This window comes from Candidatus Kapaibacterium thiocyanatum, from assembly GCA_001899175.1.
Taxonomy (GTDB): Bacteria; Bacteroidota; Ignavibacteria; order Kapaibacteriales; family Kapaibacteriaceae; genus Kapaibacterium; species Kapaibacterium thiocyanatum.
Genome location: MKVH01000021.1, coordinates 115022 through 230364, shown reverse-complemented (window position 1 = coordinate 230364; position 115343 = coordinate 115022). Strand labels below are relative to the sequence as shown.

At 58.0% G+C, this 115343-nt stretch carries 79 protein-coding genes and 2 tRNA genes (2 of these 81 running past the window's edge); 44 read left to right on the top strand and 37 right to left on the bottom strand.

Annotation, left to right across the window (positions count from 1 at the left end; all coding sequences use genetic code 11):
* Nucleotides 1-1120 carry the 3' portion of a carbohydrate porin gene (locus BGO89_07215; protein ID OJX57861.1) on the top strand. Its footprint begins 176 nt before the window's first position, so the window shows 1120 of its 1296 coding nt (coding positions 177-1296); the start codon falls outside the window, past its left edge; the stop codon is at nt 1118-1120.
* 8 nt (nt 1121-1128) lie between these two features.
* Here BGO89_07215 and BGO89_07210 read toward each other — a convergent pair whose 3' ends face one another.
* The 9 genes from BGO89_07210 to BGO89_07170 all read right to left on the bottom strand — a co-directional run bounded on the left by BGO89_07210 (nt 1129) and on the right by BGO89_07170 (nt 10917).
* A complete protein-coding gene (locus BGO89_07210; GenBank protein ID OJX57751.1) occupies nt 1129-2022 on the bottom strand; it encodes a hypothetical protein in 894 nt (297 codons plus the stop codon).
* A gap of 55 nt (nt 2023-2077) precedes the next feature.
* On the bottom strand, nt 2078-3034 hold the full coding sequence (locus tag BGO89_07205) for a hypothetical protein (GenBank protein OJX57750.1): 957 nt from the start codon (nt 3032-3034) through the stop codon (nt 2078-2080).
* Nucleotides 3031-3978, bottom strand: coding sequence for a hypothetical protein (locus tag BGO89_07200; GenBank protein ID OJX57749.1), 948 nt, complete (start codon nt 3976-3978; stop codon nt 3031-3033). The genes BGO89_07205 and BGO89_07200 overlap by 4 nt, the downstream gene beginning before the upstream one ends.
* Nucleotides 3965-4588, bottom strand: coding sequence for a 3'-phosphoesterase (locus BGO89_07195; protein ID OJX57748.1), 624 nt, complete (start codon nt 4586-4588; stop codon nt 3965-3967). The genes BGO89_07200 and BGO89_07195 overlap by 14 nt, the downstream gene beginning before the upstream one ends.
* Nucleotides 4585-5385, bottom strand: a complete 801-nt coding sequence (locus BGO89_07190) for a Ku protein (protein ID OJX57860.1) — start codon at nt 5383-5385, stop codon at nt 4585-4587. Before BGO89_07190 ends, BGO89_07195 begins: the two co-directional genes overlap by 4 nt.
* A gap of 105 nt (nt 5386-5490) precedes the next feature.
* Nucleotides 5491-5760: a hypothetical protein gene (locus BGO89_07185; protein ID OJX57747.1), complete on the bottom strand. Its 270-nt coding sequence runs from the start codon at nt 5758-5760 to the stop codon at nt 5491-5493.
* A 33-nt stretch (nt 5761-5793) separates the two neighbouring features.
* Nucleotides 5794-6777 (bottom strand): hypothetical protein, encoded by a 984-nt coding sequence (locus BGO89_07180; protein OJX57746.1) that lies wholly within the window; start codon nt 6775-6777, stop codon nt 5794-5796.
* Nucleotide 6778: 1 nt separating this feature from the next.
* Complete coding sequence (locus tag BGO89_07175) at nt 6779-7201, bottom strand: two-component system response regulator (protein OJX57745.1); 423 nt, start codon at nt 7199-7201, stop codon at nt 6779-6781.
* Complete coding sequence (locus BGO89_07170; GenBank protein ID OJX57744.1) at nt 7198-10917, bottom strand: hypothetical protein; 3720 nt, start codon at nt 10915-10917, stop codon at nt 7198-7200. The genes BGO89_07175 and BGO89_07170 overlap by 4 nt, the downstream gene beginning before the upstream one ends.
* 320 nt (nt 10918-11237) lie before the next feature.
* Here BGO89_07170 and BGO89_07165 point away from each other — a divergent pair, with 320 nt between their 5' ends.
* Complete coding sequence (locus BGO89_07165; protein OJX57743.1) at nt 11238-11522, top strand: hypothetical protein; 285 nt, start codon at nt 11238-11240, stop codon at nt 11520-11522.
* Nucleotides 11523-11792: 270 nt separating this feature from the next.
* On the opposite strand, the gene BGO89_07160 is transcribed toward BGO89_07165, so the two are convergent.
* From BGO89_07160 to BGO89_07145, 4 genes are all read right to left on the bottom strand, one after another.
* Nucleotides 11793-12662, bottom strand: a complete 870-nt coding sequence (locus BGO89_07160; GenBank protein OJX57742.1) for a hypothetical protein — start codon at nt 12660-12662, stop codon at nt 11793-11795.
* A 9-nt stretch (nt 12663-12671) separates the two neighbouring features.
* Nucleotides 12672-13064 (bottom strand): hypothetical protein, encoded by a 393-nt coding sequence (locus BGO89_07155; protein ID OJX57741.1) that lies wholly within the window; start codon nt 13062-13064, stop codon nt 12672-12674.
* Nucleotides 13065-13150: 86 nt separating this feature from the next.
* A complete protein-coding gene (locus BGO89_07150; protein OJX57740.1) occupies nt 13151-14215 on the bottom strand; it encodes a hypothetical protein in 1065 nt (354 codons plus the stop codon).
* 131 nt (nt 14216-14346) lie between these two features.
* On the bottom strand, nt 14347-14625 hold the full coding sequence (locus BGO89_07145) for a hypothetical protein (GenBank protein ID OJX57739.1): 279 nt from the start codon (nt 14623-14625) through the stop codon (nt 14347-14349).
* Between the two features lie 214 nt (nt 14626-14839).
* On the opposite strand from BGO89_07145, the gene BGO89_07140 reads away from it, so the two are divergent.
* The 4 genes from BGO89_07140 to BGO89_07125 all read left to right on the top strand — a co-directional run bounded on the left by BGO89_07140 (nt 14840) and on the right by BGO89_07125 (nt 20839).
* Nucleotides 14840-14913: transfer RNA gene (locus BGO89_07140), tRNA-Lys, on the top strand.
* A 194-nt stretch (nt 14914-15107) separates the two neighbouring features.
* Nucleotides 15108-16373 (top strand): hypothetical protein, encoded by a 1266-nt coding sequence (locus BGO89_07135; GenBank protein ID OJX57738.1) that lies wholly within the window; start codon nt 15108-15110, stop codon nt 16371-16373.
* 1441 nt (nt 16374-17814) lie between these two features.
* The gene (locus BGO89_07130; GenBank protein ID OJX57737.1) at nt 17815-19746 is read left to right on the top strand and encodes a hypothetical protein; all 1932 of its coding nucleotides are present in this window, start codon (nt 17815-17817) and stop codon (nt 19744-19746) included.
* A 451-nt stretch (nt 19747-20197) separates the two neighbouring features.
* Nucleotides 20198-20839, top strand: coding sequence for a hypothetical protein (locus tag BGO89_07125; GenBank protein OJX57736.1), 642 nt, complete (start codon nt 20198-20200; stop codon nt 20837-20839).
* Nucleotides 20840-21749: 910 nt separating this feature from the next.
* On the opposite strand, the gene BGO89_07120 is transcribed toward BGO89_07125, so the two are convergent.
* From BGO89_07120 to BGO89_07110, 3 genes are all read right to left on the bottom strand, one after another.
* Nucleotides 21750-27329, bottom strand: a complete 5580-nt coding sequence (locus BGO89_07120; GenBank protein OJX57735.1) for a hypothetical protein — start codon at nt 27327-27329, stop codon at nt 21750-21752.
* Nucleotides 27330-27335: 6 nt separating this feature from the next.
* A complete protein-coding gene (locus BGO89_07115) occupies nt 27336-28352 on the bottom strand; it encodes a hypothetical protein (protein ID OJX57734.1) in 1017 nt (338 codons plus the stop codon).
* A 733-nt stretch (nt 28353-29085) separates the two neighbouring features.
* Complete coding sequence (locus tag BGO89_07110; protein ID OJX57733.1) at nt 29086-32274, bottom strand: hypothetical protein; 3189 nt, start codon at nt 32272-32274, stop codon at nt 29086-29088.
* Between the two features lie 2416 nt (nt 32275-34690).
* On the opposite strand from BGO89_07110, the gene BGO89_07105 reads away from it, so the two are divergent.
* A complete protein-coding gene (locus BGO89_07105) occupies nt 34691-34870 on the top strand; it encodes a hypothetical protein (protein OJX57732.1) in 180 nt (59 codons plus the stop codon).
* A gap of 701 nt (nt 34871-35571) precedes the next feature.
* On the opposite strand, the gene BGO89_07100 is transcribed toward BGO89_07105, so the two are convergent.
* Nucleotides 35572-35838 (bottom strand): hypothetical protein, encoded by a 267-nt coding sequence (locus tag BGO89_07100; protein OJX57731.1) that lies wholly within the window; start codon nt 35836-35838, stop codon nt 35572-35574.
* Nucleotides 35839-36397: 559 nt separating this feature from the next.
* Nucleotides 36398-37882, bottom strand: a complete 1485-nt coding sequence (locus BGO89_07095; protein ID OJX57730.1) for a hypothetical protein — start codon at nt 37880-37882, stop codon at nt 36398-36400.
* 277 nt (nt 37883-38159) lie between these two features.
* On the opposite strand from BGO89_07095, the gene BGO89_07090 reads away from it, so the two are divergent.
* Nucleotides 38160-38444 (top strand): hypothetical protein, encoded by a 285-nt coding sequence (locus BGO89_07090; GenBank protein OJX57859.1) that lies wholly within the window; start codon nt 38160-38162, stop codon nt 38442-38444.
* A gap of 158 nt (nt 38445-38602) precedes the next feature.
* Nucleotides 38603-40789: a hypothetical protein gene (locus BGO89_07085; GenBank protein OJX57729.1), complete on the top strand. Its 2187-nt coding sequence runs from the start codon at nt 38603-38605 to the stop codon at nt 40787-40789.
* 362 nt (nt 40790-41151) lie between these two features.
* Here the strand turns inward: BGO89_07085 and BGO89_07080 are convergent, their stop codons facing one another.
* Nucleotides 41152-42183: a hypothetical protein gene (locus BGO89_07080; GenBank protein OJX57728.1), complete on the bottom strand. Its 1032-nt coding sequence runs from the start codon at nt 42181-42183 to the stop codon at nt 41152-41154.
* 370 nt (nt 42184-42553) lie between these two features.
* Between BGO89_07080 and BGO89_07075 the strand changes: the two genes are divergently transcribed.
* The 10 genes from BGO89_07075 (at nt 42554) to BGO89_07030 (ending at nt 65475) form a co-directional block, all read left to right on the top strand.
* Entirely contained in the window at nt 42554-43321 is a 768-nt protein-coding gene (locus BGO89_07075; GenBank protein OJX57727.1) for a hypothetical protein, read from the top strand.
* A 329-nt stretch (nt 43322-43650) separates the two neighbouring features.
* Complete coding sequence (locus tag BGO89_07070) at nt 43651-44685, top strand: hypothetical protein (protein OJX57726.1); 1035 nt, start codon at nt 43651-43653, stop codon at nt 44683-44685.
* Between the two features lie 585 nt (nt 44686-45270).
* Complete coding sequence (locus BGO89_07065; protein ID OJX57725.1) at nt 45271-50304, top strand: hypothetical protein; 5034 nt, start codon at nt 45271-45273, stop codon at nt 50302-50304.
* Nucleotides 50305-55383, top strand: a complete 5079-nt coding sequence (locus tag BGO89_07060; protein ID OJX57724.1) for a hypothetical protein — start codon at nt 50305-50307, stop codon at nt 55381-55383.
* Between the two features lie 7 nt (nt 55384-55390).
* The gene (locus BGO89_07055) at nt 55391-60451 is read left to right on the top strand and encodes a hypothetical protein (protein OJX57723.1); all 5061 of its coding nucleotides are present in this window, start codon (nt 55391-55393) and stop codon (nt 60449-60451) included.
* 11 nt (nt 60452-60462) lie between these two features.
* On the top strand, nt 60463-61341 hold the full coding sequence (locus tag BGO89_07050) for a hypothetical protein (GenBank protein ID OJX57722.1): 879 nt from the start codon (nt 60463-60465) through the stop codon (nt 61339-61341).
* A 74-nt stretch (nt 61342-61415) separates the two neighbouring features.
* Nucleotides 61416-63368 (top strand): hypothetical protein, encoded by a 1953-nt coding sequence (locus BGO89_07045; protein OJX57721.1) that lies wholly within the window; start codon nt 61416-61418, stop codon nt 63366-63368.
* A 151-nt stretch (nt 63369-63519) separates the two neighbouring features.
* On the top strand, nt 63520-63921 hold the full coding sequence (locus BGO89_07040) for a transcriptional regulator (protein ID OJX57720.1): 402 nt from the start codon (nt 63520-63522) through the stop codon (nt 63919-63921).
* Complete coding sequence (locus tag BGO89_07035) at nt 63918-64433, top strand: protein-tyrosine-phosphatase (GenBank protein OJX57719.1); 516 nt, start codon at nt 63918-63920, stop codon at nt 64431-64433. Before BGO89_07040 ends, BGO89_07035 begins: the two co-directional genes overlap by 4 nt.
* Nucleotides 64417-65475 carry an arsenical-resistance protein gene (locus BGO89_07030; GenBank protein ID OJX57718.1) on the top strand — a complete coding sequence of 353 codons (1059 nt, stop codon included), beginning with the start codon at nt 64417-64419 and terminating at the stop codon, nt 65473-65475. Before BGO89_07035 ends, BGO89_07030 begins: the two co-directional genes overlap by 17 nt.
* A 14-nt stretch (nt 65476-65489) precedes the next feature.
* Here BGO89_07030 and BGO89_07025 read toward each other — a convergent pair whose 3' ends face one another.
* Complete coding sequence (locus BGO89_07025; protein ID OJX57717.1) at nt 65490-66410, bottom strand: hypothetical protein; 921 nt, start codon at nt 66408-66410, stop codon at nt 65490-65492.
* Between the two features lie 543 nt (nt 66411-66953).
* Entirely contained in the window at nt 66954-69068 is a 2115-nt protein-coding gene (locus BGO89_07020; protein ID OJX57716.1) for a sodium-translocating pyrophosphatase, read from the bottom strand.
* Nucleotides 69069-69169: 101 nt separating this feature from the next.
* Between BGO89_07020 and BGO89_07015 the strand changes: the two genes are divergently transcribed.
* A tRNA-Val gene (locus tag BGO89_07015) sits at nt 69170-69243 on the top strand.
* Between the two features lie 326 nt (nt 69244-69569).
* Here BGO89_07015 and BGO89_07010 read toward each other — a convergent pair.
* Complete coding sequence (locus BGO89_07010) at nt 69570-70844, bottom strand: hypothetical protein (protein OJX57715.1); 1275 nt, start codon at nt 70842-70844, stop codon at nt 69570-69572.
* A gap of 224 nt (nt 70845-71068) precedes the next feature.
* Here BGO89_07010 and BGO89_07005 point away from each other — a divergent pair, with 224 nt between their 5' ends.
* Nucleotides 71069-72385, top strand: coding sequence for a hypothetical protein (locus BGO89_07005; protein OJX57714.1), 1317 nt, complete (start codon nt 71069-71071; stop codon nt 72383-72385).
* Here BGO89_07005 and BGO89_07000 read toward each other — a convergent pair.
* The 5 genes from BGO89_07000 to BGO89_06980 form a co-directional block, all read right to left on the bottom strand.
* Nucleotides 72369-74339, bottom strand: coding sequence for a hypothetical protein (locus BGO89_07000; GenBank protein OJX57713.1), 1971 nt, complete (start codon nt 74337-74339; stop codon nt 72369-72371). The genes BGO89_07005 and BGO89_07000 overlap by 17 nt on opposite strands.
* 67 nt (nt 74340-74406) lie before the next feature.
* Complete coding sequence (locus BGO89_06995; protein OJX57712.1) at nt 74407-76710, bottom strand: hypothetical protein; 2304 nt, start codon at nt 76708-76710, stop codon at nt 74407-74409.
* 76 nt (nt 76711-76786) lie between these two features.
* On the bottom strand, nt 76787-77356 hold the full coding sequence (locus BGO89_06990) for a hypothetical protein (protein OJX57711.1): 570 nt from the start codon (nt 77354-77356) through the stop codon (nt 76787-76789).
* Between the two features lie 26 nt (nt 77357-77382).
* A complete protein-coding gene (locus tag BGO89_06985; GenBank protein OJX57710.1) occupies nt 77383-78639 on the bottom strand; it encodes a hypothetical protein in 1257 nt (418 codons plus the stop codon).
* A gap of 2 nt (nt 78640-78641) precedes the next feature.
* Nucleotides 78642-79205: a hypothetical protein gene (locus BGO89_06980; protein OJX57709.1), complete on the bottom strand. Its 564-nt coding sequence runs from the start codon at nt 79203-79205 to the stop codon at nt 78642-78644.
* Between the two features lie 37 nt (nt 79206-79242).
* On the opposite strand from BGO89_06980, the gene BGO89_06975 reads away from it, so the two are divergent.
* A complete protein-coding gene (locus BGO89_06975; protein ID OJX57708.1) occupies nt 79243-80025 on the top strand; it encodes a hypothetical protein in 783 nt (260 codons plus the stop codon).
* Here the strand turns inward: BGO89_06975 and BGO89_06970 are convergent.
* The 3 genes from BGO89_06970 to BGO89_06960 are packed head-to-tail and all read right to left on the bottom strand — an operon-like array spanning nt 80022 to nt 83122.
* Nucleotides 80022-80456 carry a hypothetical protein gene (locus BGO89_06970; protein OJX57707.1) on the bottom strand — a complete coding sequence of 145 codons (435 nt, stop codon included), beginning with the start codon at nt 80454-80456 and terminating at the stop codon, nt 80022-80024. The genes BGO89_06975 and BGO89_06970 overlap by 4 nt on opposite strands.
* The gene (locus BGO89_06965) at nt 80453-81904 is read right to left on the bottom strand and encodes a hypothetical protein (protein ID OJX57706.1); all 1452 of its coding nucleotides are present in this window, start codon (nt 81902-81904) and stop codon (nt 80453-80455) included. Before BGO89_06965 ends, BGO89_06970 begins: the two co-directional genes overlap by 4 nt.
* 57 nt (nt 81905-81961) lie before the next feature.
* Nucleotides 81962-83122 carry a hypothetical protein gene (locus BGO89_06960; GenBank protein OJX57705.1) on the bottom strand — a complete coding sequence of 387 codons (1161 nt, stop codon included), beginning with the start codon at nt 83120-83122 and terminating at the stop codon, nt 81962-81964.
* Nucleotides 83123-83267: 145 nt separating this feature from the next.
* Here BGO89_06960 and BGO89_06955 point away from each other — a divergent pair, with 145 nt between their 5' ends.
* The gene (locus tag BGO89_06955; protein ID OJX57704.1) at nt 83268-86198 is read left to right on the top strand and encodes a hypothetical protein; all 2931 of its coding nucleotides are present in this window, start codon (nt 83268-83270) and stop codon (nt 86196-86198) included.
* Between the two features lie 77 nt (nt 86199-86275).
* On the top strand, nt 86276-87172 hold the full coding sequence (locus BGO89_06950; GenBank protein OJX57703.1) for a hypothetical protein: 897 nt from the start codon (nt 86276-86278) through the stop codon (nt 87170-87172).
* 6 nt (nt 87173-87178) lie between these two features.
* Here the strand turns inward: BGO89_06950 and BGO89_06945 are convergent, their stop codons facing one another.
* The 7 genes from BGO89_06945 to BGO89_06915 all read right to left on the bottom strand — a co-directional run bounded on the left by BGO89_06945 (nt 87179) and on the right by BGO89_06915 (nt 94491).
* Nucleotides 87179-87892: a prolyl 4-hydroxylase subunit alpha gene (locus BGO89_06945; protein ID OJX57702.1), complete on the bottom strand. Its 714-nt coding sequence runs from the start codon at nt 87890-87892 to the stop codon at nt 87179-87181.
* 81 nt (nt 87893-87973) lie between these two features.
* Nucleotides 87974-88564 (bottom strand): alpha-ketoglutarate-dependent dioxygenase AlkB, encoded by a 591-nt coding sequence (locus BGO89_06940; protein ID OJX57701.1) that lies wholly within the window; start codon nt 88562-88564, stop codon nt 87974-87976.
* A complete protein-coding gene (locus tag BGO89_06935; protein OJX57858.1) occupies nt 88554-88838 on the bottom strand; it encodes a metal-binding protein in 285 nt (94 codons plus the stop codon). The genes BGO89_06940 and BGO89_06935 overlap by 11 nt, the downstream gene beginning before the upstream one ends.
* Nucleotides 88839-88873: 35 nt before the next feature.
* The gene (locus tag BGO89_06930) at nt 88874-89743 is read right to left on the bottom strand and encodes a cysteine methyltransferase (GenBank protein ID OJX57700.1); all 870 of its coding nucleotides are present in this window, start codon (nt 89741-89743) and stop codon (nt 88874-88876) included.
* A 243-nt stretch (nt 89744-89986) separates the two neighbouring features.
* Nucleotides 89987-91057, bottom strand: a complete 1071-nt coding sequence (locus tag BGO89_06925; GenBank protein ID OJX57699.1) for a hypothetical protein — start codon at nt 91055-91057, stop codon at nt 89987-89989.
* Nucleotides 91058-91147: 90 nt separating this feature from the next.
* Nucleotides 91148-92491 carry a hypothetical protein gene (locus BGO89_06920; GenBank protein OJX57698.1) on the bottom strand — a complete coding sequence of 448 codons (1344 nt, stop codon included), beginning with the start codon at nt 92489-92491 and terminating at the stop codon, nt 91148-91150.
* Nucleotides 92492-93168: 677 nt separating this feature from the next.
* Entirely contained in the window at nt 93169-94491 is a 1323-nt protein-coding gene (locus tag BGO89_06915) for a hypothetical protein (protein OJX57697.1), read from the bottom strand.
* Nucleotides 94492-94707: 216 nt separating this feature from the next.
* On the opposite strand from BGO89_06915, the gene BGO89_06910 reads away from it, so the two are divergent.
* The 20 genes from BGO89_06910 to BGO89_06815 form a co-directional block, all read left to right on the top strand.
* On the top strand, nt 94708-95109 hold the full coding sequence (locus BGO89_06910) for a hypothetical protein (GenBank protein OJX57696.1): 402 nt from the start codon (nt 94708-94710) through the stop codon (nt 95107-95109).
* Nucleotides 95110-96005: 896 nt separating this feature from the next.
* Nucleotides 96006-96824, top strand: a complete 819-nt coding sequence (locus BGO89_06905; protein OJX57695.1) for a hypothetical protein — start codon at nt 96006-96008, stop codon at nt 96822-96824.
* A gap of 16 nt (nt 96825-96840) precedes the next feature.
* Entirely contained in the window at nt 96841-97650 is an 810-nt protein-coding gene (locus tag BGO89_06900; GenBank protein ID OJX57694.1) for a hypothetical protein, read from the top strand.
* Nucleotides 97651-97732: 82 nt separating this feature from the next.
* Nucleotides 97733-97966 (top strand): hypothetical protein, encoded by a 234-nt coding sequence (locus BGO89_06895; GenBank protein OJX57693.1) that lies wholly within the window; start codon nt 97733-97735, stop codon nt 97964-97966.
* A gap of 217 nt (nt 97967-98183) precedes the next feature.
* The gene (locus BGO89_06890; GenBank protein ID OJX57692.1) at nt 98184-98501 is read left to right on the top strand and encodes a hypothetical protein; all 318 of its coding nucleotides are present in this window, start codon (nt 98184-98186) and stop codon (nt 98499-98501) included.
* Between the two features lie 88 nt (nt 98502-98589).
* Nucleotides 98590-98802 carry a hypothetical protein gene (locus BGO89_06885; GenBank protein OJX57691.1) on the top strand — a complete coding sequence of 71 codons (213 nt, stop codon included), beginning with the start codon at nt 98590-98592 and terminating at the stop codon, nt 98800-98802.
* Between the two features lie 257 nt (nt 98803-99059).
* Nucleotides 99060-99584, top strand: a complete 525-nt coding sequence (locus BGO89_06880; protein OJX57690.1) for a hypothetical protein — start codon at nt 99060-99062, stop codon at nt 99582-99584.
* Nucleotides 99581-100414, top strand: coding sequence for a hypothetical protein (locus tag BGO89_06875; GenBank protein OJX57689.1), 834 nt, complete (start codon nt 99581-99583; stop codon nt 100412-100414). Before BGO89_06880 ends, BGO89_06875 begins: the two co-directional genes overlap by 4 nt.
* A complete protein-coding gene (locus BGO89_06870) occupies nt 100411-101370 on the top strand; it encodes a hypothetical protein (GenBank protein OJX57688.1) in 960 nt (319 codons plus the stop codon). Before BGO89_06875 ends, BGO89_06870 begins: the two co-directional genes overlap by 4 nt.
* A gap of 41 nt (nt 101371-101411) precedes the next feature.
* On the top strand, nt 101412-101924 hold the full coding sequence (locus BGO89_06865; protein ID OJX57687.1) for a hypothetical protein: 513 nt from the start codon (nt 101412-101414) through the stop codon (nt 101922-101924).
* A complete protein-coding gene (locus tag BGO89_06860) occupies nt 101921-107320 on the top strand; it encodes a hypothetical protein (protein OJX57686.1) in 5400 nt (1799 codons plus the stop codon). The genes BGO89_06865 and BGO89_06860 overlap by 4 nt, the downstream gene beginning before the upstream one ends.
* Nucleotides 107321-107364: 44 nt before the next feature.
* On the top strand, nt 107365-107907 hold the full coding sequence (locus BGO89_06855; GenBank protein ID OJX57685.1) for a hypothetical protein: 543 nt from the start codon (nt 107365-107367) through the stop codon (nt 107905-107907).
* 184 nt (nt 107908-108091) lie between these two features.
* The gene (locus BGO89_06850) at nt 108092-108748 is read left to right on the top strand and encodes a hypothetical protein (protein OJX57684.1); all 657 of its coding nucleotides are present in this window, start codon (nt 108092-108094) and stop codon (nt 108746-108748) included.
* A gap of 215 nt (nt 108749-108963) precedes the next feature.
* The gene (locus BGO89_06845; protein ID OJX57683.1) at nt 108964-109620 is read left to right on the top strand and encodes a hypothetical protein; all 657 of its coding nucleotides are present in this window, start codon (nt 108964-108966) and stop codon (nt 109618-109620) included.
* Between the two features lie 167 nt (nt 109621-109787).
* Entirely contained in the window at nt 109788-110234 is a 447-nt protein-coding gene (locus BGO89_06840; GenBank protein ID OJX57682.1) for a hypothetical protein, read from the top strand.
* Nucleotides 110234-110938, top strand: coding sequence for a hypothetical protein (locus BGO89_06835; GenBank protein ID OJX57681.1), 705 nt, complete (start codon nt 110234-110236; stop codon nt 110936-110938). The genes BGO89_06840 and BGO89_06835 overlap by 1 nt, the downstream gene beginning before the upstream one ends.
* 18 nt (nt 110939-110956) lie before the next feature.
* Nucleotides 110957-111985, top strand: a complete 1029-nt coding sequence (locus tag BGO89_06830; protein ID OJX57680.1) for a hypothetical protein — start codon at nt 110957-110959, stop codon at nt 111983-111985.
* Nucleotides 111986-112039: 54 nt separating this feature from the next.
* Entirely contained in the window at nt 112040-112354 is a 315-nt protein-coding gene (locus BGO89_06825) for a hypothetical protein (GenBank protein OJX57679.1), read from the top strand.
* 107 nt (nt 112355-112461) lie between these two features.
* Complete coding sequence (locus BGO89_06820) at nt 112462-115263, top strand: hypothetical protein (protein ID OJX57678.1); 2802 nt, start codon at nt 112462-112464, stop codon at nt 115261-115263.
* A gap of 78 nt (nt 115264-115341) precedes the next feature.
* On the top strand, nt 115342-115343 hold a 2-nt sliver of the coding sequence (locus BGO89_06815) for a hypothetical protein (GenBank protein ID OJX57677.1). Its footprint extends 460 nt past the window's final position; just 2 of its 462 coding nucleotides fall inside the window; its start codon straddles the right edge of the window (only 2 of its three bases are visible, at nt 115342-115343); its stop codon lies beyond the right edge, outside the window.

Here is a 115343-nt window from a genome sequence, read left to right as displayed (position 1 = left end):
GGCCACGGTCATGGGTGGGCTACGGCTATGGCCGGGAGGGGAGGTCTACCTCAACATCGAGACGGCGCGTGGTCTCGCCCTTTCGGGGTTGCTCGGCCTTGGCGGCTTCACGAACGGCGAGATGGCCCGAACCACAGGCCCGACCTTCAGGGTCTATATGGCCAGGCTCTTCCTGCGTCAGACCATTCCCCTGAACGACGTACCGCTTCCCGTCGATTCGGATGTCAATCAGCTCGCGGATACGACGGCCACCCATCGTCTCGTGGTGACGGCCGGCAATCTTGCTGCGCTCGATATCTTCGATGACAATATCTATAGTCATGATCCGCGAACGCAGTTCATGAACTGGTCGTTGATGACGCACGGTGCATACGACTATGCGGCCGATGCACGCGGATACTCGTGGGGACTGGCACTGGAATGGTATCACGACGATTGGGTGCTCCGTCTGGGCCGCTTCATACAGCCATACGAGCCGAATCAGCAGGCACTGGACCCTGATATCATGAAGCATTACGGAGATCAGCTCGAGGTCGGACATAGCCATACGATCGATGGGCGTCCGGGAGCGGTACGCGTGCTTGCCTTCCGCAACCGTGCGATCATGGCGCGGTATCAGGATGCACTGGACCTTGCGGCGAAGACAGGAGAGCCGCCGGATATCGGCAAGGTCCGGACGACCGAACAGATCAAGTTCGGCTTCGGACTCAACATCGAACAAGCCGTAGCCGACGATATCGGCGTCTTTCTGCGGGCCAGTTGGGCGGATGGAAAGACCGAGACCTATGCATTCACGGAGATCGATCGTTCCATCTCCGCAGGTGCGAGGATCAAGGGGACATCATGGGGTCGGGCTGAGGACGAACTCTTCGTCGGCATCGTCGGTAATGCGCTCTCGCAGGAGCGCCGCGACTACCTGGCCAGGGGTGGAATCAGTTTCTTCATCGGAGACGGAGCACTCGACTATCGTCCGGAAACCATCGTCGAGCTTCTCTACACGCTGCGCATCATGAAATGGGCATCGCTATCGATCGACTGGCAGCATATCTCCAATCCTGCCTACAATGCCGATCGCGGTCCGGTCGATCTCGGAGCGATACGACTACATGTGGAGCTGTAGGGCCGGCATCATTTCTTCGCCGAGAAATAATCCCAGACGATCTTCGATATCCTGGCGATGACGTTCTCCAGGGTGTCGTTGTCCTCGTGCGAGTCCGAGACGTAGACGACGATGGCGACGTGCCTGTTCTTCGGAAGCACGACGATACCGACGTCATTGAGGGCGTGGATGGTACCCTCGCTGTTCCTGCCGGAGGATCCCGTCTTGTGGGCCACTGTCGTGCCCGGCGGGAGAAGTCCCTTGATCCGGTCCGGTCCTGTCGACGTTTCCGCCATGGCATTCCACAGGAACTTCCTGCTCGATTCCGAAAGGATACGCCCGCCATGGAACATGTCGAGCAGTTTCACCATTGCCTCCGGTTCGCACCAGTTCGAGAACTGCGTCTTCGGCCTCTCGTGCATCTCCTCTTCCGTAGCCGCGAACGCCATACCGGTGATGCCGAGACTGCGGATGTACGCCTCCACCTTGGCCGGTCCGCCGAGCATGCGGAACAGGATGTCGCATCCGTTGTTGTCGCTCTGCGATACCGTGTATCGGAGGATCTCGCTCAGGGTGAGGTGTATCTCGCCCTTCGGATACTTGTCCCGCATCGGGCTCCATGTATCGGGGAGCAGGTCCTTCTTCCGGACATGGATCTTCATATCGAGTGAGAGCTTCCCACGATCCACCTCGTGCAGTACGGCCACCGCCAGTGGGAACTTGTAGACGCTCTGCATCGGATAGTGTCCCTTCCCGTCGAACGCCAGCGTATCCCTGTCCTCGAGGCCGAGCACGGAGACGCCGACCTTCGCATTCGACGACTGGATGATCTTCGCGATCTGACGCCGAGCTTCGCCTTTCTGCGCCGTCAGATCGTGCGTGAGGAAGAGAACGAAACCGAGAAGCAGGATGGTGCGGAACATCGTGGTCAGGGGATGGAATGGTGTGGAAGGACTTTTGCCCAAACTATGGAAACCGCTACTGATGACCATTGCTCCGCAGGAATCTGTCGAGATTCGTGCCTTTTCCGAGCACCGGTTTGAACAGGTCTCCCGTTTCCTTCAGACGGTCGAAGATGGTCGTGATGGTGAATCGGCCGGGATCCAGCCCTTTACGGACTTCCTCCCAGTGAAGGGGCGTCGATACCAGGGCCCCAGGACGGGCACGAAGGGAATAGGGAGCGGCGACGGTCTGTCCCTGACCGTTCTGCAGATGGTCCAGATAGACCTTGCGTCGACGCTTCGCCGGTGCGCGCTCCAGACTCGTGATCGACGGGGCCAGTTCGTGGACAGCGGTAACGATGACCTGCGCGAACTGCCGCGATTGGGCGTAGGTGTATCGCGCACCCAATGGAATGTAGATGTGCAGTCCAGTCGCACCGGACGTCTTGCAGAAGGATGCGATCTTCCAGTCGTCGAGCACGTCCTTGACTACCAGTGCCGTCTTGACGACCTTGTCGAATCCGATGGAGAGGGGATCCAGATCGATGAGGCAGTAGTCGGGATGATCGGGATGGTCGGCACGCGAATGCCATGGATGCATCTCGATGCATCCCATGTTCGCCATATAGAGGAGCGTGGCCTTGTCTTCGCACACGAGGTAGTGCACGTCCTTGCCCGTGGACTCGCTGTAGTCGACGTGGAGCCGCATCCAGTCGGCGACCTTTCCCTTCACGTCCTTCTGGTAGAAGCCGGCTCGCTCGGCTCCTTCGGGGTGACGCAGGAGAGACTGTGGCCGGTCCTTCAGGTACGGCATGACGTAGGATGATATCGCGTGATAGTATTCGAGGACATCCCGCTTCGTGATACCACCACGCCTCCAGTAGAACTTCGTGAGGTTGGTCAGCGAAAGTTCATGACGATTGACGGTACGGGTGACGGTGGTTTCATCCTCGCTGATCCATGCATGGGGTGCGGTCATGACGGTCCTCTTCATGTCGATGATACACGCTCCCGACGGACGTCGTGCGCGTTCTTGTCCGATCTGAGGCCCAGGAAGACGGGCTGTCGCATGACGCCGTCGTTGGTCCATTCCTGGAATCGCACTTCCGCAACGAGCGTGGGGCGTACCCACCGTACCGGTGCATTGGTGACGGGCACGTCATCGAAGGGAGATGTCTTCCGTTCGAGCCGATGCAGCTTCGCCTGGACATCCTCGAGCGTATCTTCGTCGAATCCGGTGCCGGTATGACCGACGTAGATCAGGTCGTTGCCTTCATAGACGCCGAGAACGAGAGCCCCGAAGTGCTTGCGCGATCCGCGCCCTTCCGTGTATCCGGCGATGACGACTTCCTGACGTGCGTGGGTCTTGATCTTGAGCCAGTCCCTGCTTCGGATTCCTGCGTGATAGCCGCTGTCCTTGCGTTTGGCCATGATCCCTTCGAGCCCGCTCTTCCTGGCGGTTCTGAAGAAGTCCTCGCCCCGTTCGGGGACGTGCTCCGAATACATGATCGTCGGATTCCCGGGAAGAACGGTCTTCAACAGTTCCTTCCGGTCGAGGAGGGGGAGTGCGTCGAGGCGATGCCCATCGAGCCACAACAGATCGAAGGCGCAGTAGACCAGCGTTCCCTGACCCGTCTTCTTCCATGTCTGAAGCAGCTGGAAACGGGAGCGTCCCATGTCGTCGAGTACGACGATCTCCCCGTCGATGACGGCGTCGTGACGGAGACCATCCAGCGTAGCGGTGACGGGTGCGAACGTTTCCGTGAAGACCTGCGCGTTGCGCGACAGCAGACGAACCTTGCCGTGATTCACCATGGCGATCGTACGATATCCGTCCCATTTGATTTCGAATACCCAGTCCCTGTCCGTGAAGGGCCCGTCGACGAGCGTCGCCAGCATGGGACGTATCGCCCGTGGATATGGATCATTCTTTCGCATCTCGTGCCGTATGGCTGGGTTTCCGGCGTTTCCTTCCTCCTACTTCGTCGAGGTTCTTGCCGCTGATCACCGATCGCGTCTTTCTCGTGACGTCGATGTCCTTCGCGTAGTCATCGTCCTTCTTGACCAGCAACCAGTTGTTGCCTCCACTGCCATGCATGCGGACGAGGGAGAATGCGCCCTTGAGTTTCGTGCCGTGCAGCTCGATCACGACCGATCCTTCCCGCAATCCATGGTTCATGGCGGTCTGCTGTGCCGGAATGCTCTTGCCCGCGGCCTCGACGGGCTCGTAGGTACCTTCATCCCAGACCAGCACGGTGCCTGCACCGTAGTTGCCCTCGGGGATGACACCTTCGAACGTGCGATAGTCGTAGGGATGATCCTCGACCATCACGGCCAGCCGTTTGTCGGACGGACGTAACGACGGTCCTTTGGGAACGGCCCAACTCTTCAGCACGCCATCCAGCTCGAGACGGAAGTCGTAGTGAAGCCGGGAGGCGTCATGCTTCTGAACGACGAAGCGGAGGGCCTTGTGACTGCGCTCGACCGCTCCCTGCGGCTCGGGGGTCTTCGTGAAGGTTCTCTTCTTCGTGTAGGTGCGCAGGCTCATCCGGTCTTCCTCCGTTGCGGCGATCGTGGCTTGTTCTCCGTCAGGCTCAGCTTCAGTTCTTCCATGAGGTCGATGACCTTGCCGCGTTCCTTCTTCGGCCGTTCGTGGATGGTCACCGTCTTGCCCTTCGCCTTCGCCCTGATCACACGCTTCAGTTTCGCCGTGTAGGTATCCTTGAACGCGGCGGCATCGAATTCCTTCGAGAGCGATTCTACGAGCTTCATCGCCAGCGATAGTTCCTTGGGTGACGTTCTGTCGGAGTCGGGTATGGAACCGGGTATGCTTCCTATCTCACCGGCGTAGTGCATCTGGTGCAGCAGGAGCGCTCCGTCGTGCCAGGGCCGGAGAGCTACGGGGTGTGCCCTGGTGCGGAGTACGAACTCGGCGATGCCGATGGTCTGCGATTTGCTCAGAGCCTTCCAGAGAAGATGGTAGATCTTCTCCGCACCCTTGTGGGGAACGAGGTAGTAGGCCTTGTCGTAGTAGATCGGGTCGATGCTGTCGAATGACGTGAACTGGAGGATGTCGATACTGTGCGATTTGTCCGGACTCGCATTCGTGAAGTCCTGCGGGGTCACGATGACGTAGCGTCCCCTGGAGTATTCGAATCCCTTCACGATGTCCTGGTAGGAGATTTCCTTGCCCGTGGATTCGGATACGCGCTTGTAGCGGATCGGGGAGTGATCCTTCTTCGAGAGCAGATCGAAACTCAGCTCCCGTTCCTTCACGGCACTGAGGAGCTTGACGGGAATCTTGACGAGGCCGAATGAAATCGATCCGGACCATAGAGCTCTCATGATACCTCCTGCTCGCATCGTGGTGAACGTCGATCACGGCGGAACGCGAAGCGTCCGGCTATCGCGCACAACGGTGCTACCCGATGCATAGGGAAAGGTTCCACGTCATCCCATCGTCGTTCCGCCGTACAGCACGAGCACTTCGCCGGTGATGAAGCTGCGGTCCGCTTCGCTTGCGAAGAAGACGAAGGCCGGGGCTATGTACTTCGGGTGCGGCTTCATCCTGTGCTCCATGCCGGGCTTCTCCTGATGCTGGGCCGGCATGGGCGATGTCGGTTGTCTGAGCTGTCCTTTCACTGCCATGGTCGGTCCTCCATCATGGTGGCCACGTCTGAAACGACGTATCGCGTGAATGTTCCCGATCGGGACTCGCATCGTGTTTCCCGGTCACTCACGGATCGGACGATATCACGTCAGTTCCGTGATGTTCCTGATGACCTTGTCCAGTTCGTGCGCCGAGGTCATCAGATAGCCGAGCATTTCGTCGCGCTCTTCGGTGGACCCTTTGGAGTCGCGGATGATGGAAATCAGGCCCATGATCCTCGACAGTGGAGCGCGTATCACGTGGGACTGCATCCAGGCTATCTCCTTGAGCTTTCTGTTCTGGGCTTCGATGGCATTGATGTAGTTCAGTCGTTCCGTGACGTCGTTCGCGAGGATGATCCGTGATGACGTGCCCTTGTACTGCAAGGCATTGCTCCGAAGGTCCACGCGGATCATCTCGCCATTCTTCTTCCGATGATCGACGATTCCCTGCATGTAGCGTTCGGGAAATCCGGGATCCGAGGGCATCGCTTCCGGCATGCTTCCGATCTGTTGTATGTCCGCGATCGACATGTCCAGGAACTCCTGGAGGCTGAAGCCGTAGTGCCTGATCGCGGCATTGTTGACGTCGATGAACTTGAGGGTGCCGCAATCGCATACCCACATGGGCAGTGGGCTGAGGTGGAAGAGCTCACTGTACTTATGCTCCGATTCGAGCAGTGCCGACGATATCCTTCTCCGTTCGGAACTGTAGACGATACTCTTGTACAGGATCAGTGCGGTGAGCTCTTCCTTGAGGATGTAGTCGGCGATTCCCATCGAAAGCGACTTCACGCCGAAGGCGAAGTCGGCATACCCCGTCAGTACGATGACGGGAATGTCGGGACACAAGCCGACGATATCGTGGATGAGGCCTTCTCCCGTTCTGTCCGACAGGGAAAGGTCAAGCAGGACGACATCGAATCGTTGGCCATCTTTCGTGAGGATGGAACTCGCCTTCTCGAAGCTCTCCGCATGGGTGATCGTGGGTGCTTCGATCTGCTCGTACAGAAAGTCCTCGACCAGGACGTAGTCCCCCGGATTGTCCTCGATGACGAGCACCCTGTATTTGCTGCTATCCGCCGGCATGCTATCTCTTCGGAATGGAAACGATGTTGATCCAGAAGTCCTCTATCCTGTCGATGGCATCCATGAAATCCGCGACTTCGACGGGCTTCGTGATGAAGCAGTTCGCATAGTTGTTGTAGGACTTGAGGATGTCCTTTTCCGATGACGATGTCGTGAGCATGATGACGGGAATGTGCTTGTAGCGCTCCGTCGTCTTGATATGCATGAGCACTTCATGCCCGCTCTTCTTCGGAAGGTTGATGTCGAGCAGGACGAGGTCAGGAAGTTTCTCCGGCTCCGACGTCGGCTCGAAGAAGGTGATGGCTTCCTTCCCGTCCCTGATGACGGAGATGGTGTTGACGATCCTGCTCTCCTGGAAGGCCTCCGTCGTCAGAAGAATATCACCTTCGTTATCTTCGATCAGGAGGATATGTATCGATTTCATGGTGTATCGCTTTCGTGATTCTGTCCCGCACGGGGATGATCGATCTTCGAGATGGTGAATGAAAAGGTACTTCCTTTATCTGGTTCGGATTCCACCCATATCGTTCCTCCCAATGTTTCGATGATCTTCCTGGTCACGGCCAGTCCCATGCCGGTGCCCGAATATTCATCCTTGTTGTGCAGTCGCTGGAAGATGATGAAGATGCGGTCGAAGTACTCGCCGTCGATTCCGATGCCGTTGTCCGAGATGGAGAAGCTCCAATGCGTATCCGTTTCGTCGAAGGTGATGCGGATGACGGGGCGGTTGCCGGGAGATTGATACTTCAGACCGTTGCTGATCAGGTTCTGGAAGACCTGGCGTACCGGGGCGCGATAGGACATGAGGACGGGCAAGGGAGTCATTTCGATCGTCGCTCCGGACTCGTCGATCTGCTTCCTGTGCAGGCCTTCGACTTCACCGACGAGTTCGTTGAGATCGACGGCTTCTCTCTTGTTGACGGTGCGTCCGACTCTCGAGAACTCGAGAAGATCGAGGATGATCTGTCGCATCCTCTTGGCGCCATCCACGGCGAAATAGATGTACTGTTTGCCTTTGCTGTCGATCGCGTCGCCGTATTTCTTCTCGAGCTGCGTCAGGAAGCTCGTCACCATACGGAGCGGTTCCTGCAGGTCGTGCGATGCGACGTAGGCGAACTGTTCCAGCTCGGCATTGGAGATGGCGAGTTCCTTGGCTTGCCTGCCGAGGCTTTCGTTCAGCTCTGTCATCCGGATCTCCGACGCCTTGCGATCGCTGATGTCCTTCAGATAGACGGAGAGACCGCGTGCGGACGGATAGGCGCTGATCTCGTACCAGTGCTTGAGAGGTGCGTAGTAGTCCTCGAAGTGGACGGCCTGCTTCGTCCGCATCGCATGACTGTACATACTGTAGGATAGCGGATTGCTATCGGCTGAAAAGACGTCCCACAGTCTCTTGTCGATGACGTCCTGCCTCGGCACCTGCACTATTCTCGATGCCGTGTTGTTCCAGTAGGTGACGGTCCAGTCCATGTCGACGGCGAAGAAGGCGTCGCCGATGCTCTCGAGAATGGTATTCCTCTCTTCCAGGGCGCGGAGGGCGGCCAGCTCGGCTTTCTTGCGATCGTCGATGTCCTGGAAGCTGCCGTAAATCCGTGCGCAGGCCCCGAGTTTGAATTCGGGTTCGCCCTTGACCCTGATCCATTTCGTATGGCCGCAGCCGGTAGTGATCTCGAGTTCCACATCGAACGGAGTTCCGTGCTCGATTGCATCGGTGAAGGCCTGTACGATTCTCGTCCTGTCCTCACCTTCATGGAAGAAGGCTGTCGTGTTCTCCATGTCAGGTGTGAAGTCCGGCCCGACTTCATGAATCTCCCTCGTGAGATCCGACCAGTAGATGGTCTGCCGTACGAGATCGACCTCCCAGCTGCCGATCCGCGCCAGGGTATTGGCCTTCAGGAGTAGATCCTCGAGTTCCTTCTTGTACGAAATGTCCTTGGCGACGCTGAAGAAGAGGCCCTCTTCCGGAAGTGGCGTGGCTGTCCAGGCCATCCATCGGATGGCACCCGACCGCGTGACCATGCGGTTCTCCATGTAGGGAACGGGCTTGCCTACGCCCAGTTCACCAAGAGCGGCGATGGTCTGTTCCCGATCGTCGGGATGGACGAACGATAGAAGGGGGGAAGCCAGTAACTCGGCCTCACTGTACTCCAGGACCGCACAGAATGCCGGATTCAGTCTCTTCGCATATCCGTCCGTGCCCGCGATGCAGATGGAGTCGGGCGTCAGCGTGAACAGTTGATAGAGCTCCTGTTCCAGTTGTCTGCGACGGACTTCCGGTCCGAGGAAGGTGCAGACGCTCTTCATGAGGGCCGCGAGAGAGTCCGTTACGTTCCCCTTCGACGACAGGCCGAACACCAGCACACCGACGATGTCATCGGTATGATGGAGCGGGACCGCATGCGCGGATCGTCCTTCCGCATCATACCATGTCTGGATGTCGCCGGTGGCCCATGCGGCGCCGACGAGTGCTTCGCCGCGCGCATGATGTCTGGCCGTGGTCTCTCCATCGAAGGCGGTAGGTTCCGTTCCTTCACGTACCGTTTCCGCCGCCAGGTTGATCTTTTCCGTGTCGGTGCCTACGAGCCATATCTCCGCCGAGGTGATCGGTCCGAACGAGACCAGCCGGCGCAGGACGTCATGCAAGGCGATACCGAGATTCTCATTGGCGTTGAAGATGATCCCGAGTTCGGCCATCAGCGATTTCTGCAGTTCCTTGTTCTTGCTGGCGGTAACGTCCCGCTCGATGGCGATCCAGTGCGTGAACCAGCCTTTCTCGTTCGCGACCGGACTGATGGCCATGTTCATCCAGAACTCTTCACCGTTCTTCCTGTAGTTGACGACCGTGCATTCGTAGGACTGCCATTCGCTCATCGCCTGCCGGAGCCTGGCAAGCTCTTGTCTGTCGGTGTCAGGGCCTTGCAGAATGCGCGGCGACCTGCCGATCACTTCGTCAGCCGGATATCCTGTCATCCGCGTGAATGCGTCGTTCACGTAAACGATTCGTGGGGCTGTCTCCCCATCGGCCGCATGCGCTTCGGTGATCATCACGGCATCGGTCGTTCCGGTGATTACGGACTGCAGGAGTTTGAGATGATGTTCTTCTTCCTTCTTGGTGCTGATATCGCGGATGAAGATGGAGAGTCCCTTGCCGGTCGGATAGACCCTGTTCTCCTGCCACAGGTTCAGCGGTGGATAGTAGTCTTCGTTGCTGGTGTAGCGGCGTTCGGTGAGCGCTTCCTGTATCGTGTTGTAGGTCGCCGACCCGACGGCATCGGGGAAGAGGTCCCACATCCGATGACCGAGCATAGCCTCGGGAGGGAGCCCCACCATCTCGCAGATCGTCTTGTTGACGTAGGTATAGCGCATATCGTCGTCGACCGCGATGAAACCGTCCGTGATGCTTTCGAGCAGGCTCTCGATCAGATCGGCCCGTTTCCCGAGTTCTATCTCGGCGAGCTTCCGCTCCGTGATGTCGGAGCGGATGGCGATGTACTGATAGGGTTTGCCGTTCTCGTTCAGGAATGGAACGATGGTCGTATCCACCCAGTAGAGGCTTCCGTCCCTGGCTCGGTTCCTCAGCTCTCCCTTCCAGATATTACCTCGTGCGATGGTCGTCCACAGCTCCCGTATGTAGTCCTTGTCATGATAGGACGAGTTGATGATCCGATGGTCTTGGCCGATCAGTTCTTCCCTGGAATACTTCGATATCCTGCAGAAGTTGTCGTTGACGTGCTTGATGACCCCTTTCTGGTCGGTAATGGCCACGATCGAAGATTCATCGAGAGCATGCTTGTATGCCGACAGTTCCTGAACCGTCTGCCGCAGCTCGTCCTCCGCCCTCCTGCGGTCGGTGACGTCCCTGATGAAGCAGACGATGGCTTCGATACCGGGCTCGTGCAGCATGTTGTTGAACGTGCATTCGACCCAGATCGCATGGCCGTCGGTATCCGTCCCATGAAAGTCGTGGGTGAACGGGATGATGGAGTCGGAAATGGCCTCGCGTATCTCCGGGTCCATCACGATGACATCGCCGATACGTATCGCCAATGGACTTCGATACGTGATGTCGAATCTGGCGTTCATCAGTATCGAGCCGGTATGGCTGCTCTCGGTCAGTCTCCGGATAACATTACCTATCATCGCTGATCACTGCTGGATGTTGTAGGAACGCACGCCGACCCACCGAAACCGGGGTTCGATAAACTATCGATTTCTATCATCCGGCCGGTGCACGAATGCGCATGAACCTCGGGCATGAATTCGTCCCGCCTCTGGTGTGAGAACCCCTGCCGATGCGAACCTAACTTAGTCGATCCGGAAGCCCTGCGTCATCACCGGTTTCCGGCATTTTCACTCCCTACGTATTTTCACGCACGCGGTGGCCGGGCCGATGAACGTGGGTACCGACGCCGATCGGGATGGCGACGATACTCATGATCAAGATTATATCATTATCCGGTATGTGGTCTTCGCAAGAGCACGAACAATCTGTCCTACTGCTTACCGAAACCTTCGAGCCGCCGGGAACGCCGGATCGCTTCTCCCATTGGGATGAAGATGCGTGGTTGCAGGAGACCTTGGACGAACGTGCGTCGATGGAAGCATCGACGCCGACCGTATCCGGCGGTACCACGATCGCCGGACATACCGAGCATCTCCGATTCTTCCTGCGCTTCGTCCATGAGCGGATGAAGGGGGGCGACGGAAGTACCGACTGGACGAGAGCCGGCGCGTACGTGAAGTGACGCCGGCGGAATGGGCGTGATTGACGAGCGACGTCCACCACGCCTATGAGGGGATGAAGGCGTACCTGCGAACGACGGAAACGCTGGTCGAGATCGACGAGAGAAGGGCCATAGCCATTGTCGTCCACACTGCGTATCACGTCGGAGCAATCCGGCAGATGATGAAGAGCATCCGCGCATGATGCCATGTATCAGGGTGACGTGATGGAGGGGAAGAGTATCATGGGCCGGCAGCGGAAATGGTCCACTGCCGGCTCCCGTTAGCAGGTGCTACTTCGTAACGTCCCTGAACAGTTGTGGGACTGTGCCGTACTGGGGCAGGGCGCCATTCCACTTCTCGATGAGCTGCTGCTGGATGATCAGTGGCGTCAGCGTGGTCTGCTTCAGGCGGTTCGCTTCGGACTCGGCCTTGGCCCTGATCATCAGGGAGTTCGCATAACCCGTGGCTTCGGCCTCGAGCTTCGCGGCCTCGGCCCTTGTCTGCATCAGTTCGTTCTCGACGCGTTGGGCGTTCTGCACGGCTTCGATCTTGGCGTTGATGGCTCGTTCGAGCTGTTGCGGCACGGTGATCCTGCCCAGGATCGTGAGTTGCTGCACGATGAAGCCTTCGGGCTTCAGGCCGCGGTCGAGCACGACACGCACGGAATCCTCGTACTGTGCCCTGTGCGAAATGATATTCTCCGCAGTCATGCCACCGGCGACCGAGTTGTAGGCGTTGCGGACGCTCGTGCGGAGATACTGTTCCTGGATCTGTTCGAGCGGCAGGCGATACTTCTGGAAGATGTCGCTCACCTTGTCGGCCTTGACCATGTAGTTCAATCCCACGTCGAAGGATACGGCCATACCGTCTGACGTCGTACAGTGGATGGAGTTGTCGACGTTCTTTCCTTCCTCCACCTGTTCGTTCGCCCACTTGGCCTGCTGGACGAACGTCGGGAATTCATAGACCTGGGATGCGGCCCTGAGATACCAGACCATGCCCGTTACCTGTTCGGCATCCTGGACACCCTTGTCGGTACCGTAGAGGTCGACCTTCACACCGACGTGACCGGCGTCGATCCGTTCACAGCCGACGAAGGAGAAGAAGACGAGAACGACGACGACCGCTGCACCGATACCGACCTTCGTACCAGTTGTCATGTTGCTTCCTCAATGAATTCTGTCACTGTCACGCAGCCCGTTCCGGTCTATCCGGCGAGCCGTTCTTCTCGAGATGTAGACGATTCCTCGTGCGAGGAAGGCGAGTACGAGGGCGATCATGAGAACGCCTGCCACGACGGCGAGCGTCGAAGGCATGCTGATGAGGTCGAGTGCCGTAACCAGCAGCCATACCATGACGGTGATGCCTGTCACGACTGCTACGACACCGATGATGATGCGGGATGGACTCATTCGTCGATCTGCGATGTTGGGGAGCAAGATAGTGCGATCCCGTATGACTGCGATGGAATCAGGCAGGCAGGCTGGCTTCATCGACAATGCGGGCCATAGGTTGTCGCGATGAAGAATACGTACGTCGATCGCATTGCCGTGTTGCAGCATCCGCAACATCCGACGACCAGAAGACGATGACACCGGTGAACGGAACCGGTGCTCTGCGTCATTCGTTCGTGCGTCGTGACGGTCGACTACGGATGAATGTCGAGTCCTGCGTCTTCATAGACCATGAGCAACTGCGAAAGGATATCGTCGAACGGGTGGATCGGTGCCGGAAAGTTGCCGTTTCGCGCGTCGTCCGCCGCTCCTTGAAGAACGCGTAGCAGATCCGTATCGGAACCGTTCGTGAACAGGCGACATCCGGGCAGACGCGGTACGGCATCCGAACCGATGGCGATACGACCGCATTCCATCGCTTCGGAAAGCGTGAGGCTCGGTCCACCTTCCGTACGGGTAGGACGCACCACGATATGCGCGTGCAGGACGGCAGGAAGGAGTGGTCCGGTATGATCGTTCACCAGATGGATTCCCGCATCCTGTCGTGCAGCGCGTTGCCACGATACGTACAGGTCGTCGTCGACGACGTCGTCGCCGACGACGATGAGCAGCGATGCATCCGGTGTCGTACGACGGAGCTCCGCGAAGGCCTTCAGCAGGATGTCGATGCCGTAGAGATCTTCACCGTCGAAGCGTACGACACGCCCGGCATTGGCGACGATCCGGACCTGTGCATTCGACCATGCGGATGGAATGGATGCATCCAGCGGGCGGCCACGTTCGAACGAAGAGACGGGGAGATTGGAAGGAATCACCGTGCAACGATCGTGTCGTACACCGATGAGATCGATGAGCGATGAGCGTACGTTCTCGCTGATGCAGATGATCGCCGCGGCCTCATCGTAGGCGCGGCGCAGGGCATTCCTGATCATTCCGTTGGTGAAGATGCCTCGTGGCCGGAAGGAATGCAGCGTGACGATGTACGGAATACGTTTGCGGCGCCAGTAGCTGGATGCCAGCAGAGCCGTCTTCCAGTTCCCTTCGTCGCTATGGTAATGCACGATGCTGCCTTGTTCCCCGATTCCCCGCGCAACGTCGAACAACGATACCTTCGAGATCGGAAGTGTCGTGTCCGGTATACCCGTCAGGGAGAAGCCTCGGACGTCGACGTTGCGTTCGATCAGACATTCGAGGAGACGGACCGCATGGATTGCCACGCCGCCGTAGGGGGGAGGGAACAGGGAGAGCAGGTTGAGCATCGATACGTGGCGCGGCTGTTAGGTCACAAGCGTCAAACTTACACATCCTGGCGTCGCATGAGACTACCGCCGGGTTGGCGCAGGGGTTGCGGATATGAGGCAGGGTACCGAGCATGCGAATGTCGCCCCGGCTACTCTTCACCGATACCGTCATCCTGTCGTTGTCCATGGAAGACTAGGGCGGCCGGGCCCATACCAACGCGGAGTGGGGGGGGCAGACCGGCGTAGTCTGTCCGATGCCATCGAATGAAGATGGCCACCGTCAACGTCGGCCCTCCGTAGTATCGATGGTGGTGGCATTGCACGTCGGGAATCTCTGCCAACGTTTCGGATATCACGCCGGATGTCATCCGGATCATTGCGTACCGGGTGCGTGCGATACATGTGCCGGACAGATCCAATGCGAACATATATCCGATTGCTGGCGATGTCCGTTTCCTCCTCGTTCGTTTCGGGAGCCTTCGCGAGTTCGCCACGAGATACCGGATGGAAGTACTTGCACGTATCACTTCCGGGATCCATCGGGAAATGTGACGTCCCACCATCGACGGGGCGGGCACAGCGACGGAGATGCAATTCCAGCCCAGGTCTTTGTCAATTTGTAAAAACTCCGTACTTTTGTCCGCTTCCTTAGCTCAGCTGGCTAGAGCAACTGACTCTTAATCAGTGGGTCCGGGGTTCGAGTCCCCGAGGGAGCACACAGATTATTCTTCCTGATCGCTCATGATTCGCCATGAAGCCATAAGTATCAGAATTAATAACGACTTGAGAAAGCAACGCGCTCATTGGCGCAACAAGCAGACTCAGGGAAATACAAGAAAACCGTCAGTATTATCGTCAGTAGGCATTGTCTTTGCGCAATGTTTCATGGATATACTGACGGTTTTTTGTTATGCGCCTTACTTTCTATGTAGATAGGCCCGATTCACAGGCCAGCGTTCTCATGCTCAATATCGCATTCCGTGGACAGCGATTGCGATTTGGTACAGGTATCTCCATCGTTCCAGCATGGTGGAATCACGACAAACAACAGATACGCACCTCTGACCCGTTGCAGAACGCGAACCAGAAGCGTCTGGACGCCATTACTACGTATGTGACCGAACTGTACAACGGCCTGAATTTCGGAAGCAGAAGCAAGGCCCTTTCAGAAGACGACGTCGAATCATTTCGTACCAAGGTATTAGACTACCTATCGCCGGACTTTGAAAGCAAGCAGAAGAAGGGGTTCTATGATTTCTACCAGGACTTCATCGATACCTATACCCTTCGTACACGTAATGGGCTCATCACGACGAAGCGGCCGAGCGATAGCACAATTGCCCATCATCAATCCGTTCTTACTGGCTTGGAGTCGTATGCAACTAATACTAGGCGTCCGATCTCCTTCTCTACCATTGACGAGACCTTCTATCAAGGGTTCTGCGAATACCTCGCCAATGAGCGTGGGCTCTTCGACAATTCCATATCGAACTATATCAAGTCTCTGAAGACCTTCATGAAGTGGTCTCAGGAAAAGGGGCTTCATCAGAACCTTCAGTATCTACGCTTCCATCGGAACAAGAAGGACGGAGAAACGATAGCGCTTACCGAGAGCGAGCTACGAACGCTCCGGGATATGGATTTCAACGATAACCTACGAATCGACCTTACTCGTGACCGCCACCTCTTGCAGACATTCACGGCGCTCCGCTACGATGATCTCATCAAGCTGAGGCCACACCACTTCGACGAGTCGGCGGGTGTGATTCGCTTTTCAACCCAAAAGACAGAGCAGGATGTCGTCATCCCGATCATACCACCGCTGAAGGCTCTGCTGGCCAAGTATCCGTCTCGGACATTCGAGTGGGTGAGCAACGTCAAACAGAATCTGTATCTGAAGGAACTTGGACAACTAGCGGGCTTGAACGCCAAGGTAACCATCAGACGAAGTAGACTAGGTGAGAGAGTCGAGATCGAGCGGCCCAAGCACGAACTTCTCACGACCCACGTTGCTCGAAGAACCTATGTAACGCTCAGTGCGACCTATGGTGTCCAAGATGCGGCAATTGGTGCCGTCCTTGGCCATGCACCCGTGTCTATTCAAGACATCCATTACAAGAAGTTCGAGGAAGCCACTCTTGTGCCGATGTTTTGTACGGCTTGGGAGAAGTTCTGACCTGTGGGCTGATCCTCCGACGGTGGTTATCGCTCAAGTATGAGTATCCCAAGCGTACCATTGTAGACGAATGTTGTGGAAACGGCACCCGGATCTCATACCGATCCCGGTGCCGTTCGTCGTTTTGTGGCTAGATCGTGCCGAATGTAGGTCATTTCAGGGTTGTCGTGCAGGAATGAGGGCAGCCAAGGTCGGCAGAAGGTGGGACGAAGGCACATAAGGTCCGGAGAGGGCGTGCGAGGGCAGCGATTTCGGACCATACTTTCGAACCCCTGTACAGAAACTGCACAACGACTGCACAAGAATTGTTCGTTTTTGACAATCTATGTCTATCTATTCTGTAACTCATCGCACTTAGATGGCACTTCCTGCACCTCAATGCACCCTATTGACACTAGAAACGCATAATTCAGTCGCGAAGCTTGACCACACATTCTGATATCAAATCTGCTAGCAAGAATGTAGTACAAGAATGCTATCACATTTGTTGTACATCCGCGTGGATACTAGTCAGATGGCTTACCCCCATACTTTTCTGACCTCTTGACCACAATAGGATTCTTGTTGTAGGTTTGTGTGCGCCGTTCAAGACAATCATTGATCATTGTTGTCGTCAATGGCATAATTCATGGCAAGATGGCGTGGTGGCATCTTGTATCAAGTGAGTGCTTTGCAGAAGTATGGACGAGTTCGCATCTATTCATCGAACGCCGATGTACTTCTTCGGATAGGACCCTAACAAGCACTGATTTTCACAGTGCGTTTGCTTCACATATCGGTTGGAGAGCCCATGTCCACCGTTACCACCACGTCAACCCTACTCGAAGGGTTGACATCCCGTGACCTTCGCAATCTTATCAGCGAAGCAGTCGAACTTGCATTTGCTGCGCGCGACCATGCTACTCCGCAGAAGCAGGACGGCGGCCAGCTTCTAACGAGAAAGGAGGCCGCCAGCTATCTGCGCATCTCCGTCCCGTCTCTTCAGCGCCATACTCGGGATCGGCGCATTGACTGTGTCCGCATGGGTAGACGGGTACTATTCCGCAGGGAAGACCTCGACGCCTGCCTTCAGCGCAACGCTATCAGTGATGACGACCATACCCCGCTGCGTCTTCGCCGCACTCCGCGCCGCAGGAATGACCGCCCGACATCGAGGATGGGCCGATGAACACAGACAAGAAGCGGCTCCGCTTCGGACGTAAGCAGCAGTGCCCATGTGGCAAGTCGAAAAGTTATTGCCCCCTCCTCGATGCACAGGATGGCGGCAAATGCTTCAGCGATAAGTGCGGCCAGAAGTTCTTCCCACCGGCCCGAACCACGGGGCGCGGTAAGGGATAACGCCAATCTTTCACGGCAGATCCATCATCTACCGCAGCGGTCTTCCGAATGTCCGGAGGGCCGCTGCACCGGGACATGATTCCCCATACACCCGAGAACCGATATGACCACACTTTCTACGAATGGCGTACGCCGAGAACATCTCTACCATGACAAGGATGGCAACGTCCTCTACCGCGTCTGTATCATCAAATACGTGGATCGTGAGAAGGACGTATTTGCCCAACAATGGATGGGCACGACCTTCTCCAGCAAAATGAACGGGCTTGCGCCCGTTCTCTACCGTCTGCCAGGGCTCCTGCAGGGCATCAAGGACGGCAAGCAAATCGTCATCGTCGAGGGAGAGAAAGACGCCGATACACTCGTCGCCTTGGGTCTCGTCGCGACGACGGCGACCTACGGCGCGGAAAAATGGCCGGACGACCACTCCAGGACATTCGCGGGGGCTGACATCCTCATCATTCCCGACTTGGACGAGAAGGGACGAAAGCACGGCAACCGTGTGTCCGCGTCACTTCTGAAACATGGCCCTCCGGCATCGCTTCGGGTACTGAACCTGCACGACCTCGATGCCACGCTTCCGGAGAAATCAGACGTGACGGACTATCTGGAGCGGGGCGGGAGCATGGGCACGCTTCTGGCATATGCGGAGACACTGCCGGACATGGTGCCACACGAAGAGGAACCACCGCGCGCCGAATCTCATCCTGTCGTCCCTGCCGACGTCTATGACCACCTTCCACAACCACTTGCCGGTATCGTGCAACGTATCGACGATATGGAAGAGCGGTCCACCCTACTCCTTGCTTGCATCGTCATATCCTCGGCAGTCCTGCCGAACGTCTTCTTCCGCTATCATCACGATGTCATCTACGCCCCGCTCTACCTGTTCATCGTCGGTCCGGCGGGAAGCGGAAAAGGGATCGCACGCTATGCGCTGGATCTCACCTATGTCGTCGAGGAACGTTTTGCACGTATCCAGGAGACGAATATGGCCCGCTACAATCGGGAGCTGGAGGCATACCGCAAGAGCGTGCAGAAGCCACCGAGGGGAACACCGTCCGCACCACGCAGCGACTTGCCCGTGATGCCGGAGCGTCGTTGCCTCGTCGCTCCCGCCGATTCCACGGCACCAAGCATAAATCTTCTGCTTGCCACCAACGGAAGCATCCTCATTTCGGACTCCGAAGCCGATACCCTGGCTACAGCTCTCAACGGTGACCACGGCGACCTGTCGCCGACGCTCCGCAAGGCTTTCAGCCACGAGCCCCTGTCCCTTAGCCGCGTACAGGACCGGCGATTTGTGACCTGTCCGCGCCCACGTCTTGCCATTCTTCTTTCCGGTACTCCGAAGCAACTCTTACCCCTGCTACGGAGTACCGAGAACGGTCTCACGTCCCGGTTCCTGTTTCATCTCGTAAAGGGTAGAGATGCCTTCCTCGACCCCTTCACCAATCATGGGCACGACATACGAGAAACCATCCGTGCCGTGGCTCCGGACGTGGACGAGCTGTATGCCTTCCTGTCGTCCCTGCCAGAGGATGCCATAGAGTTTCGGCTGACAAAAGAACAGAAACGGGAGTTTAACGTGAGATATGGCCGCTGGAAGGGCCTCAGCGTTGACGATCATGGCAGTATGTCGGGGGCGATCCACCGTCTCGGCATCAGCGAAATGCGTATTGCCATGATTCTGACCGTTCTCCGGCATTGGCAAGCGGAACGCACGGAGATGCCCCGCCTTCTGATCTGCTCGGAAGAGGACTACCGCACGGCGTCGCTTCTCGCCAACTACTTCCTGCAAACGACGGGTACGGTCATGGGCTACCTGCCCGAGCAGATGAATCCCGCTCTTTCACGCCTCCCGAACAGAACAGCCGACTGGTATGCTGCCCTGCCGGAAGAAGTGACGACGAATGAAGCGGCAAGCCTCGGAGAACAATACGGTGTTGCAAGACGGACCGTGGAACGGACCTTGGGGAATCCGCTTTTGTTCGAGCGGAGTAGCCGGGCCAGGTATCGAAAGGCCCCCTCGTGAGCATCGTGAGTGAGGGGTAACGCGTGCAGATACACTGGTGGCGGAATGGCGGTTTGGCGGAAACGTGGCGGTTTCCAGCGGGCTTCAGGAATATCGCCATTCGATGATTTTCGGGCTGTTTTCGCATGAAAAGGGCTTGTTATTGCCTCGAAATGATCATTTCCGGCCTGTTTTCGGATTGTATCAGGTTCGCCGCCATTCCGCCACGTTTCCGCCAAACCGCCATTCCGCCACGGGTACGTTCTATGACAACTGTTCTTTCATCATGACGGAATCCTTGCCGCATTACCAGTTCCATACGACCCCAACCTTCCACGGGGGGCACGTTCATTCACCACCACCCGCCGTGCATCGCCGGTCCTCCGGCGGGCCTTCCATATGTCCTGCCCACCACAGCGGGATCACCTGTTCACTTCTCTCAGGAACAAGTACCATGAGTACCATTCACACTATGACAGCTGACGAGCTGCGCGAAACGCTTCGCGTTGCCGGATACACACAGGCCGAATTTGCCCGCGAGTTGGACAGATCGGAGTCCTTCGTCAGCAACCTTGCCCGGGGCCATACTCCCATGCAACTGCGCTACATTCAGGCCCTGCGCAGCATGATGGGTGATGAGGTGTTCGACGCTTCCATCCGTAATGCGCGGCGCTGCATCGTCAAAGGCGAATGCGACCGCGCAGCCACGCGCCTGTCGCGCCGCGTGACGGGAGGCGTCCGGGTGCGGGTTACGCTGAACGGTGCGGAGGATGACGAAGAGCAGCCACGCCCCCGGCGTACCTACGTGCTGAGTGACGACGTTGTCGTTTCCCGTCCGGACGAAGACGAAGAAGACCTCGATGACGAGGACATCCAGGACACACTGGAAGATGACGACGACACCCTTGAGGATGACGGGCTGGAGGACGACGATGGATCGGACGACGAAGACGACGACACTCTGGATGACAACGATTCGGACGATGTTGACGATGATTCGGATGGCGAGGGCGATGATTCAGAGGATGAGGAAGAATACGACGACGATACTTCGGACGACGATGACGAGTATGACGATGAGGACGAGGAATACGACGATGACGAGGGCCGTTAATATCGTTTGGCCTCTGACATCATCGCTTCCACTACTGCGTAGGTAGTTTCATGGCCGCTTCACCTCGTGTGAGGCGGCCATTCTTGTATGGGAACACCCCTTGGAAGGGCGATAATACTGGTACGATGCAGTGTTTCAATAGAACAATGCGTGTTGTGGCGCACGAAACGTATCATGTAGGGTCGCTGACGGTCAATTCAAGGCAATATCACCCCGATTCCAGGCGACGTGCCGTAATCATTACGTGCGATATCTCTATATATCGCTTCAAATCAGCACACTTTCGCTCAAAATCGCATACAAAAGGCCACATTTCGCTTACAAACGACCAGCTCGTGAATCACCTGGTATCACTATCCGGCCGAATGCGCCTGAAATCTGGCTGAATATGGGTCTTTCCGTGAAGACCGCTCACCGGAAGCCTTTACAAATCGCCAGATGTGCGTGGAAGTGGGGCGTGAGTCCCCTGAAACAGGACCGGACGGCCCGATTGTGTGGGTGATTCGCGCTTGTAGGGTGCGAAGAGCCCTACGTATTCCGCCACAAGGCCGGAACGAGACTTCGCCCACCTGTGGCCCGTGATTCTATGCTGAGGATGTTTGCGCGGTAGGATAAGTAGCACCCCGGACACCCATATACCCCGAATCCAGCGTGAAGGGAGGCGGGATTATCGTGCAGAGAGGACACGCTGGCGCGTGTGCATAACGGCAAGCCCTCCCACGGCATCGTCGTGGGGCCCATGTACGGGGCAGAAACAGAACACCCGCATGGCGCAGGCCATGCGGGTGTCTGTGTTGGGCTGCTCCTATCCGCAGAGTGCGCCGCGAATTGTGAAAGGGAGCGTTGGCATGGTGCCCTTTTTTTGACTTATGCAGAAGCTGTCGGGCGACATGCTGAGCATGTGCGCAGTCTACCGGACGATTGTCAGCATACCTGTCCCGACAATGACAACACTCTGTCCGACTTCATGGCGAAGACGTAGATGATATGACCCCGTCGGCAAGCCGATGATATCGACGGCTTCGCCAAAGGCAACGACGTTCGACATGACGACGCTGCCACTGGCATCTGCAACATCAAGAATGAATCTGCCAGACGTGAGCGCTTCCTTAGTGATCCCCTTCCCCCCGATGATGACCGTTGCCCGGTCACTGGCAGGATTCGGATAGACTGACAAGCTGGATACCGCGTCCAAGACTGTTGCGGTCCGTTTGGAAAGGTCGATAACACGGGCGTTCAAGGCTGTTTGCCCCTTACCGAACCGTTCCCGCTCTGGGCCCAGGTCGATATCCTGATGACGCACCATGGGGGTCATACCTTCGTAGGTCACACGCAAGCGATATCGGCGATTGCTACCACTCGTCAGATACCATGTACACCGGTCGGTACCCGAGGTGTCCTCTGCTGCTGGCAGGTTAAGAGTCGTTGACGTGATGACCGTATCGGCCTCTGGATCAAGCTCATCAATGGCAAAGGTTACGTTCTCACGAAGACGCCCCGTCGTTACAGTACGCAGCTCGTTCACATCGCCGACGTTGAACGGTTGGGAAACGAGCGTCTTCATGGGCGCAAGCATGACTGAGGTGAGCGCACGCATGTCCGTACTTCCTTCATAGTCCGGAACCGATACCGGAACCGGTGGATTGAAGGTCAGGGTCCTGCCATCATCCAGAGCGGCACGAATGGCAAAGCTCTCGTTCTCGGCATCGAAACCGGAAAGCATTACCGGTGGATCATAGGATCCTTCCGTTTCGGATACTCTGTAGAACGATTCCGCCGAGGCAAGAAGCGAGGGCGTCGGATCGTTGGTGTACTGAAGTACCCGCCGCACGGACTGGATACCGCGCGGTTTGAATTCCTGATGCCGTGCGGCAAGATGCGGCCACGGACCACCGGCGCGGAGATATTCTGTATGCAGCACGGGAGGAGCGACACTTCCCGGAATGCCGGGGAATGTTCGCAGCGTGATCTGCTGCGTGCTCAGTATCGGGAACTGTTTGTAGCCCGTCCAGTAGCTACCAAAGGATGTGATGTTGTCACGCGCCGTACGCAGGTCATTGAAGTCGTAGTCGCTGAGAACGTTGTAGTTGAGGATGAGAGCCGAGTCCGCAACATTGCCTCTCAGGATCTTCAGTGAGTCGTCGTACGTCTCGACCGTCCCGCCGACAAGACCCATCCAAGTGAGGGAGTCAAGCTTGACGTCGCCGTTTGTCAGTACGGGATGAAACAGACTTGCCCATGATGCATACGTTCTGCCGGTCCACCAGTAGTGGAGCTGAGAAGAATTCATCATGTCGAAGAAATGCCGGTAGCGGATCTGCGAGAGGCCGTCTTCCGTCAGATACTCCTCCCATGCGATACTCTCATGATTGTACTTGTAGGTACCGAGGGGGCCTGCGGGGTCCTTGATGAACACCGACATCGTATCCGGTTGCAGGCTTCGTACAATGACAGGATACCGTGACTCCGCACTATGCGACGTATCGGACATGACGGCAATGGCGTCAGCACCGGAATACGGGATCGGATACGGCGTCCCGGTGTCGAACGACATGGCGATGAAGCTCGGCAGGAATCGCAGCATGAGACCATTCGCTGGATTACGGCTAAGACGGGTATACCGTATCTGCCCGTTCTCCTGCCAGGCAAGGGAAGCACTTGTGCTAGCCTGGGCGATGTTCGAGTATGGGTTGAGTGTCGGATATCTGGCACCGCCACCCACGAGTGTTCCGATGGTCGGCATCGGTACCGTCGCGATGGATCCGGCGAGAGGGAACCACTGCTGCGTCGTCAGTTTTGTTCCGGCGCCAATACCAGCGTTCGACGAACTCCAGGCATAGTACATCGTCCCATTGCCCGATGCATTGACGACAGGCGTTCCGAATGTTGCGAGATCCTTCAGCGAGTCGATGTCGTGGCCGATATTCTTCTTCACGACGGCAAGGGATCGCCCATTCAACTCGATAACACCAGCGTTCAATGTCGCCGCATCGTCGAAGTAATTCTCTACCACGTGGAAGAAGTTCTGGCGGTTCGGATACTGCGCCCACAAGTCCTGGCATGTATAGACGACATGAATTCGGGGTCTGTTGGACGAATATTCCCGCACGACGATACTCGGGAATCCGCACGACAGGTCGAGCGTCGACGACGGTGTCGTGACGATGGAATCGTACTCGATAGGCGTCACATTGCTGAGCTGCGTGCGCGTCTGTCCCGCATCGGTGCGGGGACGTGATAACATCGTACCGACAGACAGCCTGATCGGCGTTTCCCAGTCGAGACCAGCCACATCAGGAACGGAGTCGCGGCGGTATGGGCGGCTGCGGACATAGAAGACAGTCCAGGGGCCGGTACGCAGTGGTGCGTTGTCACGTCGATGGTAGACCATGTGATAGCGGATGGAGTCCGTGTATCCCGAGTAGTCCGATTTCGGCACCGGATACGCTACCAGCTTATTCTGTGTCGAGAATGCCAGGAACCCCGCAGCAGCAGTATCGACAGCACGCAGGCGCTTGACGTGGAAGAACCTCGTTTCACCTGGACGAAGATCGATGGCGAGTTTCGCCGTTGTCCCCGTGACTGTATCGAGCCTGTTCGCATTGTCGAGTGTAACCTCCCGGACATGCAGAAGGCTCGGCGTACCGGGATTGAACTGATAATCGAGAGGAAGCATAAGCCTGCGCGCTCCAATCTGCCGATAGCGGAGCTGAGGAGACCCTGTCAGAAGCTGATCAAATTCCTGTGTCGTACGGAATCGCACGGAATCCGAAAGAGCGTCATCGATGAGGAACGGTGCCGTACGCCGATTCGTTACAGCGATAACGGTCTCACCATCTCCCGGCGCACCGGTGAGCGTATCGAGAATGACGACGTCGAAGAATCGCTCGCCCGCCGGTTCGGAGACCATCGTATAGTGCGCTGCCGACTTCGGTGTCTTCGTCCACTTGTACATCGCGAACGCGGATGTGTCGATCCAGTTCGTCATGTGAGACATGGTACCGTTCATCAGCGTTTTGTATCCCTTGCCGATCCATGCCAGGGGATGCATCTTGTAGATGAGGGACTTCGTCGTAGAATCCATGATGAGATCATGCCATTTCTTGACTTCAAGACGCGCGGACTTCCGGCCAAGATAGATGCGGTCGGCAGCCGTACCCGTCTGGCTGGCGCCGAGAGCCATCGAATCGGCAAGAGCAGCCATATTTACCCACTGATCCATCTTCATGGCATCTCCCGCGACGATGAAGTCGGAACCGAGGGAGTCTTTCGCCAGAATATTCGCATACGTCGCCGAGGGACGCGTATCCCAATCCGTGACCTTGTCGATGGTCGTCACAAGACCTGGCCAGAGCGCCTGATACCCAACCTCCGTGTCATTCGGCACCGATGCCGGATCGGGAAATGCATACTCTTCTCCAAAGAACTTGTCGTAGATGAGACCCTTGGCGCCAAAGGCCAGGCAAGCACCGATCTGCAGGCGCACTTCCTCTCCGGTGAGAGGGCGGAACTTCTCGAACTTGACGAGCTTTTTGCCAGTAGGCGTCTTCTTGTAGGAAGGATCAAGATGGTAGAAGAAGTTCGCAAGCCAGGGAATTCGGCTCGTAAACAGTGTACCTCCAGTTTGCTTCATGAGCTCGAAGATCCCGGCCTCGTGCGCTCCAAGCGGTCCGACATCGGAGTTCAGAGCATACTGATAGACGGAATCGCGCTGATAGGTCGAGGACAAGGGAGGATTCATCGATACGACGCTGCCGAACGTACCAGAGTACTTGGTAGCGATCATCGATTCATACTGGGCATTGTAGGGCAAGGCCGTCGCAATATTGTCCGCTCCACGACGATACCCTGCCTTGATCTTCAGTGAAGGGTACGGGTCTGGAGCATCAAGTGTAATGAGATCGTCATTCTCCCAATACCACTTCGTGAAGGCGAGAGCTGGCGAGGCGGTAAACCTCTCGGGCATGCCAAGGCCCGAGGTCCACTTCTGCCGGAACGGGAGAATATGGAAGAGCTGCCTGCCGAAGTCGTTCGTCAGATAGTAGCCATCGAACCGTTCGCCGGCATAGCCGGTTTCGGAGGACAGGAGACCGTCGAGGAGATGGCCACGGTAGACCATGCCGAGCGCTTCCTGATGGTCGAATTCGTCGCGTGTATAGAAGTGGGCGACCCTCAGTTTCTGCTGTGAGAAGGTGGCGAAATCGGCCAGACAGTCGCGGATCTTCTTGACCTCGCCACCGAAGGCTGTAGCGAAATCACCATCCCACGCACCCGTGATGGCACTGAAGGTCGTGGGAGTGACAAGGGAAACGCTTTGGATAGCGACCGAGACATTATCGTAGAACCGCACCTGCGGCGTCACGGTATCGATGAGATGGTTGTAGCGACCGTCATCGTTATAGGGTGCCAGGACTTTGTGTTTCAAGATTCCAACAACGGGATTGCCACTAACAGGATCAATGATCCCATCCGTGCGGAACTCGGCGACGATGGTGATATCGCGGTCGCTTCCCGCAGGAAGCTGGCGCTGCGTGATGATGATTTCATTAATGTCACCGGTGACGGGTTCCATATCCAGCACCTTGCCGCGACTGTCGGCAAGGGTGGTAATGGACGTACCCGTGGACTCCGGCTGCTTCGTGAAGTTGAAATAGACCGGCGCACGATCTCCCGGATCAGTGGCACGATTCCGGATGCCCTGGACTTGCAGTTTCAGCACCGGCGTGTCATCCATCGTGTTCTCTGTACTACTCAGTCGCCGAAGATTGATGACGAGATACATGTTGCGCCCATCGACGGTCTCCTCATATTGATAGCTGGATGTCGATCCAGTATTCTCCGCTACGAAATGCTTGTTGATGACATGGAGCTGTGTCCGTGGCTCGCATTTGTCGAGAACCATAGCCGGCATGGTACCGCTGATGAGGGCCGTATCCAGGACGAACCGGCGATAGTTCGGATCGCCTGTAGTGTTGATGACGGATCCATACTGCCGCACACTGAACGACCAGGGCCATGATGCGGCATCACGCGGGGTCCACGTTGGGGTTGATCCCGAATTCTCCGCCGGTTCGTAGCGGACTCCGATCCACGGCTGCGTGAAGCGGACTTTCGGCGCCTCGTTCTCACCGTCTCCCCAGGCACTCAGTGACCACCCGAGGTAGTTCGGCCGTGTCGTGTCGAGCCTTCGCAGCGCGGCCCAGTTCGTGCCATAACTCCAATGCTCGTTCGTGAAGTTGGCTGACAGGGCGCCGTTCACCTTCATGAACCGCCCCGCCCCCCACTGATGCCCAAGGAGGAATTCGTCGATGGTTCGGGCGAACGTCGATGTCGAGGTCATATACGTGAGGTAGGCCCGGAGAGGATCGTCCCCAGGGCCCGGGACCGAGAACCGCGTATGCAGGGGTGTTGGTATGACCGTATTCTGCGCGTTGACAATGGCGTAGCCTGCCGCCAGTAAAATACTGACGGCACAAATGAAGTGTTTCATTGGTTCCTACCGGATGTACTTGATGGTGGTGGTGCGGGAGCCAGCCTTGATCTGCAAGAGATACGGACCCGCAGGCAACGGTGAAAGAACGCTCGTCAGATCGTACGTCATGGGGCCGGTCGCATCAGTCTGTGACGAAAGGATGGTTCTGGACGACCCTTTCATATCCACGGCGTCGATACTGACAGGCGCCGGGTGGTCCAGCATCAGACGAAGAACACGGCCATCGAGCTGTGCCCACGGCGCTTCCGCCCGCATGGGTTCGTGGACATCCGTCCGCGTATAGTCGAAGTCGAAGACCGTGACCCTGCCCGGATCCAATTGTCCCGACGTTACGAGAAGATCGCGCCGTCCGTCGCCGGTCTGGTCATCGATGAAGAGCTTGGGGCCAATACCCAACTCGGCGACAATACTGGCGAATGGCCGGAACAGGTCGGTGATACGGGCGAAGTAGTGCTTTCCCTTGGCGAAGTAGGCGACGACGGCGGGACCATCGTCGAACGTATTGTCGAACGATTGCGGACCAACTTGCATTACGGAGTCGGTATTGTACTGCTGCTCAGTGAGTACTCCCGCAGAAATGTCGTAGACAGCAGCTGCTTTCACAGCCTTGAAATATCCTGCCTCCCAATAGAAGGCGGCATACTGTTTGCCGGCACGTTGGTCGTCGACGGCGACAAGCGGGATTGCCACCCACGCCTGATCCGACGGGAAGTTGTGGGCCGTCAACGAATCGGCGACGGAATAGGAGATGTCATACGTCTCTCCGCTGCGTACGACGCCAACATCCAGGAGGTATACGCCAGTGTAATTCCCGCTCTTTCCCGTACCAACGATACGAAGCTTGCCGTCGGCACACCGCAGCATCCGAAGGGGCGAGTTCATGTATGGTCCGGCAGGGAATGAAATGGTACGAGCGCAGCCCTTGCCACGGTCAGGGCCCGAGAGAACCACCGTATACCAGGTTGTGGCGCTCACGGTCTTCGTCACCACGTCCAGCCGTCCATCTCCGTCGACGTCCACCAATGTCCGCTCACTACCGACACAGCCGATGGTATCAATAGGTCTGAACTGCTTTTCCGCATCGGTCGATGGCACGACCGACAGAACAGCTCCCCGCCCTGTGATGTACTCGCTAGGTGGAACACCATCGTAGTCCAGAGGAACGATGGAAAAGTGCCCAGTTGTTCCGATCCATCCGGACAATGAATGGGTGTCAAGCTGCGGAAGAGTTCTCCATGTCAGCGCCCTACGCGGACTACCGGTAGCGAAGGTGACGACATTGAGGCCGGGCTCACCGCACCAGTCTGTAAGGTAGGAAGGGCTCGATACCGTTGTTCCCATCTCATACCGGAAGGCTTCCTTGAGCTCGACGGTTCTGGATGTGTCGAAGGGCACGGCCTGGGCCAGTCCAGTTTGTGGAACAGCCATGGAACAAAGCGCTGTGCCAATGGCCAGCATGGTTTGGGCAAACGAATGCATGATGTACCTCCTGTGCAAATGTACGGTGGTGTATTGTTGTATCGCCACCAATCGAATGACTCAAGCCTGGGCAGATCCCGTGTGTGGAATTGCCATTGAACCTAATGCTGTGCCAATGGCCAACATAGTTCCGACGAATGGGCGCATAATGTGCCTTCTCTTCAAACGTAAGACTTTGTCTTGTCCTTCTTTACAGCAGATATTGATCTGACGAAGTTCGGACACCCACAGGGACTGTCCGTGTGGATGTCCGAACTGATACAACCTGCAACTCCTATCTGGCGACGACAAACCGCGTCATCATATGATGAGTGCTGTTCTTCACATGTAACTGGTAAGCACCGTTCAGAAGACCACTGATGTCGAGATGCCATACGCCCGGCGAGTCTACCGTACCGGAGAGGACACTCCGTCCCGTGAGATCGGTTACGGAGTACGACACCGCGCCGCTCATGTCCATCTTCCCGGTCATGACGACCGTCACATGATCTGACGCCGGAGTCGGATAGACGTCGAGGCGTGCTTCGTCCGAAGCCGCGATCTTCATGGCCCGGAGGTCGATGAGTCCCTGCGACGCACGGCGCTGGAGCACCGGCTGCGTGGTCAGGATGCCGATGTCGGACACAGGCGTCAGTTCCTGCGCCGCGTTCTGGTCCGTTTCCAGCGAGAACGTATACCGTTCGGTGGCATCGCTGACAAGGGACCATTGGTGCTCCTGGGTCAACCCTTCGCCTTCGGCCACACCCAACGGTACGTTCAGGACGGCACCGTCGGAAGCGCGACGGATCGTGAGACGAGCACCCTCCGTGCCCGGTTCGATACGACTGTTTACGAACAGGTTGCTGACGGCAGGTACGGCAACTTCCCCGCTCATGAATCGGTTGTCACCACTCACATTGTACATGGACAAGGCCGTATCACCTTCGGCGAACCTGATTCCGCCGACTGACCACGTACGGCCATACCCATCACGGTAGCCCGTGAATTCGACGATACGTTCTTCATCGCCGGACCCTTCCTTGTAGAACTGCTCGTGATTCACCTTGATGACAGGCGACGCAAGGTAGTTCGGGAAGCCATTGCGAACACCTGGCCAGGATTCATAGATACGGCGGTTACGATGCCAACCGGGGTGCTCTGCCGACGAAAACCGTGCCGCGAGCTGCGGATAGTATCCCTGGGCCGTCAGTTTCTTGATGTCGGAATAGCCTGCCAGTGTGTGGTTCACGTTCGCGCCGTAGTACGAAAACCCATACGTCAGGTGGTAGATGTCACGTCCACCACCCGCATTACTGCCCGTGAAGTTGACGGTATTGACCGAATCCTGATACCACGGGCCGGTCGGGTTGGGAACACCGGCATTCTCCGTCAGTTGCTCGCCCTGAGCGACGTTCGGAGAGTTGAGGTGCCTGGTATCGCTCCAGATCAGATACGGCCCCTTACCCCACAGCATCGGATACTGTGTCGAGTCATGGGAACCGTAGTCGTTGATGTCGATGGCACGGCGGGCTATCTCCCATGTGCTGGCCACAGGTACGTAGGTCGTACCGTTGAACGTACGGTAATCGGCGAGCGTCTCCCAGAAGATCCGTTCGGCTTTCTGCGATACGAGACCTTCGGTATACCGCATGTTCGCATTCGTGATGTCATAGTCCGACAGATTCCGGAAGATCATCGGATAGCGCATGTTACGACTGAACTCATTCGTACCCACAGGCAACGGAGGTTGCTGGCCATTGCCACCGATTTCCAGAATCTGGCGGTTGGCACCGACCCATCCTCCCCATTGTTCAAGCCACGACATCCACGGGATGTTCGTTGCGATATGGTGTGTGGTATTGCCATTGGCGTCGGCAAAGAGACGGGTATAGGCGATGGATCTGCCATACTCCGTCGACGGCCCTTCCTGCCATACGAGCCCGGCGTCTATCTCGCCAAGGTTCAGCCGTGAATACGTGTTCAGGCTTGGGTGGGCGGCCGTTTCGTATCCGGCGGTAGTACGAAGCCTGATGTTATCGATGGCACGAGCGGGCATGGGTGCAACCGGAAGTGCGTCTTCATACGGATACAGGAACGCGGCACGAATGCCAAGGAACGGGTGTGACCATGCGATGAAGTTACCCCTCGTTGAAGCGTTGATGGTCGGCGTACCCCATTTGTACATGATCGAATCCAGATGGGGCGGCGCGGTTGCTGTCGTCGGGAACATGTCGAGACGAAAAGCCCCGGGACTCGTGACGGCAAGAGCTTGCTGTGCAGCTGGAATATCAGCCGGGAATTTGATGTGGTTGACACTCACGTTCCAGACACCGCTTGGACATTCCTTACAGGTGAATACCACATAGACCATATTCATCCTGCGAAGAGGCGACGTGGCATTCGGCCACGTTACACCAGTCGATCCATCAACATCTGGCCGTACGACGATGGACGGGAAACCGCAATCACCGGCGGAAGCGATCGAATCGCCGAACTCATTCCGGATGGAGATCTGCTGAGTAAGATCGATAGGAGCTTCCCACGTAATATGGGGGTAGGTCAATAGCGACGACGGGAAGCTGTCCGAGCGGTCATAGAGCATGGGGTCACTGCGGCGGTAGTAGACACGCATGACATTGTCCTGATCGCGGCGATGATACACAACGTGATAGCGCATGGAATCCCCGGCGACATATCGTGTCCACGAGGCGAGTCTTCCTCCGTCGGCGGGACCGTGTGGCGTCACATTGGCGGTACGCGTCGTAGCGCTGTGCATGACAGGAAATGCCACCAGTTTCCGTTGATTGGAATGATCAAGGTACCCGGTACCCGAAGTCGACATGCTATTCTCGGAACTCAGCACCTGGACATGGAACATCTTTCCTTCGCCTGGCAGAAACATGACGGAAAGCGATTTATCCTGCCCAATGATTGTATCGATCTTCGTCCGGGCCACGGCCGGATCAGCGGTAGCCCCGTACTCGACGACACGCAGCAGCCGATACTTCCCGTCGCTGTGCTTGAAGTTGAAGGGCAGGACGACTTCACGAGCGCCGCGCTGGCGGTATCGAGCGGTGGGACGAGAGCCAGAAGAGACTGCCCGTAGCGCTGTTTCCCATTCCGCATAGGACTGATAGTTTGCGCTTGATGCATCAGTATAGTCAAACGGATCACAGCGCCGGTTGAGGATGCCGACAACGAAACGGCTTTGCATGGACGAAGTTCCATACTGAAGAACCGTCGCCTCAACAAAAGAACTGTCGAATGCCTCGTAGGTCTTCGGCGTCGTGGCCAGGTTCGTGCCGTCACGGTAGAGATGCCGCGTTTTGAGAAGCGGCTTATTGGTTCCGAAGGCGGTTGCGTACTTGGCCGAATCACCAACGAACCATTCGCGGAATCCCTTTGAGTACCATCCGCGCAGGCGCAAATTCTGTAGCGTGTCTTGCCCTCTCCACAGTACGTCCGTGATTTCTTTCGTCACCATTCGGATACTCCGCGTGCCGACATAGACACCATCATTCGATGCAAGGCCAAGCCTTGTGCTGACGGTAGCAAGACGATTCGCCGGTGTGGGTGGAGTCGTCGGTAGCCATCCGTCGATCGCTTCTCTTAATCCGAATCTGTAGCCATAGGCGAGATTAGTAGTACCCGGTTGAAAACGCTGAATGAGATAGTCTCCGCCTGCCTCCTCAGAGTTGAATGATAAATTGTGCATATACGTACTCATTGCGCTGGCCGTCGACGTATCACGGAAACCCACAATGAACCAATTGGGCTGGATGATGTTCGCACATATTCCGATGTCCTTTGCAAGGCCATTGTCTCTGTTGTACTGCGATGGTGTCGTGATGCTATCCATCGAGGCACCCCAGTAGAGGAAGATCCCTTTCGATCCAAGAATAATTTGGCTATTGACGAGCAGCCGAGCTTCTTCTCCTGAAAGCACGCGCCACTCGTTGAAGTGTTGCGCGGGAATAGCGTTGTCATCACCTGCCGACCAATCGGAATGCAGCCAAGCATTACCAACCCATGGGCGTAGGTCATCGAAGAGAAAATCTGATTTCTCCTTCATTTGATAGCGGTCGGTTTCGTACTTCTGCTGGAGCCCGCCAGATGAAAATTGTGCTCCCTTCACGAAATCAATTTTGGGATACAGTACGTTCATACCGCTAATGGTATCGGCGGGAAGTATCGAGGACGTCGACGATGGATGTAAACCCCATCGGAGATCGTAGTTGATAGGCGTAACTCCTTCCGGTGATTGCATGCCCCATTCATTCATGAGGTACTCAGATCGCCTTGTGTTAAGCGCGGGCATATTCCCGGTATTGTTCGCGACTGCATCATTCATGAAACCGTTGCGATAGTACGGCACGATTGTTCTGGTGTTGAATACCGGGGTATACCCCTGCCAAGTGAGGTCTGCACCGACGTGATAGTTATAGCGTGTGAACTCTCGTCCCATGTTCCGTTCCGTCACAGTCTTCTGCCAGAAGAGTTGATGGAAATAGCGCATCCCTTCCCAGTATGCTTCTTTTCCCTCGTCACGGTTGAACCAGCGGTAGATACGCAAAGATTTCTGAGCCGAGTCATTGTATTCGCGGAAATCTTGGAGGATATCGGCGCACGCTTGTCGCGCTACTATGTCATAATATCCTTGCAGTAGTCGAGTACCGTTATCCGACGCCAACTGTACCCAGTCGATGGCGACGTCCGAGTTGCCCGCGTAGATAACTTCGACGTTCAGCTCTCGGATGAGGCCTGCATTATCGGCATTACAATCAGCGTCGAGATAGGTATTTGTCAGCAACCGTAGGCTGTTGAAGTTTTCAGCCGGCAAAGAGCCAGGCGTATCTCCATTCTCATATGGATCATTGTCCAGGATGAAGTGAGCCATTAACGTAATATCTCTCGTGGCGTCGCTTCCACGGGGGATCATACGGCGTGTAATGACCATTTGTGTCGATGGTACACCTGAGATATTGTTAACCAGTGTCGATGCTTGACCACGCCCTGAGCCATCAAGACGCAGGGGGAGAGCAATACGCCCACCGGTAGCTCCATTGGGATTCGGTAGTGAATCGAATCGGATGAACCCTGTCGTACCATCGCAAAGTGTATACCGGACCTGTAGGCGCAGCACCACATCGTCATTGTCCGTAACATCAGCGACATCAGTACGGCGAATATTGATAGCCGCGTACATCCGTCGCCCATTGAACGGTGCTGTCTGTCGAGTATTCCCAAGTTCATTCCACTCGGCGATACGTGTATTGGGCCAACAACCGCTTAGCACTACCGGAGTACCGACTAACCCTGTTTGTTGCAGAGCAAATCGTTGGCTCGACACTGTACCATGCGTCTTGTTCCTGAAACCGAAGACGGACCCTTGCAGGTCACCCCCCAATGGGGTAAATGTTACTGTATCGACCGTATACTCCGGCTGATACCGGATTCCCAAACACTCGGTAAGAGCGAGCGGATCGTTCCCGCTCATATCCATGTTTAACCTACCACGATTCGCTTCGTTAAGCTGTCCAGCGCGTACCCATAGAGGAATGTACCATGGGATGATATTGGCCATGGCCGCTGAGTCGTATATCCTGCTTGGTGCAACTATAAGACGCATGCTGGAGCTGGTTTTGAATAACTCGTTGTACGGCTTTCGGTAGTATGGGTCACCACCACGACTTGTGGCACTGAACGGGCTTCGCATGTGCCAAACGTTACTGTTCAGATCGACATTTGTTTGACGAAGTGCTGCGCCCCAATTCCACCCGATAATGACCTTGGGCCTCACAGTATCCATTACTGCGTCTAGGAGTGGCTGAGTCACAGGAGAACCGACTCCAACAACAATAGGTGTTGGGGGAACGTCTTGGGCATACAGCCCCCCACTCATGCTCAAGAGAAAGAGCATGAAAAGAGTATATACTCTCATGGTCTTAGATTGTTTGGTGTTCAAAGAAGAAAGAATGGGTAGAGACCATCTGCCCGAGGGCATACATGCACTGGATTGTCAGATGCAGTTCATTGCTGAGATCCTAACGCACAACGGTGAATTTCCCGGAAAGCTTTGAGGTGCCGGATTCGAGGCTACACAGATAGTTGCCTGCGGGGAGATCCGCAATGGCGATTTCAATCGGACGTTCGTCTAGATGCACTGCTGCATGCTTCAGAAGCCGTCCACTGACATCCATAATACTGATGGCAGCGCTGCCTGCTATGTTTGAAGGCGTGTTCATGCGTAGTATGCTGCCATCTACCGTTATCGAAAGCTGCCCCGATCCATCTGTGCTGGCGACACCAAGTGTCGGTCCGATGGCTCGACAAATGAAGCCATCCCTTAGTCCATTGGGTAGATAGTAGTAGTTCTCGTTCACATCATCTACAAACTCTGGTACACGTGGCAACGGCTCGCCAAACAGTAGAATGTTATCGTTAACGAAACATTCCGAATTGCTGGATTGTCGGCTAAAACGTCTTGCTAGAATCGATCTGGTATTCAAGCTACGTGCCTTGTAGAGCATCGCCTGGCTACCATCTGCATTCAACGCCCACCTATGCGATACACTTTGCGAAATGCAACTGCAAGCGTCTGAGACATCGGACGGACATACAACCACGGGTACATTTGATCCATTCGTAGTATTGAGTGCAACCACGGATGCGAGTTGGGGGCGCTCGGGATGTTGTCCAATGATGAGCAGTGTGTCAGAGTCTCTGAGCCTGCACATCGGGCCGAAAAGACCAATGCGCCATTTGTTCAGCACCTCTCCTGTTATTGCATCAATCTCCACAGTCCAGTTTCCAACTTCTCCACCCCATCTCCCTGTCCCAACGTATAGCTTGTTATGCCATTCGTCAAACCAGAGATTCTCCCAACCATCGAGCCAGACAAGAGTTTCACCGGTTGTAAGATTCCGTAGTGCACAACCATCAACGTTCCCGTTTTTTGCCAGAATACAGGCACGTTGAAGTTTCGCCGAAAGTGCTGGTACAAGAACGTCTTCATTCCACGTTTGAATGAGATGCCCATCAACAGCATCGTACAGCAATGTCATCTTACTATCATCGACACTTATCCCAGTAATCATGCACATTCGTCCGTCCGGACTACATGCTAGGCCACGGCTCATGGAAGTATACCCACGCAGTCTTTGCTTTTCCTCACCCGTCTTCGGATCGACGACAAGAATCGCCGAGTCGGGCTTACTAGCAAGAAATACAGCGTTTGCAGCATCAGCAACCACGAAATTGCCGATGCTATCCTTTGTCCATCTGATTGGTCCAATATGAACCACAGCATTCCCATCCTGTGGTGGCATCGCCCATGCTGGCGCTGTCAACATCACAATTGCACCGAGGACCCCGGAAAGTTTTGACATGTACACAATTTTCTCCATGATTAACGAAAAATTCAGACTTAATGGCACGGTCCTACTGCTATGAGTCGCACCTATGCATAATGTCACATGCAACCTACAACCAAACAACCTAGCCAGTCTCTTACAAAACCTTAGCTCTTGGGAAGTCTTCCGGATCCGGCCAGAGTACAAAGATAGAGCCAAGCACTTGTGATTTGTTACTACACTACAGTAGACTCTTTACAGGATGAGTTTGACAGTATGAAGGGTGTCGCCGATGCGAACGCGCACGACGTAGACCCCGCGGGGATGCATCCGGAGATAAGGGGCCAGGTTGACGCGGCCGGTGCCATCGGGATACTGCGTTGGCGTGAATAGGGCGACTTCCCGTCCGTCCATTCCAACGATATGCGCAGAGACCATTGCGGGTGCTGTAAGTGAGAGTTCCAAGCCGTCGCCCACAATGCGTACGGACGATGCGGCCCCCGGAGGAAGGGGTGATTCTTCCACTGAGACCGCAGGGTCGAGAGTGTAGAGGGCGATAACGGTATTCGCGTAACCGCCATATTCTTTGCTCCAGGCGCTTGTTGTGGCCAGAATGTCAGGCCTGTCGTCGCCTGTTTGGTCATTGATCGCCGTCAAGGTCGTAGTGGATCCCCCGTATGTAGGGTCCTGCGGAGCCGCTACTGACCACCTCGCGAACGGCTGATTGATGTTATCGGCGTAGCAGAAGTACTCGTTCAACATGATGACTGGACGGCCCATGCCAAGGCCGCTACTGAAGTGGGTCTCGGATAAGACCAATCCGTATGTTCCTACCTGTTCAACCGACAGGAAACGGCCGTCCGTAATGTCGAATCTCTCGATGAAGACATAGGTTGGATTGGTATAGTCCGGACGACGTTGTACTATGAACCAGTCTTTCCTGGCTACCGTATCCGACACGCATACACTGGTATAGAACGGGCCAAACTCATTGAGTGACGTCCACGATCCATGCAGAGAATCACGTTTCACAGCACGGGCGAACATGTAGCCGCTGTGGCGATAGAATTCCATGTCATAGATAATGAGCCACGATGTGAGGTCGTACGGGTTCTTCTCGTGCTGTACGATGCGCCATGTTCCAGTTGCGGAGCGGAAAAACGCCTTCAGATGTCGCTGCCGGCGGTATCCAGGCTTGTCGATCGTGACGACACGCATGCAGCCTTTTCCCAAGAATCCACCCACTACGATACGCGCCATACTGTTTCCCGACGCATCCGTGTCGATAGTGATGAGATCGAGGTGCCCATCCCCGTCGAGGTCGGCAGAGAATGAAGGGGTGTTGATGCAGCTATCGCGTTTAAGTGTATCGATTGGAGTAAGAGGTAAGGGACGGTCCGCCGACGGACACTGCCAGACCATGCCGTCAGAGGTAACATATTCATGCGGCGGAACGTCGTCGTAGTCTACTTCATAGATGCGGGTTGCGTCTTCCGTGCCGGGCCAGTTGAAGAGGCTTGTCGTATCGACCCTAGGCTGGGTACTCCATAGTACGTTCTCACGGCCTAATCTAAACCGTGCGGCAAGAACGTGAAAACCCCGTTGTCCACCAAGGTCCTGCAGGTAGGACACATCATATGGAGACATTCCCTTTACCGTCATGCTCCATACGCGTTTCAGCTTCTCTGCTCGCGATGTGTCAAACCCTCCCTGTCCAGGAAGTGGCAATGACGTTATCACAAGAAGACCTACACAGAATAGTGTAGCCGTCAACGTTCGCATGTGTTCTTTCAATGCTTCACTGAATAATTGGCTAGCGTCAACCTAGAGAAGTGTCAGCTACTGCGCACCTTGACGTACCCTTGAGTTGAATTCCGTTTCGAGCGCAGGCTGCGCCACAGCCAGCACCTATTGCTATCATCATCTCATGATTGTCTTCGACTAAAGTATCCAAAAAATCCATATGCCCCAAATGGGGCGTATAGTCTTTTCAGGGCCCAATAGGTTTGCGCCTGAGATGCCCAAGCCACCCAAGCCCATCACCCTCGCCGACGGGGAACCATTCACGCCCCAACTTGCGTTTGGCATCGTATTGCGAAGGGAACGTCTGGTTCGTGGTCTGAAACAGAAAGACCTTGAGGATGACGACAAACTGGTCCGAACCTACATATCGAAGCTGGAACGGGGTGAACGCCAGCCGAATTTGCTGACCATCATTCATCTGGCAAAGTGTCTGGATATGGAGCCGGAAGAATTAGTCCGTGAGACCATGAAGCTCATATCAGAACACAGAGGAACGTAACCCGATAGCAAGCGCCGAAGGTTGTCCGATACAAGGCGGAGAAAACATTACAATTGCCCTGATGATACTCTCAGTGCGTTGGCCAATGTTATCAATGTTAACCACCTGGAGCCCACCGACGGTCGCAATCAATAATGACAAACATCGAAGGAAGAGATATGATCGAGCTAGATAGTACGAACGGATTCTCGACCGACCGCCCTTTGGATGATCCTGCGGATGATATCCTCAATCGCAATAACTATTGTATGACGGTAGCGGCAACCCTCGGGAACTGGAAGGAAAAAGAGAGCTTAGTTGTCGGTATTGAGGGTGAGTGGGGAGCAGGAAAGACAACAGTGAAAAATTTCATCGTACACCATCTAAGGAATTTGGACCGACCACCGCATGTAGTTGAGTATAATCCTTGGCAGTGGAGTGGCCAGGACCGGATACTTGAGAGTTTTGCTACTACAGTTACCAGCTCCTTAAAGAATTCAGTATTCCATAGATGCTTGAGGAAGTTGTCGCAATTCCTGCTATTCGGATCCACTGTCGGAAAGAGTGCCATACAGATTGGTAAAGACATACCATTGACACTAGTGTCTTTTTTCGGCATAGTGGGCATCTACAACGGGTGGCCTGGGTGGGTTCAAAGCACTATCTTCGTTGCTATTCTACTTATAGTGATAGTATCAGACATAGCTGACAGAAACTTGCGGAATCGACTCCTTGAGAATACAAAAGAACGGTTGCGAAAGAAGACGAAGAAGCTCAACCGACCGATAGTCGTGTTCATCGATGATATTGATAGACTGACAAAACAAGAGATACGACTTGTCCTCCAATTAGTCAAAGCAAATCTCAATATTCCCAATATGATCTTTGTTCTGCTATTCGATAGGAAGGTCGTTCAAGATGCGTTGAAGGAGGACACTCTTGATCTATCATCGCAGTTCCTGAGTAAGATAGTTCAAGTCGAACTCGAGATTCCAAAAACGTCTAGGCAGGAACTATTAGACCTGTTGACAACAGGTATCAACAACGTAGTTTCGAGAACAGAACTCAAATGGGATCCCGATAGATGGGCAAGTCTTTACCTTACTTGTATCTTTCCCTATTTTACTACTGTGCGCGATGTTAAGCGTTTCATTGGTTCGTTTGATTTCTATTTCGATATGCATGAAAATGAAGGGCATCTTGAGGTTAATCCTGTTGACTTGATACTAATAGAAGTCCTGCGCATGTTTGACTATCAATCATACAAGAGAATATCGGGGTTCTCTTTTCCAGATCAATCCAATTCAAGGTTCATAGTGCACGGCTCAGATGGACATTTCTGGGAAGAACAGTTTGAGTCAGTGCTACAAGAACACGATGCCGACACTCGTAAGAGAACAGAAGACATCCTTCATGGTCTTTTCCCACAAGTAAGACAACCACATGGAGCGCAAGAGTGGAAACGTGATCTACGAATATGTGACCCGATGCATTTCAACATGTACTTTGAGGTGTCACTGGATAGTATGCGGCTGACTGTTTATCAGATGTACCGCCGTATTAGCACCGGAAGTATCCAAACTATTCAGAATGTTCTTCGAGAAGCGCTTGAAGGCAATACCATTCGTAGCCTGCTAGAATACCTCATTGCTGCGAAGGATGGTATAGAAGAAATCCAGTTGCAATATCTAGTAACTGCCTTGTTCAATTGTGGTGATATGTTCCCAAATGTAAGAACTACCTTTGCCCAACTATCCATATTTGAACTATGTAGAAACTTCGTCCATATGAGGTTGAAGGTGCTCGGCCCAGCCGAATCGACAAAAATCCTTCGACAAGCATTCAACGATTCCGATGGTATTGTTCTGCCGTTAGTGCTGTTTGACCTTGAAGACCAACCAGCAAGCGTCTACGAGGATCACCAGAATCGGCTCGTACGTGATGATAGTGTTGCTGAGTTTAAGCAAATGGTACTAGCACGTATTCGTGGGAAAGCTGCAACAAGCTCTTTGCCTGACAATAGCGGGCTTTCTACGGTGCTCCATTACTGGAGACTCTATTGTGGCACAGAAGAGGAGACGCGAGAATGGTACCGTGGTTTGTCAGATAGCCCAGAAATGGTTACTCGAGTGCTGCGCCACATAGTAGGCACGCGATTAGTAGGTGGAATTGGGGTTCGGCCTGTCGTCTGGGGTAGGAACATCGATAACATTATCCCCCTTGAGGATATTGTTGCCAGTTTTGCCGCTGTTCCTCCCAAGATGCTTTCCGAGTCAGACGTTACCCACATGGGGCTGCTTCGAGAGGCACTTACAAGGAAAAGCCTAGGAGGAGACTATACTGAGATAAGGCCAGAGGGTGAGTAGCACCCGTCAGACAGGCACACCTTCCGTAGGAATGATCTACGGTTCATCATCTAGAATTCCTATCCACAATTCCGTCAGTGCCTCGTCTAGAAGTAGACTACCGTTCTCGTGTCAAGTCGAATATCAAGGACATACGCGGATTCGAAATGGTGAGTGCACAACGTCGATGTCTGCGGCTTCTCCCTGACAGGAATACCTGAGACGATGCTGCCAATATCGAAGGTGCGCTATTCGAAATCGGCCAGTCGACGAGCATTGTCCACTACCACAGCGATGAAGGGAGCGGAAAAACGGCTATTCTATCGGTCAGCCCGTTTCGCACTTAGAATATTGCTCAGTGCCAATAGTAACCCCATAGATGATCAGGACAACTCCGAATCACCGGTCTTTGTCGGAGCGTCGGTAGTATACATAGAATCCCGAAGTACGGCTCTTGAATGAGCGAACTTCATTTCACCACGATGAGTAAGAGATGTGATCCCACCTCGGAGTTCCAGATAGCGCAAGGCGACTAGCTGGCAGAGTATCGTCTCGACATCCTTACTGTGAACATTAATGTCCTCGATTCTTTCGATGTCAGGAAGTTTCTGAATGTATGGACGTATGCATGTGGAAATTCTATCCGCATCTGTAATCCACCTATTACGTTCTACATAGTGGGGCAGAAGCGCGTATATGATCGTATCCCATGACAATACGATGGTATTGCTCTCTTCTTCTCTTGTGCGACCTCGTCTATCGACATAGGATACTCTATATGAAATGGCATATGTGTCGTCGCGACCCTGCGCATACTGTGTCGTGTCAGCATCTGGATCCAGGTCCGCAAGACGTGACTTCAATTCCTTGTTCTCCTTATAGAGCCCTAGCATTTCTTTCGTTGTCTCCTCGTTTGTCGCATCCGCCCGGACCCACCCCGTTCGAGGATTGTGTTGCTTCTCCGCTGTAAGACTTACTGTGATGACGGCCCTCAGTTCCAACGGTGTAGTCCAGAACTTGCACATACGGCCACCTTGCAATGCCGTTCGAAAAGCATCGAGTTTCCTCTTCCTTTTTGTGGTGGTTTCAGATTGGGAAGCGAGAAGCGATCCAAGGTTGCCATGCAGAAAGGCAATCGTTGGTATGCCCTTCTCAAGAGCATACTCGTACTCCTTCTGCGTATAGCCGATGCCGTCCGGAGCAAGTGATCCATACTTCCCAGCGGAGATGACGATGTAGTAGTCACAATCGTCAATAATTCTCCTGATGTAGTCCCATTGGCTTTCACTAGAAGCTGGGAAGTATTCCATACCACATGGAATACAGCCAATATCCAGAAGTCCGTGGAATACTTCGCTTCGCTCTACTTTGAGATCTTCATACGTCGAACTGACGAATACCTGATATCGCTTCACTGCCAATGTTCCTGTGCATGCACTACTACAATGAATTTCGGTTAATATATCATTTTCCGAACGGAACTATTCGCAATGCTAGACACGGCTCTGTTGTGCACTATTGGTTCTGCTCGACCGTAGTCTGTCCTTCGTTGGCTTATTAGATAGAGATATGAGGCCCAATACTTCCTCTTGATAGGATTCTGCATGCATAGGGCTTCTGAAGCCAGTGGTATAGATGCTGAGATGATTGTAGGATCAGCGCTGCGTGGTACAACGCTATTCGATTGTCTTGCCCCCCGCGTGTAGTTATCTTCCGCCTGAATGGTATCGGTCACGTTGCCAACCTCAATAATTATTGATGTGTAAATACGTAGTGAACAAATCGATGAAGATCACCCGACCCTACTTCTACCTTCGAGTTATTGAAGTCATCACGGTACTCAGTGCGATAGGCGCGGTCTGTATCGCCAACGCTAGGCGTAGTGGATCGTTGCTGGATGCCCTCAGTGAGCCGAACACTGTAACTGCAATTGCGACAGTTGCAACGGTTGCGTTCCTCTATCTCGCGTGGAAGCAGGGAAAGTATGCCGCCGACGATGCAGACCGGCCACACATCTCAATCATGATTCGACTTCATCCAGACAGCTACCGAATTCTTGTTATCGCTAACACTGGAAAGAGCGTAGCGCTTAACACTCGGTTAAGATTGCACGGCGTGAAGGATGGGCTTGAATTAGAAACACCGCCTGGTGATCGTACAGGAAAGGTACTTAGGCTTCTCGACAACCCGCTTTTTACAGGAGAATGTGATTTACCGACTGACTGGGTGTATGAGTTCTTGATGCAGCGCGGTAAAGCGTATACTGAGGATATTGACGAACAGAAGTACCCGCGTAGGTTCTCCATTGATGTCAGTTTTGAATCATTGGGAGGTACTAAGTACGAGTATACCATCCCGATAGACATTAATACACATAAGAACTCCATTGTGCCGATGCGCTCAACTTCAGGACGATTAGAAGTTATCTCTAAGGAATGGCTACCTGTTGTGATGGATATCAAGTCTGAACTGGGCAAAATTCGGAATATCCTGGCGCAAGCAGCAACACACTATGAGGATAACACACCTATTGATGCTAAGGGTGACGATTAGCTATTCGAGCTGTATGGCGGACAGTTCCGCTCTGCACATTGTTGGAACATCAATCAGCAACCTGGTATACTCGGTACCATTCATCATCACATACCGCTCCACCGTATCTTGCGTTCATGCTCTACCATGCACGTCAGTATGGTGGATATGCACGGATAGCATTGTTTCTTCAGGAGGTTCCAATTGGTTTTGAGAAACCCCATGGAACCGCTGGAACTCGCAGTGGCTGTTTGCATTGGCAGTAGATCGTCGGATGGTAGTCGGTCTGGCACGTTCTTTAGGTAGCAATGCTCAATCTTCTCTCTTTGTTTCCTCCCCCATACGGCGGCGTGGCCATCCATGCTGTTCGCCTACTCGAATGTCTGATCGAGCGCAACATCGATGTCCGTGGCTTTTCCCTGACGGGGGTACCGGACACGGCACTGCCGATCTCGAAGGTCTCACTATTCGACGTAGCGCGGGGGATCGGTAAGCCGGGGAGTATCGTCCACTACCATAGTGACGAAGGGAACTGGAAGACGGCTCTATTGGCTTCACGATACTGGCGGCATCACCACATCCCGTACATCGTTACACTGCATTCATTCCGTCCACGCGATGTCTTCACCAACGGACTGATCCGGAACGCCCTGCGTCGGGCGTATGACGAAGCGGCGACGATCATCTGTATCAGTGAAGAAGTGCGCTCTTCCCTTGCCGAACTCATCGGTGTCCAACGGGATCACTGTACGGTGATCCCGTCCAACCTTCCCGTCTCGTCATTCGAGCGTGAACGCCCGCTTGACACATCCATTCCGTCCGCCTGGACGAACGCACCCGTACGCATCGTCGCTAATGCCGGCCGTGTCGTACGCTTTGGCGGTGAAGATCTCTACGGGATCGATGTTCTGTTGAAAGCCGTCACCGACCTCCGCCATACGGCACCGGATGTCTCGTTGCTCATCGTCGTGGGCAACGACGTCGTCAATCATGATCTCTACGCAGAATGGCAACGTATGGCAGAGCAGGACGCAGGAATCCATCTGGTGAACGGCCACCGTGGCCCACTCCTTCCCGCCGTCCTGCATTCGCATATCGTCGTACGGCCTACACGTACGGAAGGTGGGCCGAGTCTCACACTGTCCGAAGCACTGGAATGCGGTCGTATCGCCATCGGCTCGGATGCCGTACCACGCCTTCCCGGATGCCGTCTATTCGCGAACGGCTCCGATACCGATCTACTGCGCGCTCTACGGGAAGCAGTCCTTGACGTCCAGCTCGGCAGGCTGCCGCTGCCCAGGCGGACAGGTGAGGACATTCTACCGAGACTTCTCGATGTCTATCGACGAAGTGGCCTGCGTCTTCCAGAGACTACGGGAATGTGAGGTGCCAACGCCCCGCAATCGCCCCATGGCAGGGTATTTCGTCAGCAAAATCGTCAGCATAGAAAGCCATACCGTTCGCAACTAGTTGATTTTTCACTAGTTAAAGAAAATCAACATTAGTCCCCGAGGGAGCACCAAGCTTCAGGCCGAAGTCCATATGCAAGTGGATTTCGGCCTTTTTTTTGGCCGGATTGAATGAGCGCGCTGGCCTCTCGGTACGGACCATTCCCGAATGAATGTATCGGGCGACAGTATCGTTCCGATATGGAAAGTATCGATAGTGCTATACCACGGCGTTATACTAATCTGATTTACATCCCCGATTGTGGGTATTCCCGGTAATCTACCGCATGATATCACCTGTGTGTCCATGCGGTTTGGTGCCTGCATAGTGGCTTGGTATCACTAAGCTTATCGAATCGGAACGCAGGGCCGTATCCGACGTTATGTGCAAAAAATATGCGTATGTAATACGGTATTTCGCGTAGAACTACGTTCTTCGTTGGCTGATTCCCGAGTAAGTTTGCAACGCTTTTTTCCGGGAAACGCGCCTACACTCCAGGGATCGTCATGAGGTTTCGATTGGTGACGGCCGCAGCGATCGGGCTGCTGCTATTCACGTCCGTTACGGCATTCGCTCAGAATACGCCGCGAACGATCCGCTACCAGGGACTACTGACGTCCATATACAACGATCCATTGCCTGGCGGCAGATATGCCGTGACATTCTCGCTCTATCGGGAATCGAGCGGCGGTACTCCGTTCTGGACGGAGACGCATACGTTGTCCGTGGTGAACGGTGGATGCGAGGCGATCCTTGGGTCGATCAATCCGCTGATCGCTCCCTTCACAGAACAATACTATCTGGGCATAGCCATCGCCGATGGCACCGAAGCGGAGCCGCGCCTCGCGTTGACGACGGTCGTCAGCGCCCTTCATGCATCTGTGGCCGATACGGCCATGTCGATCCGTTCGACGACGACAGGAGTCGTGCGCTCCGTCAATGGTCGCGAAGGCGACGTCGTCGTGCGGGGGGCGGGCGGTACGACCGTGACGACGTCGAACGACGGTATCGTCGTATCTAGTCCTGCGGGTGGTATCGCCTCCGTGACGGCATCCGATCCTTCGCTGACGCTCAGCCCTGTCGCTGCCGAGACGACGGACGTGACGGTCGCCTCCGGTGGCGTGACGACTGCGAAGCTCGCCGACGGCAGTGTGACGGCTGCGAAGCTCGCCGACGGCAATGTGACGACGTCGAAGCTCGCCGATGGCAGCGTGACGACTGCGAAGCTCGCCGATGGAGCCGGGACGACGCCGAAGCTCGCCGATGGCAGCGTGACGACTACGAAGCTCGCCGATGACGGTGTGACGACTGTGAAACTCGCGGACAGTTCGATCACGACACGAAAACTCGCCGATGGCAGCGTGACGATTGCGAAGCTTGCCGATGGCAGTGTGACGACTGCGAAGCTCGCCGATGGCAGCGTGACGGCTGCGAAGCTCGCCGACGGTAGTGTGATGACGTCGAAGCTCGCCGATGGTAGTGTGACGACGCCGAAGCTCGTCGACAGGGCCGCCACGACGAGAACGTTCGCCGACGGCAGCGTGACGACGGAAAAGTTGTCACCTACGGTCGGCATATCCGGAACCTATGGCGATTCCATGCATGTGGCCGTCGTGGATATCGACGACAAGGGTCGCGTCATCCGTGTGGAGGAACGACTGATCGCCGGTACGGAGCCAGGTGGGGCGGCCGGTGGTGACCTTACCGGTACCTATCCGAATCCGTCCATCCGTGATGGTGCGATCGTGACGAAGCATTTCCCCGATGGGGCCGTCGTGACGGTGAAGATCGCAGACGGCGCCGTGACGACTGCGAAGCTGGCAACGGGCGCCGTCACCACGTTGAAGATCGAGGATGGCAGCGTGACGACGGCGAAGCTTGCCGACGGAGCCGTGACGACGGTGAAGATCGCCGACAATACCGTGACGTCGAGGAAGATGTCGCCTAGCGGTGTGATCGCAGGAGCATATACGGATTCCATGCAGGTACGCCGGCTCACGGTCGATGCCTCGGGCCGCATCACGCGCGTCGATACGCTCACGATCCGCGGCGTTACGCCGGGAGGTCCTGCCGGTGGTGACCTCGCCGGCACGTATCCGAATCCGCAGATCGCACCTGGTGCCATCACGACGTCGAAGCTTGCCGACGGTGCCGTGACGACAGCGAAGCTTGCCGACGGAAATGTAACGACAACGAAGCTTGCCGACAGTTCGGTAACGATGCCGAAGATTGCCGATGGAAATGTCACGACGCCGAAGATTGCCGACGGAAACGCCACGACGTCGAAGATTGCCGACGGAAACGTCACGACGTCGAAGATTGCCGATGGTGCCGTGACGACCGAAAAACTCGCCGACAGTTCGGTGACCACACCGAAACTCGCCGACGGTTCGGTGACCACACCGAAGATCGCCGACGGCGCCGTGACGACGCCGAAGATGGCACCGACGGGCGTCGTTCCGGGCACCTACGCCGATTCCACACACGTTGCCCGCATCACCGTCGATCGTTCCGGCCGCATCACGTCGGCCCAACCCGTGCTCATCACGAACGTCGAGCCCGGTGGTCCTGCCGGTGGCGATCTCACGGGTACGTACCCGAATCCGCAGATCGCACCGAATGCGGTGACGACTGCGAAGCTCGCGAACGGTAGTGTGACCGCATCGAAACTTGCGCCCGGCAGCGTGACGACGCAGAAGATCCAGGACGATGCCGTGACCTCGCAGAAGTTGTCGCCCACGGGCGTCGTACCATCGACGTACGGTGACAGCACACACGTCGGCCACATCGCCGTCGATGCCACGGGGCGTATCACATCGGCGCAGCCCGTGCTCATCCGTTCGGTGGAACCCGGCGGTCCTGCCGGTGGTGATCTGACGAGCACCTATCCCAATCCGCAACTCCGTGACGGTATCGTCGGTACACCCGACATCGCCGATGGAGCCGTGACGGCTGCGAAGCTTGCCGATGGCAGCGTGACGACTGCGAAGCTTGCCGACGGCAGCGTGACGACTGCGAAGCTTGCCGATGGCAGTGTGACGACTGCGAAGCTTGCCGATGGCAGTGTGACGACTGCGAAGCTGGCCGATGGCAGCGTGATGACTGCGAAGCTTCGGGACAGCAGCGTTACCACACCTATTCTTGCTGACGACGCCGTGACATCACAGAAGATGTTGCCCACCGGCGTGCTATCGGGTACCTATGGCGACAGCCTTCGTACCGGTCAGGTGACCATCGATCGCGCGGGAAGGATCACGCAGGCACAGAACGTCACGATCCGTGGAGTCGAGCCCGGGGGCCCTGCCGGTGGCGATCTTGCGGGTACCTATCCGAATCCCGCACTCGCCACGACTGCGGGGAACAACATCGTCACGGCGATCAATGCATCGTCGTCCGTCCTCGACATCGCCCATGGCGGTACGAATGCGAATACGCGTTCAGGCGCACTCAACAATCTTCTGCCCGCACAAGCGGGACATGCAGGGGAATTCCTGTCGACGAACGGCACGGACGTTCTCTGGAAGAGCGTCGGCGATACGGTCGGTACATCCGCCGCCTTCACCGGCCAGGTCGCAGCATACTGGCCGACGACGAAGTCCGTTTCTCCCACCTCGGCGGTATGGGATTCGGCCGGCAGCTATCTGTCCATTGGTACGGGTGCCCGATTGCTCAAGGCGCCCATCAGTGTGAACGGACAGGCTGCGAAGCTCGCCCTCCGCTCGAGCGGCGGCTCCATGACCGGTTACTCGTCGAACGATGTTCATACCCGCCTCGTGACGGCGTCGGATGCCATTACGGTGTCCTACGGACATCTGCAGAACGGCCTGTTCTCTCCCACCATGCGCGTCAGCGGTATGGCATCGGGTGCTGAACCGCGTCTGCGTATTTACGGTACTGCGTCGGATTCCACGCTGGCCGGCCGCGCACAGGCGCACCTCGATCTGCACAGCACGAACGTCAGCGATCCGACCGCCGGACAACGCATCCGTTTCCACCAAAGCAACCAGTACTGGGGTACGCTCAACTATGCCGCATCGTCCACGATGGGCAACGGAACGTTCACCACGATGAGCCTGAACGTGATCTATAACGTGATCGAGAACCAGGGCGCCCTCATCCTCGCCGGAACGCCGGCCAACACGTCGATCGCTCCGGTCGCCGGTGGATTCATGCTCCGTACGAACGGTACGACCAACAAGCTGCAGATCTCGGAGAACGGTGGGGCCTTCTTCGATCTCTTCACCAACGACACGTACATGCGTCTCGGTCCGCCGGTACCCGATACCGTGATGGACCGTAGCAACTACCTGTTCAACATCAACTTCCAGCCCATGGCAGGAGCCGGCTACAGCGCAGGGATCAATTCCATCTCCACGGGTGTGGGTGACGTCGATGCCACGGGCCTGACGCTCGAGGCCATTCCGTCCGGCACAGGACGGGCCGTCGCGATGCAGATCAACGGCGGCGACGTGTACTTCTACGGTGGCTCCACGCTGCCGTCGCTGAACATCGGCAACTCGAGGGTATTCTCAGGCAGCAATACGCAGAGCCCCGGCCAGATCCGTCTCGGGCCGACTGGCGCCTCGACGTTGAACACGGGTAATACCATGGCTGGCCGGAAAGTCGGTGGACGGGCGGCAAACAATGGCACGAACTATATCGGGCAGAACATCCTGAACAATTCTCCGATGCTGACGACCAATGCGATCGCCATCGGTACGGACATCGCACCGCTCGACAGTACGGCGAACCATGTCACGTCGGTCCTCATCGGTGCCGGCGTTTCGCCGAGAGGATCGGGTCCACGCAATACATTCGTCGGTGCCGGATCGGGAGGTGACTCTTCATCCAGCACGGGACACAACGATGGCGTCGGTATCGGTGCACGTGCAGCGGCCGGTATGAGATTCGCCAACAGCTACGTAGCACTCGGTACCGATGCGCTGCGCACGGCGCAGAGGGCGACATCGACGACGGCCGTCGGAGACAGTGCGGGCGTCGACCTCCTGCTCGGTGCGGAGAATACCTATCTCGGCGCGTACTCCGGTAGCGGACATACGGGCGGAGATCGCAATACGTTCATCGGTGCGCGTACGACGACGACGACACCGAACCTCACCGGATCGATGGCCATCGGATGGAAGGCGCAGGTGGATACGAACAATGCCATCGTGCTCGGAAGTATCGCCGGTGTGAACGGCGCTACGTCGAACACCAACGTCGGCATCGGTGTCACGCGTCCGCGTGCACGTCTGCATGTCAATGGCCCCGTGCGACTCGGCACAGGTTCCGTCATCGCACCATCCATCTTCCGGCAGACCTCCACGGTCGACGCTCCGAACGTCGTGTCACGTGGTCATGTCCTCGTCAACGTTGCCGCACCGGGGGCCCAGGTCGGCCAGCGCGTGTTGCTTTCGCCGAGTGCCGATCTTCCGGATGGCATCATGGTCACTGCACGGGTTTCGGCTGCGGACGTGGTGACCATCGAATTCAAGAACGTGTTCAATGCCCCCGCGGATCCGCCGCAGGTGGACTTCTTCATCACGGTGATGTAAATGGGAGCGCACATGAAGAATCTTGCCCTCGCTATCGCCTGCGCCGCTTGCATCCTCGTTGGTGAAACCGCCCATGCCCAACAGAATCAGCCGCGGACGTTTTCCTATCAGGGATTGTTGACGGATGGCGGCGGTCAGCCTGTACCGGAGGGAAGCCATACCGTCGCCTTCGCACTGTACGACGTCGCCAGCGGCGGCACTGCCGTATGGTCGGAAACACATACGGTGAACACCTTCACGGGTGTCTTCGACGTCGTGCTGGGGATCAGTACGCCATTGACGATGGCGTTCGACCGACAATACTGGCTGGCACTGTCGATCGACGGTGGTGCGGAACTTCAGCAGCGTCTTGCGTTGACGTCCGTTCCCTATGCCATGAATGCCCAGGTCGCCGATACCGCCTATGCACTGTCGCCGTCGGTACGGGGTATCGTGCGAACGATCAACGGTCGTGAAGGCGATGTGACGATGACCGGTTCCGGTGGTACCACCGTCGTACGCACCGGTGATACGATCAGGATCGGTTCCACACCGGATGGCGTGAAGACGCTCGTGAGTTCGGACAATAGTGTCGCCGTGACGTCGGGTTCAGGACCGGACGTCAGCCTCGACGTCGCTGCGAATGCGATCACGACCGTGAAGATTGCCGATAGAAGCGTCACGACCGTGAAACTGGCCGATGGAAGCGTGACGACGTCGAAGCTCGCGGATACGTCGGTGACGACGTCGAAGCTTGCCGATGGGAGTGTGACGACGCCCAAGCTTGCCGATGGGAGTGTGACGACCGTGAAGCTCGCCGATGGAAGCGTGACGACCGCGAAGCTCGCCGATGGCAGTGTGACGACCGTGAAGCTCGCCGATGGAAGCGTGACGACCGCGAAGCTCGCCGATGGCAGTGTGACGACCGCGAAGCTCGCCGATGGCAGCGTGACGACCGCGAAGCTCGCCGATGGAAGCGTGACGACCGCAAAGCTCGCCGATGGAAGTGTGACGACCGCGAAGCTCGCACCCGGTTCCATCACGACACGTATCGTGGAGGACACGTCGATCACGTTGGCCAAGCTCTCGCCGACGGGTGTGACGGCCGGGATGTATGGCGATTCGACGAAGTCGGCCGTCATCACGGTGGACACGAAGGGGCGTATCACAGCGGCACGTGAAGCGACGATCACCGGTACGCAACCTGGCGGTCCCGCCGGCGGCGATCTCACCGGTACCTATCCGAATCCGTCGCTGCGCGATGGTTCGATCACGACGGTGGCCATCGCCGACAGCAGCGTCGGTACACCGGCGATAGCACCGGGAGCGGTGACGACCCTCAAGCTCGCCGACGGTGCCGTTACGACCCTCGCTCTTCAGGACGGTTCGATCACGACGCTCAAGTTCGCCGCTGGCGCGGTGAGGACATCGAAGATCCAGGATTCCGCCGTCACCAGCGACAAGATGACGTCCACCGGCGTCGCGCCTGGTACATATGGCAATGCGACACAGACGCAGCTGGTCACCGTGGACGAAGCCGGACGCGTGACGTCGATGAGAAGCGTCGATATCCGCGGCGTCGAGCCGGGGAATGCAGCCGGCGGCGATCTCACGGGCAGCTATCCCAACCCACGCCTTGCCGACAGCTCCGTTACGACATCGAAGTTTGCCGACAGTTCGGTGACGACTGCGAAGCTCGCCGCCGGCAGCGTGACGACACCGAAGATTGCCGATGGCAGCGTGACGACGTCGAAGCTCGCGGACGTCAATGTGACGACGTCGAAGCTCGCGGACGTCAATGTGACGACGTCGAAGCTCGCGGACGGCAACGTGACGACGTCGAAGCTCGCGGACGTCAATGTGACGACGTCGAAGCTCGCGGATGGCAGTGTGACGACACCGAAGCTTGCCGATGGTTCCGTGACGACGCCGAAGGTCGCCGACGATGCCGTGACGTCGCAGAAGATGTCGCCGACAGGAGTCGCGTCCGGCGCCTATGGAGATGCACAGCACGCCGCACGGATCACCGTCGATACCGCAGGACGCGTGACGACGGCACAGGATGTGCTCGTACGCACCGTCACGCCGGGTGGCCCTGCCGGTGGCGATCTCACGGGAACGTATCCTGATCCGCAGGTAGCCATGTCCACCGTGGTGACGTCGAAGCTCGCCGACAGTGCAGTGACGACGTCGAAGCTCGCCGATGCCAACGTCACGACGCCGGCGCTCGCGTCCGGTGCCGTGACCTCACAGAAAATGTCGCCCACGGGTACCGCCGGTACCTATGGTGATTCCAGTCACGTGGCACGACTGACGATCGATCGTGCCGGACGTACGACGACGGCTCAGGATGTTCTCATCACGAACGTCGAACCCGGTGGTCCCGCCGGCGGTGATCTCTCCGGTACGTATCCGAATCCGTCGATCGCACCGGGTGCCGTCACCACGATCAAGCTCGCCGATGGCAGCGTGACGACGCCGAAGCTTGCCGACGGCAACGTGACGACGGTGAAACTCGCCGACAGTGCCGTGACGACCGTGAAGGTCGCGGACGGCAACGTGACGACGTCGAAGCTCGCGGACGTCAATGTGACGACCGTGAAGCTCGCGGACGGCAACGTGACGACGGCGAAGCTCGCGGATGCTAACGTGACGACGGCGAAGCTTGCCGACGATGCAGTGACCTCACAGAAAATGTCGCCGACCGGTGTCAGCGTCGGCACCTACGGTGATTCGACGTATGTCGCATCGCTTACGGTGGAGGCCAGTGGCCGTGTAACGCAGGCGCAGAACGTCCTTGCACGCGGCGTACCGCCGGGTGGTCCTGCCGGTGGCGTGCTTACGGGAACCTATTCCGCTCCGACCTTCGCTGCCACTTCCGGCAATACCATCGCCAACGTCATCAACAACGCATCCACGACATCGCTGATCGACATCGCTCATGGGGGTACGGGTGCGGCGACGATCCTCGGTGCGCGTACGGCCCTGCTGCCGACGCAAACGGCCGACGAGACCTTCCTGCGTACCGATGGTACCAATGCATCGTGGTCGGGCATCAATGCGGCGTTCGGTCGCGGCACCGCCAACAGGGTCGCCATCTACATGGCGGCACGCACCTTGAAAGCCGACAACTGGTTCATCGATCCCGTGCTCAACACCATGGGTATCGGTACGCAGCGCACGGACGCGACGCTCAACTTCGCCGATCTGTCGGGACAGCAGCTCGCCGTCCAGTCCAGTGGACCGTATTCGTCATCGATCGGCACGTATCCGAATGAAATGCGTCTGACGACCATACCGGGAGCGGATCATAGCATCGAGGCGAACAACGGCGCGGGTACCACCCAGAATATGATCATACGTACCAACCCTTCCGGTGAAGGCAGGTACACGGTGGTGAGAAACGGCCAGCCCGTTTCGGCGCTCGCGGGCAGTGAAGCGCATCTCGAACTCTACAGCGCCAATTCCGGTAATCCCCGAATGGAAACGCGCCTGTCCTTCACACAGGACGGGCAGTATGCAGGTCGCATCAGCTATCGTGCCGCATCGACGAACGGTCCGGGACAGTTCATCTTCTCGTCGCACAACGATGCGCCGACGTCGATCGAGCATAACGGTACGCTGTCGATGATAGGATCCGCACAGGATGCCTTCATCACACCTACGTCCGGTTCTTCGGTGATCTACTTCGACAGTACGAGCCGGAAGGTCCTCGCATCCGAGAACGGTGGACCGTTCAAGGCCCTCAATCCGTTCGGACAGTACGTACAGCTCAACCTGCCATTCACGAACTGGGCCTCGGAGGATACGGTGTCCGACCGCTCGAAGTATCTCTTCGACGTGGCCTATGCGAGCACGGCGCCGATGGGACCGGCGCGCGGTGCACGCATCGAGGGTATCTCCACCGCACCGGGCAACAACTTCGCCAACGGCGTCCACATCGAGGTGACGAGGGTGGGCAACGGCGTCCCAAGGGCGGTCGTCGGCAAGGGTGACATGATCATCGACAGCGTGCACGGCTATATCATCGACTACTCCAACATGAAGTTCTGGCGCGGTGTTTCCGGCGGAACGAACATGTATCTCGGTGGAAACACCGGAACGGTACCGGGTAATACCAATACCATCGGTATCGGATTCAACGCGCTGTCTCCGATGGTCGGCAACGATAATATCGGCATCGGCTATCTCGCGGGTATGATCCTGAGCGGGGGATCCAATAACATCCTCATCGGCGAAGGAGCCCTTTACAGTTCGCCGGCTGCGTCGCCTGTCACGGCCGACGACAACGTTGCCGTCGGCTATATGGCGAGGGGGAGGGCGACGAAGACGGCGAGGAGGACGACGGCCGTCGGGGCCTCGACGCTGGCCATCGGAACTACCGACAGCTTGAACATCGCGATCGGCCAGTCCGCCGGGACCCAGATAGGGACGGGATCGCGCAACGTGCTCATCGGGAAGGATGCAGGCATGAACCTTACGACCGGCAACTCGAACGTCTTCCTTGGCCGGGGTGTCAGCTACGGGGCGACGGCGACCTCTGCCAACGTCGCCGTCGGACGTGATGCCGGTGGTACCGGTGTGGGCCTGGACAGCATGGTGAGTATCGGAGCCTTGCACTCGTATACCGGTGCCATGTCGCATGGAGGTGGGGTACTCGGAGCACGCGCGAACCTGCAGACCGATTCCGGTATGGTCCTCGGTGGTAATGGCGGGGCCGGCTATCCCAACGTAGGGATCGGTACCACCAAGCCCAAGCGCAGACTCGACGTCAATGGCGACATCATCATCGGCACCAATGGTACGGTCATCGAAGACATCATCAAGTACCCCTATACGTTGCCGTTCGGTACTACACCACAGGCCTTCACCGCCAATCAGGAAGTCATCCTGGAGGTGCCCGTACCCGGGGCGAAGGTCGGCGCATCGGTCGCAGTCACGTTGCGGGCCGATCCCGGCAACTACTTTCAGGAGATCACGACGTTCACCGGCTGGGCCTACGTGCCGGTGAATGGCACCGTACGGTTCGCGCTGCAGCCTGCGGTCTACAACTACACGAAGAATACCGACATGCCCATCGTCATCACCATCATCCAGTAACGACGTTATGAAGAAGCTTCAACGATTGATTCTCGTCGCCGCAGGGTGTGGACTGATGGCCATGCCGGCTATGTTCGCACAGTCTTCGACGAGCCCACGTATCCTCAACTATCAAGGACTGATCACGGATGCGGGGGGCCGGCCGGTGGCCGAAGGCAATCACGCCGTGACGTTCCGTCTCTACGATGCCGCCACGGGCGGTACGGCGCTGTGGACCGAGACCCATACCGTGCGGACTTTCGCCGGTGTGTTCGACGTCATGCTCGGCACGCAGTCGACGATCGGCGCGATCTTCGACCGTCCGATGTGGATGGCCATCGCCGTGAACGGCGGTACCGAGATGGAGCCGCGCCTGGCGCTGGTATCCATTCCGACGGCACTGCATACGAATGTCGCCGATAGCGTAAGCGTCGTCGGCCCGATGACGACAGGCGTCGTTCGTTCGGTGAATGGCGGTGACGGACACCTCGTCATCGTCGGCGAAGGCGGCACGACGGTAACGTCCAGCGGCGACACCATCATGGTATCGAGCCGCCCCGATCGTCTCGTCACCATCACCAGTCCTGGCTCCACCATCGACGTCACGAATCCTGCCGGTCCACAGGTATCCATCGAAGTACGCGACGGCGGGATCGCTGCCTCCCATCTTGCCGATGGTGCGGTGACGACGCCGGAGCTCGTCGACGGATCGGTGGCGGCAGAGAAACTCGCCGACGGCGCCGTGACGACTGCGAAGTTCGTCGATGGTGCGGTGACGACAGGGAAGCTTGCCGACGGCGCCGTGACGACCGTGAAACTTGCCGATGGTGCGGTGGCGACGCCGAAGCTCGTCGATGGAAGTGTCACGACTGCGAAACTCGCCGATGGCGCCGTGGCGACGCCGAAGCTCGTCGATGGTTCCGTGACGACAGGGAAGCTTGAGGACGGCTCGGTGACGACGCCGAAGTTGGCCGATGAATCGGTGGCGACACCGAACCTTGCCGACGGAAGTGTCACGACCATGAAACTCGCCGACGATGCGATCACGACGGACCGTATCGCCGATAACTCCATCACGACGGACAAGCTCACGTCGACGGGCGTAACTGCGGGAACGTATGGATCGGAAACGCAGGCTGTCCGCATGGACGTCGATGCCACCGGTCGTGTGACGTCGGCCGTGAATCGTACGATCCGCACGACGGTGCCGGGTGGCGCCGCTGGTGGCGACCTCGACGGTACCTATCCGAACCCCGCCATTCGTGACGGTGCGGCCACGACGGTGAAGATCCGGGATGGCGCGGTGACGACTGCCAAACTTGCCGATGGGTCGGTGACGACGATCGTGCTCCAGGATGGCGCGGTGACGACTGCCAAACTTGCCGATGGCGCGGTGACGACGCAGAAGATCCAGGACGTTGCCGTCGTGGACAGTGTTCTTGCCGACAGTACGGTGACGACGCAGAAGATGTCGCCTACCGGCGCAGTGCCGGGAGCATACGGTCTGTATACGGAAACACCCGTCGTGACCGTCGACCGTGCCGGTCGTATCACGGCAATCACCACGACGACCATCACCGGCGTACAGCCCGGTGGTCCTGCCAGCGGCGACCTCACCGGAACCTATCCCGATCCCGATATCCGCGACAACACGGTCGTCACGCAGCGTATCGCCGATGGTAACGTGACGACACCGAAGCTTGCCGATGGATCGGTAACGACGCCGAAGATTGCAGACGGCGCTGTGACGACCGTGAAACTTGCCGATGGCGCCGTAACGACACCGAAGCTCATCGATGGTGCGGTGACGACGTCGAAGATCGCCGATGCCAACGTCACGACCGCGAAACTTGCCGACAGTGCCGTAACGACGCCGAAGCTTGCCGATGGCGCTGCGACGCCGCCGAAGATCGCCGATGGGAGTGTGACGACGCCGAAGATCACCGATGCCAACGTCACGACGCAGAAGATGTCGCCGACGGGTGTCGTGCCTGGTACGTACGGTGACAGTACGCATTCACCGCGTATCGTGGTGGATCAGGCCGGTCGTATCACGGATGTGCAATCCGTACTCATCCGTTCGGTAGAACCGGGAGGTTCGGCCGGTGGCGATCTGGCGGGAACGTATCCGAATCCTTCCATTCGCGACAGTGCGATTACGACAGGAAAGCTCGCGGATGGTAGCGTGACGACGCCGAAGATTGCCGACGGGAACGTGACGACGCCGAAGTTCGCGGACGATGCCGTGACGAATGCGGCGATCGCTCCTACGGGCGTTACGCCGGGTACGTATGGTGACAGCACGCATGCCGTGCACGTGACTCTCGACCGTGCGGGTCGTGTCACCGACGCGCAGAACATCCTCATCCGCGGCGTTCAGCCTGGCGGTCCTGCCGGTGGCGATCTCACGGGAACGTATCCCGATCCGCAGATCGCTCCGCTCGCCGTGACGACGCCGAAGCTCGCCGACGGGAACGTGACGACGCCGAAGCTTGCCGACGGGAACGTGACGACGCCGAAGATTGCCGACGGGAACGTGACGACGCCGAAGATTGCCGACGGGAACGTGACGACGCCGAAGCTCGCCGACAGTTCGGTGACGACGTCGAAGCTCGCCGACGGCGACGTGACGACGAACAAACTCGCACCTGGTTCGGTGACGACGTCGAAGCTCGCCGATGCCAACGTCACGTCGCAGAAGATGTCGCCGACAGGAGTCACGACCGGTGTCTACGGCGACAGTACGCACAGCGTACGTCTTACGCTCGATCGTGCAGGTCGTGTGACGTCCGCACAGAACGTTCTCCTGCGTGGCATCGAGCCCGGTGGAAGCGCCGGTGGCGTGCTTGCGGGAACGTATCCGAATCCCACCATCGCCCCCACGTCCGGTAACACCATCCTCTCCATCATCAACAGTGTACCGACGACGGGCATCGTCGATGTCGCGCATGGTGGTACGGCCGCGTCGACGGCGCTGGCTGCACGGACGGGGCTTCTGCCTTCGCAGGCCGGGCATGCGGGCAAGTGGCTGGTCAGCAACGGTACGGATGTATCGTGGCAGGCACGGAACTATCTGTATGGATCGGGCCTCACGAATGCACTCACCTATTGGGCCGACGATTCGACGCTCGCAGCCGATGCGGACTTCACGTGGAGCGCCGCCGACAACCGCCTCGGTATCGGAACGACGTCGCCGGTGGCGATCCTGGATCTCGGTCCTTCGTATGGCCTGAAGGTCTCCTTCACCGATCGTGCACCGCATGGCGGTATCCGCGGTATCACGGTGAATACGAACGACGTGCAGTATCATACTGAGGATACGACGAAGGTCATCACCTTCGCCAGCGGTACCATGGCTCCTGTGGAGCCCGTAGGTTCCGTCATCTCCAATCGTAGTATGGAGAGTGGCGTTCCCAGGGTGCAACTCGTGTCTCCCTCCGTCGGTATGGCGAATCCCTATATCAACATGCTCGAGTTGTACACGCCGTTCACGCCGACCAGTCTCAATTCCGTCGCCATGAAGTTCACACAGGAAGGCCAGTATTCATCGTTGATCGGATACCGTGCCAGCCATCAGAACTACGTCGGACAATTCTACTTCCGCAACACCGCGGACAAGAGCGTATCACTTCTGCTGAACGGTGTCTTCCAGATGCGTAATGCCGGTGGTCCGGCCACTTTCGGCGATCCTGCGGTCAACAAGGGAATGTTGTCATCGATAGCAGCCAACAACGCGTACATCAGCGAGAATGGCAAGCCATACCGTCCACTGACGATGCCCGGACGGTACGTTCGGCTCGGCAACGGTAATCCTCCGGCCGATTCCATCCTGGCCTCGGGCCGGATGTTCCTCGACGTGCGTTATGCGCCCTCCGCACCCGCCGGCGCAGCCATGGGTGCCCGCATCAGGTCGGAGGCGAAGGGGCCCGGTAACTACGACGCCACGGCCCTCACGGTCAACCTCCAGGCCACCGGAACGGCATATGCGCGAGGTCTGGAGATCCGCAATGGCGGTATCTATCTCGACTCGGCATCGTCCTACTATCTCGGCGACAAGAAATGGCTGGATCTCGCTCACAGCGACTCGGGTGACGTCTATATCGGTCCGACACTGAATACGCAGCGCAACAGCGGATACAATACCTTCCTCGGATACAACACCGCTGCCAACTGGTCGAACATCGGCAAGCGCAATACCATCGTCGGTACCAACACCGCCCTGTCGCTGAGTACGGGATCGAACAACACGATCATCGGTAACGGCGTCGCATCGCTCGCACCGTCGCGGAGCGTGACGTCGAGCAACCTCACGGTCATCGGACAGTACGCGTTGCCGCGCCTGCAAGGTGGCGACGATCATACGGTCATCGGTTCGCATGCACTCGACCAGTATCGTACGGGCGACGACAACGTCGCCATCGGCGCCTACGTGGCACCGGCACTTCAGACCGGATCCAACAACGTAGTCGCCGGCGATCGCGCGGCGACTACGATGACGACCGGTAACGGCAACGTCATCGTCGGCGAGCAGGCCCTGGCCAACTTCACTTCCGGCGACGACAACGTCGCCGTAGGTCTTGCGGCAGGCCGCACGCTGCAGTCCGGAACCGGCAACATGTTCATCGGTGCCTACGCCGACGCAGGACAGGCCACGCTGCAGAATGCCACGGCCATCGGACTGCGCGCCGTGGTCGATACCAACAATGCCATCGTCTTCGGCGGTATCACCGGCGTCAACGGTGGTACACCCGTCCACATGGGAATCGGCACGAACAATCCTCCCGCGAACATCAGACTGGAGATCAACGGCTCCTTCCGCTTCGGTGTGGACGGTACCACCATCGGTTCGGTATCACAGATCGACATGGGTGTCGGTATGGCGCCGAATTTCACGGTGCAGTCCTGGTGGTGGAACGGCGGCTGGAACAACTTCGGTGTATCCATTTCCGTCAATCCGCCGCTGCCCGACGGCATCTTCGCACAGGCAATGACGGCGACGGACGGACGGCTCCTCATGTCCGTCACCAATCTGTCGGGTGCCGACTACGATGCATCCGGGCATGTCATCACCGTCACGCTATTCCAATGAGGACTCCATCCATGAAACGTCTTCTATGTCTGGCCGTCCTCGCTCTCTCCGCCATCGGTGCCTCCGCGCAGGTGCGAAGCGTCGTCGGTTCGGGGAGCGTCCACGCCACCGACGGCACGCTGCATCATCAAGGCACGATGGGGCAGGGTGTGATCGGTCACGCACGTCTCGCCGACGGCTCGCATCGCTATGCCGGTTTCTGGTATCGTCCGCGTACGGGCGTCACCATCGTCGCCGTACCGAATACCGAAGGAGAGGTCGGTACACAGGTGAACATTCCCGTCATGCTCATCTCGTCCAATAACCTCGTCGTCGACGGTCCGCGTGACTTCATCGTCAAGCTGCGCTATAATGCGACGGTCCTCGTACATCAGGGCTCCTTCCCGTGCGAACGTGACGGTGACGACTGCATCCTCACCGTGACGGGTACCATGCGCGACTCCGCCGGTACGCTCGCCGACGTTCCCTTCCTCGTCACGCTCGGTAACGCCGATACCACGGTGATGTCCGTCGATACCGTGGAGTGGGTCGGCGCCTCGACCATCTCGACCGAAAAGTATCCCGGCGTCTTCCAGGCCACGGGCGTCTGTATCATCGATGGGGTTCCGCGTCTCATCAAGAAATCGCGTGCGGCGGGTATCGCCTCGATCGCACCGATGCCGGCGAGTACGACCGCCACGATCGCTCTCGATATCGTCGAACGCGGCATGACGAGACTCTATCTCGTCGACAACGCCGGAAAGGAAATCGTCATGTTCGATACGCGTGACCGCGCACCAGGCAGACAAGAGGTGAGCGTCGATGTCTCGACCATCTCCAGCGGTACGTATCGCGTCGTCCTCATGACGCCAAGCGAATTGTTCACGAGCAGCATGGTGATCCGCAAATGAAATTTCGCTTACGATCTTCGCGCCCGCTCGGCGGGGCGCTGACAGCCGCCATCGGTATCGTGTCGACCGCAGCCTTGTCGCTCGTCACGCCGCTGTATGCGCAGAAGACGGATACGCTGGACCTGACGCCGTATCGGACATACAGTATCGGTGCCGCCGGCGGCGTATCCATCCTCAAGCACAGCGTCGCCATCGACGGTCTGCCAGGTATTCCGAGCTGCTGTCCGGAGTATTCCAGCGGTACGGGGCTCGGCCTCAACATCGCCGCACTCGGCGAATACTTCCTGTCGCCTCGTCTCGCGGTACAGGGCCGCATCGGCCTCGGAACGTTGCCGGGTGACATGACCACCGACGAACACGAGACGATCAACATCGACGGTACGGCCATCGACGGCATCTTCCGACATCAGCTCTCCACGCGCCGCACGCTCGTCACCATCGAGCCGCTCCTGCGGTATGCCGTCGTGGGTGATCTGAGCGTGATCGGTGGCATGACTCTCGGACTCGGTGTGGGGACGTCGTTCGACCAGAGCGAGCGGATCCTCGAACCGAGCGACGCCACGTTCGAGAACGACCAGCGTACGCGCATGTCGTATTCGGGTACGATTCCCGATGCCGCATCGATGTGGATGGCGGCCACTGCAGGTCTGCGGTACGAGCTTCCGCTCAATGCCGATCGGACGTTGTCCATCGTGCCGGAAGTACTCTACACGATCGGCCTCACCAATCTGCAGAAGAACCAGGACTGGAAGGCGAACGGGCTGCGCTTCGGCGTCGGTGTCCAGTTCAACACGTGGGTCGTGCCGGTTCCACCACCCCCGCCTCCTCCTCCTCCGCCACCACCCCCGCCTCCTCCCGAGCCCGTGCTCGCCGTCAACAATATGACGGTACAGTTGCTCGACGCACAGAACCTGCCCATCAGCGATTCCACGGTGGACATCACGGATGTCGTTCCGTTGAACCTGTACGCGGTACTGAACTACATCTTCTTCGAAGACAGTTCGTCCGTGCTGCCGGAGCGGTACGTGCAGATTCCCAGGGATTCCATTTCATCGTTCAACGAGTCGTCGGTCAACGGCCTGTCCACGATGTCCATCTACCATCACACGCTCAACATCGTGGGCACGCGCATGCGGCAACGCCCTGCGGCCAAGCTCACGCTGACGGGCTGTACGGCCGATGTCGACCGCGAGCACAACGCGTCTGCACTGGCCAAGGACCGCGCGCAGACCGTGAAGGACTACCTCGTGAACGTATGGGGTATCGACGAAGGACGGATCAAGATCACGGGCAGGGGACTGCCGTCGCTGCCATCGAATCCGAAGTCGCCGGATGGCCAGGGTGAGAACCGACGCGTCGAGATCACATCGGATGACAAGACCATTCTCGATCCGCTGTACTTCACGGATACCGTGCGCACCACCAATGCTCCGGTGATCAAGGCCGGTGCGAACATCACGGCCGATGCCGGTGTCAGGCGCTGGAAACTCATCGTACGCCAGGGCGACAAGATCATCAGCGAGCAGAAGGGTGAAGGAGCTCCGCCCGAGACCCTGCAGTACGATGTGGAAAGTTCCTTGCAGGAGTTGCCCAAGATCAAGAAGCCGCTCAAGATCACACTCGAAGTCGAAGACAACGACGGACGTATCCGTACCGCGGCCTCACCCGAAATCGCGGTGCGTCAGTTCACGCGTTCTGACAAGACCGTGGAACGCTTCACGCTCATCATCTTCGGCTTCAACGAGAGTGCCTTCAGTGCCAAGCACGAGGAAATCCTCGGCATCGTGAAGACGCGTATCAAGCCGTCGTCGACCGTCAGTGTGGCAGGCTATACGGACCGTTCGGGCAGCCCCGAATACAACATCCGTCTGTCCGAGAAGCGCGCCGTCGAGACCGGCAAGCGTCTCGCCGCTGCGGGCGACCGTGTCAAGGGCTTCGGTCCTACGGACATGTTCGACAACAACCTGCCGGAAGGACGTCTGTTCTGTCGTACGGTACTCATCACGGTGGAAACGCCCAACAAGTAGAGATAGGACGGCAGATCATACTGTATCGGGCCGGTCGATGGACAACCATCGGCCGGCCCGATCTTCGTATGTGCCTATGCATACGTCGAATCACTTCGCACGAAGATCGTTCGATGGTCATGGAATTCGATAATTCAATTATATTCGAATCATGGAATCGAAAACTGTCGTTGCTGCGCTGACCGCGCTCGCACACGAAACCAGACTGTCGGTGTATCGCCTGCTCGTACAAGCTGGTCCGGACGGTCTGGTCGTGGGTGCGATCGGCGATTCGATCGGAATACCTCCGGCGTCATTGTCCTTCCATCTGAAGGAACTCTCCATCGCGGGTCTGGTGAACGTACGTCGTTCGGGGCGATACCTCCACTATTCCGCCGAGTTCGGGAGGATGAACGACGTCATCGCCTATCTGACGGAGAACTGTTGTGGTGGCATGCCATGCCTGCCTGTCTGCAGTCCGGTAACGATTGATCTTCCGAAGAAGAAAGCGACGACGACCACGAGGAAGGAATCCGCACAATCCGTCGCCAGGAATCCGGTGAGGAAACGATGACGATACCGCACTCCCATACCGTCGGCGGGGAACACTACAACGTCCTGATTCTCTGCACCGGCAACTCCGCTCGAAGCATCATGGCGGAGGCCATATTCAACACGATCGGCAAGGACAGATTCACGGCCTTCAGTGCTGGAAGTCATCCGACAGGCATCGTGAATCCCTTCGCCCTCGAGCTCTGCAGGACATTGGGATACCCTACGGAAAGCCTTCGGAGCAAGGGCTGGGACGAATTCGCCCTGCCTGGAGCACCCGCAATGGACTTCATCATCACGGTATGCGATCGTGCCGGTGGCGAGGTATGTCCGATATGGCCCGGTACACCCATGACGTTCCATTGGGGATTCGAAGACCCTGCCGCAGTGCACGGGACCGACACCGAGAAGATGGTCATGTTCGACGACATCTTCAATCAGATCATGAACAGGGTTCGCTTCTTCATGAGCCTTCCACTGGCTTCTCTCGACGAACTATCGATCCGCAAAGCGATGGATGGTATGCATGGTTGAACACAGGCCGACTGCCATCGGTTTCTTCGAGCGATATCTTCCCCTGTGGGTCCTGACATGTATCGGAACAGGAATCGGACTTGGCAGGCTATTCCCAGAACTGTTCGAGGTCCTGGGTTCGGCGGAAGTCGCCAGGGTCAACATTCCTGTCGGGCTGTTGATCTGGGTCATGATCGTGCCGATGCTCATGAGAGTGGATTTCGGAGCACTTCATGAGGTCCGACGTCATTGGAGGGGGATCGCCGTCACTCTCTTCGTGAACTGGGCCGTAAAACCGCTTTCCATGGCCTTTCTCGGATGGTTCTTCATCCGTATCGTATTCGCTCCGTATCTCCCTGCCGTCGAGCATGATGGCTACATAGCAGGACTGGTCCTCCTCGCCGCCGCACCGTGTACGGCGATGGTCTTCGTGTGGAGTAAACTGGTCGATGGCGATCCCTTGTTCACGCTCACGCAGGTAGCTCTGAACGATACGATCATGGTTCTGGCCTTCGCGCCCATCGTCGGGATGCTCCTGGGCGTCTCTTCCATCGTGATACCGTGGAGCACTCTTCTCCTGTCGGTAGGATTGTATATCCTGATACCGGTCGTCATCGCCCAGATATGGAGATCACGGCTGAGAGCGGCGGGGCCGGAAGTACTGGAGAACGTTCTCCGACGATCGGGGCCATGGTCCACGGCAGCACTTCTCGCCACGCTGGTCTTGTTATTCGCATTCCAGGGGACCGCATTTCTCGCGCAGCCACTGATCATCGGAATGCTGGCCGTACCTATCGTCATCCAGGTCATCTTCGTCGCAGCACTGGCCTACCTTCTCAATCGGTCGGTACGGGAAGCGCATACCGTCGCAGGACCATCCTGTCTCATCGGTGCATCGAACTTCTTCGAGCTGGCCGTCGCGGCTGCGATCAGCATGTTCGGGATCACATCGGGCGCGGCACTCGCAACTGTCGTAGGTGTGCTGGTAGAAGTTCCGATCATGCTCTTCGTCGTCGCGATCGTGAACCGAACGAAAGGATGGTATGAACACGGAGGCATCTGAGACGTGGCAGCCGTCTACTCCGATAGTCCGATGAAACGGTTCCCGTCGTAACGGTACAACCCGACGTTCCTCGTCCCCACCCAGACGCGCCCGGCCTTGTCCTGCAGCATGCACCAGGTTCCGTAGTTCCCGAGGCCGTCCTTCGTGGTGAAGTTGGTGTAGGATCTTCCATCGAAACGCCATATGCCGTTGTCGGAGCTGTAGCCGTCCTTGTTCTCGCTGCCGCCGAACCAGATGTTGCCTGCGCGGTCCATGATCTGGGGACAGCCGAGCCCGTCTTTCTCCTGCATGAACGTATGCCCGTCGTATCGCCACGCTCCGCGATGTCTCGTGCCGATCCACAGATGACCCTTCCCGTCGAATACCATGCGACGTATCCATCCTTCGCCACCGGGCTTGAAGCGGGTCATGATGCCGGTTGCCGGATCGTAACGAATGATACCTTCCATTCCAGGCAGCATTCCCGATGCGAACCAGATATTACCGCCTGCGTCCTCGATCATGCAGTCGACCATCCTGAGATGCAGGTCATCCTTGTTGACGATGCGGGCATCGTCCAGGAAGCGATCGAATGAGGTGCCGTCGTAGCGATAGACGCCATCGGTCGTACCGAACCAGAGCTGTCCGTTCCTGTCCCGCATCATGCTCCATACCATGTTCTTCGCGGGAGGTGTATCGATCGACGAACCGGAGGGCTGGAGGTAGCCGGTATGGGGTACGACGAGCGGGATGCGGCTGATGGTCTTCCCATCGTAGCGTGACAGCCCGTCTGCGGTGCCGAACCAGACGTTGCCGGCCCCATCCTCCATGATGGACAGTACGGTATCGCTGTTCAGACCATTCTTCATGGTGAACTGCGTGAAGCTCCTTCCGTCGTATCGATAGACTCCTTCCTTCGTCGTACCGAACCAGAGATTGCCTGCCTTGTCTTCCAATGCGCAGTAGACGTTGGAGTACTGGTCCGAGCCTCGCGTTCGTACGAGTTTTGGTTGCCCATCTGACATTCCTTCACGCGTATGTGCCTTCTCCCGCTCCCGGACACTCGCCCCTCCATCACACGAAGTGGACAGTAGCAGCGACAGGAGGAGGCAGCAGTGAATGCCGAACTGGTGACGATAGATCATGTTGCCATACCTTCCGTGTCGAGATTCCTTGATTGAATGAGGTTCTATCGGACGATCGGAGGAAGCGGGGTGTAGTGCGCCCATCGTTGCCGTACGATACTATCCCAAGGTATGACATGTTTCCGTCATGACATGTCGTGGTGGTGAAGGGGGCTCTCGACGTACGTGTCGGTCGACATCCACGAACGATGTCACCGTGATTCGAGTCCTGGCAGGACTCGAACCCTGTCTACGGCACTCGCAACGAAAAAGCCCGACATGCATTCGCATATCGGGCTCTCGTATGATCTGTCGTAAGATATCAGATCGTTAATCAGAGGGTTCAGGTCCATAGCGACTTGAACTCAGACTACCTCACTTGAACATCTTGAGCAGGATGCCGCCGTTCTGGGCGAAGGCCTGGGCGAAGACGAGGGAGATGATGGCCATGAGCTTGATGAGGATGTTGAGCGACGGACCCGAGGTATCCTTGAAGGGATCGCCGACCGTGTCGCCGACGACAGCGGCCTTGTGCGTGTCCGAACCCTTGCCACCGAGTACGCCGGTTTCGATGTACTTCTTGGCGTTGTCCCATGCACCACCGGAGTTGGCCATGGAGATGGCCAGCATGACGCCGACGACGAGGGCGCCGATGAGCAGGCCGGCGAGCATCTGTACGCCGAAGAGGAAGCCGACGACGAGGGGAGTGAGGATGACGAGGAGACCGGGGGCGATCATCTCGCGGATCGATGCCTTGGTCGAAATGTCGACGCACTTGCCGTATTCCGGGCGTCCCTTGCCTTCCATGAGGCCGGGGATGGTACGGAACTGACGACGTACTTCCTCGATCATGTCGAAGGCGGCCTTGCCGACGCTCTTCATTGTCATTGCCGAGAAGGCGAAGGGCAGGGCACCACCGACGAGGAGGCCGGCGAGAACGGTAGGCGAGAGAAGGTCGATGACCGTGAACGTCGGATCGACCGTACGGGCACGCGTGATGAATGCGCTGGTGAGCGCGAGTGACGTGAGCGCTGCCGAACCGATGGCGAAGCCCTTGCCGATGGCGGCCGTCGTGTTGCCTGCGGCGTCGAGTGCGTCCGTGCGCTTGCGGATGTCCTTGCCCATTTCGGCCATTTCGGCGATACCACCGGCGTTGTCGGACGTCGGGCCATAGGCGTCGATGGTGAGACCGACGGCGATGGTGCCGAGCATACCGATGGCCGTCAGTGCGATACCGTACATACCGGCGAACGAATAGCCGATGACGACGGAGATGGCGATGAGGAGCATCGGCAGGACGGCGGAGTTATAGCCGAGAGCCAGACCGTAGATGATGTTCGTCGCGGCACCGGTCTTCGATGCATCCGCTACCTGACGCACGGGCGAGTAGCGGTGCGACGTATAGAATTCCGTGATGAGACCGATGGCGAGACCTGCGATGAGGCCGGCGGCCAGTGCGATGAAGACGCCCGTGTTGGACGACGTGACGTCGCCGATGGCGAACGTGGCGGGCAGCATGCTCATCGTGACCGGGTAGAGGCCGACGAGCATGAGCAGCGTCGATACGATGAGGGCCATCTTGAGTGCGCCTTCGACCTTCTCTTCCGACTTGGGTCGTACGAAGAAGAGGGAAATGATCGAAGCGACGATGCCGATACCGTTGACGAGCATCGGGAAGAGCAGTGCCTGGAGGCGGATGCTTTCATCGAGTGTGGCGAAGGCCACGGCACCGATGACCAGGGCCGCACACGTGGATTCGGCAACGGATCCGAAGAGGTCGGCACCCATGCCCGCGATGTCGCCGACGTTGTCGCCCACGTTGTCGGCGATGACGGCGGGGTTACGCGGATCGTCTTCGGGAATGCCTGCCTCGACCTTACCGACGAGGTCGGCGCCGACGTCGGCAGCCTTCGTGTAGATGCCACCACCGACACGGCCGAAGAGAGCGACGGCGGAACCACCCAGGCCGAAGCCGGAGAGAATTTCCATCTGGATGTGCGGTTCGACTCCCGGCAGGATGTTGACGATGCCGAGCCACACGAGGCCGAGGCCGATGACGGCGAGCCCCGTAAGGCCGAAGCCCATGACGATGCCGGATTCGAAGGCTACCGAAAATGCCTTCGGCAACGATATGCGTGCCGCGGCAGCGGTACGGACGTTCCCCTTCGTGGCGATGCGCATGCCGATGAAGCCGCTGATCACGGAGATCAACGCTCCGATGAGGAATGCACCGGCCGTGTACAGACCGTCCTGTACCGTAAAGGCGATGATGACGGCAAACAATGCCATGAAGATGCCGAGCACACGATATTCACGGCTCAGAAATGCCATTGCGCCTTCGGCGATGGCCGAAGAAATCTCCGTCAGACGTGTCACTTCATCCGCCGAAGCAGCGCCGTCCTCGATCTTTACAGCAAGCACGCGCTGGCGGTAGAATGCCGCCACAAGTAGCGAGAGCACACCGAGTCCGAGGATCACCGAGAGGATCATACGTTCCCTTTAAAGGTTGTTGCGATGAATAACTGAATGTTCGTTGTTTTCGTTGTTGTTTTTGAGGACCAAACCTTGTTAACTTTGCCATTCTCGATGACGGACTCTTAGCTCAGTTGGTTAGAGCGTTACGTTGACATCGTAAAGGTCACTGGTTCGAATCCAGTAGAGTCCACTTCACCTCCCCGTCCTCCGAGCGGCAAAGATACAAGGTTCCCGGCTTCACAGGGAATCATCGGCGCCACGCCAGCCGCCTTTTTCCAGCCACGACGAACAGCAACGTAAACGACGTCAGTGTCCACTGCAGGATGCGTCATGCGCATGCCGTATACCGGTGCCGTGGATGATGCGGACGATACTGCGATGGAAGTCGGCGAAGAATGCATGCGATGATTGCGTCGTAGAGAATCCTGTGTCCTGAACAGAAAAGCCCGCTCGGGGGAGCAGGCATTTCCGTAGGTACGTCTATGTATCACCGGCCGGAACGAGTCCGGCAGGTCCTTATGCCTTCGAGCCCAGCTCGGCGAGGGTGAGCGACTTGGGACGGACGATCGGAGCGGCCATCATGCGGTTGACGACCATCTGCGAGCAGAGGCCGATAGCGCGGGACACACCGAACATCACGGTATAGAAGTCGAACTCCGTCATGCCGTAGGCGTAGAGCAGCGAGCCGGAGTATGCATCCACGTTCGGCCAGGGATTCTTGGCCTTGCCGTGTTCGCGGAGAACGCCGGGAACGATGTTGTAGATCTTCTGGACGATCTGGACGTTGTCGTCCTTGATGTTGTGCTGTTCTGCGAACTTGTGGAAGGCCGAGAAGCGGGGATCCGTCACGCGCAGTACGGCATGGCCGTAGCCCGGAATGACCTGGCCGCTGTTGAGGCGTTCCCACGTGTAGTCGCGGAGCTGTTCGTCCGTCGGAACCCCGCCGAACTTTTCCTTGACGCTGATGATGAAGCCGAGACATTCCTGGTTGGCGAGGCCGTGGAGGGGGCCTGCAAGACCGCCCATGGCGGCGGCGACGCTGTAGTAGGGATCGCTCAGTGCCGAGCTCACGACGTAGGACGTCATGGCGCTGACGTTACCGCCTTCGTGGTCGCTGTGGAGCACGAGATAGAGGCGTACGAGTTCCTTCCACGTTTCGTCGTTGCTCACACCCAGCATATGGGCGAAGTTCTTCGAGAGATCCTGCTCGCCGGCGAGGGGAGCGATGATGTCGCCCTTGTTGTAGCGGATGCGGTAGATGGCGGCAGCGATACCGGGGATCGACGCGATGAGGCGTACGGCATCGTTGACCATGAACTGCCAGAGCTTGTCCTTTCCTGCACCCTGATCGTATCCGGCGCGGAATTCCGATTCCTTCTCCATCGCCAGAAGACCGACTCCGAGCATGGCCATGGGATGGGAATCCTTGGGCATCGCCTTGAGCGTGTCGATCACGTACTGGGGAACGGCATAGTGCTTGGCGAATTCGGCACGCAGGGCCGTGAGTTCGGCAGGCGTGGCGCGTTGGCCGGTGACGAGCAGCCAGAAGGTCTCTTCAGGCGTGGAGTCCGTCAGCTCCATGATGGGGATGTTACGGATACGCAACCCTTCGTCGGCCGATACGCTCGACGTATCGCAGACGAGAGCGGGAACACCGCGCATACCGCCGAGAACCTGCTCGATGGTGACGGAGCCCAGAACCGTTTCGCCGTGCTCTTTGAGAAGTGAGGAGCGAGTCGCACGCAGGGCATCGACCTGGGCGTTCAGCTTTTCATGCAGGATGTTGCTCATTGGGGTCTCTCCGAACGAAAATAGCACATCAAAATACGAAGCTTTGTCCGAACGGACGAAGCTTTGTCCGTTCGGATTGCGATAAACGGTACCATGATGAAGGTTTCATCGCCCCGAATCGTTTCGACTGTATCCCGAAGGCGGGAAGCACGTACCGTTCGTCCGCTGGCACCTGCCTATCTTGCCGGCGCCAACAGGCATCATCATCTGTCAAGGAATGGAATATGTCGGCTGCCACGACGAAGATCGGCGTCATCATCTCTCATGAATACCTTACCCGCGTCCGGAGCAAATGGTTCATCCTCAGTACCTTGCTCGGCCCGCTGGCGATGTCCCTGCTCGTCCTGATTCCCGCGTTGGCGATGATGCTCGCAGGCGATGGCGCCAATGGCAAGGTGGCGGTGCTGGATCGTACGGGGCGTCTGGGTGCGTCCATCGTCGCGTCGGATACGGCGCTGTTCACCACGGGCGGACAACGCAGCGAACAGGATCTGGCCGAAGCCGTCCGCAAGGAAGAACTCCAGGCCTACGTCATCATTCCGGCCGATATTCTGGACAAGGGCCGCGTGACGATGTATTCACGCGGTGGTTCGGGCATCTCCTTCGAACAGAACGTACGCGAATCCATCGAGCCCTTCGTCGTCGATGCCCGCCTCGAACGCGCGGGTGCGGATACGTCGGTGATACGACTGGTGCAGCAGGGCGTGGAGATCTCGGCACTGAAGATCACGGACAAGGGTGTGGAGGAGGATGCCAGCACCGTGTCCGCAGCAGTGGGATATGCGGCAGGCTTCATCATCTACATCCTGATCTTCCTCTATGGCACGATGGTGATGCGGGGCGTGGTGGACGAGAAGGCGAATCGCATCGTCGAAGTGCTGGCTTCGTCGGCCAGACCCTATCACATCATGATGGGCAAGGTCGTGGGCATCGGTCTTGTGGGCCTGACGCAGCTCGTGATGTGGATCGTGCTGGGTTCCGGTGCGATGATGATCATCGGTCTGCTGATCGGCAGCAGTGGTGCGACCGTCGACCCGCAGGCCATGGCGGCGATGTCGGGCGGGCCTGGTGCCGACAAGGCGGCCATGTTCACGAAGATCACGAGCATTCCCGCGCTCTCGTTGCCGAGCCTCGTTCTCTTCGTCTTCTACTTCCTGTGCGGATACTTCATCTATGCGACGCTCTTCGCCGCCGTCGGCTCGGCGGTGGATCAGGAAGCCGATGCGAATCAACTGACGTTCCCCGTGACGTTCCCCGTCATCCTGACCATGCTGTTCATCGGTAACGTGATCGCATCTCCGAACGGTACCCTGGCCGTCGTCCTTTCCCTCATACCGCTGTTCTCGCCGATCCTGATGACGGTGCGCGTGGCGGCGACGGACGTACCGCTATGGCAGATCCTCGCCTCCATAGTACTGATGATCGGTACGTTCTTCGGCGCGGTGTGGCTGGCTTCCCGCATCTATCGTATCGGCATCCTGTCCTACGGCAAGAAGCCGACCTTCCGCGATATCGGACGCTGGATCAGAATGAACGTGTGAACGGTGCGGACAGGACCGCCTTCCCGTCCACGCTCATCCGAACGATATAGGAACCGGCTGGCAGCCCCGTGGTCGTCAGCCGCGTTCGTTCCTGGCCTGCACCGATCGTCGTGGACTGTACGATGCGTCCGTTCATGTCGACGATTTCGATGACGGCTGCGGACGCGGGCTTCGTCGTCGACCTTCGAACGACGATATCGTCGTGAACGGGATTGGGAGCCAGCGTCATCGTATCGTGCGAGGCCGTGCCGCCACGTTCTTCCATGCCGATGCTCGTGACGGTGGCCACCTCGACGAGGCTGCGGCACTTCGTGCCGCTGTTGATGCGGAGCGTCGACGGATCCTGTACGAAGAACTCGATATCGCGATCCATCGTGAAGACGGTGTCGACCGTGCAATCTGCGCCCGCATTGGGATCGAGGCAGTTCCTGTACGTCACGTTCAGGGGAAGGGTATGGAAGTCCGGCCACAGGGCATCGGTCGCGATATGGCTGACGCGTACGCGCCAGCGATCCGTTTCCTGGATCAACGTCGTCGTGATGCGTGGCCAACCCATTCCGAGGATCCAGTCATTCCAGTACTCCGACAAGTCGCGTCCGCTGACTTCTTCGAGAACGTTGCGCATGTCGTCCGACGTGGCGTTGCCGTAGGCATGGCGTCGCAGATAGGTTCTCATGCCGTCGAAGAAGATCGAGTCACCGAGAATCGCACGGAGCATTCCCACGACGACGGCGCCTTTCTGATAGATCGTCTGCGGATAGTTGGATGACGGTGCCTGCCGGGGGAAGTCGTAGAGCGGGAAGATGCCTTCGCCCGGCGCGATGGTACGGATGTACTGACGGGCCTTGTCTTCCATGACCCTGAGATATTCGTCGCGACCGGACAGTTCCTCGGACCACAGCGCCTCGCAGAAGGTGGCGAAGCTTTCCGTCAGCCACGCATGCCTGAAATCCTGTGGGGACACGTAGTCGCCGAACCACTGATGGGCGAGCTCGTGCGCTGCCGTGCTGTTGACGGTATCCTGACGTTGTGCGATCACGACGGGGAAGCTGATGAGCGTCTGGTGTTCCATCGCGCCGAGCTGCGTGTTGACGTAGCCCACCTTGTCGAACGGATAGGGGACGAAGCGCCGTGCGAACGTCGCCGTCATGCGCGGGACGAGGCCGTACGAGACCTTCGATCGCATCGTATCGCGACGCAGGACGTAGGCCACCTGCGGAATGTCGTCGACGGTGCCGAGATCGAGCTTCGCGAACGGGCCTACCGCGAACGTCAGGAGATAGGTCGCCGCAGGATGATCTTCCTTCCAGTGCCAGACGGAGAGAGGGCCGGAGGAATCGACATCCGTATGACGTCCGACGGATGCCGCGACCATCGATCGCGGAACCCGAAACGTGGCGTCGAAGGTGGCCTTGTCCGAAGGATGGTCGTAGCACGCGAGCCAGTGCTGCGTGGTGGAGACGTAGTTGGCGCTGAAGCCGACGCCCATCGCATACAGGACGTTGTCCTGATAGTGCACACCGCCCCAGGGCGATGTACCGGGTTCCGCGGTCATCGTGCCCGAGTAGTCGACGACGATGTCGAGGGTATCGCCCGGGGCGGTCGTGCGATTCAGCACGATACGATGATGATAGGTCGCGTCCGCAGGCTGTCCCTCGTCCACGACCTGCAGTCTCGTACCGTCGAGACGGGCGGAATCGATCGTCAGGTCGCGCAGATGTACGGGAAAGGAAGCGTCCGTTGCCGCGACTGTCCATGCCACCCGTATCACGACGGTGGCCCTGATCATCCGCGTGGACGGCTCGGCGATCGTGGCATCGAGCGTATAGGAAATCACGTCGAACGGCTGCTGACGATATCCGGTCGGTGTGCTGATCGGCTGGGCGGCGGTGCCCATGGAGGCCATGATCAGAAGGAGGATCCGGAGGGCGAGGCTGACGGGCGATGGTCTCATGTCTGAAAATAAACAAAGGCCCGTCTGCATGATGCGGACGGGCCTTCGGATGCTCATGTTCGCCGAATCAGCGTGAGATGACCAATGGGAGAGTGGCACCGCGGGTGCCGTTGGAAATCTGCACGAGCATCATGCCTATCGGCAGGTTCGACGTGTCGAGCGTTACGGACGATGTGCCCGGGAGAACGTCAACGGATTGCGTCGCCAGAACCATGCCTGTCATCGATACGATACGGATGTTCGCCTTGCCCTGGATGGACGGGAAGGAGAACGTCGCCGATGTGTTCGCGGGGTTGGGATAGAGTACGTAGCCGGCGGCTACGGGATCGGTCGGATTATCGACGCCCGTCGTCGTACCGGCGAGACCGAAGTCCGCCGAGACATCGCCGCCTTCTGCGACGTCGATGGTCTGCGTTCCCGGTTCGAAGCCGAAGCGGTCCACCGTCAGCGTGATCGTTCCGGCCGACAGCGTCGTCATTTCGTATCCGCCTTCGTTGGCCGACATGGAGAAGTCGACGATCGTGCCTTCGCTATCGGTGGCGATGAGAAGGGCGCCGGCCAGACCGCCCATGCCTTCCGTGCGATCGTCCTTGACGACGATGCCGCCGTCACGACGATCGAAGACCCTGCCGCGAGCGTGGCCACGACCGCGTTCGGTGTTGCCCGTACGGAGGAGGATGTCATGCTGGACCGTGAGCATCACTTCTCCGACTTCGATACGCGTGGCATCCTTCCACGACTTGGCCGCCGTTGCGCCCATCACGTACCAGCCGGGTACGTTCGGACGCTGACTCGGTGCGCCGAAGACGAGGTAGACACCCGGTGTGAGATTGTCGAAGTGGTAGTTGCCGAGGCTGTCCGTTTCCACGGACGCTACGGGAACCCTGTGGCGTTCATCGTCGTTGCCGCGTGCGATGAGCAGGAATGCCGTCACCTTGCCCGGAGTTCCTTCACCCGTGGCTTCGACCTTGAGCGTGCCGCCGAAGCCGTTCTCGTAGGTCGGGCGCTTGTCGAGGGTGAAGTTCAAATCACCCTTGTTTTCCGTGAGTGTGATGACCGTTGCCTGGGTGGCATCGTGCGTTTCCTGCCACCATTCCGTCAGGTAGAGGTCGGTATTCGCGCCGTCGCGCGTCTTGGCGGCGCGTGCGAAGGCGATGAAGCCGATGCCTTCGGGCAGTTCGACGCGGAAGTTGCCCTCGGCATTGGTTTCGACGCGGACGGAGAGCCAGCGGCGATCGACGTTGTCACGGGTACGTGCTTCGAAGGTCACCACGGCGCGCAGTCCTGCACCCGTTTCCGCATCCGTGACGCGGCCTTCCACGACATGGATCTTCGGTGCCGGCTTGGCCGTGAGGTGCATGATGAGGTCCAGGGTGGACTCGCACGTCAGGGTCACGACCTTCGCATCGCCGAGTTCGACGACGTCTTCATACCATTCGCGATTGAAGCTCTTGCCTTCGGCGAGGAACTTGTAGTCGCCCGCACGAAGCTTGAGATAGAAGTTGCTCTGCTGGATCGGGGCCGTTGCGACGGGTTTCCACACTTCGCGCCACACCGTATCGCGGTCTCCGCGGACGGAGTCGCGGCGGAATGCCGTGACCGTACCATCCATGACGACGGTATTCACGTCGTCGAAGAGTGCCTTGCCGACGACGGCCGCACACTCGCGATTCGGATCGTCGTCGCGGCCTTTCACTTCGATGACGAAGCTCTGGAACGCTTCGGCCGTCACGACGCCATTGGCGCCGATGGTCGCGCGGATCTTGACTTCGAAACGACCTGCGGCCGACGGCATCCATTCGATGACACCCGTACGGGCGTCGATGGTCATGCCATCGGGTCCGTGGACCAGGGAATAGGTGATTGCCTGGTTGAGGCCACCCGTGGCCCTGGCCGGATATCGGTATGCGGTACCGACGACACCGGTCTTGACGGGCTCGGTCACGAATTCGAGGGTAGCGCCGGCTTCCTTGAGAACGACGACGCGAATCCGCGTACGTTCACTGAAGCCATCGGCGTTACCCGCCTTCACGAAGAAGGTATAGGTGCCGGGCTCGAGGTCCGTGACGAGATAGGTGATGTATTCCCGCTCCGGGAAGGGATGCTGGGGATCGGCTTCGACGGAACCGACCTTCGTGAAGTTGGCGAGGACTTCCGTTTCGCCGCTGGCCTGGTAGATGTCGAATACCGTGGGACGATCACCTTCTGGGTGAGCGAACCATTTCAGGAGGACAACCTGGTGTCCCGGGGCCCCGTCGACGATCGCATTGAACTCGAGGGGGGTACGGGGGGCTGCCGCCTGCAGGGCGTAACTGCTGATGGAAAGGAAGAGCGTCAGCAGTAGGAGCCGCCACGATGAAGACGTTCGCATGGAACTGCTCCGGATGTATTGAGAAACAATCTCGACGATGACAACCGGAGACAAAATACCGTTATTGCATATTCAGTTACAATACCAGCTCGAACAATCCGAAGACCTGTTCCTGCTTTTCCGCGGGCCAGAAGCTGTCCTTGTTGGCCAGCACGTAGACGCTGATCGTGATACGGCGGGGCTCGCCGGGCTGGCGCTGTGGTTCGGACACCAGGACCCAACCGGCATTCGACGATGTGGCGTTGGTCGTGAACGGCCCGCTCTGGAGGTTCAGGAGCAGGGACATCTCGTTGCCCTGGAGGTTCTTCTGATAGCCTTCGCCCGGGACGGAATCCGCCTGGATCCTGAAGGACTCGATGAGGGGTTTGTTGTCCGGGGCGTTCTGCTGCTCCATCGTGACGTCCATCCAGACCGTGGCAGGCGACGTCGTGGTGTCGACCTTGAAGATCGGCAGGCCCTTGATCCGGTAGGAGCTTTTGGCGTTGGTGAAGTCTGCCGACACGGAAATGGGCGTGACCTTGGCGGCCGGCGTCACGGGTGTGATTTTCCGTGGCGCATCGGCATCCAGTGGAGACGTGCAACTCGCGAGCCAGAGGGCCAGGGCCGTCAGGAGAACGAGGATGAACAGGGTGCGTACAGGTGTCATGATCGTCGGGTTGATGTGTGCGTTGTTCAGAAGCGTACTGCTACGCCGTAGGTTAGGCCGAGTTTCGAGGAGGAGAACCACTTGTTCTGGAACTGATATCCCATCATGGTGCCTTCGACGCCGACCAGGAACGACAGAGGGCCTACCGGCGTGTATTCGAGCCCAACGGTAGCCCGGCCGAGCGGGCCGAACTTCGTGCCTCCGGCAAGGATCTGGCCGAACGGTGCGACCGATCCGCCCGGCTGCGCCATGCGGTAGCGGTAGAAGATGCCTGCCCACATGGAAGCGGGCTGCTGTTCGTAGCGGATGATCTGGCCACTCGCCCTGCTGCCCTCGAAGACCTGCGGGAACGTCTCGCTGCCGAATTCCAGACCGATGCCGTGGTTGTCGGAGAGCTGATAGAGCATGGCCAGGCCGATGTTCTGATACCAGGCCGTCTGCGCCGATACCGTCGTCTGCGTCAGGGGAGCGCTGGCGATGCCGCGCGCCTGGATCATGAAGGCCGGATATTTCTCCCATGCCGACGGCATGACGTCGAGCTTCGTCATGGCGAAGGTCTTCGGTTCGGTATCGCGCACGAGAGCCATGGAATTGGTGACCGTGACCATGGATGCCATCGGCGTGGTGACTTCCTGATTCATGGTCGTTCCGTTGCCGTCGTCCGTGGTGCTGACCGGTTGTTGCACGGCCGGTGTGTGCTGGCGTTCCAGAGCGGCCATTTCCCGGCGGAGGGCCGACGTTTCCCGGCGCCGGGCCTCGAGCATACGCTGGAGATCGCCGTTCGTGCGGGCGAGGCCGGCATTGGTGCGTTCGAGTTCCTGGAGGCGACCGTCGTCCGTTGGCATCGTCTGCTGCCCCGTCACCGGCGTGGTCGTGACCGGAGCATTACCCGCCACGGCCGTCGGATGCGCCGGCGTCTGACCATCGGACGTGACGGCGAACCACGTGATACCCGTCGCTGCAAGGGCCGACAGCAGGGGAAGCCCGAGCCTGGACAGCCAGGAGGCGATGATTCCACCTCCAGCCGCACCCGCCACGGCACCGGCGAGCGGGGCGGCGAAGCCGAGGCCCGAAAAGACGGCATTCGTGAGATGGGCAGGGGGGAGCAGGGCCATACGGTCATTCTGGACCGTGGACCGGATCGCCAGTTGCTGCTTGAGCTCCGCTCTCAGGTCCGTGTTGACGGCCAGATCCGAGAACAGAGGTTGTTCGTGAACGGCGTCGAGCTCACCATCCAGCAATTGCTGGATCCACTCGTGCTGTTCGGGAGGTACGGTTGACATGGTTACTCTCGGTGCATCTCGTTGAGATACGGTTCAAGAATTTCTCTGATTTTCTGCCTGGCCCGGAAGACCCGGACCTTGGCCGTGTCGAGCTTGATGCTCAGCATGTCGCTGATCTCGTTGTACGACAGGCCGTCATACTCCCGCAGGACGAAGACTTCGCGCATGTCATGCGGGAGCAATTCCAGTGCCGTGGATATGAGATTCAGCATCTCATTCCGGTCGGCTTCGCGTGACATGCCGGGGTTGTAGAGGGTGTCGTCGAATTCGATGACGTTCGTCTGTACCCGCTTCTTCTCGTTCAGGCAGAGATTCCGGCAGATGGTGAGCGCATAGGCCCGCACGTTATCCAGGCCTTCGTGTCTCTCCGCGCTTTGGTAAAAGCGGAGGAACGTCTCCTGGAAAACGTCGTAAGCTCGATCCCTGCTGCCCAGTACCCGCATGCAATAGGAAAAGACATTGGGCGATAGTCGAGCATAGAGCTCGCCGAATGCCTCTTCCCTGCGCTCGGTGCGTAACATGGCGTAGAGTTCCGAGTCGCTATATTCGCTCAGTCGCCGCTTCATTTCATGTTATCAACAACGTCCGCATCAAAACGTTACATTGACGGTACCACTCTTTCCGGGCACGTTGGTGCCCTATCAACTGATACGGTCGCGCAGGCGTTCCCTGTCCGTCGAAATACATCCGGATGGCCGCCTCATCGTCCGGATCCCTGCCCGCACTCCCGTTTCCGAAGCCGAGCAGTTCCTCCGTTCGCGTGCGGAATGGATCGCCACCCGCCTTGCCAGGGCCGCCGAGCAGCGTCAGGTGATACCGCCCCTGACGACACCACGGCAATTTCACCATCGCGGTGCGGTATTCCAGTGGAGGATGCCGACCGATTATGCGAACGACGGCGTTTCCGAAACCGCATTGTTCGATCGCCAAGTCATTGTCCCGAAACGATTTGCATCTAACGAAACCACTGCCTGGCGTTGGGTGGAAGGCTGGCGCCGGCGTGATGCCGAACGCGTCTTCGGAGAGGTGATCGCCGGGATGCTGCCCGCATTCGGTGTTCATGGTCTTCGATACCGCACGCTCAAGATACGCCGTATGCGTCGCAGATGGGGAAGTTGCAGTTCGTCGGGAACGATCACGCTCAACGACATGCTGGTCCGTACCCCCGATCCCTGCATCCGCGTCGTCGTCATCCACGAACTCTGCCACCTCGTCCACCTGCATCACGGACCCGACTTCCACGCCCTGATGAGATCGATGGAGCCGGACTACCGGAAACACGACGCTCTGCTCGATACGTGGAGTTCCGTGCTGACGATGCCGGAGCCACAAACGACGGACGGGGCACGAGGCCCCGTCGAAGAACGCTATCTATGGCTTGCTTAGGCCGAGGCCTGGGCGCATAGTTCGTCGAATGCCGTCGTCAGCGCCGAGGCGATCATCTCCGGCGTGCGGCCTTCGATATGATGGCGGGGCATGAAGCCCACGAGCTGGCCATCGCGCATGAGGGCGATGCTGGGCGACGAGGGGGCCTGGCCCGTGAAGTACGTGCGGGCGCGTTCCGTGGCTTCCAGATCCTGGCCCGCGAATACCGTCAGCACACGATCCGGCAGGACGTTATGCTTGAGTGCGAGTGCGACGCCCGGGCGTGCTCCGCCCGCTGCGCATCCGCATACGGAATTGACGACGACCATCGAGAAGCCGGGCTTCGCCATGGCGGCATCGACTTCTTCGGCCGAACGCAGTTCCTGGACTCCGAGTTTGGTCAGGTCTTCGCGCATGGGTTGGACGAGCATGGGATCGTACGGCATGATCATTCTCCTTGAGGTGAGATGCGGGACAACTGGTCGAGAGCGTCGCGGAGATATTCCATGCCGATCGGTCCGGCGATGGCCGGGAACTCCCGGTCGAATTCCTGACGCTTTCCAGGTTCCAGCGAAAAAGTTCTGTGCAGATATGGAATCGCCGTATGGGGCTGGCCCGCTCCGCAGAGCACCTTGGCGGTGGCGAAGTATCCTTCGGACCATTCCGGTGCGAGGCTGATGCACTCCGAGAAGGCACGCAGTGCTTCCATGACGTCTCCGGTCTCCAGCAGCGTGCTTCCGTAGTCGAACCAGCATTCCATGTCGTTCGGTTCGATGTCCAGGGCCTTGCGGTAGCAGACGAGCGCTTCCTCGAGGCGTTGCAGGTTGTAGTTGGCGTCGCCCTTGGCATACCACAGATCGGCATAGGACGGATCCATGGCCAGAGCGGCATCGTAGTCGAGCAGCGCATTCTCGTACTGGTCCAGTGCGTCGTGACACGTGCCGCGTCCGTACAGACTCTGCAGGTGCGTCGGTTCGAGCAGGAGCGCCTTGTTGAAGATACCGATCGCCTCGGCGAACAGACCTCGCTCCTCGAGGGAGGAAGCCAGATTGTGGAGCACCGAGACGTCCTTGGGATCGAGCTCGTGAGCTTCGCGATAAGCGGCGATGGAGTCGTCGAGCCGGCCGATGGTCGCATAGGCATTGCCCATGTTGTACCATGCATTCACGAAGTCGGACTTGATCGTGACGGCCATGCCGTAGTAGTCGATGCTCTGGCGGTGTGCGCCCTTCCTGCCCAGGATGACGCCCTTGTTGAACCAGGCATTGGAGTCGTAGGGATCGGTCTCGATACACTGTTCGTAGATCTCGCCCGCTTCGTCGTTGCGGTCCAGGCACTCGAGGCAATAGGCCATTTCGAAGAGGGCGTCGCGACGGAACGTCTCGTGCCGGGACAGGTACTGGAAGATCCGTACGGCTTCGTCGTAGCGTTCGAGTTTCTGGAAGATCATGGCCTTGCTGAACAGGGCATCGGGATTGTCCGGCTCGTTGCTCAGGGCATATTCGATGACGGCCATCGCCTCGTCCAGACGTCCGCTCTGTTCGAGCGCGATTCCTCTGTTGACATGGATTTCGATGTCGACCGGATCGAGCTCCGTGGCCCGTTCGTACGCCGCGAGTGCATCCGCCCAGCGCGACACGCTGCTGAGGGCGATACCGTACTTGTGCCAGGCATCCGCAGAATAGGGAGCGGTCTCCTTCCACATGGTGGCGAAGACCAGGGCGTCGTCGAACTTCTGCGTTTCCAGACAGTAGTGCACGATGGTTTCCAGGGCCTCGGCCGATGGCGAGCCCTGTTGCCAGTTGCCGCTCCGATGGTATTCACGGAAGCGGTTGAGCGTTTCGTCCATTTCCTGCCGATTGGGTTCATCGGCATCGTCGTCGTAATCGTACTCAAGCATGATGGCTCACTCCATGATTGGTGGTAATGGCATCAGACCTGTTCGGTGCAATGTAACTCAACACTGGACCACGTCAAACACGAGGAATTTCAGGTACTGCGTTTCGGGCATCGCAAGCAGGACCGGATGGTCGGGTGCCTGTCCGCCACGGTGGAGAAGACGTAATCGGCGGCGCAATCGTGCCGATTCCCTGTATAGAATGTCCATAAGCATCGACTCGGGAACGAGTTGCGTGCAGCTCGCCGAAACCAGCAGCCCACCCGGCGCCAGCAGTTTCATGGCCGTGCGGTTGAGCTCGGCATAGCCTGCCTGAGCACCCTTGACGGCACTCCTGGATTTGGCGAAGGACGGAGGGTCCAGTACGACGATGTCCCATGTCCGTCCCTGTTGCACCTGTTCGCGGAGGAGGTCGAAGACGTTGGCCTGTTCGAAGCGGCAATTGGCGAGGCCGTTGAGCTCGGCATTCCTGCGCGCCGCCGCCACCGCCGCCGCCGAGCTGTCGATACCGACGGCTTCCGCCGCACCGGCCCTGGCAGCGTTCAGGGCGAAGCCACCCACGTTGCAGAAGCAGTCGAGGACGCGCTTGCCTTCCGCGAAGGACGCCACGGTACGGCGATTGATCTTCTGGTCGAGGAAGTATCCCGTCTTCTGGCCACCGGCCAGATCGATCCGCAGGTTCAGCCCGTTCTCCACGATATCAACCGTGTCCGGTACGGTGCCCCGGATCACGCCTTCCCTGAGGTCCAGTCCTTCGCGCGTCCGCGTGGCCGCCATGTTCTTTTCGACGATACCCTTCACGTTCGGAAACACCGCCAGCAACGCGTCCACGATCTGCGGCATCCGCCGGTCCATGCCGGCCGCGAGCGTCTGGACGACGAGATAGTCGCCATAGCGGTCGACGATGAGGCCGCTCATGAGGTCGGCTTCGCCGAAGACGACACGATAGGCGGTCTCTCCGGGAAGGACTCTTTCACGGACGGCCTGGGCCGCGCCGATGCGCTGGATGAAGAAGTCGGTGTCGACGTTCTCGATCTCGCCGCCGAGCAGGCGTATGGCGATCTTCGATTGCGGGTTGTAGAAGCCCGTGCCCATCGATGCGCCGTCGAACGTACTTACACGGACGAGGGCGCCGGATTCGGCAGGGATGACGTCGCTCAGTTCATTGCGATAGACCCACAGGTGTCCGGATTTGATGCGTTGCTCTTCGCGCGGGCGCATCGTGACGATCGGTAATGCGGCTGGTGTCGTGTTCACGGTCGGGAGAAGTGGTGTTTGCCTCAGGCAGGATACGGATGCAAATTGCATCCAAAGTCGTGTTCGATCCACCTGGAAACTTTCGCGCGGAAATCAACTCCTGCACCGTATGCGTACGATCCTTCTGCTCATCCTGTGTTCTCCCATTGTCATGTTCGCGCAACATGAGTACGACGTCTGGCACTTCGGCGAGAATGCCGGTCTCGAGTTCTCGTCGACGGGCGTGAAGGCCATTCGGGGATTCTTCAGTACGCAGGAAGGAAGCGCGTCGATCTGTAACCGGACGACGGGTGCGCTGCTGTTCAGCACGGACGGTATCATCCTCTACGACCGCAGCGGCTCGTCGATGCCGAACGGCAGGGGGCTCCTCGGTGGATGGTCCAGTACGCAGAGCGCCCTCATCATTCCGATGCCGGGCGACACGTCGAAGTACTACGTCTTCACGCCGGGAGACCTCTCCAATAACGGTCAGAGACCGGGCCTGGCGTATTCGGTCGTCGACATGACGCTGAACAACGGCATGGGCGACGTTACGGTGAAGAACGTACGCCTCCTGGATTCGTGTGCGGAAAAACTGACGGCCACGTTGCACTGCGACGGCCAGTCATGGTGGGTCGTGGCACATGCGATGACGATACCCCGATTCTACGTCTATCGGGTCGATGCCGACGGCGTCCACCCGCCCATCGTCAGGAACGTGGGCGAGCAGTATACGGTCGAACCCGGTCAGCCCGGTCGCGAGTATGGGCTCGGCTATATCAAGTTCTCACCGGAAGGCACCCTGCTGGCGATGGCGAGCCCGCATGCGGCGATGCTGGAACTGTTCTCCTTCGACATCGGAACGGGCGATATCAATACTCCACGTACCGTTCGCCGTGGGCTGCCCTTCTACGGCATCGCATTCTCGCCGTCGGGTTCGATGCTCTACGGCACCACGTGGAGTAGTGTATGGCAGTTCCCAACGTTGACCAGTTATCCGCCCGTCGCCGGTATCGAGCTGGGTCCGATACCGAGCTACGAACCGTCGTTGTACAGAGGCGGCATCCAGTGCGGGCCTGACGGAAGGATCTACGTCGCGGACGGGGCGAACCTGCGGGTCGTCCAGTATCCCGAACGGTATGGTCAGGAAGCCGTGTATACCACGACCTATGCCGTTCCGCTCGACGGCGGCATCGCCGTACTCGGAATGCCGAACGTCACGGAATGTCTCTATGACAGGAGCAGGATCGTCTTCTGCGGTCCGCCCATCGCCGGTATCCTCGCGGATACGGCGGCCTGTGTAGGATCCTGTCTGACGATTCGTGACGCGACGGAACGGACGCCGACGAAATGGGAATGGACCTTCACCGGAGGAACACCGGGTGTCTACGATGGCCGGGTGCCGCCCCCGGTATGCTATTCCACACCTGGAACCTATGCCATTCGCCTCGTGGTGAGCAACTCGTACGGTGCCGATACGACGACGCGCACTGTACGCGTCGTACCGCTGCCGATCGTGGATGCGGGGCCCGACGTCGAGCTGTGCGATTCCTCGTACGGGCGTCTTCATGCGAGTGGAGCAGAACGATACGAATGGGAACCCGACATCGGTATCAGCAGCAAGTACGCCCCGGATCCGATCGTGCGCGTCTTCAGTACCACGATCTATCGCGTCAAGGGGTATACGGCCGAAGGCTGCGTGTCCGAGGACGTTGTGACCGTGCACTACCGGACGTTCGATCCGACCATCTCGGGCAGTACGGAACTCTGTCGGGGCATGGCCACACGACTGACCGTTTCCGAAGCCGATAGTGTGCTGTGGAGCCCATCCGACGGCGTGAGCGACCCGCGTTCGCCCGTGCCTCTCATATCCCCGGATACGACGACGACCTATGTCGTCGACATATGGAGCGGCGCATGTCATCAGAAGCGTACGGTGACGGTCACCGTACGTACGGGTGCGGGAGAAACGGACACGGTCGAAGCACGGGTCATCTGCGAAGGCGATGCGGTCGTGCTTACGGCACCCGAAGGCCAACGATATCGTTGGGAGTCGAGGCCGGATATCGCCGACCCCGCACAACAGTCCGTGACCGTACGACCAGTGACGACGACGACATATACCGTAACGGTCTTCGCGGCGAACGGGTGCAGCAGTACGATCGTATTTCCGGTTACGGTCTACACGGGCGCGAGTGGAACCGATACGATGCCCGCACAGGCCATCTGCGAAGGCGATGCAGTCATGCTTACGGCACCCGAAGGCACGCGCTACGAGTGGATACCCGGACCGGATATCGACGACCCCACGCAGCGATCGGTGACCGTACGCCCGCTTCGGACGACGTCCTATTCGGTACGTGTCTATGCCGCCTCCGATTGCAGCCGCCTCGTGACGTTTCCCGTGACGGTGACGTCGGCCGCAACGGCACGGCTCGCCTTCCAGCCTTTCCAGCTCGAGCCCGGACAACGTTCGACCATCGAGCTGCGTGCGACGAATCCGGAGTCCTTCACGACCTTCATCGCCGAAGTCGTCATGCCTCTGCGCGCCATCGCGCATCTGACGGTGGAAGAAGGAGTGGACCTCGGCAGCACCGTGGGCCTCACGGAGCGCACGATGCGTATAGGCTATGCTCCTTCCGCCACCGGGTCGATCCGCTTCAGTGGCGAAGCCATGCTGACCACTGAGACGGATGAACCGTTCATCTGCAGGGTCGTATCCTCCGAAGGGTGCGGTACCATCGTCGGCGATACCTTGCGCGGCGTGGAATGGGTCGGATGCAGTCTGGATACGCGTACGGTGCGCTTCAATGCCCCGTCGCTTGCCGTGCTCTTCGCGACTGCCGGTCATGACGGTATCCGGATCGGGATCCGTGCAGCTACAGGAACGCATTGTATCGTCGAAGCATGGACGCCCGACGGCCGCCTGTTGTCCGAGACGGACGTGGTGACGCAGAACGATTCCGGATTGGCCACCCTGCGGCCCTCCTGCCGCGGTCCGCTGTTCGTGCGCGTACGGAGCGGTGTGCAGATGCAGGTCATGGCTCTCATGGCGTGGTAGACCGGCTATCAGCGATCAGTACCGGATACGGCAATGAACGGATTGATCGATACCGGATGCTACCGCATATTCACGTCATGAAACCAACAGTCATATCCGTTCCCGCAATCCGACCGTTCAGCTTCGCCGAGTGCCTGCGGTTCCTCGATCGCCAGCTCGACGACTGCCTTCACGTCATCGATGGTGCGGCAGTCCGGAAGGTGCTGACGATAATGGATCGTACGATCCTCACCGAACTGACGGGAGATGACGAGGGTGTCCACGTCCGTATTCTCGATGACGGTAGCGGATCGATCACGCATGCCGACGTGAGGAACCACGTCCGGGATCTGTTCGATATGGATCGGGATATTATCCCGTTTTATGAATTACTGACGGAGCACGATGATCTTGCATACATGCCGAAGATCTTCCGTGGCCTGCGCATGATCGGGATCCCGGACCTGTTCGAAGCACTGTGCTGGTCCATCATCGGGCAGCAGATCAATCTGGCTTTCGCGCACAGGATCAAACGCCGACTCGTGATGGACTACGGTAGCTCGATGATCCATGGAGGAGCGCCTCACTACGCCTTTCCGCGTGCGGAGGTCCTGGCCGATGCGAAGCCGGAGGATCTGAGAGCGATGCAGTTGTCGCGCAGCAAGGTGGACTACATCATCGGTATCGCTCGCGCCGTCGCCGAGGGCAAGGTGAGCAGGGAAGTCCTCCGGCATATGGAAGATGTCGCCGAAAGACGCCGGTCGCTGATGGAACTGAGTGGTGTCGGGCCGTGGACTGCGAATTACGTGCTGATGAAGACGATGAGAGACCCGTCGAGTATTCCTCACGGCGATGCCGGAATGATCAAGGCTCTGGTCGATCATGGAATGATCGCGGACAGGAAGGACAAGGCCGGTATCGAACGCTTCTTCGTTCGGTTTCCGGGCTGGGAAAGCTATACGTCGTTCTACCTCTGGCGAAGCCTCTATCGATGAATCCGGTCAGCTCGCGGCATCGTGGAAGATGATGCCCAGCGTGTGGCGCTGGCCCTCCCGTACGGTACTCACGCCATGCCTGACCGCCGACCTGTAGTGTCCACGACTTCCCCGTACCGGACGGAAGTTCGTCGTGAAGAGCAGCAGATCACCACGCCCGGGATTCAGTACCGTAGCCCTCGACTGTGCTCTGGGGAGCTGTTCCGTAAGCACGAACTCACCACCGGTATGGTCCTCGCCCGACTGGCTGAGGAAGAGGACGAGTTGTATCGGGAAGTACAGCTCGCCGTAGAGGTCCTGGTGCAGTGTGTTGTAGCCGTCGGGGCCGTACTTCAGGATCAGGGGCGTAGGAAGGCTCTGGCCGCGGTCGTGGCATGACGCCAGGAACGTCGCATGATCCGCCGGATATGCCGTATCGATACCGAGCATGTCCATCCACGCGTTCGCTACCGGTGCGATGCGAGGATAGATGGCCGTGCGCAGATCGGCGACGATACCGGGCAACGGATAACGGAAGTATCTGTACTCGCCGATACCGAACCTGTGGCGTTCCATCTTCACGGTCTTCCTGTAGAGCGTATCTACGTCGTAGGATGCGATCAGTCCGTCACATTCGTCCTTCGTGACGACGGAGGGAACGATGGCGTATCCGGTCGTATGCAGGCTGGTAACGACGTCGGGCCAATCGCATCGCGCGATGCGTTCGATGATTGCAGGCATTTGGTGCGATGGGTGATGATGAAGAGATGTCATTCCATGATCGGTGCCGCGACGTAGGATGTATCGCGGATCGATCGTTCGTCAGAGTATCGTTCTGAACGTGATGTTGATTCTCGGCTCCGATACGTTCGCCCGTTTCGGAAGACGGTGGAGCCAGTAGTGTTGCGTGGGGCCGCACATGATCAGCAGGCTGCCATGTCCAAGGGATACTTCCGCGCGTGCCGGTGCGTCGGTACGGTGGCGGAACTGGAAGGTTCGCGTTGCGCCGAAACTGACGGAGGCGATGAAGGGATCGCGGCCGAGCTCCTTCTCGTTGTCGGCGTGCCATCCCATGCTGTCTTCGCCGTTGCGGTACAGATTGAGCAATGCCGTCGTGAAACGATGGTTCACGATGGATTCGATCCTGTTCCTGATCTCCAGCAACGTGGCGGTCCACGGATGCGGTGCCATCGTGATTCCCGAATAGCGGTAGGGTTTGTCCTCATCGCCGTGAAGTGCCGTCAACCGCGGCTGCATGATCGTCCTGCCCATGATGACGATCGGTTCCTGACGCCATGCGATCTCCGTCATCAGCAGATCCAGGTAGCGATCACCGTCTTCCTTGTCGAAGAACGTGGCGAGCAGGAAGGCCTTACCGTCGCGCGGAAGGATGTTCGTTCCGTCATCGATCATGGCTGGATTCCCGATGTTCGGCAGGGTGCCATCGTTCGAAGTGTTCACGCATGCAATGGGCGCATGGACGATATCCGGCTGCGATGGCCTCCGCTTCGTCGCGGAAGAAGACTCGGTTGACGAGCTTCATACGCCTGCCCGACGAGCAGTCGAGTCTGCCGTAGATCCTCAGTCGACGATTGCCTGCCAGTGCGATGCTTCCGTCGCGTACGAGCTGCCATAGCCTCCGTCGTCGTTCCGATGCGGTGCTTCCCATATCGGAATGGGAGATCATCGTACCATGGGGATTCTTCGGTGGTGCGACCGCTGTCATGATCGATGGCCCGTATCGCCGGTCGTATCGCCGAACACCCTGGAGGCCTCCCAGCCGATCATGGCATTCTTCCGTGTACTGCCCCAATGGTATTCTCCGATCTCACCCGTGGCCTTGATCGCACGATGGCAGGGAATGAGGAAGGCGACGGGATTGTCGCCGATCGCCGATCCCACTGCACGCGAAGCACCGGCATTACCGATCTGCCGTGCGACGGCCGAGTACGTCGACAGTTCGCCCATGGGAACCTTCAGCAGGGCCTCCCAGACCTTGATCTGGAACTCCGTTCCTTTCAGGTGCAGTTTGATCTCGCCGATCCTGCTCCAGTCCTGCGTGAAGATGAAGAGCGCCTGCTGCTGTACCAGATCGACCGTCATCCTGTACCTGGCGTTCGGGAAGCGTTGCTTCAACTCCTCGAAGGCCCGATCCCTGTCCGTATCGAAGAAGGCCATGTAGCAGATACCTTTCGGCGTCGATGCGATGATCACCATGCCGAACGGACTCTCCGCGAAGCTGTAGTTGATGTCGATGTGCTCACCACCGTTCCTGTACTCGCCCGGTGTCATACCTTCGATCTTCACGAAGAGGTCGTGAAGCCTGCTGGTACCTGAAAGTCCCGTTTCCAGTGCAGCGTCGAACAGCGACGCCTGTCTGTCTTCGAGCATGGTCTTCGCGTGTTCGATGCTGATGTACTGCAGGAATTGCTTGGGCGTTACGCCGGCCCAGTTCTTGAACAGGCGCTGGAAGTGGTATGGGCTGAGGTGGATATGTTCCGCCACGTCCTGCAGTGACGGCTGGTCCTTGAAATTCCGTTTCAGGAAGTCGATCGCTTCGGCGATCCTCATGTAGTCATAGTCGTTCGACATGGTCAGGATTCCCTGTTGTACCGTGGCAACTTAGCGTCCCGACAGCGTTCCTGTAACCCGATTATTGCTGTGTCGTCCTGGGAGTGAGAAACCAATGACAGCGCGGCCGTATCCGGCCGGGGACATGGCCTGCGTACGGGACGGACCGCAGCACTTGAACCGGTAGACTGCCGATTAGGAGTCGTTGGACTTCACATCCGTGGCGATGCTCCAGGACCGAGTTACAGAGCAGCAGGAGAGATTTCACGTTGCACTGCCGCGAATCTCTTTGGCTGGTACGTGACATTCCGATCCATTGGAGCTTACGATTGATATTCCGTGGCTTCCGATGCCCGATGGCCTCGGCCGGGTCCTGGTCCAGGGGCTGGTATGCGGGGCTATCTGGTGACCACAAACGATGTTGTGACGACGCGTTTGCCCGTTGCAACAACGAAGTAGGTACCGGTGGCAAGATTCTCGAGCATTACATGCTCCATGTCGGTTGGGAGTGTCGCACTCACCCTCCCTATCGCATCGTATATCACACATGATAGCGTGCCAGCCGGTATGGTAATGCGAACATGTCCGGTTGTTGATCGCGGCATACATTCGCCGTCCATTGAAGGGAGCCGATTGTCGTGTGTTGGCTAGCTCACTCCATTCCACGAGATGGGTATTCGGCCAGCAACCACTCAGGACGGTCGGTGTTCCGACAAGGCCGGCTTGTTGCAGGACGAACCGCTGCCCGCTGACGGTACCGTGGACCTTGTTCTGGAAGCCGAAGCCTGCGCCCTGTGTGTCGCCGACCATCGGCGTGAAGTTCGTCGTGTTGACTGTATACTCTGGCTGATAACGGATGCCGAGGACCTCTGTGAGTGCGATGGGATCGTCGCCGCTGAAGGTCATGTCGATACGGCCTTTGGGTTCCTTGTATCCGCTATCCCAGAGCGGAACATACCAGGGGCAGACCGTTAGCATAGCCGTACGGTCATACGGCCGTGCAGGGGCGAGGATGAGCTTCATACCATCCGTCGTCTTGGACATTTCATGATAGGGCTCACGGACGAACGGGTCCGTCCCTCTTGTAGTTGCCGAGAACGGGCTTCGTAAATGCCAGACGTTCGAATGGAGATCGGCGTTCACCTGATGGAGCGACGCGCCCCAGTTCCAGCCGATGAACACCTTCGGTCGGACGGTGTCCATGACCATGTCGATCATTTGCTGCGTTACGGGTGATCCCGGACCGACGACAATGGGTGTCGGCGCGCAGTCCTGGGCATAAAGCCCCCTACCCATGCCCACGATCATGAGCACGATAGCTATGTAGCTTCTCATAGGTTCAGTTGTTTGGTGTGTGGCAAATCGGATTGTAGTTCAGCGTCCTCTCAGCAGGAGAGAACACGGCGCACCTGGAGGTGGGCTTGCTTACTGGACGACGGAGAACTTACCAGTGGCCGCTATGGAGCCTGCTTGCAGACTACAGAGATAGCTTCCGGTCGGTAGGCCACCCACTGAAACGGAGACCGGACGGCCACCCAATACCACCGTGGATCGCTGCACGAGTCGTCCGCTCATATCCGTGATGGAGAGAAAGCCTTCGCCAGCGGCATCGGATGGTGGTGTGATGCGGAGGGTGCTGCCATCGACAACCATCATGAGAGGTGTCGGCGCACCGGGCTCGGGTACGGGTAGGGTCGGACCGATGGCGCGGCAAATAAACTGTTTGGGTATATAGTAAAAGTTGTTATTGACGACATCAACGAATTCACGGTTTATCCCCATTGGTTCGCCAAATAGCATGATTGGTTCATTGATAAAGCACTCCGATCCAATCATTCTTTCTATTTGGAATCGCCGAGCAAGGACAGCAATGGTACGCTGATTACGAACCTGATGCAGAAGAGCGCTTTGCTGGTCAGGGGAGATAGTCCAGCGTGCAAGAATGTTCCAGCCAATACACCCACACACATCAGAGGTATTCTCCGGACACTCAAGCACCACACTACGTCCGCCCGTCTTCACATTCAATCCCAGGACTTTTGCTAGCCGTAGTCCCGGCTTCTGAAGATCCTCACCAAATACGAGGAGCGTATCGGAATCCTTTAGGCGGCACATCGGCCCGTACGTCGCCAAGCCCCACTTGTTCAGTTCCTGACCAGTCGTAGCATCAAGTTCGACGGTCCAGTTGCCGAACTCACCGCCCCACTTTCCAGTACCGACATAGATGCGCTGGTGCCATTCGTCCATGAATACATACTCGATCAGGCTATTGAATCGTTTGATGGTTTCGCCTGTCGTCAGACTACGAAGTTCATAATCCTGAGTATCACTAAATCGAAGTAGCAGACGATCAAGTTTCGTCGACATCGCCATGAAGCGAGCCTGTTCGGTCTTCTGCCACAGAAGGCGGCCATCGGCAACGTTGTAGAGCAGCGTGGTCGATGCCGTGCTTTCCGGCGTGATCGCACCTGCCATCAAACAGAGTGTACCATCCGGGCTACATCCTAGCGACGTGGAGCCGATGAATCCCGGCAGGCGTCGCCGTTCGATTCCTGTCATAGGATCGACGACGAGAACGGCAGTATCGGGCCGTCTTCCGAGGAATACAACATTTGCCCCATCAGGTACAGCGAAGTTGGCGATACTATCCTTCGTCCACCGGATTGGCCCGATATGGACGGCCGCGTCGCCGTCCTGTGGCGTAGCCCCTGAAGATGCCGTCAGCAGTACGATAGCACCTAGGAACCCGAGTAATTTTGACCTATACACGATTCGCTCCTATACTCAATGAACGAGTAAGGGATACTGACACCCTTGCAGATAACAAATTTATGAAGTGGCAACCCGTCTGCTCGTCCGTTACGGACTGGTGTTGATTCGTTTTCACGAGTGGAAACCTAGGAGAAGATGATCCGTGGCTCACCTTAGCAAAACCTTTACTGTTTTAACGCCCTCGTTATTTGTGTATGCGCAGTGAATAAAGGGATGATGACAGGAGTGAAGGACTTGTTACCGTGCCAGCAGATGCGCACGCGAGGACGACGGGAGCAGGAGTTTGCCGATCGCACGGACACGTCCCTTTTCCGCCCCGTGCGGGTGAGGTTCCGATGTCGTGTTGTTGGTCCGCACGGGGTGAAAGGAGATAGCGGGGTAGGGGTAGTGTCTTGGAGGCGTCGAGCCATTCGTAGGCGAACAGCTCGTCGTCGAAATGTTCATGGCGCTGACTCATGTCCATGCGTATTCCGGCGATGCCCGTATAGGCTCGTTTGAGTATATACTGCAGCTAGGTCTTACAAGAAACGCACCAAAGTGAAGAGAAAATGCCTATTCGTGCCCTTTCTCTTCATTTGTAGCTTCTCATAAGTTCAGTTGTGTGGATTGTGGCAGATCGGATTGTAGTTCAGTGCTCTTCCATCGGGAGAACGCGTGGCGCACGTGAGGGGCTACTACTGGATGACGGAGAACTTACCAGTCGCTGATATGGAGCCTGCTTGCAGACTACAGAGATAGCTCCCGGTCGGTAGGCCAGCAATCGAAACGGAGACCGGACGGCCACCCAATACCACGGTGGACCTCTGCATCAGTCTTCCGCTGATATCGGTGATGGAGAGAATACCATCACCCGTGGCATCGGAAGGCGTTGTGATGCGGAGAGTGCTGCCATCGACAACCATCATGAGAGATGTCGGCGCACCGGGCTCGGGTACCGGGAGCGTAGGCCCAATCGCACGGCAAATGAAGCTGCCCCAGTAACTATTAGGTAGGTAGTATAGATTCTGATTAACATCATCGGCAACATAGGGAGCACCCGTCGTCAAGGCTAGCTGATCATTAAGATAACATTCGGCATTGTCGAGTTGTCCATGATGGAATCGTCGAGCAATGACTGATCGATCATTGAGTCCACGAATACGTTGTAGAATCGCATTCCCACCGTCTCTATTCAGAGACCAATGGTAAATATTGATCTTAAAGCAACTGCACTTGTCTGAGACATCCGCAGGACATTGAATAATGGGGCCCCGTCCTCCTGTTGCAATATTTAGAGCCACTACTTTTGCTAGCCTAAGGCCCGGTTTCTGCATATCCTCCCCAACAACAAGGAGAGTATCGGAATCTTTCAGGCGACACATTGGCCCGTACGTGTTCAGTTCCTGACCAGTCGTAGCATCAAGTTCGACGGTCCAGTTGCCGAACTCACCGCCCCACTTTCCAGTACCGACGTACAGCCTGTTGTGCCACTCGTCGAACCATACATATTCCCACCCATCGAGCCACTTGATCGTTTCTCCTGTTGTCAGATCGCGCAATGCGCAACCGGCAACATCTCCGTCCTTCATCAGGACGCAGGCACGTTGCAGCTTCGCAGAAATGGCCCACGCTTCCGAGCTTTCATTCCATTCTCTCAGAAGCTGGCCTTCACTGCTATAGAGCAAGGTTAACGTGCGTCCGTCGATGCTTCCCCCTCCCATGAGACACAGCATACCATCGGGGCTACACATGAAGGATGATTGATCCTGGACATATCCGCGAAGCCGTTGCCGCTCAACACCCGTGTTTGGATCGACGACAAGGATGGCCGAATCTGGCTTGTTAGCCAGGAATAGGACATTTGCAGCATCAGGTGCGGCGAAGGCACCGATACTGTCCTTCGTCCACCGGATTGGCCCGATATGGACGGCCGCGTCGCCGTCCTGTGGCGTAGCCCCTGAAGATGCCGTCAGCAGTACGATAGCACCTAGGAACCCGAGTAATTTTGACCTATACACGATTCGCTCCTATACTCAATGAACGAGTAAGGGATACTGACACCCTTGCAGATAACAAATTTATGAAGTGGCAACCCGTCTGCTCGTCCGTTACGGACTGGTGTTGATTCGTTTTCACGAGTGGAAACCTAGGAGAAGATGATCCGTGGCTCACCTTAGCAAAACCTTTACTGTTTTAACGCCCTCGTTATTTGTGTATGCGCAGTGAATAAAGGGATGATGACAGGAGTGAAGGACTTGTTACCGTGCCAGCAAGAAGCATACTTGATGAAGAACAAGCGGGCAAGGAAAACACTCAAGGCGAATCGGAATGACTATGTGTTTCGTTGGTCTTATAGCTCACAGTCGCGCTTGCTGAATACTGTGAAACGTGCAATGCAGTTCTTAGGCTTGGACGTCAAAAGGGGTTTCCACACCTTCAGACGGACTTTCTGTGATCGATTGCATCAAGCCGACGTCGAAATGTATACCCGGCAGCAACTCCTACGCCATAGGAATACTACGACGACAATCAATTGTTACAGCTATACGAATGCCGAGCGTCTGGCCAAAGCATTGGACAACGTCGAAAAGAGAAAAGGACAGGAGGTCAAGGATAAGGTTCACAAAGCTGGATAGCTGGTTGCACGTAGTAGTCAGATTCATGCACCTACCGGATCGTATCTGTTGGGTGTTTTTTGTATCAGGAAAGGCGTTGATAGCAACAGAATGTATGGGCGGAAGGAAAGATGGCTAGCTGATTTCTGCACGGAAACTGCACGAAAGTCTATGCTATTCTATGTATGGTTTATGTCAATCTAAGCCATTCTATCTGCTGACTCTGGATGCTCCCCGATACGCAAAAAGCCGTATCCCATCAGGGATACGGCTTGTAGCTTTGAGCCGATTGCCAGACTTGAACTGGCGGCCTGCTGATTACAAATCATGATGCTTCGGGCTGGGCAAGAATCCTTGAAACCAAGCCACAGAGCCAATGGATGGGCATCAGGGCGCGATTCTGTGGACCCCTCGATCTGACGTTTGATCCGTATTTGACCCCAATTTGACCAATACTAACACGACTATCATGGCACGACTTTCACCTGTTACGGAACGATTGCGAGACGCCTGCGTCGAGTCAATAGACCGCTTGCTCAACGCAGGAAAGGCTCCGACCATCAAGGCGGCTGCGCGGGTGATATGGTCACTAGCGCGGCAAAAACATCAACAAACAGGCTTTACCTTGACGGATTTTGAGCGGTTCTACTGGACGTTGTTAGTCTGGTATCGAAAGAGTAAGAATAGGCGAGACGATAGGTCGAACCTGACAGAATAGGAGAGCCAGGTGTAGCCGCACTGTTGGGGGCGAACAATTGTCGGCGCCACACATTCGCAAATCTTAACATTCTGATTCATAAGGGCTTAGGATTGGGGCGCACCTTCCCAAGGCTTGACGGAACCGCGATGTTCTTAGGCAGAGCAAGGTAGATTCAAAGTGATGTGGTAAGTTTCCGCTCATTGAAAGGAATATTATCATGTCTACCGACCAGGTTCCCGATTCGGGGCAGCAGCACATCGACTTTGAGGACTTCCGTCAGGAGAATGGTGCGCCGTACTGGTGGGGTAGCGACCTGATGGTAATGCTTGGTGTTGATCACGCTGAATTCAGGAAGGTTGTTAGCAAAGCAATCAAAGCATTCATGGCTGCGGGGATGGAGTGGACTGAGGATTTTCGCTCATATGATCGCGATGGCACTACGGATTGGAAGTTGAGCCGTACAGCCTGTTACATGACTGTAATGAATGCTGATTCCTCACTACAACAGGTTGCAAAGGCCCAACTATACTTTGCCAAGATGACAGAGAGCTTCTTGGCATTGGAAGCTCCTGATGAGATTGAACGCATTCTAATTCGATATGAGCTTGGGGAAGCAAATAAGTCTCTGGCTCCTACTGCCCGTAAAGCCGGGGTCAACGACTTCGCGAGGTTTGTCAATGCTGGTTACAAAGGATTGTACAACATGTACAACCATCAGCTAGCAAAGAAACGTGGGATAGAAAGCAAGCGTTTGATTGACCACATGGGACGGACGGAGTTGGCCGCAAATCTTTTTCGTACTACAGTAACGGAAGAGAAGATTCGGAATGAGAAGATCGAAGGACAGATAAGATTGGAACAGGCGCACACAGAAGTTGGCCGGGACGTCCGAGAAATGATCCAAAGATCAACGGGCCGCAACCCCGAAGACCTGCCTGTACAGACGGAACTGCCCAAAGTCAAGAAAGCGTTGAAGGCCACGAACAAAACGTTGAAGGCACAGGATAGTAGCAAGAGGACAAAGGGAGACGAGTAGAAGGCTATAGCTGTATATGGAAGATACGGTCCCTCGAAAATTGATACAAGGTATTACGCTTGTTACTACCTACCTTGTTGTGTCGCTGTTGTTCGCTGCCTGGTACCAGCATATCTACGATGGCGACCCGTCACTTTATGTTGTTAACAGTACACTGATCGTTCAAAAGCAGCGCGAGTCCATCGCAGCAAAAGAACAGGTCGAACGTGACTTCGCATCTGACACTCTCGAAGCATTCTATGACTTGAAGCTACTACAGTTTACACGATACAAGATTGCGACTGAATATGATAGTCAACGTATCGGAGGGCTACTACGCAACAAAAGTGGCACATGCGCTTGGGGAATCGAGAACCGTACATTTGGCCGTGGGACGCTTGATTGTGAGTTCCAACGAATACGAGGCGCTATTAATGCGGGCGAGCTTCTTGTGACTGTCATCAACGACAAGGGAAAGACCTACTCAACGAAGGTGACCATCAGAACCTGGTCAAAAGCAGGTCTCAAGAAGTATCGCACGATAGGTGAGTTGCGTCAGTTCGCGCTGGAAGGACTTGACAAAAGGATTCATGAGCGGGAGGCTGAATTGTCTGAAGCACGGCATCCAAGCAGTACAGACCTTGGTGCAATTCCAGAAAGACTTGGCTACTGGGATTTCCTGTACTTCAGTCTTGGTGCGATGTCTGGCATGTCGACGTCAGATATCACCCCGCTGGATACGACAGTTCGACAGGTCGTTATGATTCAGCACGTTGTAAGCGTTATCCTGACGGCCTTTGCGGCATTTTTCTTAATCGACAAAATTGAGAAACGCCGTCCGAAGTAAAGAACGGCAGGATTCTATTAGCCAATAGTGGGTGGTTATAGTGTAGTTCATTGTTCAACAGTAAGGTCATAGGAGATACACAATGGCATTCGTACAGAACAAAGGTTGCATTCGCACGTTGGAACACGAGGCGTTCAACGCTATTCACAAGCCGGGTACGAAGGTGCCGTATTCTGGCATTTACCAATGCCAGGGTTGTGACAATGAGATCGCATCCAATGCAAATGGTAGCGATCGATTCCCGCCGGAGAATCACCATCAGCATACTCCCGAACAGGGTGCTATCCGATGGAAACTCATTGTAGCCACTAAGTAGGCTCCGACTATGTATAGGCCTTTAGGTAGTAGATTGGTGTAGTATGCCCTTCATACATAGTAACTAGGTATTGATCAATTACACATGGTCAATCGCATGTGGAAGATCAATATTCCACACTTCACTATGATAGGCATGGTCCAATAGTATGTGGATGCTTATACCTTCCGCACATTATTGGAGATCTATTTCCTTCCATCCTTGTACAGGGTAGTACATGTATTACGTGATCATCCGATTATCATATGACAGGGACATTCCCAGTGTCTACGTCCGCAACCGCGTTGCGGCCGTTCTCAAGGACGTAGACGGCGGCTCGTTTACGAACACGATGTCGGGTACGTGGGAGAAGAGAGTCAAGAAGGCCAGTGACGCCCTGGCTGCCGTCACAGAGGTATCGGGCGTACTGAAGCGAGCTTGCACTTCCAATCCGAGTATACTCGATCACCTATGGATCATGGTCGACAAGCAGGATAAGGAAGGGAGAAAGAAGCCCGGAGCGAAGAAACAAGTGGCGAAGAAGCGACGTGCGTGAACAGACCTACAGGCCCCACAATACCGTGCTACCAGAGTCGTATTGAAACCGTAGGAAGCATTCCCTAACCATCCCGACAGGACGAACAATGGCACGCAAGCGAGCTGCAACGGAGAAAGCTGACAAGGATTCCTCCCAGGGAATACCGGAGGAACAACTACTTCGGCACACGCCGATCGATGCGAGCGGCTACGACCATATGGAACACTCTGTTCTCCGCGCGCACCAGAAAGGGAAGGGCGGCATTGTGCATGTCCCATACTCGGCCAAGGACGACCACGGCGGGTTGACCTTGCCGTAGCCCTGTAGGCACAGGAACTTCCTCTATCTTCCTCTGCCCCACGGTGACAACTCGCCGTGGGGCATTGACTTATGCGGACGACGGTATGGCGGCTCTCTTTCCCACCCCTCATGAGTATATGGCGACGCCACTCGATCCTACCATAGAAACCCAGCTTTCGGGCTGCTATCGCGTCCGCATCGCAACACGCAGGCGTGACCGGATCATGGAGGAAGAGCGGCGACGCGACCGGATGCTTGCCACACTCGTGCCGGGATATGCCGCAGAACCTCGCCGAAGAATGCGTCGGAAGTAGGACGGCCAATACCATTGCCGCCCTTGCCAATGCCCGTGAATCCCAACGCCTGGGATATGCGGTGCATCGCCATACGGGAAGTGACATGCTTCCGGTTCTGAACGGTCTTCTTGACGGCCTTAGATCGGGCGACGTCCCAGGCGAACAGGAGCTTGCCCGGAAAGCTCTTCGCAATCCCCTTGTCGTTGCGGCCGCCATCAGTGCGTTGCCGGGTGCCATTGCTGGCGGTCATGCCCCCGAATTCTCTCCGTACGCGGATCTGTTCCTGGCTCCAGAGCAGACGCAGGAACAGCCACCGGCGCAGAAACCGACACAGAATGCGCCGCAGCCGGAGAGCGGCAGCCCGTCGGATGATTCATCCCATGACACGCGCAGGACCGAGACGCAGGCAGGAGCGGACGCCCCGCCTACACGCCGCATCGGCGGCGGCCTCATCATTTGCGCTCTCGCCATCGTGACCTTCCTCATGTACCGAGCCATGCGGTGAGCTACTACGCATCATCCCTCGGCAACTGCCTCGGCCCATCTCCCAGCGGAGAAACGAATCTCAGTGGCCTGCCGGAAACGGCGTTCACCCTTCGGTTCGGCTCTGCGCCGCCGTATGCCGATACGCTGGAGAAGGCCGTTCAGCTCGTCTACGTGCGCAGCAACTACAACCGCAACACGACAAACAACCGGGGAAGCCTGCCGGGCTTCCCGACGGAATACTACAGCAAGGGGTTGGTACAGGACGTCATGGACCAGTACCGACGATTCTCCGGTACGGGCACGGCCGCGCACCTGACGACCGTGACCATTTCGACTCCGGCAGCGGCAGACACCTACGGGCAGGTGACGACGGCGCTCATGCCACGGTATCCTGGGGCCAGCGTCGAGGTGACGAGGGCAATTCTCCGTGACTGGTTCTATGCGACGATCGATGGCAAGTCGAAGCCGTCGCTTCTGCTTCCGGCGGCACAACGCTATCCGACACCGGGCGCACTGGCAATGCTGGCTCTGGAAGACGAGCAGCGGAAGGTACAGGAGCAGAAAGCAGAGCTGGAGAAGGAAACCTTCTTTGGCCGTATCGGTGCCGCCGTTACGAATCTCTTCAGCGCGCCAGGCGAGCTTGCCAGTGCTGCGACGACAACGGCCAAGGTCGCAGGCATCGGCGTTGCGGTCATTGGCGTCGGCGCACTCGGTCTCATTGGATGGGCCGTTGCTGGCAAAATCAAGCAGTTCGACGTGAACCGCGCCTACGGCGAGTCGCAGAGAACGGCACGCACGATCGGCCCCGACGTCGCCCGCGTTGCCGTGACGAAGGGGCTTGCTGCATGATCACGGCCCCTACGTCCCGCATTGTTTCACGCACGCCCGTCACTCTACTCGATGGACGCACGGCAACGCTGGTACGCGAGAAATTGCCGCCAGGCGACGGAGGCGTCCGCAGGACACTGCATATCATGCGGGACCTCGCGCGTCGCGATGCCGCAGACGATAGGATTCGCTCCATCGTACGACGTCATCGCCAAGGCACTGCCGCCGGTACTGCGCGCGCTGCCGCCTCTGACGCCTACCTTCAGGAGATCGCGTCGAAGCACCGAAAAGGCTCCAGCCGCGAGACGGCGTATGCCCTGTGGCAATTCATGGTCCGGAACTTTCCCTATGTCGCCGATCCGGATGACATCGAGCATGTGAACGCGCCGGTATACACGCTGACGAAGACCGCGCCCTTTCCGTACCGCGACTGTGACGACCTGACGTGCGCCTACGCCGGACTTCTGACGGCGGCAGGGATTCCGAACAGATTCAAGGTCATCGCATGGAGAAAGACCAGGCCCCCACGCCAGTATACCCATGTCTACAACGAATGGTACGACACGGGCACCCGCCGGTGGGTACCCGTCGACATCGTCATGCAGCGGGATGGGTGGAACAACGAGCGAAAGCCCATCCTCCGCAGTGAGACCTATCCCGTCTTGAGCCGCACGGAAGTCGGAATGCGTGAAACACTCAGCGACGGGGCAGTGGGCGCCGCGATCGACTACGAGGCGATCGGCAAGGATATTCTTACGCGGGCGCTCCCGAAGCCCTTCGGTCAGGGCGAGAACATCGGCAAGATTCTCCAGGAACATGCCGTTTCTATCTGCCTGGGCAGCGTCAAAGCCCATCTCTATGCCCATCGGTACAAGCTCATGGCAATTGCGGGAGCGGGCGCACTTCTCTTTGCGACAGCAGGGTACGTAACAGCGATGGCAACGCTTCCGGAGCGCGCACGCAGGAGGGCGGCATGATTATTCAGTATCTGGCTGACGGTCCCCAATTGCCACGGGCGATGGACAACCGCTACGCGTTCACGCCGATTCCAGGACTCGGCGCAGCAGCGAAGCCATGCCGAAACTGTGGCCGTGGCGACGTCAATGTGAACGTCAACGTGAACACGGGCAGCAATGCATCCGTGGGGTCGTCCAGACAGCACAGCGAAAGCGCGCCCCCCGATACCATGCCGCCTGTCGTGCAGCATGTGGAGCGAGAGACCCCGAAACAACAAGACGTGCCGGATGTGCGGCGCATTCTCCGGGAAGAGCTGACACGTAGCGGGCTTGGCAAACCATCGTTCGAGGGTCCCCAACGGCCCCCAACAGCCAAACGTCAGGTCGAATATCGCCCGGTCTTCATTCCTCGCGACCGGATCGTCGAGAGAGTACAGTACAAGCCGTTCAATGTCGTGTGGGATCGCCTGCGGCGCGTCTTCACGAACCGCGACGTCATGCACCCCGTTGACCGCGTGCGCACGGTTCCAGCAGCCGCAGTACGGCCATCATTCGAGGGAACGGCGCGCCGATGATGGGAGCCATGACCATATCACCCAGGCGGCCTACGGCGAACGCTCCGCTTTCGGACCTTTCGGACCTTTCCCCGATGGCCAGCCTTATCGTCTGCGTCGCCCGGTCGTATGCCGCGACGCGCTTCGTCGAATCGGCGAAGAACAACCGCGACGTCTGGACCGATGAACTGTGGAGCTGCTACCATCCGTACGGCAACTACGGCAGCTACTGCGTTGTCGGCGCATATGCGATCATTCGCACGGCATTCGACCTCGCGGCACGTTCCGGCACGGCCTGTATTCACGGTTTTCCGACACGCCCGGCGGCGGGATCCGGGAATCGCGAACGCACGCTCTACGGCAACGTCTACAGGACGCTCATGGAGATCGAGCGCGCGGGCATCGTGCCGACGGGCCGCGAGCCGGAAGTGGGCGCAATGTTCTGCCGTGCGTCGAACGACGCAGGCCACAACCATGCGGGCATCGTCATCGAAACGCCGATGACGGATGCCCACTATATCACGACGGTCGAAGCCAATACCACCGTAAGCGGCGGAAGCGGAAACCCTAAAGCCTTCGTGACCGTGACGTACAGCCGTGCCGCGTATGAGCGGTATGTATCCCGTCCGTTCACGAAGTCCGGCGATGCGGCGCGGAACTACGCAGGCGCGGCCATTGCAGGATGGCGGTTCGTCTACTTCCACCGCATGTGCAACCTCGCGGCCATGCCGGTCATTCCCGAAGGCTACAGGGCGTGTCTCGGCGTGGACATCGTCTGTGAAGTATCGCGTCTTCCGGTGCCGAGCCCCCCGGCGTGCGACATCATGACGCCGCCCCCCGCTGCGCCTGATGACGACCAGTATCAGGACTGGCAACTCTTCAGCAACGTCTATCCTCGCACGCTGCCGAATGGCACCGTGCAGACGCGTCCGGGTGCGAACGACGCCCAGGTATCACCTGACGGATGTTGGGTCAGGTACAAGCGCGGCGTCTCGCTTCTGCCGCCGGACGCCGCGCCGCCCACCGACGCACCGCCGTGCAAGGAGACGTTTCTTCTGAAATCGGCGTGCGACCCCCACGACGGACAGGGCCCACGCACCGTCCTGCGGTTTGCGACCACGGACGGCGTCGTGACGCCGCAGGACCTGCGGGACTACGGCGTATGCGAAGCGCTCATGTCCTCGGTCATCACCCGTAACGATCATATGGGACGCGGCTACAGCCAACGGGCAAAGGCCGTCTACGACTACGTCCCCATGATTCGCCTGGATAACTGCAATGCGTTCATCCTCAGCGAATCGTCGGAGATGTTCAGGATCTTCGAGCAGTTCTCCCTATGGGGCCCCAATCCCCGTATCGTCAGCATCGACCGTACACGATTCTCGGATGGCACGGGCGGCGGATGGGCCGAGCGGCTTGGCCGGTGGCTGCATCCGGAAGGACCGAAGATGTTCTTCCCTGAATCTTCACTTGACGGTGTCCTCGACCGGCAAGGGTCGTACTACGCCATGTACGTGCTACGGGGCATCGGTTTCAACCAGAAGCGTCTCGACGCACGGGATCCGTTCTACAGCTACAAGTTCGGCGACATCTCGGAGAACGGCTTCGACATCAGTCTCTTCGATCTTCTCCTCGAATGGGACAAGCGTGCGAAGGACCGTGCGGGGCAGAATCTTGTCATCGTCTGGCGCGGCGATCCGATCACGGTATGGGATGCCGTACGTGGCCCCTTGCGTGTCATCTCCGGCCTCATTCCAGGCGTGGGTCCCATCTTCAACGTCGTGTCGACGACGATCGACACGATTCGCGCGGCACAGGGTACGGCGATCGACGTGGCGTTCACGCTCACGAACGGTATCGCTGCGGCTCTCGGCTCTGGCGTCCTGGGTGAGAAGCCCTTCGGTGTCGATGCCAGCGTGTTCCGCGACATCCAAAGCACGTCACAGCGTGCCAATGCCGTCTACAGAACGTTGCAGGCAAGCCGTGGGCAAAGCGGCCTGCAGGCGGCTCTTGCCGTCGCACGGGAGTTCGGGCGTCAGTTCCCGGAGGTAACGTCGGCGGTGCAACGCGAGTTCGCCGATGAAGAACGCTGGATTCGGAATGCCGCGTCGGAAGTGGACCGCTGGTGGAATGGCGCGCTCGGTGACGTGCGCTCGACGGTTCATGGCATTGCCGACAGTTGGTCGGCGCAGGCGATGGGCAGCCTCATCAGCCTTCAACAGGGCGTGGAATCGACCTTCGCTCATCTCGTCGCCGATGCGACGTCGATCACCAAATCGGCAACGCAGATACCGTACGTGCAGGAACTTCTTCTTACAAAGGCGTCCGCCTCGCTTCTTGCGCTCGTGCCCGGAGTCAACAAGGTCGCGGGCAACATCCTGAAGGTCGCCGACATCTTCCGTCAGGACGTAACCGATGCCGTCGTGCATTCAGCCCTGGCGGGTCTTGCTACCGGCAAACAAGTGATCGATGGCGCGTTGGATGGCCTTGTCCTCAGTAGTCTCCTGAACAAGGCCGATGACTTCGCACGCCGGGGCTGGGACTTCTCTCTTCCCATCACGATGCAGAAGGACAAGGCCGAGTGCTTCGCCCATGAGGTGCGTGTTGTCACGGGCCTTGAGTGCTGCACGCCGAAGAAGTATGTCTGCGGCTCGTGCGTTGACCCGAAGACGCTTGCGCCGTGTCCCCCTGAACAGTACCGCGACAGTGACGGTTGTTGTGTCGAGCGGCCCGTACTGCCGAACAGCGGCGCGGACGCCCCGGGCACGACGGGCGGAGGGGAACGTACCGGCACGGGACCAGGCGTAGGCCCTGGGGCGGGGCCAATGGGCCGGGATGACCAGGGTATCCCTCGATATGATGGACCGATCCCTGCTCGTGGCCCTGACGTTCTGCCGTCCTGCATCCGTGTCACCAGCGGGGTCTACCGCTACTGTCCGCCGCCATACTGCGGCGTGCGGCCGGGAAGTGAGGCAAGGCCCGTTCCACAGACGCAGGGAACCGAACAAGCGACGATTCAACTGACGAACAGCAATGGGGGGGCCTTCGAGCTACGGGCAACGCGCAGCGTTGGGACTCTTCAGTGGGGACAGTTCGAGGCGCGTGCCATGCAGCCGTCCGGCAATGGCTGGGTTCCGTCGCCAACGATGTTCCAGGCGGTGGACACGCGCAGCATCATCGCGGGTACCGTCATGTCGCCGGAGATGTTCGAGGCGATGCGCGTGGGTCAGCGGGCTGAACCTGTACGCGCAGGGCTCTCGGACATTCAGACCTTGCCCGGCGGCGGACCGCTTCCTGCGATCGAAAGAGCGATGCAGCAACTGGACGTGCCATCAGGACCGAAGGATGCGTCTACACTACCAATGGATGCGCGCGAGAGTGCGGTGCTTCCTTCATGCACGGTCATGTATGAAGCACGGTATTCGGACGTCCCGTATCCGCAGTGGCACGCGCTTATCGGCGCGCGCTGGACGGAGATCGTTGACTGTTGCCCCCGGACGGATGACGGATGCTGCCAGGAGACCAGCCGTGAACTGGCTGAGCTTCGCAGGGCCGTCGGCGAGGCAACCGCCGAAGCGCGCCAGACACGGACGCTCGTGACGGCAATACGTGAGCAGCAGCAGGCTATGAGTGAGCAGCAGCGAAACCTGTCCCTTGACGTTCAGAAAATCATGGAAGGGGTCTTGCGGTGCGGCGCAGGTGAGAAGGTCGACGTCAGCGACATCCGGCGCGACCTGGCGTTCATCCGCTCACAGCTTCCCATGCAACCGACGCAGTATGACGATGCGGCTCTTCTCGTCCGCATCGGTGATCTGGAGCGTGCCGTCCGTGAACTACGCATTCCGGGGACGTACGACGATGCCGCGCTCCGGCGTGACATCATGGACCTCAAGCGCGTCGTCGAAGCACGGTGCCAGCAGTGCGAGACGCGGAACTACGACCCTCGGTTCGACAGCATCGAGGCGATGATCCGTGCCATCGTTCTTCCGCCGCCGGTCGTCCTGCAAGGGGGAACGCCTGCCGTGCAAGCAGCCGTTGACTACAGGCCGTATTTCGAGAGCGTGCAGCGCACACTTGCCGAAATCCGGACAGCGACCGGAACGAACTACGACGAGACGTTCCGGGAGCTTTCCACGCTCATCGGCCAGATGCCGAAGGTCTGCCCGTCGTGCCGGGACATTGACCTGGCTCCTATTCTCGCGGTACTCGCGCGCATCGAGCAGAATACGCTTCGGAACTACGACAGCGAGTTTGCGGCCATACGACAACTCATCACGGCAATGAAGAACGACGGCGTGCGGGACTACGACGCACGCTTCGACGAACTGGAACGCCGTATTGCGGCGATCCGCGTAGCGGAGTCACGCGATTATACGGACCGCTTCAGCCGCCTGGACACTGCCCTGGACGCTATTCGTACGGCTCTTCCAAAGGGCACGTATGATGACTACTTCACGGCGATCCAGCGGAGCCTGGACGCCATTCTCGTACGCCCATCCCAAGACACTCCTGCCGCCGGTCAAGAGAAGGCAGCGCAGAACTGTGACTACAGGTGGGACGAGGTGGTGCGCCTCCTGGGGGAGATTCGGACGCTTGCGTTCTCCCGTGAAGGGCCCGCACGGGCGGACTCCTTCGCGGCCTACATGGCGACGCTCGAAAAGTTGATCGGCGAAGCCACAACGCGCGTGACGACCGCCGTGGACTATCGCTACGATGACGTGACCCGCCTCGTGCAGGGCCTGCGTGCGGAAATGGCCTCACGGCCTGACTGCCCCGTGCCGCCGACGGACCCGCGCCTTGACGAGATCACGCGCCTTCTTCTGGAACTACAGTCGACGTCGGCGATGATGACGACGTCGATTCGGAAATCGCAGGAAGATCTTACGCTTCTGCGTGAGAATGCCGCGAAGATGGACACGGCGTATGCCCGGCACATTGACGAACTGCGGACGGCAATCCGTACGACAGGCGGCACGACGGACATCCTGCAAGCTCTCGAACGGGCGCAGGCCGAATGGCGGTATCAGCAGGCGAGATACGAAGAAGAGATTGCGGGACTCAATCGGCATCTAGATGACGTGCGGGAGAGTATGCAGAAGCTGCCGAGCAGTAGCCTGCCGCCACTTCGTCCTATGCCGCCCACCGAACCACCGTACAAGCCCACCGAACCACCGTACAAGTCCACCGAACCACCGTACAAACCCACCGAACCGCCGTACAAGTCCACCGAACCACCGTACAAGCCAGGGACACAGCCGCCACCGCCTCGGCGTCCCGTCGAGAGAACGCGGACGTATGAAGGACGGGAGTGTGAGGATTGCCCAACCCTGGTCGAGCGGCATGAGCGCTATGTCTACGGTCCCTTACCGGCAGGCACGCAACGCGCGAATGACGAATGCGAAGAACCTTGTGCGTGACAAGTATGATACCCTGCGAATGATGAACATGAAAGGATGACGACATGAACATGACCTACGGCACATCACTTCAGAACCGAAGCCTGTATCCAGGGCTCTCCGGTCTTGACATGGACTTCCAGAGTATCCTGGAAACGGGTGCGAACCTTCTACCTGACGGCGTGCAGCGTACGGGACAGGACATCATCGACAGCGTCAAGGCACCTGCCGAAGAAGCAATCCGCACCGTTGCCGGTGAGCGTGTTCTGGAAACCATCCAAACCGCAGCACAGCAGGGCATCGACGCCGCACGCCAGGGCGCAGGACTGCCGCCTGCGACTACAGGAAATACCACGTCCGGCAGCACGCAGACGACTGCGAAAAAGGAGGCCACCACGAACGCTTCGGGAGCAACCGAGGCGGCGGCGGCCGTCGCCGGAAGCATCATTACGCCGTGGGGCATCGGCGGGGCCGTCGTGGGCGGCGGCGTGACCTACGCTCTGACGGGACGAATGAAGAAGCCCCCGAAAGGATTGCGCCGCGTTGTCGCCTCGGCCCTCGTCGGTGTTGCGGCAGGTATCGTTACGGGCATGGTGACAGCGAAATGACAAGCGCATCGCCCTGCGAAAGACGTACGTCACAGATCATGAATCCACCTGAAAGACAGACATGTCAACGGCAATAGCACCACGACGCACCCCGGTGAGGACACGAAGACCGCTCCTCATAGGGACCGAACGGCCGCTTCCCGTGAGGGCACGCAGGCCAGGGGCCGGGCGTCTCAGCACGCTCATGTGGACCGGTATGGACAACCTCAAGATCACGACGGCAACGCGTCCTGCATGGACCGACCATAGCCTTGCTGTCGTCGGTGGTCTCATGTACGTCACGCTGCCGACGGCGATCGAAGCAGGCTTCGGCGTTGACCTCACGGGATGGAAGGGGTTTCTGACATCGGTCGCGGCGAACCTCCTCCTTGGCGGCGTGTTGCTGTCGCCTGCGTACATGGCGGGTACTCTCGGCGCGGCGATGGCACATCTGACGTATGCCAAGATCCAAGACCCCTTGTTCCTGAAATACCTCAAGAAGTACGCCTATCGGTTCGATCCGACGATCGTGACATCGAGCATGTCGGACGACGCGCCGCTATTGCCCCCCGGTACGGTTCTACGGACGGTCGCCGGAGAACAGATCGCCGCATTCCCGCCTAGTCCGTCTGCCGCGTCGGTGGGCATCGCTCAGCCTACCACAATGATTCAGCAGCCTACCGCAATGAACCAGCAGCCTATGTCAACGAATCAGAACGTGCCTCCTGGCACGCTTACCGATGGATATGGACGAACGCTTTCCGCGCCGCACCTTGCCGACCAGTATACGCCGAAGCGGGCGCGCGTACGCGCGCACTACAATCAGCCCTTCAATGCAGGATGGACACATGGCATGACATAGTGTCCACCCGACGACCCTGATACACCGTGCGAACGATCATGTGGCATCATGAACGATCATGAAGTAACTGAACGATCAAGCAGCATCCACCGCGTGCATTGCCCTTGCACCTGACAACAACCTGCGCTATTGCCCGGCGCATCTCTTGACATGGGACTCTTCACGGACATGGGACGACCGTTTTCGCTATCCCATTTTTTTCGAGGAGTTCTTTCATGACCCAAGCACAGATTCTTTCCTCCAACCGCGACGTACGCGCGGCAATGGATCAATATGGCTATGCCGAGGATGACGAGAAGGTAGCTCGTGCGCTCAGGATCGTTCGCTCGACACACTACTTCGCCGCCGGTGAAATGCTGACGAGCAAGAAATTCTTCCAGCAATCGATGATCGACGGCGTCGGCTCCAACTACGCATTTCCGCAGAACGAAACGGCGGTCGACATCATCGGTCTGAAGATCATTCACGGCTGCCGGTTCGCATCAACACCCGTCGACATCCAGAACAAGATTCAGCAGCAGTTTGAGTTGAATTCCGACTTCAGTCTGACGTACCAACGCCGTCAGGACCGTATCGCCGGGTCCGTCTCCGAGTTCGTGCCGCACATGTTCGTCAACAACGGCGGTGCCTTGGTAGCGGTCGACAAACCCAATACCAACCTCAATAACGGCTTCTTCATCCTGCCGACGCCGCTTCAGATCGCGGCTAAATCATCGCCCGAATGGAATCTCACGATCCCGTCCGGCTTTGCCCTGGGTGCAGCGAAGAATACCGGAGCCGATGCCGATCCCGTGATCCCTGGACAGGCGGGGAAGACCGCTTTCATCATGCTTCAGCTCATCATCGAAGAGAAGTTCGTCGCACAAGGATGATCCTGGTGCGACGACTGGACATGTCCTCTTGCTGGCGTTCCCTTTTTCGCGTCCGCATCTCCGGCATCCCCTGATTCCGTGCGCGTGGGCGCAGGCTGGTACTACTGCCAGTGTGCAGAAGCGCGTACGGGATAGGCCGGAGAGAATCTTCACTTACCAGAGAAGCCATGTACTTCATACAACCACCACCGGGCGTGCAATGGGATGCGCCCTACAGCTACGTGAAGCGAGCGACGATATCTGCGCCTGGACAGAAAGCAACGCTCACGATCAACGTGGACAGTGACCAAGGCGTATGGATTCGTCGGCATAGAATCACGGCCTTCTATGTGATGGGCGGCAACCTCGCTCGCATGGTGCCGACGACGGTCGCACAGGACCGTCTGGAAGTTTCCGTCAGGCGCGGCAACGGCGTCCTCAACATGGACAATCCGATGGACGTCCACGACTGGAATGACATTCCGGATGACTTTCTCTTTCCTGGGTGGACACTACCACCGGCAACGGTACTGACGGTCGACGTCGGCCACGTTTTTGTGGGTGCGGCCAACTTCGGCGTCCCCATCTGGCTCACGCTCAGCCTGTCAGGATTCCGTATCGGGAGGGGCGCGTGATGCTCTCCGACTGTCTACGTCCGGAAATCGTCCGCGAGTACCCGCATGTGCGGGAGCTGCTTTTCATGTCGACTGTCGACGCGAATGAGGAGTATAGCTACAGCCATGTCGCCAATACTCCAACGGGCTATGCGGCGGAGCTGGAACGCTGCGCACAGTCGTCGTCACAGGTGGGCACAGGACTTGTGCAGGCGAATCCGTATTCGACACGCCTCATGCCCGTATCAGTGCAGGACGACGTCGTGGGCATCGACACGGGCGTCATGCTGGAACAGGCGACCTTTATCGGCTACGATGCAACGCTCTCCGGATCGCCGCTTCAGAATGCAGCGAACAACGCGGAGATCATCGCATCACAGGCGTCGCCGACGGACGCCTACGTTGCGTCCCACTTTCGCTTTGGTATCATGGGGAACTGGCAGCCAAACTACTGCCGTCCGGAAATACGCATCGACGGCGTTGCCATTCTCTCGATGGGCGACAGCCAGGTCGTGAACCCCGCAACCGAGACACGCGCCCACCTGGGCCATATGTCGATCGGCGTGGCACTGCCGTACACGGTGCATTTCTACCGCGAGATGGACCGCGTCAGGAACATCGAAGTGTTTTGTCCCCTGGGGCAACCGATCCTTTCGTCAGCGGAGCCCACCGAGAAGATCGTGCGCTATCCGGTCCTCTGCATGATGCGGTGGAGGACACGATAACCAATGGAGGACATCCCTATGGCCAAGAACGTGCGCGACGTGCGCATCAGTAAACAGAAGCAATACCTCTTCGGTCCTATTGCACGTGGGGCCGAACAAGCCGACATCGATCCCGGCGAGCTGGTGCAGTTTCTGACGGTATCCGAAAGCGGTATCAACTATCCGCGTGAGCATGACGGCACGCACTTCACGGAGATGGGTATTGCGACCTTCGCCGAGTACCTGAACCGGAATCCAGAGGGCCTACGCCCTGGCAGAAGGTTTTTCTTCTACGAGCAGACGGCGGATGGATACCGCCTGGTGCATACGGGCACGATGAAGCCGCCGAAGGATGCTCGCTCCGTATTGGGAGACGAAAAGCCTCATGCCGACCAGGAACCCGTGCAGGCTTCTGGTCAGCAGCCGCAGATCGTCGTCCATATTCCTGAAGACCACCGCCGGCCGACGGCTCCCCGCGTCAGCCTGGAAGAGATCATCGACCAGATGCGCGACGACGTGCGCTCGCTGCGTGCGGAAAATGCGACGATGGTCGGCCGCATGTCGGAGTTGCATACGAAGATCATCGAGGCGGACCAGAAGAGGCTCGTCGCCGAGAACGAACTCGTGCTTGCCCGTGAACGACATGAGCGTGACATCGAAGCGCTCAGAACCGAACATGCACGTGCCATCGAGACGCAGAATGCCCTGCACGCCAAGGACCTCGAAATCCTGGGCGGCAAGGCCATCGAAGAAGCACGCATAGCCCTGAAGGACGAGTCCTTGCAGGATGACGACGAATCGACGTTTGAGCGACTCATGGACTTCGTTGCCCCGTTCATTCAACCAGCGGGTGAACTGGCGAAAACGTGGCTCGAAACGAAGCTCCACGAGAAACGCGTCCGGCAGCACCTCCCTGCCACACCTGTCACGAATGGGCCTGCGCCGGCCACGAATCATGTACATGAGTCTGGTCAGCCTGCCGCATCCGCTGCGGCCGCAGCACCACAAGCCACTCAGTACCCCATTGTCCAGGACCCCATGATGATGTTCCAGCATGTGCAGGCATAGGACTACAGCGACTCACACGTACCACGTTTCACCTTCACAACGAGCGACGACACGATGATTGCAACCATCAACCAGGACGTACCCCAGGCTCTTCTGGACCTTCTCCAGGAGATCGATTACACGAGAATGTCCACAGGCGAGTACCGCACGGCACTCCGTGACCTCGAAGCGTATATCGATGCGAAGAGAATTCTCCCCAGACGGCGCGCAGCCGTGCAGCAGACGACGTATACCCTGCCGAACGCTGTTCCCGTCGAGGCAATCGATATGATCAACGGCTACGACTATCGGAGCCTGAAAAGCTGGCAGGTGAAGGCGGCCATTCCCTACGTCCGTGCCGAACTGCGTCGGCGCGGCCTTCTCACGTAACGCGCCCCCGCATGTCACTCGATACACGATACATTGGTCTGGACTCCGGTCTTGCGCAGTATGTCCCACCACCGGCAAGCGGCGGTTTGACGTCCGTGGGTCTTGCCATGCCCGCACCATTCGTCGTGACCGGAAGTCCGCTGACGGCAGATGGGACTATTGGCGTCGCCGCCCTGCCGCAGAGCGCAAGCAGCGTATGGGCCGCTCCCCCCGGCGGCGGCGTGCCCGTCTTTCGCATTCTCGATCCCGTAGACATTCCTGCGCTCGATGCGGCGAAGGTCACAAGCGGCGTTTTCACTACGGCCCGACTCGGCAATGGCGCGCCGAGCGCGGGGACCTTCCTGCGTGGGGACAGCCAGTGGGCCGCAGTGCCGGGCGCAGTGCCGGGCGGCGCACCGTCCCAGGTGCAATACAACGCTGCGGGCGCGTTCGGCGGCTCGGCAGCCTTCACGTTCAATGCCCCGACGGGACAGCTCGCACTGGCGACGTCCAATACCGGGAATGCGATGACGGTGTCGGCGTTGGGCCTCACGACGACGGGCCTTGCCGTCACGCGCAGTGCGGGCACGGCTGCCGCGATCATGGCTACAGGACCAGCACAGACGGGAACGAGTCTTCTTACCGTCAGTGTGACGACGCCGGGCGCACTTCTGGATGCGGCCCTGGGATACACGGGAGCGTATGGCGATGCCGCCGTCGCTGGCATCACGCGAACGCCCTCCCTCATAGGGGTCCTTGCCGCCGCACAGATCGGCGACACGAATACGGTGCAGACCCCGCTTGTTATCGGTCACGACACGACGGCGTTCGCATCCATTGCATCGGGCTATGGTGTCGGCACCGCCTTTCGTCTTCGGACGGCGACGACCTCGCCCATCGCCGGACAGCACTATGTGTCATGGCTCGATCCGGCGGACGGAGCAACGTCCTCGCAACACACATGGACGACGGTTCATGCGGGAGGACCGCTCACGGAACGTCTGCGGCTCTTGTCTGATGGCGAGCTTCGTATCGGAACATCCGTCGTCTACGTCGGCCTTCGTCCTGCGGCATCGGGCACGCCGACGTTCACGCTGCCAGGGGCGGCAGGAACGAACGGACAGGTACTCACGACGGACGGCGCGGGCGGGCTTTCGTGGACGACGGGATATGTTGACCCGCTCAGCATCAACGGCGACCTTCTCGTGCGCAGCGGCGGCGTGACGACGCGCCTGGCCATCGGCACGAACGGACAACACCTCGTCGTTGCAACAGGCGTGCCCACATGGCAGACGCCGACGGCGGGATATGTCGATCCGCTCACGACGGCGGGTGATCTTCTATACTTCGATGCGTCCACGACGCGCCTGGCGATCGGAAGCCTTGGTCAGTTCCTGCGTGTCTCCGCTACTGGACGTCCCGCGTGGCAGACCGTGAGCCTGTATACCGATCCGCTTGCCGTGGACGGCGACCTTCTCGTGCGCAGCGGCGGCACGACGACACGTCTGGCGATCGGCACGAACGGTATGGTACTGACCGTCGTTGCCGGTCTTCCGACATGGCAGACAGGCGGTGCCGGATATGTCGATCCGCTCACGACGGCGGGTGATCTTCTGTACTTCGATGCGTCCACGACGCGCCTGGCGGTCGGGAGTACAGGTCAGTTTCTTCGTGTCTCGGTTGCAGGACGCCCGGCGTGGCAGACCGTTGGCCTTTATGCCGATCCGCTCACGACGGCGGGTGATCTTCTATACTTCGATGCGTCCACGACGCGCCTGGCGATCGGAAGCCTTGGTCAGTTCCTGCGTGTCTCCGCTACTGGACGTCCCGCGTGGCAGACCGTGAGCCTGTATACCGATCCGCTTGCCGTGGACGGCGACCTTCTCGTGCGCAGCGGCGGCACGACGACACGCCTGGCGATCGGCACGAACGGACAACAACTTGTCGTAGCAACGGGCGCGCCCACGTGGCAGACGCCCACAGCAGGATATGTCGATCCGCTAAGCCTGAATGGCGACATGCTTATGCGCTCCGCAGGCGTGACAACGCGTCTCGCTCCCGGCACCGCAGGCCAGTTCCTGCGCATCTCCGGCGGCCTACCAACGTGGCAGACCGTCAGCCTGTATGTCAACCCGCTTGCCGCAGATGGAGATCTTCTCTACTTCAACACGACGACGACACGCCTTGCGGTTGGAAGCATCGGCCAGTTCCTGCGCATCGTCGGCGGGCTTCCGGCGTGGCAGACCGTAACGATCTATGCGGATCCGCTCAACACTAACGGTGATCTTCTCATGCGCAGCGGCGGCATTACCACACGCCTGCCGGTCGGCACGAACGGCCAACACCTCGTCGTGGCTGCGGGCCTTCCGGCGTGGCAGACCGTAACGATCTATGCGGATCCGCTCAACACCAACGGTGATCTTCTCATGCGCAGCGGCGGCGTGACGACGCGCCTGCCGGTCGGCACGAACGGCCAGCAACTCGTGGTGGCTTCGGGTCTTCCGGCGTGGCAGACGCCGCCTGCCCTGTACAGTGATCCCATGACGACGACCGGCGACCTCGTCTACCGCAATGGATCGAATGTCACGGCGCGCCTACCTGCGGGCGCCAACGGACAGTTTCTGCGCATCGGAAGTGGCGTGCCGGGTTGGCAGAGCGTCGTCATCTACAGCGATCCTATGACAACGATCGGCGACGTCATCTACCGCAACGGCGCGAACATCACGTCGCGTCTTGCGATCGGTACGAACGGTCAATTCCTCATCGCCTCGGCGGGCCTACCTGCATGGCAGACGGTCGCCTTCTACAACGATCCGCTCACGAGTGACGGAGACATCGTTGTCCGCATCGGCGGCGTGACGACACGCCTGCCGATCGGCACGAACGGCCAGACGCTTACCGTCGTCTCCGGAGCCGTCGCCTGGCAATAACACTATCGGCAACGATTCTCTTCATCACGAACAGTTCTCACCACAACACATACACCACATCACATTCCAGGACTACCAAT

What these genes read in the sequence shown, in the direction of transcription:
- BGO89_06930 (OJX57700.1), bottom strand. Translation starts at nt 89,743, where the DNA reads ATGTCGAACGACTATGACTACATGAGGATCGCCGAAGCGATCGACTTC.
- BGO89_07100 (OJX57731.1), bottom strand. Translation starts at nt 35,838, where the DNA reads ATGCTGTTGATGGGCATCTCATTCAAACGTGGAATGAAGACGTTCTTG.
- BGO89_07055 (OJX57723.1), top strand. Translation starts at nt 55,391, where the DNA reads ATGAAGAAGCTTCAACGATTGATTCTCGTCGCCGCAGGGTGTGGACTG.
- BGO89_07185 (OJX57747.1), bottom strand. Translation starts at nt 5,760, where the DNA reads ATGCGAGTCCCGATCGGGAACATTCACGCGATACGTCGTTTCAGACGT.
- BGO89_06870 (OJX57688.1), top strand. Translation starts at nt 100,411, where the DNA reads ATGATCACGGCCCCTACGTCCCGCATTGTTTCACGCACGCCCGTCACT.
- BGO89_07145 (OJX57739.1), bottom strand. Translation starts at nt 14,625, where the DNA reads ATGTTCGCATTGGATCTGTCCGGCACATGTATCGCACGCACCCGGTAC.
- BGO89_07120 (OJX57735.1), bottom strand. Translation starts at nt 27,329, where the DNA reads ATGAAACACTTCATTTGTGCCGTCAGTATTTTACTGGCGGCAGGCTAC.
- BGO89_07050 (OJX57722.1), top strand. Translation starts at nt 60,463, where the DNA reads ATGAAACGTCTTCTATGTCTGGCCGTCCTCGCTCTCTCCGCCATCGGT.
- BGO89_06845 (OJX57683.1), top strand. Translation starts at nt 108,964, where the DNA reads ATGACCCAAGCACAGATTCTTTCCTCCAACCGCGACGTACGCGCGGCA.
- BGO89_06890 (OJX57692.1), top strand. Translation starts at nt 98,184, where the DNA reads ATGTATTACGTGATCATCCGATTATCATATGACAGGGACATTCCCAGT.
- BGO89_07190 (OJX57860.1), bottom strand. Translation starts at nt 5,385, where the DNA reads ATGAGAGCTCTATGGTCCGGATCGATTTCATTCGGCCTCGTCAAGATT.
- BGO89_06985 (OJX57710.1), bottom strand. Translation starts at nt 78,639, where the DNA reads ATGTCAACCGTACCTCCCGAACAGCACGAGTGGATCCAGCAATTGCTG.
- BGO89_07075 (OJX57727.1), top strand. Translation starts at nt 42,554, where the DNA reads ATGAAGATCACCCGACCCTACTTCTACCTTCGAGTTATTGAAGTCATC.
- BGO89_06995 (OJX57712.1), bottom strand. Translation starts at nt 76,710, where the DNA reads ATGCGAACGTCTTCATCGTGGCGGCTCCTACTGCTGACGCTCTTCCTT.
- BGO89_07020 (OJX57716.1), bottom strand. Translation starts at nt 69,068, where the DNA reads ATGATCCTCTCGGTGATCCTCGGACTCGGTGTGCTCTCGCTACTTGTG.
- BGO89_07195 (OJX57748.1), bottom strand. Translation starts at nt 4,588, where the DNA reads ATGAGCCTGCGCACCTACACGAAGAAGAGAACCTTCACGAAGACCCCC.
- BGO89_07040 (OJX57720.1), top strand. Translation starts at nt 63,520, where the DNA reads ATGGAATCGAAAACTGTCGTTGCTGCGCTGACCGCGCTCGCACACGAA.
- BGO89_06980 (OJX57709.1), bottom strand. Translation starts at nt 79,205, where the DNA reads ATGAAGCGGCGACTGAGCGAATATAGCGACTCGGAACTCTACGCCATG.
- BGO89_06865 (OJX57687.1), top strand. Translation starts at nt 101,412, where the DNA reads ATGGACAACCGCTACGCGTTCACGCCGATTCCAGGACTCGGCGCAGCA.
- BGO89_07090 (OJX57859.1), top strand. Translation starts at nt 38,160, where the DNA reads ATGCCCAAGCCACCCAAGCCCATCACCCTCGCCGACGGGGAACCATTC.
- BGO89_06965 (OJX57706.1), bottom strand. Translation starts at nt 81,904, where the DNA reads ATGCTTGAGTACGATTACGACGACGATGCCGATGAACCCAATCGGCAG.
- BGO89_07130 (OJX57737.1), top strand. Translation starts at nt 17,815, where the DNA reads ATGACCACACTTTCTACGAATGGCGTACGCCGAGAACATCTCTACCAT.
- BGO89_06910 (OJX57696.1), top strand. Translation starts at nt 94,708, where the DNA reads ATGATGACAGGAGTGAAGGACTTGTTACCGTGCCAGCAAGAAGCATAC.
- BGO89_06825 (OJX57679.1), top strand. Translation starts at nt 112,040, where the DNA reads ATGATTGCAACCATCAACCAGGACGTACCCCAGGCTCTTCTGGACCTT.
- BGO89_07030 (OJX57718.1), top strand. Translation starts at nt 64,417, where the DNA reads ATGGTATGCATGGTTGAACACAGGCCGACTGCCATCGGTTTCTTCGAG.
- BGO89_07005 (OJX57714.1), top strand. Translation starts at nt 71,069, where the DNA reads ATGTCGGCTGCCACGACGAAGATCGGCGTCATCATCTCTCATGAATAC.
- BGO89_07125 (OJX57736.1), top strand. Translation starts at nt 20,198, where the DNA reads ATGACAGCTGACGAGCTGCGCGAAACGCTTCGCGTTGCCGGATACACA.
- BGO89_07010 (OJX57715.1), bottom strand. Translation starts at nt 70,844, where the DNA reads ATGAGCAACATCCTGCATGAAAAGCTGAACGCCCAGGTCGATGCCCTG.
- BGO89_06850 (OJX57684.1), top strand. Translation starts at nt 108,092, where the DNA reads ATGTGGACCGGTATGGACAACCTCAAGATCACGACGGCAACGCGTCCT.
- BGO89_06830 (OJX57680.1), top strand. Translation starts at nt 110,957, where the DNA reads ATGGCCAAGAACGTGCGCGACGTGCGCATCAGTAAACAGAAGCAATAC.
- BGO89_06935 (OJX57858.1), bottom strand. Translation starts at nt 88,838, where the DNA reads ATGATCTCCCATTCCGATATGGGAAGCACCGCATCGGAACGACGACGG.
- BGO89_06860 (OJX57686.1), top strand. Translation starts at nt 101,921, where the DNA reads ATGATGGGAGCCATGACCATATCACCCAGGCGGCCTACGGCGAACGCT.
- BGO89_06940 (OJX57701.1), bottom strand. Translation starts at nt 88,564, where the DNA reads ATGATCGATGACGGAACGAACATCCTTCCGCGCGACGGTAAGGCCTTC.
- BGO89_07165 (OJX57743.1), top strand. Translation starts at nt 11,238, where the DNA reads ATGTGGTCTTCGCAAGAGCACGAACAATCTGTCCTACTGCTTACCGAA.
- BGO89_06970 (OJX57707.1), bottom strand. Translation starts at nt 80,456, where the DNA reads ATGATCATGCCGTACGATCCCATGCTCGTCCAACCCATGCGCGAAGAC.
- BGO89_06880 (OJX57690.1), top strand. Translation starts at nt 99,060, where the DNA reads ATGCCGCAGAACCTCGCCGAAGAATGCGTCGGAAGTAGGACGGCCAAT.
- BGO89_06820 (OJX57678.1), top strand. Translation starts at nt 112,462, where the DNA reads ATGCCCGCACCATTCGTCGTGACCGGAAGTCCGCTGACGGCAGATGGG.
- BGO89_07175 (OJX57745.1), bottom strand. Translation starts at nt 7,201, where the DNA reads ATGAAATCGATACATATCCTCCTGATCGAAGATAACGAAGGTGATATT.
- BGO89_07155 (OJX57741.1), bottom strand. Translation starts at nt 13,064, where the DNA reads ATGCTGCAACACGGCAATGCGATCGACGTACGTATTCTTCATCGCGAC.
- BGO89_07105 (OJX57732.1), top strand. Translation starts at nt 34,691, where the DNA reads ATGCTCAAGAGAAAGAGCATGAAAAGAGTATATACTCTCATGGTCTTA.
- BGO89_07110 (OJX57733.1), bottom strand. Translation starts at nt 32,274, where the DNA reads ATGGTGACGAAAGAAATCACGGACGTACTGTGGAGAGGGCAAGACACG.
- BGO89_07060 (OJX57724.1), top strand. Translation starts at nt 50,305, where the DNA reads ATGGGAGCGCACATGAAGAATCTTGCCCTCGCTATCGCCTGCGCCGCT.
- BGO89_07135 (OJX57738.1), top strand. Translation starts at nt 15,108, where the DNA reads ATGCGCCTTACTTTCTATGTAGATAGGCCCGATTCACAGGCCAGCGTT.
- BGO89_06900 (OJX57694.1), top strand. Translation starts at nt 96,841, where the DNA reads ATGGAAGATACGGTCCCTCGAAAATTGATACAAGGTATTACGCTTGTT.
- BGO89_07160 (OJX57742.1), bottom strand. Translation starts at nt 12,662, where the DNA reads ATGACAACTGGTACGAAGGTCGGTATCGGTGCAGCGGTCGTCGTCGTT.
- BGO89_06885 (OJX57691.1), top strand. Translation starts at nt 98,590, where the DNA reads ATGGCACGCAAGCGAGCTGCAACGGAGAAAGCTGACAAGGATTCCTCC.
- BGO89_06955 (OJX57704.1), top strand. Translation starts at nt 83,268, where the DNA reads ATGCGTACGATCCTTCTGCTCATCCTGTGTTCTCCCATTGTCATGTTC.
- BGO89_06835 (OJX57681.1), top strand. Translation starts at nt 110,234, where the DNA reads ATGCTCTCCGACTGTCTACGTCCGGAAATCGTCCGCGAGTACCCGCAT.
- BGO89_06855 (OJX57685.1), top strand. Translation starts at nt 107,365, where the DNA reads ATGAACATGACCTACGGCACATCACTTCAGAACCGAAGCCTGTATCCA.
- BGO89_07035 (OJX57719.1), top strand. Translation starts at nt 63,918, where the DNA reads ATGACGATACCGCACTCCCATACCGTCGGCGGGGAACACTACAACGTC.
- BGO89_07170 (OJX57744.1), bottom strand. Translation starts at nt 10,917, where the DNA reads ATGATAGGTAATGTTATCCGGAGACTGACCGAGAGCAGCCATACCGGC.
- BGO89_06905 (OJX57695.1), top strand. Translation starts at nt 96,006, where the DNA reads ATGTCTACCGACCAGGTTCCCGATTCGGGGCAGCAGCACATCGACTTT.
- BGO89_06960 (OJX57705.1), bottom strand. Translation starts at nt 83,122, where the DNA reads ATGCGCCCGCGCGAAGAGCAACGCATCAAATCCGGACACCTGTGGGTC.
- BGO89_06840 (OJX57682.1), top strand. Translation starts at nt 109,788, where the DNA reads ATGTACTTCATACAACCACCACCGGGCGTGCAATGGGATGCGCCCTAC.
- BGO89_06950 (OJX57703.1), top strand. Translation starts at nt 86,276, where the DNA reads ATGAAACCAACAGTCATATCCGTTCCCGCAATCCGACCGTTCAGCTTC.
- BGO89_06895 (OJX57693.1), top strand. Translation starts at nt 97,733, where the DNA reads ATGGCATTCGTACAGAACAAAGGTTGCATTCGCACGTTGGAACACGAG.
- BGO89_06945 (OJX57702.1), bottom strand. Translation starts at nt 87,892, where the DNA reads ATGCCTGCAATCATCGAACGCATCGCGCGATGCGATTGGCCCGACGTC.
- BGO89_07180 (OJX57746.1), bottom strand. Translation starts at nt 6,777, where the DNA reads ATGCCGGCGGATAGCAGCAAATACAGGGTGCTCGTCATCGAGGACAAT.
- BGO89_07205 (OJX57750.1), bottom strand. Translation starts at nt 3,034, where the DNA reads ATGAAGAGGACCGTCATGACCGCACCCCATGCATGGATCAGCGAGGAT.
- BGO89_07085 (OJX57729.1), top strand. Translation starts at nt 38,603, where the DNA reads ATGATCGAGCTAGATAGTACGAACGGATTCTCGACCGACCGCCCTTTG.
- BGO89_06990 (OJX57711.1), bottom strand. Translation starts at nt 77,356, where the DNA reads ATGACACCTGTACGCACCCTGTTCATCCTCGTTCTCCTGACGGCCCTG.
- BGO89_07200 (OJX57749.1), bottom strand. Translation starts at nt 3,978, where the DNA reads ATGCGAAAGAATGATCCATATCCACGGGCGATACGTCCCATGCTGGCG.
- BGO89_07210 (OJX57751.1), bottom strand. Translation starts at nt 2,022, where the DNA reads ATGTTCCGCACCATCCTGCTTCTCGGTTTCGTTCTCTTCCTCACGCAC.
- BGO89_06925 (OJX57699.1), bottom strand. Translation starts at nt 91,057, where the DNA reads ATGAGAAGCTACATAGCTATCGTGCTCATGATCGTGGGCATGGGTAGG.
- BGO89_07000 (OJX57713.1), bottom strand. Translation starts at nt 74,339, where the DNA reads ATGAGACCATCGCCCGTCAGCCTCGCCCTCCGGATCCTCCTTCTGATC.
- BGO89_07150 (OJX57740.1), bottom strand. Translation starts at nt 14,215, where the DNA reads ATGCTCAACCTGCTCTCCCTGTTCCCTCCCCCCTACGGCGGCGTGGCA.